Source organism: Asticcacaulis taihuensis, assembly GCF_900100255.1.
In the GTDB taxonomy this organism is placed as follows: domain Bacteria; phylum Pseudomonadota; class Alphaproteobacteria; order Caulobacterales; family Caulobacteraceae; genus Asticcacaulis; species Asticcacaulis taihuensis.
The window spans coordinates 308,613-423,955 of the sequence record NZ_FMTS01000002.1 but is presented as its reverse complement, the minus strand read 5'-3'; the positions used below and the strand labels follow the sequence as shown (position 1 = coordinate 423,955).

Here is a 115,343-nt window from a genome sequence, read left to right as displayed (position 1 = left end):
TCAGGCAAGGTAAAAGCCATCAGGCGGCAACGCTGTACTTGATCCGCCCCAATAGCAGTTCAACGGCGACACCGCCGCTTTCACCGCTGAGAGCCTTCTGCAGGGGGGTTTTGCCGTCAAACTCTATATGCGGTTTATTGAGAAATTGCCGGGCTATATCCTCGGAACCGAAGATCTCGGTCGCATAACTCAGCAGGCGTGTTAAGCGCGCTGTTTTTTCGCTTTGTTCGCTATTCAGCTTTTGCACGACGATTTTCGCACCCTTGGCCGTGCGCCGCCGGTAGGTTGATTCCGGAACGATCAGATATTTAAACTTCGGATCGCTGGGGGCGAGCCTGGCCGCGAGCTGATCGACGGCGATGACAGGCAAGCCGTTTTCGACGAGCTGGGCATAGGTCGGACGGAAAGAGTTCTGGCGCGAAAGTTCGTTGATCCAGTCAATTTTTGCAGGCTGCATGGTGATTTCCTCACATGGCATAAAAAATACGCTCACGTGGCGGAATTTGCAAGAGACAATAAAAAAAGCGGCCCCTCGCAGGACCGCCTTTTCATTTCATCCGTGTTCGGACGGGTTAGCCGGCGAACTGGTAAGCCGTCTTCACAATGGTGTAGAATTCCTTAGCGTAAGCGCCCTGTTCGCGCGGGCCGTAGGACGAGCCCTTACGGCCGCCGAACGGGACGTGGTAATCAACGCCGGCGGTCGGCAGGTTGACCATGACCATGCCCGACTGGATGCGGCGCTTGAAGGTTTCGGCCGACTTCAGCGAGCTGGTGCAGATACCGGCCGACAGGCCCATTTCGGTGTCGTTGGCGACCGCGATGGCCTCTTCCAGATCCTTGACGCGGATGACCGAGGCGACAGGGCCAAACACTTCTTCCTTGTTGATCTCCATGTCCGGGGTGGTTTTGTCGATCAGGGTCGGGGCGTAATAATAGCCCGGCGTGCCGAAGGTCAGGTCTTCGCCGCCGGCAACAATGGCGCCGCCCTGGGCCTTGGCCTTGGCGACGGCGTCACGGGCGATCTGGAGCTGTTCCTGGCTGGCGATCGGGCCCATCTGGACGCCGTCGGCGCGCGAGTCGCCCACCTTGATCGCCTTGGTGGCCTTGGCCAGTTCCTCGACGAACTTATCGGCGATGCCTTCGGTGACGATGATGCGCGATGATGCGGTACAGCGGTGACCGGAGGAGAAGAAGGACGAGTTCAGCACCGAATTGACGGCGATGTTGAGGTCGGCGTCATCGAGCACGACGACGGGGTTCTTGCCGCCCATTTCGCACTGGATGCGCTTGCCCTTGGCGACGGCGGCGTCACGGACACGCGTGCCGGTGGGGACAGAGCCGGTGAAGGAGATGCCGTCGCAGCCATCGATCAGCAGCGGGCCGGCCACCGAACCGCGGGCGAAGACGACGTTCAGCACACCCTTGGGCAGGCCGGCGCGGTTGAGGATATCGGCCAGTTCCCAGGCGCAGCCGGGGGTCAGTTCGGCGGGCTTGCAGACGACCGTGTTGCCGAAGGCGATGGCCGGGGCCATCTTCCAGGCCGGGATGGCGATGGGGAAGTTCCACGGGCAGATCAGGCCGATGACACCGACCGGCTCGCGGGTGATTTCCACCTTGACGCCCGGACGGACGGAATCGAGCACTTCGCCGTGGGCGCGCAGGGCCTCGCCGGCGAAATACTTGAAGATATGACCGGCGCGGGTGACTTCGCCGATGCCTTCCGGCAGGGTCTTGCCTTCTTCGCGCGACAGAAGCGCGCCGAGTTCGGCCTTGCGGGCGAGGATTTCGGTGCCGGCAGCATCCAGCACGTCGAAGCGCTGCTGCGGCGTCGAGAACTGCCAGGTCTTGAAGGCTTCGCGGGCGGCGTCAATGGCAGCCGAGACTTCGGCTTCACCGGCGGTCGAATAGGTGCCGATGATGTCGTTGGTGTCCGAAGGGTTGATGTCGTTGAAGGTCTTGTCGATGACGACCCATTCGCCGTTGATCAGATTGCCTTTAGTGGTCATGGCCGAAGCTCTCCTGAGGATGTGTGGCATTATAAAAAGCACTGGGCGGCTCTATAGGCCGTTATGGTAGCGCTCACAAGGGGGTGTTGTGCGACCCTATATAGTCAGACAATAGACGTTTGTCATCGGTGCGGGCTGAAGATTCTGAAAATATCACATGCTCGACCTGAGCACCTGCGACCTCCGGCAGGGTGGCAAGCCGGTCGGTCATGCGGCGGGCTTCTCCCGGCGTCAAGCCGGTGAGGCGGAAGCGATACTGGAATATGCCGGCAAAACGCGATTGCTTATATCCGGTGATCGGTTTGTCCAGCCAGGCGGCGATGTCGCAGGGTTCAAGCGCGGTCAGGGTGATGATGTGGTGGAGCTGGCCAGCCAACTCGGCAGCCACCAGGTCGTCGGGTTCGGTAAAGAGGGTACGCGCGTTCAAGTCTCAAGCCCTTAAAGCTCAGGTCTCGAAAGGGAGGTGAAGACAATCCCGTTTCGTTGCCGGATATCGGCCGCATCGCCTTATGGAAGGCTGCCACCTTGCCGGGGAAGGCAGGTTGGCGCGGGCCGTATTCATATTGGCCCGCTCTTGATGCGCGGCCTCTATATCGCCGCTCCGTGACGGCTTCAAGTAAAATCGTATACAATTTTGTTAATGTCTGTATTTACTGAAATCTTGGGTAATCTCTTTTGAGGTGCATTGCTTTCATATGCTGGTAAAGCGCATGTGACGCCGAAATCCGGCGCGGCAGTTATTGAGGCGTGTTCCCATGGCTATTCCGTTTATCGACCTCGGCATTCAGCGCGAACGTATCGGCGCAAAGATTGAGGACGCCGTTCTCAAGGTGATCAAGCACGGCGCCTATATTATGGGGCCGGAAGTCAAGACCTTTGAAGCTAATATGGCTAAGTTCGCCGGCTCGAAGCACACCCTGTCCTGCGCCAATGGCACCGACGCCATCGAGCTGATCCTGCTGGGGCTGGGCGTCGGGAAAGATGACGCGGTCTTCGTGCCGGCCTTTACGTTTGTGGCCACCGCCGAAGTGGTGCCGATGACCGGCGCCGAGCCGGTGTTCGTTGATATTCAACCCGATACCTACAATATCGATCCAGTAAAGCTGGAAGCCGCCATTGAGGCCGTTATCAAAGAGGGGCGTCTGAAACCGGCCGCTATTATCGCTGTCGACCTGTTCGGCCAGCCGGCCGATTATCCGGCCCTGTCGGTTATCGCCAAAAAGTATGGCGTCCACCTCATCAGCGACTCCGCGCAAGGCTTTGGCTGCTCCATCAATGGCAAGCAGCCGCTGGAATGGGCCGTAGCGACCGCCACCAGCTTCTACCCGGCCAAGCCGCTCGGCTGTTATGGCGATGGCGGCGCGGTGGTGACCAATGACGATGCCCTGCTGGAGCGCCTGATCTCGTTCCGCGTTCACGGCGGCGCCACGCCGACCGACGCGGCGACGATGAATTACACCCACGAAGCCAAGTACCTGAATGTCCGCATCGGCATGAATTCGCGCCTCGACACCATCCAGGCGGCGGTTCTGGTCGAGAAGCTGGCCATATTCGGCGAGGAAATCGAACTGCGCCAGAAGGTGGCGAAGCGTTATAACGAGTTGCTCGGCGGCAAGGTGATCTCGGTGCCCTTCGTCAAGGAAGGTTATGTCTCGACCTGGGCGCAATATACCATCGAGCATGAAAACCGCGACGGCCTCCAGGCCCATCTGCGGGAAAAGGGTGTGCCGTCGGCGGTCTATTATCCGATCCCGCTGCACCAGCAGCCCGGCTATGCGATGTTCGCGTCCGGCACCGGCGATCTGGCGGTCTCGGAGGCCAAGTCGAAGACCGTCATCAGTCTGCCGTTCAGCCCGTATCTGGATGAAGCGACGCAGGATGAAATCGTCGCGGCGGTCCTGTCGTTCAAGGGGTGATTGACAGATTGCAGTCTCCGGCGATCAATATGACAGCCGGAAGCGGTATTTTGTCGTGTGGTCGTAAAATTTCTCAAATTTTGCGGGTGCGCGGGAAAAATTTGTCTTTTAATCCCGACAATCTTCCGCTATGGACAAAAAATACCCTCTATCTCGCGTGTGCACACACACGGACATTGTCCGTGCCCGGACTGCGGTGTGTTGGGTAAAGCTTTGAATTTCTAAGGATGTGACATGGCAATCTGGCAGGTCAGTGCAGCGGCGGCAACGGCAGAGGCGGCGAAGCCCGTTCTGCTGGCGCATCAGGCTGCGCTCAACCTGAATGGCGGCGACGCCGGCTGGATGCTGGTCGCCACCTGTCTGGTTCTGTTCATGACCCTGCCCGGCCTGGCGCTGTTCTACGGCGGCATGGTGCGCAAGAAGAACCTGCTGTCGGTGCTGGCCCAGTCGGTCGCCGTGTCGGTGATCGCCTCGGTTATCTGGGTCTTTATCGGCTACAGCCTGGCCTTCGGCGTCGGAGGGGGTTCTGACAGCAGCTTCCTCAACAAGATCATCGGTGGTTTCGATATCGCCCTGCTGAACGGCGTCCGGCTCGATACGGCCTATAAGGCCGCGCCGAACCTGCCGGAATATCTGTGGGTCGCCTACCAGATGACCTTCGCCATCATTACCCCGGCCCTGATCATGGGGTCGATCGTCGAGCGCATGAAGTTTTCAGCCTTCTGCGTCTTCATGGCCCTGTGGAGCGTTCTGGTCTATGCCCCGGTGGCGCACTGGGTCTGGGGCGGTGGTTTCCTCGGCCAGATGGGCGTGCTCGATTTCGCCGGCGGGGCGGTGGTTCACGTCAATTCCGGCGTCGCCGGCCTGGTCGCCTGTCTGGTGATCGGCAAGCGCAAGGGCTTCGGCCGCGACAACATGGCGCCACATAATCTCGGCTACACCATGATCGGCGCCTCCATGCTTCTGGTCGGCTGGATTGGCTTCAATGCCGGTTCGGAATGGGCGGCCGACAGCCGGGCTTCGGTCGCCATGCTCAATACCATCGTCGCCGCCATGACCGGTGCGATCGGCTGGATCATTCCGGAATGGTTCGAGCGCAAGCAACCGACCCTGCTCGGCATGGTTTCGGGTCTTATCGCTGGCCTGGTGGCCATAACGCCTGCGGCAGGCTTCGTCACGCCGGGCGGCGCCCTGCTGATGGGTCTGATCACCGGCCCGATCTGCTATCTCGGCTCGACCTACGTCAAGAACATGTTCCGCTATGATGACAGCCTGGATGCCTTCGGCGTCCATGCCGTGGGCGGTTTTACCGGCGCGCTGCTGACAGCGGTCTTCGCCAATACAGACATAAATCCGGCCGGCGCCGGCGCCAGCGTACTCAAACAGTTGCTGGGTCTCGTGGTGGTCATCGGCTGGAGCGCGGTAATTACCTTCCTCATCCTCATGGTCTGCAAATATACAACAGGCCTTCGCGTAACAGAGGAAGAGGAGATCGAGGGCCTCGATCAATCACAGCACGGGGAGACCCTGCACGGATAATCAGAAGGCTGAAAAGCCGGATTGAAATTCCCCCTCGTGATTGATTTCAGGCCCACCCCACGCGGGGCGGCCACGGGATCAGCCGAGGGGGTTTGCATGTCAGGGTATCGATGTGCGAAAATTCCGAAGAGCTTCTCTTCGGCAAGGCCAAGCGGCCGCCCGAGCTGATGCGAGGGAAGCCATGCGGCGCTTGAGCTACAAGTATCGAATGATACGATAACGGCAAATATGTCATCTGTGGTAAAAAAGCTGACAGACCTTTGCCCGATATGAGATTTGAACTTTTCTTCGCCGGGGTTTTGCGCTTTTAGCAACCCTGCGAAGAGTATGGGCCGGCAACGGTCGCAGCGTAGAGAAGGGTAGTCGTATGGATACGAACCGTTTCGTGATTGAAGTCAAAAAGACGCCGGCGAAGTCCGATGCGAAGACACGCACCGGCAACTTCAACGAAATCTATGCCGACTTCACACCGACACAGGCGTCGCACCAGGCCTCGCGCTGCGCCCAGTGCGGCGTGCCCTTCTGCCAGCATGGCTGCCCGCTGTCGAATAACATCCCCGACTGGCTGCGCCTGACCGCCGAAGGCCGTCCGCAGGAAGCCTGGGAACTGTCATCGGCCACCTCCACCCTGCCGGAAATCTGCGGCCGCATCTGCCCGCAGGACCGTCTGTGCGAAGGTTCGTGCGTTCTGGAGCAGTCCGGCTGGCAGAACGTCACCATCGGCAGTGTCGAGCGTTATCTCGGCGACATGGCGTTTGAAAACGGCTGGATCGAGCCGATCAGGCCGGAGGTCGAGCGGGCGCAATCGATCGGCATCATCGGCGCCGGTCCGGCCGGCATTGCCGCCGCTGACCGCCTGCGCACGCTCGGTTACAAGGTCACCATCTATGACCGTTATGACCGCGCCGGCGGCCTGCTGGTTTACGGCATCCCGTCGTTCAAGCTGGAAAAGCACGTCGTGGCCCGCCGCACCGACCGCCTGGCCGCTTCGGGCGTCGAATATGTGCTGAACTGCGATATCGGCAATGATGTCAGCTTCGAGGAACTGCGTGAAAAGCACGACGCCATCCTGATCGCTACCGGCGTCTATAAGGGCCGCGCCCTCAGCGTGCCCGGCTGTGGCTCGAAGGGGGTGGTCGCCGCGCTCGACTACCTCACCATGTCGAACCGCCAGGGCTTCGGCTACGAAGTCGATCCGGCCGCCGAGGCGCATCTGGATGCCAAGGGCAAGACCGTCGTCGTCATTGGCGGCGGCGACACCGCCATGGACTGCGTCCGCACCGCCATCCGCCAGGGGGCGAAGTCGGTCTCCTGCGTCTATCGTCGTGACCGCGCCAACATGCCGGGTTCCGACCGCGAAGTTGCCAATGCCGAGGAAGAAGGCGTCCGCTTTGAGTGGCTGTCGGCTCCCAAGGCCGTGCTGGGCGACGCCGAAACTGTCACCGGCCTCAAAATCCAGCGGATGCGCCTGACCACACCGGACGCGCAGGGCCGCCAGGGCATCGAGGATATCGCCGGCGCTGAATCCGACCTGCCGGCTGACCTGATCATCGAGGCCCTCGGCTTCGAGCCGGAAAACATGCCGGTGATGTTCAATGAGCCCAAACTCGAAGTGACGCGCTGGGGCACCATCAAGGTCCATGCCGGCGAGTTCCGCACTATGGTCGATGGCGTGTTCGCGGCGGGCGATATCGTCCGCGGCGCGTCGCTGGTCGTCTGGGCCGTGCGCGAGGGGCAAGATGCCGCCGCCGACATTCACCATTATCTGCAAACCGAACTCCTTGTCCCGGCGAATGCCAACGAAGAGCTCCAACTGGGAGCCGCGGAATAAAATGACCAAATTCGATTCTTACAAGCACTACCAGGATCAGCGCGCCCGCCTTATCGAGGCCCACGCCTATGATCCCGCATCCGAAATCTCCGCCTGTGGCGTCGGCGTCGTCTGTTCCATCGACGGCTCGCAAAAGCGCGAAGTCGTTGAGCTGGCCGTCAAGGCGCTGAAGGCCCTGTTCCATCGCGGCGCGGTCGATGCCGACGGCAAGTCGGGCGATGGCGCGGGCATCATGATCAATGTGCCGCAAGCCTTCTTCCGCAAGCAGGTGGAAAACATCGGTCATAAGCCGCGCTCCGGCCCGATCCTCGTCGGCCAGGTCTTCCTGCCGCGCACCGATCTCGGCGCCCAGGAAACGGCGCGGACAATCGTCGAATCCGAAATCCTGCGTTCCGGCTTTTATCTCTATGGCTGGCGCCAGCCGCCGGTTGACGTGACGCAACTGGGCGAACGCGCCTCGGCCACGCGCCCGGAAATCGAGCAAATCATGATGGCCGCGCCGGAAGGTCTGGAAGGCGAGGCGCTGGAACGGGCCATGTTCCTCTGCCGCCGCCGCATCGAAAAGCGCGTTGACGAAGCCAATCTCGGTGATTTCTACCTGTGCTCCTTCTCGGCCAAGACCCTGATCTACAAGGGCATGTTCCGCGCCGAGTCGGTCGATGACTTCTATCTCGACCTCAAGGATCCGGACTTCACCTCGTCGGTCGCCATTTTCCACCAGCGCTTCTCGACCAACACCTTCCCCGAATGGCGCCTGGCCCAGCCCTTCCGGATGCTGGCGCACAACGGCGAAATCAACACCCTGCGCGGCAACATCAACTGGATGAAGTCGCACGAGATCCGCATGGCCGCCACCACCTTCGGCGGCGAGGCCCATGACGTGAAGCCGGTAATCCAGCCGCGCGGCTCCGATTCCGCCGCGCTCGATAACGTCTTTGAGCTGCTGGTTCGCGCCGGCCGTTCGGCGCCGATGGCCAAGGCCCTTCTGATTCCGGAAGCGACCGCCAAGGACGCCACGGTCTCCGAGGCCAACAAGGCGCTTTACGCCTATTGCAATGCCGTGATGGAGCCATGGGATGGCCCCGCCGCTATCTGCGCCACCGATGGCCGCTGGGTCATCGCCGGCAAGGACCGCAATGGCCTGCGCCCCCTGCGCGTCACCGAAACGAAGGACGGCCTGCTGATCGTCGGCTCCGAAGCCGGCATGACCGGCGTGGCCGAAGAACGCGTCGCGCGCCGCATCCACATTGCGCCGGGCCGCATGATCGCGGTCGATCTCGAAGGCGGCAAGCTGTACGGTGAGGACGAAATTATCGACGCCCTGGCCCAGAAGCACGACTACAAGGGCTGGCTGGAAAACATGGTCGAGCTGGAACCCCTGATCATGCCGGGGCCGGAACCGCGTGCCTATCATGGTGAGGAACTGCACCGCCGCCAGATCGCTGCCGGCTTCACGCTGGAAGACCTCGATACTGTACTCGACGCCATGGTCAAGGACGGCAAGGAGGCCATCGGCTCGATGGGCGACGATACGCCCCTGGCCGTGCTTTCCGAGCAGTGGCGTCCGCTGGCCCACTATTTCCGTCAGAACTTCGCCCAGGTCACCAATCCGCCGATCGACCCGCTGCGGGAATCGCAGGGCATGTCGCTCAAGACGCGCTTCAAGAACCTCGGCAATATCCTGGCTGAAGATGAAGCTCAGACCGACGTCTTCGTGCTCGAAAGCCCGTTCCTCAGCACGCTGATGTATGAACGCATGGTGACGTTCGAGAACGTCGGCCATGTCGCCAAGCTCGACTGTACCTTCGCCATTCCGTCGGAAGACGCCATTCCCGGCGCCGGCCTCAAGGCCGCTCTGGAGCGTCTGCGTGACGAAGCCGTCAAGGCCGTCAGCGAGGACAAGGCCAGCATGATTGTGCTGAGCGACGAGGCGCTGTCCGCCGAACTGATGGGTGTGCCGATGATCCTGGCTGCCGCCGCCGTTCATTCGCGGCTGGTGCAAAAGGGCCTGCGCTCCTTTGTGTCGATCATCGTCCGTACCTCGGAAGCCATGGACCCGCACACCTTCGCGGTGCTGGTCGGCGTCGGCGCCACGGCGATCAACCCCTATCTGACGCTCGAAATCCTTCAGGAACGCCTGGCCCAGGGCCGTTACGAAGGTTTCAACGAGCACAAGGCGTTCTCGAACTACAAGAAGGCCATCGAGGCCGGCCTGATGAAGATCCTGGCCAAGAAGGGCATTTCGGTCATCTCCTCCTATCGTGGCGGTTATGAGTTCGAGGCGCTCGGCCTGTCGCGCGCGCTGGTGGCCGAATATTTCCCCGGCGTGACCTCGCGCATTTCCGGCATCGGCCTCAGCGGTATCGAGCAGAAGCTGGCGAAGCTGCACCTCAATGCCTGGGCGAAAAAGCCGGTCACCCCTATCGGCGGCTTCTACAAGATGCGCGCCGCCGGCGAGACCCACTACTACCAGCCGAAGCTGATCCACCTGCTTCAGGACGCCACGACGCGTGACGATTACGAGGTCTTCAAGAAGTACTCGGCCCTGATCGCCGGCATGTCGAAGACGGCGCCCACCAGCCCGCGCGACCTGCTGGCCTGGGAAGCAAAGTCGGCCCCGATCGCCATCGAGGAAGTGGAATCGGTCAACGAAATCCGCAAGCGTTTCGTCACGCCCGGCATGTCTCTCGGCGCGCTCAGCCCCGAAGCCCACGAGACCCTGAATATCGCCATGAACCGCATCGGCGCCCGTTCGGTGTCGGGTGAGGGCGGGGAAGACCCGGAACGCTATCACCGCCGTCCGAACGGCGATAACCCGAACTCGCAGATCAAGCAGATCGCGTCCGGTCGCTTCGGCGTTACCGCGGAATACCTGAACCAGTGCCGCGAAATCGAGATCAAGGTGGCGCAGGGCGCCAAGCCCGGCGAAGGCGGGCAACTGCCCGGCTTCAAGGTCACCGAGTTCATCGCCCGTATGCGTCACTCGACGCCCGGTGTCGGCCTGATCTCGCCGCCGCCGCACCACGACATCTACTCGATCGAAGACCTGGCCCAGCTCATCTATGACCTGAAGCAGATCAACCCGCGCGCCCGCGTCACCGTCAAGCTGGTGTCGCAGTCGGGCATCGGCGCGGTCGCGGCCGGCGTGGCGAAGGCGAAAGCGGACGCTATCCTGGTGGCCGGCAATGTCGGCGGCACGGGCGCTTCGCCCCTGACCTCGGTCAAGTTCGCCGGTCTGCCGTTCGAACTCGGCCTGTCGGAAGCGCATCAGGTGCTGACGCTCAACAATCTGCGCGGCCAGATTCGCCTGCGCGCCGATGGCGGTATGCGCACGGGCCGTGACATTGTGATGGCCGCCATGCTCGGCGCCGACGAATTCGGTATCGGCACGGCCTCGCTGGTCGCCATGGGCTGCCTGATGGTGCGCCAGTGCCAGTCGAACACCTGCCCGGTCGGGGTTTGCGTCCAGGACGAACGCCTGCGCGCCAAGTTCACTGGCACGCCGGACAAGGTGATCAACCTCTTCACCTTCATCGCCCGCGAAGTCCGTGAAATCCTGGCCTCGCTCGGCCTGCGGTCGCTGGGTGAAGCCACCGGCCGCACCGACCTGCTCCAGCAGGTTTCGCGCGGCGGGGCGCACCTTGACGACCTCGACCTGAACCCGCTGCTGGTCCGCGTCGATCTCGATCCGGGCGCCACCATCACGCGCTATGACGAGATCAATGAAGTGGCCGACACGCTCGATGCCCAGATCGTGCGTGACGCCGCCTACATGCTGGAACGCAAGGAAAAGATGCAACTGACCTACGATGTGCGCAATACCATGCGCGCCGTCGGCACCCGCACCTCGTCCCATATCGTCAGCAAGTACGGCAATACGCTCGATGAAGGCCACCTCAAGCTCGAACTGCTGGGCTCGGTCGGCCAGTCGCTCGGCGCCTTCGCGGTCAAGGGCCTGACCATCAACCTTATCGGTGAAGCCAACGACTATGTCGGCAAAGGGCTTTCCGGCGCCACCATCGTCGTCCGTCCCAAGGTCTGGCAGGAAAACCAGGCTCTGGCCGGCAACACCATCCTCTATGGCGCGACCTCAGGCCAGCTTTACATCGCGGGTACGGTCGGTGAGCGTTTCGCGGTCCGTAACTCCGGCGCAACCACTGTGGTGGAAGGCGTCGGGGCGCACGGCTGCGAATATATGACCGGCGGTGAAGTCGTCATCTTAGGTCGAGCCGGCGCCAATTTCGGCGCGGGCATGACCGGCGGTGTCGCCTATGTCTACGATCCGGACCAGACCTTCGCCCAGTACATCAACCCCGAAGGCATCACACTGCGCACCGTTCCGGACGAGAATGTGGCTCGCCTGAAGGAACTGATCACCACCCATCTCGAAAAGACCCTGTCGCCGCGTGCCCAGGCCATTCTCGATGACTGGGACAACAGCTTGAAAGCCTTCGTTGAGGTCATGCCCAATGAGATACTGGCGATACAGGCAGCCAAAGAAGCATTGAGAGCTTAAACAGAAAGCGGTCCCAAAAGGGCCGCTTTTTTGTATGATGTTATACCCACCCCTAACCATATATTAGGCATTACCCGCTCTAATAGTATACGTTTAGCGTGCAAGGGGCGAGTTATGGCGAGACAGGTGCTGATACTGGAAGACAGCCGGACCCAGGCGATCATCATCAGTAAAATGTTCCAGCGTGCCGGCTATGAGGCCGTCTGCGTGACCGATATGCCGGAAGCGCTGGCCCAGCTCAGCGCGCAGAAATTTGATCTGCTGGTGCTGGATGTCTTTATCGAGAGCCACAATACGCTCGATGATCTCGATATCTACCGCGAACATGCCCCGGATGTGCCGATCGCCATCATGACGGCCGGTCAGGTCAATAATCCCGATGCCGGCGCCACGGCGCTCAACAAGGCGCGTCGCGCCCGCGTGAAGTTCCTGCTGCCCAAGCCGTTTTACTTCGATGACGTCAAGCAGGTTTGCGGCGATGTCGATGCCTACTGGGCGCAGACCGAAAATGCTGATGCCGCGGCGGTTGCCGAGTAAGAAGTAGCCCGCCATGTCCCCGCGTACCCCCCTCCGCCGTCCGGACCCCGACGGTGACCTGTCCCGCCTGATGGACCTCATGCAGCATTCCGAGACACTCGTCGGTCTGCTGCACAGCTTCTACCTGAAACTCGATACCCGCCGGTCGCAGGATTTCCAGGCCATCGCCGATTCCATCGCCCAGGCGCGCGCCGAGATCAGCGACCTGAATCCCAATGGCGCCTTCTCCAATGCCGGCGCTGAACTGGCGGCCATTACCCAGGATACCGAAAGCGCCACCAATACCATCATGACGGCGGCGGAAACCGTGATGGGGCTCAATGCCGCCGATCCGCAACTGGCGGGCCGGATCACCGACGAGGTGATGAAGATGTTCGAAGCCTGCGCGTTCCAGGATATTACCGGCCAGCGCATTTCCAAGATCGTCCGGCTGCTGAACCAGATCGAGGCGCGAGTGGCCGACCTGGCCGCCGTGGTCGGCATCGGCGAGGAAGTGGCCGCCGCCGATCTGACGGCGGCTGAAATCCGGGCGCAGAACCTGCTGCTTAATGGTCCGGCGCTGGACGGCCCCGAAACCAATCAGGCGGATATCGACGCCCTGTTTGCTTAATGCGCTCAGAGGCCGCGCAGGCTCGCCGCATTGGCGGCGGCATGCGGTCGCACGCCGCAGGGTTGCGATGCGGCAAGCCCATCACAACCCGGATCAATCCTTACGACATGAAAACCAAATTGTGATTTCACCGCCAGGTTGCGGTAGCATAGTCTGCGCGGCACCGCCGCAAGCCGGGGTGCGAGTTGGCTTTTTTGTTAGGCGCACTTTTTAATCCGAAAAGTGCAAATCACACTTTTCGGAAAGTGCTGGTGAGAGACCCTATGAGCGCAATGAACAGCCTTCGCGGTGACGCCCAGGACGGCCTTGGTGTGGCAAAACCGAAAATCCTCATCGTCGATGATCGCTGGGAAAACCTGCTTGCCACCGAAGCCCTGCTGAAACCGTTGGGCGCAGATATCGCCACGGTCGATTCCGGGGAAAAGGCGCTCGACCTGGTGCTGAAGGAAGATTTCGCCATCGTCCTGCTCGATGTCCAGATGCCAGTGATGGATGGGTTCGAGACGGCCCGCCTGATGAAAACCCGGCCGTCGATGCAAAATGTACCGATCATCTTTGTGACCGCCATCAGCAAGGAAGATCATTTCGCCACTGAAGCGGCCGAGATTGGCGCGGTGGATTACATCTTCAAGCCGATCAATTCCGATATTCTGAAGAGCAAGGTCAAGGTCTATCTCGACCTCTACACCCAGCGACAGCAGATCCTGCAACTGAACGCCCATCTGCGCCAGTCGAACGAGGAACTGGAGCGTTTCGCCTATGTCTGTTCGCACGACATGCAGGAACCGGTCCGCATGATGAACGCCTATGCCGGCCTGCTGGCCGAAGGTGTGGCCGGGCAACTTGACGAAACGGCCCTGGGCTATGCTGAATATATCCGCGACAATGCCGTCCGTGTACAGACGATGATCCGCGACATCCTTAATTTCTCACGCATCGGCCGCGAGGAAGTGAAGCTCGAAACGGTCGATTGCCAAAAGGTTTTTGATGGGCTGATGCCGGATTTCGCCGATATCGTCGCTGAAAAGCAGGCGCGGGTGACCGCCGCCGGCCTGCCGGTGATCAGGACCAGCCCCACCCTGATGCGTGTCCTGCTGCAAAATCTGGTCGGCAATGCGCTCAAGTTCCAGGACGGCAGCCGGATGCCGGAAATCTCTGTATCCGCCCGCAAGGAGGGTAAGGCCGAGAGAGCATTTTGGCGCTTCGATGTGGCGGATAACGGCATCGGCATAGATCCGGTGTTCCATGAGCGCATTTTTCAGGTCTTCCAGCGCCTGCACAGCTTCGATGACTATATCGGCACCGGTATCGGCCTTTCGACCTGCCGCAAGTTCGTGCGCTTGTGTGGCGGTGATATCAGCCTGCGCTCGAAGCCGGGCGAGGGCAGCGTGTTCAGCTTTACCCTGCCGGATAAGGGCGTGTAGACCGCATTGAATCTTTATCGCGGAAACCGGACCTTTCGCCCGACTGCGTCATCCGGAGAGTCGTTATGAAGCCCAATCGCCTGATATTTCCGCTCGCCGTGGCCGGCGGCGCTTTCCTGGCCCTGACCGCCTGCGCCAGCCTGGTGTCCGGTGGCCCGGTCGGCAATGCGACGGTGCCGCAGCCCGCCAAGCCGGTTGATACGATGCGCTATGTCGGCCTGTGGTACGAAATCGGCCGTTACGAGAACCGCTTCGAGACAGACTGCGAAGGCGTGACCGCCGAATACCGCAAGCGAGACGACGGCGGGATCGATGTCATCAACACCTGCCGCAAGGGCAGTGTGACCGGGCCCGTAAAAACCGCGCACGGCAAGGCCAAAATTGTGCCCGGCAGTGACAATGCCAAGTTAAAGGTCTCATTCTTCGGCCCCTTCTATGTCGGTGATTACTGGGTGCTCGACCATGCGGATGACTATGCGTGGTCGATCGTCGGCGAGCCTTCCGGCCGTTATCTGTGGCTGCTCAGCCGCACCGCCCACCCCGACGAACTGACGCGCAATACCATTGAGGCTCGCACCCGTGCGCTTGGCTATGACTGGTCCATGGTGCGGATGACGCAGCACTGATTGCGACGTTTCTTACAGCCAGCCGTCCTGTTTCAGGGCCTTGGCGTAGCCGCGGCTGACTGGTGCGATGAGTCCGTCCTTCAGCGTGAAACTGACGCGTCCGCTGGCGCGGATCGTGTCGGTGACGGCGGCTTTGGCCACCCACCAGGACCGGTGCGTCTGCGAGCCCTCGATGCCGTCCAGTTCGCGGATGGCATCGTAAAGCCGCATCAGGATTAGGGTGTCGCCGGCGGAGGTATGGACGCGCAGGTAATGGTCCTCGGCCTCCAGGGCGTGAATCTCGGCGTGGCGGAATTTGAACGGCAGACGTTCGCGGAAAACCACGCCGGGTTCAGTCTGCACATCCGATGCAAAGGCGTGACTCTGGGCGGGTGTGCCGTTGATCAGAACGTGCAGCGCGGCCATGGCCACCGTGATCACCAGGACGGGCTCCACCAGACGCACGAGTCGTGCCGGTTCGAGCGCATGATCGCTGTTGAAGGCCGCCGTCACCAGCCAGACCATGACACAGATCAGCGGCGTGGTGATGGCGATCATGACCGCTATGGTCTGCCACAGGTTCAGGCTGGCAAAGCGGTCGAGCATCCGGCCGGTTACCTGCGCGATTAGGGTGCCGAAAACCATCAGGATTAGCCAGTAAGGGAAGCGGATCAGCAGCGGCACGCTGCCCGTGCCGTTGGCGGCCGTGAAGGTGAGCAGCAGCGCCATGCCGAGCGCTATGCCGTAGGTGCGCAGCCAGTATGGGCCGACTATGGCCATGATCAGGCGTGTCACTGACGAAGCGCCAGTGGCAGGGGGCGGCGTTTCACGAATAAGGTCGGGCAATTCACGCATGGGGCCGGGCATCCAGAACTGAGCCATGTCTTATGGGGCATCCGCTTTTCAAAGGCCATCCCATTTTACGGACCCCCCGCATGACATTCCTCGACCATTATGCCCATCCACACCTGCCAAACCTGGCCCTGATCGGCGAGGTTCCGCCGGTGATCCAGATTCACCTTCTGGCGGCGCTGGCGGCTTTCGTGATCGGCACCATCCAGATATTCGGCCCCAAGGGCACCGGCCTGCATCGTATTCTTGGCTGGACATGGGTGATCTTCATGATGACCGTGGCGGTCTCTTCGCTTTTTATCAAAATCATCAATCACGGCCAGTTCAGCTTTATCCATATCCTGTCGGGCATTACCCTGGTGGCTGTGCCGGTGCTGGTCTATGCCGCGCGGAAAAAGGATATCCGGACGCATCGCAAACAGGCGATCAACCTCTATGTCGGCGCCCTGCTGGTGGCTGGTCTCTTCACCTTTCTGCCCGGACGCCTGATGTGGCAAATGGTTTTTGGCTGAGCCTTTAATCGTATACTTTTTTTGCGGTGCGGCGACCATAGTCTGACAACGCTGTCGCCTTGGCCAGTATTGCGTTAGCGCTACCATTGTTTGTGCGGCAAGCGAAAAGTCACGCAATCAAAATCACGCCGATCATCAAATTTATGTGTGTGAGCGGTTGCACACAGACGCGCGGCTCTCTATAAAGCGGCCCGATCACTTAGGACGGACAACGGAGTTCGCCCTCTCATCAGGGCCGGTCGCGCCAATTTCGGTTGGCATGGCGGGCGCTTCCCTAAGTTCTGCAAATTGCCAAGATCGGTTCCATGAACATTCACGAGCATCAAGCCAAGGCCGTCCTCAAAGAGTTCGGCGTTGCCGTTCCGCGCGGATATGCCGCCTTCTCCCCCGACGAGGCCCTGAAGGCCGCCAAGACCCTGGCTTCGGAAGCCGGCTCCAAGGTTTTCGTCGTCAAATCGCAAATTCACGCCGGCGGACGCGGCAAGGGCCGCTTCGAGGGCCTGGGCCCGGATGCCAAGGGTGGCGTCCGCGTCGTCAAGTCGCCGGAAGATGTCAAGGCGAATGCCGACGAAATGCTCGGCCGCGTGCTGGTGACCCACCAGACCGGTCCGGCCGGCAAGCAGGTCAACCGCCTCTATATCGAGGAAGGCGCCGACATCGCCAAGGAACTGTACCTGTCGCTCTTGGTCGACCGCGTGTCTTCCAAGGTCTCGGTCGTCGCCTCGACCGAAGGCGGCATGGACATCGAAGACGTGGCGCACAATACGCCGGAGAAGATCCATACCTTCACCATCGACCCCGCTACCGGCGTGTGGCCAACCCACACCCGTGCGCTGGCCAAGGCGCTGAACCTGAAGGGCGATGTCGCCAAGCAGGGCGCCAAGCTTCTCCAGCAATTGTACACGGCGTTCAACGCCAAGGACATGGATATGCTGGAAATCAACCCGCTGATCATCACGGGTGATGAAAAGCTGATCGTGCTCGACGCCAAGGTGTCGTTCGACTCGAACGCCCTGTTCCGCCATCCGGACATCGTCGCCCTGCGTGACGAAACGGAAGAGGACCAGAAGGAAATCGAAGCTTCGAAGTTCGACCTCTCCTACATCGCCCTCGACGGCGAAATCGGCTGTATGGTCAACGGCGCCGGTTTGGCCATGGCCACGCTCGACATCATCAAGCTCTACGGTTCCGAGCCAGCCAACTTCCTCGATGTCGGCGGCGGCGCGACCACCGAGAAGGTCACTGCGGCCTTCAAGATCATCACCTCCGATCCGAAGGTGAAGGGCATCCTGGTCAATATCTTCGGCGGCATTATGAAGTGCGATATCATCGCGCAGGGCGTCATCGCCGCCGTCAAGGAAGTGGGCCTGAAGGTGCCGCTAGTGGTTCGCCTCGAAGGCACCAATGTCGAACTCGGCAAAAAGATCATCAACGAGAGCGGCCTCAATGTTATCGCCGCCAACGATCTGGCCGATGCGGCCGCCAAGATCGTCAAGGCTGTGAAGGGTTAAGTCACAATGTCCGTTCTTATCGATAAAAACACCAAGGTCATCACGCAGGGCTTCACCGGCGCGCAGGGCACCTTCCACTCCGAACAGGCCATCGCCTACGGCACCCAGGTCATGGGCGGCGTCACGCCGGGCAAGGGCGGCCAGACCCATATCGGCCTGCCGGTCTTCGACACCGTCGCCGAAGCCAAGGACCGCACCGGCGCCACCGCCACCGCCATCTACGTGCCGCCACCCTTCGCCGCTGACTCGATCCTGGAAGCGATCGAAGCCGAGATGGAACTGATCGTCTGCATCACCGAAGGCATTCCGGTGCTGGACATGGTCAAGGTCAAGAAGGCCCTGCAAGGCTCCAAGTCGCGCCTGATCGGTCCGAACTGCCCTGGCGTGCTGACGCCGAACCAGTGCAAGATCGGCATCATGCCGGGCAATATCTTTTCGGCCGGTTCGGTCGGCGTTGTCTCGCGCTCGGGTACACTCACCTATGAAGCCGTGTTCCAGACCACCAATGCCGGCCTGGGTCAGACCACCGCTGTTGGTATCGGCGGCGACCCGGTCAAGGGCACCGAGTTCATCGACGTCCTGGAAATGTTCCTGGCCGACGAAGCCACCAAGTCGATCATCATGATCGGCGAAATCGGCGGTTCGGCCGAAGAAGAAGCGGCGCAGTTCCTGCGTGACGAAGCCAAGCGCGGCCGCAAGAAGCCGATGGCCGGCTTCATCGCCGGGCGTACTGCCCCTCCGGGTAGAAGAATGGGCCACGCCGGCGCCATTATCTCCGGTGGCAAGGGCGGTGCGGAAGACAAGATCGCCGCCATGGAGGCCGCGGGCATCAAGGTCGCCCCGTCTCCGGCGGCGCTCGGCGAAACGCTTCTGAGTGTTTTAAAGGGTCTTTAAATAGTCTGATTTATGCCCCAGTGCCTTATGGCCCTGGGGCATATTTTCGTGTAATAGGGTTATTGCTGCACGGCTCTTTCGTGCACACATAAAGAACCGGACTGTGGTGTCGTTATTGGCCACGGTCCAAATCGTCCTCAAGCCCTAAGGGTGGTTGGACACTACATATTGCGAAAGGGAGACGGTGTCGTAATTGGCCGTCTCGATGGTTGCACACATGGCGGACGATTCTAGTCGGCTCAATCAGGTCTTTGCCGAGACCTCGTTTCTCTACGGCACAAACGCGATCTTCATCGAAATGATGCAGGAACGCTGGGCGCAGGACCCCAATTCGGTGTCCCCCGAATGGCGCGCCTTCTTCGATTCCCTCATGGACCGTCCGGAAAACGTCGCCGCCAATGCCGCAGTCGGCGGTTGGGCGAACCCTGTCAATACGCCGCGCGACGAACTGATGTCGGCGATGGATGGCGTCTGGCCGGCCGTGCAGGCCAAGGTCGAAAAGGCCATCGCCGCCAAGACGCCGGGCGTTTCGCCGGCTGACCTGCAGGCCGCCTCGCGCGATTCGATCCGCGCCCTGATGCTGATCCGCGCCTTCCGTATCCGCGGTCACCTGCAATCGAACCTCGATCCGCTGGGTCTGGAGCCGGTGCATCAGAACCCGGAACTGACGCCGGAATACTGGGGCTTCACCGCCGCCGACATGGACCGCAGCATCTTCATCGATGGCGTGCTGGGGCTGGAATCGGCCACCCTCAAGGAAATCATCGCCATCGTGCGCCGCACCTATTGCGGCAATGTCGGCGTCCAGTACATGCACATCGCCGACCCGGCCGAAAAGGCCTGGGTGCAGGAACGCATCGAAGGCCGCGACAAGGAAATCTCCTTCACGAAGGAAGGCAAGGTCGCCATCCTGAAGAAGCTGATCGAGGCCGAGGGCTTCGAGCGCTTCTGTCACCGCCGTTTCCCCGGCACCAAGCGCTTCGGTCTCGATGGCGGTGAAGCCATGATCCCGGCGCTGGAACAGATCATCAAGCGCGGCGGCGCGCTCGGTGTGAAGGACATCATCTTCGGCATGGCCCACCGCGGCCGCCTGAACACCCTGACGGCGGTCATGGGCAAGTCTTACCGCGCCATGTTCCATGAGTTCCAGGGCGGGTCTTCCCTGCCGGCCGATATCGAAGGCTCGTCGGACGTGAAATACCACATGGGCGCCTCTTCGGACCGCGCCTTTGACGGCAACACGGTCCACCTGTCGCTGACCGCCAACCCGTCGCACCTCGAAATCGTCAATCCGGTCGTGCTCGGCAAGACGCGCGCCAAGCAGGCGTTCCACCTGCGCGGCCAGACCGACGCGGCGACCCTGGCTTCCGAAAAGGGCCCGGATCGCGGCATGGCCATGGGCCTGCTGATCCACGGCGACGCGGCCTTCGCCGGCCAGGGCGTCGGCATGGAATGTCTCGCCCTGATGGACCTGAAGGGCTACCGCACCGGCGGCACCCTGCACTTCGTCATCAACAACCAGATCGGCTTTACCACGGCGCCGCGCTATTCGCGCTCGTCGCCCTATCCGTCGGACGTGGCCCTGATGGCCCAGGCGCCGATCCTGCACTGTAACGGTGATGATCCGGAAGCCGTGGTCTTCGCCGCCAAGATGGCGACCGAGTTCCGCCAGAAGTTCGCCAAGGACGTGGTCATCGACATGTTCTGTTATCGCCGCTTCGGCCACAACGAAGGCGATGACCCCACATTCACCCAGCCGCTGATGTATGCCAAGATCAAGGACCATCCGTCGACGCGCGAACTCTATTCGTCGCGCCTGATCGCCGAGGGCGTGCTCACCCAAGCCGAGGTCGATGGCTTCATCGCCGAGTTCGACAGCTTCCTCGATGCCGAATTCGAAGCCGGCAAGACCTACAAGGCCACCAAGGCCGACTGGCTGGACGGCAAGTGGTCGGGCCTCGGCCTGCCGGAAGAAGACGAACGCCGCGGCTCCACCTCCGTGCCGCGCGCCAAGCTGGTTGAACTCGGCACCAAGATCACCACGATCCCCAATGATGTCGACGCTCACAAGACCCTGCGCCGCGTCATGGAAGCCCGCCGCCAGATGATCGAGACCGGCGAGAACCTCGACTGGGCCACCGCCGAGTCGCTCGCCTTTACCTCGCTGCTGGATGAAGGCTTCCCGGTTCGTTTGTCGGGCCAGGATTCGATCCGCGGCACCTTCTCGCAGCGCCACTCGGCCTTTGTCGACCAGCGCACGGAAAACCGCTACTTCCCGTTCAACCACATCCGCGACGGCCAGGCCCTCTATGAAGGCATCGATTCGGCCCTGTCGGAAGAGGCGGTGCTCGGTTACGAATACGGCTACTCGCTGGCCGATCCGAATACCCTGACCCTGTGGGAAGGCCAGTTTGGCGACTTCGTCAACGGCGCCCAGGTGGTCATCGACCAGTTCATCTCTTCGGGTGAACGCAAGTGGCTGCGCATGTCGGGTCTCGTCATGCTGCTGCCGCACGGCTACGAAGGCCAGGGGCCGGAGCACTCCTCGGCTCGCCTGGAGCGCTTCCTGCAAATGTGCGCCGAAGATAACATGCAGGTCGCCAACTGCACGACGCCGTCGAACTACTTCCACATCCTGCGCCGCCAGATCCACCGGCCGTTCCGCAAGCCGCTGATCCTGATGACGCCGAAATCGCTGCTGCGCCACAAAAAGGCCGTCTCGTCGCTGTCGGAGATCGCCGAAGGTTCGTCCTTCCACCGCGTGCTGCACGATGACGCCGAGCGCAGGCCCGAGGTTTCCGGCATCAAGATCGCCGCTGATGACAAGATCCGCCGCGTGGTGCTGTGCTCCGGCAAGGTCTATTACGACCTCTTGGAAGACCGCGAAAAGAAGCAGATCAAGGACGTCTATCTGATGCGCCTTGAGCAGTTCTATCCGTGGCCGATGAAGTCGCTGATGACCGAACTGGGCCGCTTCAAGAATGCCGAGCTGGTCTGGTGCCAGGAAGAGCCGAAGAACATGGGCGGCTGGACGTTTGTCGAACCGTGGCTGGAACTGACGCTCGATCGCCTGAACATCAAGGCCAAGCGCGCCCGTTATGTCGGTCGTCCGGCCTCGGCCTCCACCGCCGCCGGCACGATGAGCCGCCACCTCAAAGAACTCGAAACCTTCTTAAATGAAGCCTTCGCCTAAGGGCGGAGGTTTCCTTTCACGTTTCTCATTCCATTCGCTGAACAGCACACAAAAATTCAAAACTGGAGCCTGACCTATGGCTGACATCCTCGTTCCCGTCCTGGGAGAATCCGTAACCGAAGCCACCATCGCCAAGTGGACGAAAAAGTCCGGCGAAACCGTCAAGAAGGACGAAATTCTCGTCGAGCTGGAAACCGACAAGGTCTCTCTCGAAGTGGCCTCGCCTTCGGATGGCGTCCTGCAAATTCTTGTCGGTGAAGGCGAGACCGTGACGCCCGGCGTCGTACTCGGCACGGTGGGTGGCGCTGGCGCCGCTGTGGCCGCCCCGGCTGCCAAGCCTGCCGCCGCCGCTCCAGCGGCTGCGCCTGCCGCGGCACCGGCTGGCACTCCCGCATCCGGCAACCTGATTGAGGTCAAGACTCCGGTCATGGGGGAATCGGTCGCCGAAGGCACGATCAGCACCTGGTCGAAGAAGGCCGGTGACGCCGTGAAGAAGGATGAAGTCCTGGTCGAGATCGAGACCGACAAGGTCGCGGTCGAAGTCTCCGCCCCCGCCGATGGCGTGCTGGTCGAGATTGTCGCCGCCAATGGCGCCACGGTCACGCCGGGCCAGACCATCGCCCGCATCTCGACGGACGGCAAGGCCGCGGTCGTTGCTGCGGCGCCTGCCGCCGCACCCGCCGCCGCTCCTGCCGCCGCTGCCTCGGCAGACAAGCCGCTGTCGCCCGCCGTTCAGCGCATCGTGTCGGAAACCGGCCTAGACCCGAACAGCGTTTCGGGCACCGGCAAGGACGGCCGCATCACCAAGGGCGACGCCCTGGCTGCCCTCTCGACCCCGGCTCCGGCCGCTACGGCCCCGGTTCCGGTGGCTGCCGCTGCTGCCCCGGTCGCGCCGCGCGCCACCGGTCCGCGCGAAGAACGCGTCAAGATGACCCGCCTGCGCCAGACCATCGCCCGCCGTCTGAAGGAATCGCAGAACACGGCCGCCCAACTCACGACCTTCAACGAGGTCGACATGACCACCGTCATGGCCCTGCGCAACACCTACAAGGATGCCTTCGAGAAGCGTCACGGTGTGAAACTCGGCTTCATGTCGTTCTTCGCCAAGGCCGTTGTCGCCGCCCTGAAGGACATTCCCGCGGTCAATGCCGAGATCGACGGCACCGATATCATCTACAAGAACCACTATGACCTCGGCATCGCCGTCGGCACCGAAAAGGGCCTGGTCGTTCCGGTCCTGCGCGATGTCGATACCCTGTCGCTCGCCGGTATCGAAAAGGGCATCGCCGCGCTCGGCAAGCAGGCCCGCGACGGCACGCTCACGATCGACCAGTTGCAGGGTGGCACCTTCACCATCACCAATGGCGGCATCTACGGCTCGCTGATGTCGACTCCGATCCTCAACATGCCGCAGGTCGGTATCCTGGGGATGCACAACATCGTGCAGCGTCCGATGGTGGTGAACGGCCAGATCGTCGCCCGCCCGATGATGTATCTGGCGCTGTCCTACGATCACCGCATCGTCGATGGCAAGGAAGCGGTGACTTTCCTGGTTCGCATCAAGGAAGGTCTGGAAGACCCGCAGCGCTTCATCCTCGACGTCTAAGCAACGATATTTGAGTGCGTTTGGCCCGCCGTCATGGTAATCCGTGACGGCGGGTTTTTCGTTGTGGAATGGTGCGTATGAAGCGTCTGTTCGTCGTATTGCTGTTCACCGGTCTGACCGGCTGCCTGACCGTCCCGCGTGATGCCACCGTGCTCAATGAAGCTGCGGCGGCCAGTGTGCCGGAATTTCCCAATGCCCGTTTCAATGCCGATGATCCCAGCCTGGCCGGCCGTCTGGAAACAGATATGCGCGCGACAGCGGCTAAAACGCCTGCCACCGGTCCTTATCAAATACTGGCGCTCTCCGGCGGCGGAGCAGATGGTGCGTTCGGTGCCGGGGTGCTGATCGGCTGGACCAAACGGGGCGACCGGCCGCAGTTCAATGTCGTGACTGGTGTCTCGACCGGCGCCCTGATCGCGCCGTTTGCTTTTCTCGGCCCGGACTATGACGCTCGCCTGCGCGATGCCTATACCAGCGGCGCGGCGGCCAAGCTGACCCACAAGCGCGGTCTCTATGCCGCCTTCACGCCGGGCATTTTCCAGGCCGGCCAACTGCGCGATCTGGTGGCGCGTTATATCGATGACGACCTGCTGACCGCCATTGCCCGCGAGCATCTGAAGGGCCGGCGACTGTTCGTCGCCACCACCAATCTCGACAGCCAGGAAGGCGTGGTCTGGGATCTCGGTGCCATTGCGCTGGAAGCCCAGACCCATCCCTATAAGCGGGAAGCGGCGCGGGAACTGTTCTGCAAGGTACTGGTCGCCTCGGCCAGTGTACCGGGCGCCTTTGCGCCGGTGATGATCGAGACCGATACGGTCGGCGACCAGAACCCGGACGCCATGGGCCCGCAAGGTCACCCGCTGCAGGAAATGCACGTCGATGGCAGCGTCACCCTGCCGTTCTTTATCCTGCCGGAATCGATGCTCGACTGGACCGTGCCGGCCGATCTGCGCCACGGCGGCCATGTCTATGTGCTGGTTAATGGCAAGATCAATCCGGCCTATGCGGTAACTAAGAATAATGCCGTCACCATTGCCGCCCGCAGCCTGGAAACCATCACCAAGGCGCAGGCGCGCGTCACCCTGGTAGCGCTGAAAGCCTTTGCCGAGCGCAATGATCTCAGCATGTCGGTGACGGCCATGCCGGATGACTTTATCGATGGCGGAATGCTGGCCTTCGATACCGAAAGCATGAACAAGGTCTTTGACAAGGGCTACGCTGTTGGGCTGTCGCCGCAGAACTGGGCCGATAAATAAGCCACAGTTGCAGGACTGGCCAATGCCCGTCCTTTGGGTTAAGGTCGTCTTAACCATAAACCCGTGGACAGGTGACAGGATGAAGTATGTAAGGGGCTTCCTCGTACTGGTGGTGATTGTCTATGTCGCCTGGATCGCTTTCCCGGTCGCTAAAGCCTTCCTGTTTCCGCCGGTCGATAACGGCCCGACGATCACGGCGCGCTCGATGGATTCCACCGATTATTCCGGCGGCTTCAACGCGCCGATGCCTGGTGAACAGGCTGCGCCGCTGACCGATTCCATCCAGGGCGATACGGCGGTGACGGCGATCGTCACCGACAACCAGCCGGTGGTCTGGCTGTGGGGGGCGGTGATCACGCTTTACCTGCTGGCGGCCTTTCTTCATGCCAACGGCAATTTCCGCGCCGCCTTCATTTACATGCTGGGTTTCGCGGCTGACCTGATCCTGACCTACCTGACCAATGGCGACCGCAGCCTGGGCCTGGCTGACAAGCTTTTCAATGTGCTGTCCGGCTGGGATCCGCGCTATACCCTGACCCTGGTGGCTCTGGTTCTGGGCTTTTTCATCTACATGTCGCGCTTCCGGCCCATACCGAAGGCCGGGCGCGCCGCGCTGTCCTGATCCGGGGCGCAAAAAAGTCCTTAAGCCTTGCGTAATTGACTTGACCCGAAGGGGCGAGGCTCCTAGCTAACGCTCAACAGATTTCCTTATGTGAGAGGGCTTTCGCATGGCTGACGACAATTTCGACGTAGTGATCATCGGCGGTGGTCCCGGCGGCTACAATGCGGCTGTGCGCGCCGGCCAGCTTGGCCTGAAAACCGCCATCGTCGAGTCGCGCGGCGTGCTGGGCGGCACCTGCCTGAACGTCGGCTGTATGCCCTCGAAGGCCCTGCTGCACGCTTCGGAACTGTTCGAAGCCGCCGGTCATGAGTTCAGCACGATCGGTATCGATGTGCCGGCGCCGAAGCTCAATCTCGTCCAGATGATGAAGGCCAAGCAGGACAGCGTCACGGCGCTTACCAAGGGCGTCGAGTTCCTGATGAAGAAGAACAAGGTCACCTACTATGCCGGTTTCGGCAAGATCGCCGGCCCCGGTAAGGTCGTGGTCGCTGGTAATGACGGCAGCACCTCGAACCTGACTACGAAGAACATCGTCATCGCCACCGGTTCCGAGCCGACCCCGCTGCCGGGCGTTGATGTCGACCAGAAGCAGATCGTCGATTCCACCGGCGCCCTGTCGCTGTCCGCCGTGCCGAAGTCGCTCGTCGTCGTCGGCGCCGGCATTATCGGCCTCGAACTGGGCTCGGTCTGGCGCCGTCTCGGTGCGCAGGTGACGGTGGTCGAGTTCCTCGACCGCATCACGCCGGGCATGGATACTGAAACCGCCACCGCCTTCCAGAAAACGCTGACCAAACAGGGCTTCACCTTCAAGCTCGGCACCAAGGTCACCTCGGCCAAGACCGGCGTCAAGGGCGTGGAACTGACGCTGGAGCCCGCCGCCGGTGGCGCACAGGAAAAGCTGAGCGCCGATGTGGTGCTGGTTGCCATCGGTCGCCGTCCGTTCACCAAGGGCCTCGGCCTGGAATCGGTGGGTGTTACGCCGGATCAACGCGGCTTTATCCCGACCAACCACTTCAAGACGGCCGCGCCGGGCGTCTGGGCCATCGGCGACGTGATCCTGGGGCCAATGCTGGCGCACAAGGCGGAAGAAGATGCGGTCGCCTGTATCGAACTGATCGCCGGCAAGGCCGGCCACGTTGATTACAACCTGGTGCCGTCGGTCGTCTATACCTCGCCGGAAGTGGCCTGGGTGGGCCAGACCGAAGAGCAGGTCAAGGCATCGGGCGTGGCCTACAAGACCGGCAAGTTCCCCTTCATGGCCAACAGCCGCGCCAAGATCAATCATGAGACCGAAGGCTTCGTGAAGTTCATCGCCGATGCCAAAACCGACAAGGTGCTGGGTGTTCACATGATGGGCCCGCAGGTTGGCGAAATGATCGGTGAAGCCTGCGTGCTGATGGCCTTTGGCGGCGCATCTGAAGACCTGGCCCGCACCTGCCACCCGCACCCAACGCGCTCGGAAGCGGTCCGTCAGGCGGCCATGGGCGTCGAAAACTGGACCATGCAGATGTGACTTACGGGGTTTGGGGCACGTGGCCCCATAAACCTTGCTTTTCAAAGAAAAACCCGGCCCTGGAAGGCCGGGTTTTTCTTTGAAGGGGAAAAGACTTGGGGCCACAGGCCCCAAACCCCATAAAATTAATGCTGCAGGTTCGCTTTGCCAAATTTGCCGACATCCGGCTGATCGCCGGTCACCAGCGTCTTCAAATAGGCCAGGCCCATGATGACCGGGCCGGGGCCATGCCAGAATTCGGCGTCCTCGGCTTCAAAGCGGATCAGGACCAGGTGCGGATCGTCCTTGCCTTCCGGGAACCACGCCTTATTGGCGTCGTTCCAGTATTCGTCGATCACCGCGCGGTTGCGTTCCAGATAAGCCTGGCCGGAGACGGATACATAGGCCTGCTTGCCATTATCAGCATAGGTGAGCAGGGCATGTGAATTGTGCTCGATCTCGTGGGCCTTGCGGCTGTCGTCGGAGGTGAAAAACCACAGAGTGCCGTCGAACGCGTCGTGCGAATCCTTCAGGTTCTGGGCGATCATCGGCCGGGCGTGGAAGATGCGGCCGGAGTCGTCGGTGGTGGCCAGTTGCGCCACCCGGATATCCTTGATCAGCGACCAGATTTTTTCGCGCGCCTCGGCGCCATGCAGTGTGTCCATGTGAACCTCCTTGGCCATGTAACGTCCTAAAAGAGGCTCACCATGGGCTTCGGGTGATAAGGATACGATCAGCGATTCCAAATCCCGATATCGGGATTTGGCAAAGGTGGCTGCCTGCCAGAGCCTATGCGAGGCGCCCGCGCGGCCTCTGAGCGCTCAAGGCTTCTGATAAACTTTGACGTAGTCGATCTGGAAGGTTTTCGGAAAGATGGTGTAATCGACCGCCCCCGGCCAGTCGCCGCCGATGGCCAGGTTGAGCAGCAGGAATTGTGGGTCGTCGAAGGGCCATTGGTCGTGGCCGGCATGGGCGTTGGTATAGGTCTGGTAGACCGTGCCATCGACACCGATCTCGATCTTTTCGGCCGTCCAGGTCATTTGATAGATATGGAAATCGGTACAGGCCGTGGGCACGGAAATATGCGCGCCGCCGGTGACGCCGGTATTGACCGTCTGCTGGTTATGGATCGTACCGTAGATGGTGGTGTCGGAATTGACCTGCTCCATGATGTCAATTTCGCCGGCGCCGGGCCAGGAACCGTTTTCCCCCAGCATCCAGATGGCCGGCCAGGTGCCCTGGCCGCACGGCAGCTTGGCGCGGGCCCCGAAATAACCGTAGGTCCAGCTCTTCTTGCCCTGGGTGATCAGGCGGGCGGAAGTATAATGTTGGCCGCCATATCGGCGGCGGCGGTCAGATCTTCCTTGCGCGCGGTGATCGACAGGATGCCGTCGGAGATACTGGAATTTTCCAGCCGGCCCACGCCGTAGTACTGCTATTCATTGTTGTACCAGCCGGTGGCGTTGGCCTGGGTGTCGTAGGTCCACACGGTGGAATCCGGCAGGCCGTCGGTCGAGAAGTCATCCGACCAGACCAGATTGTATCCGGCAGGCGCCCCCACTGAGCTGGATGAGGATGAACTGCTGGAAGAAGATGAGGAAGATGAAGAAGAGGAGGACGAACTGTGGCTGCCGCCGCCTGTGCTGACTCCGCCGCCGCCTCCACCACCGCAGGCGGAAAGCGCGCTGGCGCTGAGGGCGATAAAGGCGACAGCGCCAATGAGTCCATGCCTGTGTATATCCGTGCTCCCTCTATTTTACCGTAACGATCCGGCTGAAGCGCCTGCCGTCCGGTGCCACCGATCGCGCCTCGACCGGCCCCCTTACCTCGACGGCGTCCCCATAGGTCAGCCACTTGCCGCCCTGAGTGCGATACTGGATTTTCAGGTCGCCATAGGCCAGGTTGGCCTCGAAAATACCGCCGGTGACGCGGGCGCCAGGCGGCGGCAGGCGATAAGCAACCTGTTCCCGATCCAGTTCGGCCAGAAGTGGCGTCAGGCGGTCATTGAAATTCTGCCAGTCGGCCAGCAGCGCGTGACCATCAACCTGACGGTCGCCATAGCTGTAGGACTTGCCAGCGACATAGGCCGGCTCCCAGGCGCCGGTATGCCAGGCACGTTCGGCCAGGGCGAGGACACGCGGATAGAACATATAGTCGGCGATGCCGTCGGCGCGCACGCCCTCGCTCCACAATTGGCCCTGCATCCCGGTGATCTTGCGGCCGGCTTCCAGCGGCTCGGTGTCGGCGATGGTCTGGCCATGCGCCTGGATATTCGTCATGATACTGGCATTGGCTGCCAGGTTTTCCGGCATGAAGGCGAAGACCTTGAAGAGATCGGTGCCGCGCGACGCCCAGTCCATGCCGCGCTCTTTCGGATCGGGCGCGTAGGGCATGTCGAGATAGAGGACTTCGGGCGTCGACATCACGATATCCCAGCCGCGATTGGCCTGACGGTAGGCTTCGGCCACGCCGCCGCCGAACAGGCCGCCCCAGCTATTGGACTGAACCTGCTTCGGCATGTCCTCCGGCTTCACATGGCCCATGCCGTCGCTCCAGCCAGCGGGCTCTATCCCTTTTTGGCCCAGCATCTGCGACACCTGGGTGATGAAATAGGGCGTCATATGTGCCGGATCGAGGCCTTTTTCTTTCACCAGCGCCTGACAGGCGGGGGAGTTGGTCCAGGCGCCAGCGGTTTCATCGGCGCCGATATGATAGATTTTCAGCGGTACGCCGGCTTCGTCGTGCATCGCCTTGATGTCGTCGATCACGGTTTCGATGAAGTGATAGGTCGAGGGGATGCAGACGTTCAGCGTGTTGTCATTATAGTGCTGAATCGAGTCGTAGACGGTCTTGTCATCCGGGTCTTGAAGGCGGAATTCATTGGCGGCGTCGGGCTTGCCTTCGGCCATCAGGCGGCGGTAACGGGCCTCCATAGAGCGCACGGCGGCGCGGCTGTGGCCGGGCATGTCAAACGAGGGAATGACCTCGATATGACGGGCGGCGGCGGCCTTGACGATCTCGATATAGTCGGCGCGGCTGAGATATCCATCAACGATCTTAGAGCCTTGCGGCCCGGCGCCTAGCTGCGGTAACAGGCAGGTGTCTTCCTTCAGATCATGGCAGCGATGACTGCCGATCTCGGTCAGTTCCGGCAAGGCGCCGATCGCCAGCCGCCAGCCCTCGTCATCGCCCAGATGCAGATGCAGGCGGTTGAGCTTGTACTCGGCCATCTGATCGATGGTGTTGAGGATAAACGCCTTGGAATGGAAGTTGCGCGCCAGGTCGATATGCAGGCCGCGGAAACCGAAACGCGGCGCGTCGCTGATCTCGATCGGTTTCAGTCGGTTATGCTCGAAAGCCGCCTGTTGGCTGAGGCTTTCAATGGCATAGGCGGCGCCGGCGGCATCGGCGGCCGTGATGGTGATCCTGCCGTCCTGTGCCAGCAGGTGATAGGATTCAGGTTGGCCGGCGCCGATAGTGATCTCGACCGGCACGCCATGCGAAGCCAGTTTCAGATGCGAGGCGTCCAACGCGGCCTTGATGTCAGGAATGGTCAGTCCGTTCAGCTTAAGCGCCACGCCGGCGTTCAGGTTGAGGGGCTGGCCGTCCAGGTGTTTGGCCGAAACCGGCGTCGGCAGGATAATGATGTCGGGTTTCGCCTGCGCCACCTGACGCGAGGCATTCTGGATAAAGGCTCGTTCCGGTGTCAGCCATTGAGTGGCGTCGTTCGGGCCTTTGCGGGTGGTGGCCTCGTCGGTGATTGGTGTGACGAAAGGCAGGGATTCCAGTCCGGTCGCCGGATCGAATGTGGTGCGCGACGCGGCGATGGTGGTGGGTGGTGTGCCATCTGCCACGATATAGGCATTGGGCATGGCCAGGTATCCGGAAGCTGCGTGCCCCGCCCAGGTGAGCGAATAGGTCTCGCCGGGTTTGAGGGTGGTGCCGCTCTTTGGCGTCAGCTTGTAATTGTCGCCATTGATATGGGTGAGGTCGAACACACTGTCGCCGACGGGCTCCACCGGACTGACCGAGCCGAAATAAAGCGCCCAGGCGCCTGTGGGCGTGCCACTCCTAGGCACGGTCAGGTCGAGGCGGGTATTGAAGCCGTCCTGAGTGGCATTGGGCACCACGGTCAGTTTGTAGCCAAGTTGATCGGCGAAACTGGCTACAGCCGGCGCCGCGACGGCGGCCCTGGTCGGCATGAGCGCGGTAGCCGATAGCAGGGTGGCGGCAAGCAGGCTTTTCAGGCGGTGTGATGTATGCGGCATGTCTATGCCTCTCCCCAAGCTTTTTATTCTCGTCGCAGGTTGGCGTACTGTCTGCACCTTGTCAATTCTTAGACAAGACCTGTGATGGATTTTTAAATATCCAATACAGAACCAATGTGCGCCATATGATCTTATTTCAAATTGATTTTATTGCCTTATTTAATGACACTCCCTGATAATACCAATTTCCATCACAGATAGCTGCTTTGAGAGGAAGGCTTCGCGGTCGCGCGTCAAATTCAGAATGCGGTATTTTTATATAACTGTTTTTCAAGGAGTATTTCGTCATAAGATAACTTTGTATTTGATCCAGCTCGACATCAATTCGTCCTTGCCAAGGATTGACGAGACAATACCAGTGCAATAGATTGCAAATTCAAAACGGCGTTTTTTGAGTGGTGGTTCCTGTCCGGTTTTTTGAGGGATTGCCGACCAAAAACAGACCTAAAGCGATTTTGGGAAGAACAGATGTCATTTATCGAAACCGTCGGCAGGCTGGTCAGCGACGATCCGGCGCCCCTGTACATGCAGCTCCAGAAGGTGCTGCGGGACGCCATCCTGTCGCGCGTTCTCAGCCCCGAAGCCGCCATCCCGCCGGAGCGCGATCTGGCTGAAGAGTTCGGCGTCTCGCGCCTAACCGTGCGCAAGGCGGTCGATGGCCTGGTCAGTGAGGGCCTGATCACGCGCCGCCGCGGCGCCGGCACCTTTGTCGCCAGCCGGGTCGAGAAAAGCTTTTCCAAACTGTCGTCCTTTTCCGAGGATATGATTTCGCGCGGCCGCGTGCCGCATTCGGAATGGCTGTCGAAATCGGCCGGCGCCGTAACGCCTGAGGAATCGTTGTCGCTGGGCCTGTCGCCCGGCACGCTTGTCTATCGTTTCCAGCGCCTGCGCTATGCCGACGGCCAGACCATGGCGTTCGAAAGTTCGACCATTCCCGGTTATTGCCTGCCGGCGCCGGGCGTGGTCGAGGATTCGCTCTATGCTGCACTCGATGCCGCCGGCAATCGGCCGGTGCGCGCCCTGCAACGCCTGCGCGCCATCTCTTTCAGCGCCGACCAGGCGGAGATCCTCGGCATCCGTCCGGGAGACGCCGGCCTGTTCATCGAACGCCGCGGCTTCCTCGCTGATGGCCGCGCCGCCGAATTCACCCAGAGCTGGTATCGCGGTGATGCCTATGACGTGGTGGCCGAGCTTAATCGCGTTTGATCCGGCGGTTATCGCGCGCCCCGGCGGGCAATAGCCGGCCATCCCTCACTTATAATTCGCGGCGCGGCTGCGCATGTAATCCTTACGTACGCGTAAGTATGCTCGACCTCACACACAAATTTGAGGGAGTTTGCGCCATGCTGGGCACCATACTGATTGTCGTCCTGATTCTGCTGTTGATCGGCGCCCTGCCGTCGTGGAATCACAGCCGGAGCTGGGGATATGGGCCGAGCGGTGGTCTGGGCCTGGTCGCGGTTATCGTCATCATCCTCGTCCTGACGGGGCGACTGTGATGGGCAAAAACGGCATCTATATGCTCTGTGGCGCGGCGCTCCTGGCCATCGTTGTCATCTTCCTGCTCAACATGCCGGATAAGCGCAGTGGCCCCGAACGCGTCGGTGATGCGGTGGAAGCAATGCCCCAGGGCGTCGACAAGGCCGGCGATAAGCTCAAGGACCGAAATCCGGTCGAAAAGGCGGGCGACGCTATCGAAAAGAAAACCAACTAGATTTTCAGATTTTTGACGGCACGCAATGTGCGAAACCGGAGCGTATTCCAATGGGCCTTGTGTCAGACGCAAGACATCCGCCTGGCGCGCCCGTGGACCTTGCGCCCGCGCCGGTTCCGCCATGGTATCGAGATTTTGCCTGGCGTGACGGCCGCCTGGAAATCCGCAAGACCGCCATACGGTTGCGTCTCGATCGCCATCTCGTGGCTGAAATTGCCTCCTGGGTGCTGTGGCTGGCCATTCTTATGGCCGTGGCTACTTGGGCCCGGCTGACGCGCCGGACCGTGAAGCGCCTGGCCTTCGTGCCGGACCGGCCGCGCCCGTGGTATCTGCTCGGCGGTGCGGCGCGCTGGGCCGGTATCGAATGCGGGGGACGCCAGGTCGAGGCCGACGCCGTGGTGTATTTTGATGATGTCACGGCCGGCCAGCCGCCGGCCAGCCTGAATGGCCGACGGCTGAATTTTGCCTGCACCGATATCAGCAAGGGCCATGTCGCCAGGGTCTTTGAAGAGATTTTCGGCTATCCGCTGCTGGTCAATCCGGAAACGGCCCAGGGGGATATCGTTGCCAAATCCGAGACGAACGGCGTCCATGACGGGCGTATTGTTGCCGCGCCTACGAAGCGTCGTGATGGCTTTTGCTATCAGCGCCTGATCGATACGGCCGGGCCGGATGGCTATTGCCGCGACTTGCGCACACCCTGTGTTGGCGGACGCCCCGTAGTGGTGTGGGTCAAGCTAAAGCCGCAAAATAGCCGCTTCGCCATCCATAACCGCAAGGCCGTGCTGCGCGATCCGGCCGAGGTCTATTCACCTGAGGAACTGGTGCTGATTACGGCCTTCAATGCGCGCATGGGCCTCGATTGGGGCGGACTGGATATCTTGCGCGATCGGGATGGCCGTCTCTATATCGTCGACGTCAACAAGACCGATGTCGGCCCGGTGATCGCCCTGTCGTGGCGCGACAAGATTGTTTCCATGAACCGCCTGTCCGCGGCTCTGAAAAGACTGATTACCTAACGAGTACCGCCATGTTTATGACTGATATCAAGGCTGATAACCTGACCGCGCAATTTCGCACCATGATCCGTGATGCAAAATACCCTTGTGTCGGCGCCAAGTCGGCACTCAATCACGATCACATCGATATCCTCGTGGCTAGGGATATTCGCTGCCCGGCGGACGACGCCCGCATTCATTCCGCCCTGGCCGGGTTCGCCCGACGTTACAGAGCCGATCCGCAACCGTTTCAAAGCCTGGCCGTCCTGTTTCGTGATCCGGAAGACCTGTCGGAAAAGGGCTTCGAGCAGGCCCTGTGGGAAAGGGTACAGGCGTTGTCCGATATCGATGCTGCGAAGCACCAGCCTTACGACCCACGTGTCAGCCCTGATGCCGGCAATCCGCATTTTTCGCTCAGCTTTGGCGGCGAAGCTTTCTTTCTCATCGGCCTGCATCCCCAAAGCAGCCGGCCGGCGCGGCGCTTCATGACGCCGGCCCTGGTCTTCAATCCGCACGACCAGTTCGAGCGCCTGCGTGCCCAGGGGCGGTATGAGACTTTGAGCCAGGCGATTATCAGCCGCGATATCGCCCTGGCCGGCACACCCAATCCCATGCTGGCTGAGCATGGCGACATCTCCGCCGCCCGACAATACAGCGGGCGCGCCGTTTCCGAAAACTGGCGGTGTCCCTTTAAACCGCACCATGAGGCATTGAACCATGATCGCTGATGATATGACCCCGGAAGGCCGTCGAATTGAAATCCCCGCCCGCCACGGCGCCGCCTTCCGGCTGAACCGCGGCCAGCGCCTGCGGGTGATTGACCCCCAGGGCGAGCAGGTATCGGACATGCTGGCTTTCAATGCCCACGATATCAACGAGGTCATCTCGTCCGGGCGGTCGCTCGACTATGCTTCGAAGCTGTTCCTGACGACCGGCGATCCGCTCTATTCCAACCGCTCCAATATCATGCTGAAGATCATGGAGGATACGGTCGGGCGGCATGATTTCCTGCTGACGCCCTGCTCGAAGGATACGTTCCGCATTATCTATGGCGATGAACATCCGCACCAGGGCTGCTTCGGCAATCTGGCCCATGCGCTTCAACCCTATGGCGTGACCCCTGACCAGATCCCCACTGCGTTCAATATTTTCATGAACGTCAATATAGGAGCGGACGGCTCATTCACGGTTGATGCGCCTAAGAGTAAGGCCGGGGATCACATCCTGTTCGAGGCCCATATGGACCTGATCGTCGCCCTGACCGCCTGTTCAGCCCTGCAATCCAACAATTACGCCTTCAAACCGATCCATTATGCGATTGAGACGGTGCAACTGGACGCGATTTAAAAAAAGCCCGTGAAGTCCAGGGGCTTCACGGGAATATTGTGTTCGGGGTTGAGACCGAAACAGCCAGTTGGGGAAGAACGGGCCGCACCTGCGCGAAACAACAGACACGGCACCCTTCAAGCATAGCCTCGCGGCTATGCCAGGGAGTTTTCCTGTAGTCCGCGTCGGTCGTCAAGCATAATTGTCATCGATGTCATAAATTTAATCCAACACGGCCACTCACGGCGAGACGCGTTTTAAATCGTGCGGTTGGCCTTGGCGACCTGGGCGTACCACTTGCCGGAATCCTTGATCGTCCGCTTCTGATCATTGGCGAAATCGACATAGGTCAAGCCGAACCTTTGGGAATAGCCGGCGGCCCATTCGAAATTGTCCATCAGGCTCCAGGCATGATAGCCGCGCACCGGCACGCCGTCATGGATGGCGCGCGACAGGGCATCGAGGTGGCCCTTGTAGTAGGCAATACGTTTGGGGTCGTGGATGGCGCCGGTGGCATCGGGCCCGACATTGTAGGCGGCGCCATTTTCGGTGATCTCGATCGGACGGCTGCCGGTAACGGCCTGCATCCGCTTGAGGATGTCGTAGAAGCCCTGCGGATAGATATCCCAGCCGAAATCGGTCTTTTCATGATCGCCGAACGCCCATTCCGTATCGGGCAGCAGCAGGCCGGGCACGCCGGAAGGCTTTTGTGCATCCCAGACGCGGGTGCGCGAGTAGTAGTTGATGCCGATGAAATCGAGATCGGCCTGCATCAGTTTGTCATCGCTCGGCAGGAAGCCCAGCAATTCGTTTTGTCGGTCGGCCGGCAGCACGCCTTCGGGATAGGCGCCGGTCAGGACGGACTGGACGAACCACAGGTTCGACAGCTTGTCCATGAAGACGGCGGCGGCTTTGTCGGCTTCTGACTCGGTCGAGGCAATCTGTGGTGACACGTCAAACACCGAGCCAATCTTGAGCTTCGGATTGACGGCCTTCATGGCCTTGAAGCCCATGCCATGCGCCAGATTGACCGTATGGGTGGCCTTGAAGAAGGCCAGCGGATCCTTGCGGCCCGGTGCCCAGGCGCCTTGCCAGTAGCCGATCTGGGTGAAGGCTTTCGATTCGTTGAACAGCGACCAGTTTTCGATGCGGTCGCCAAGCGCGCGGGCCATGATATCGGCATAGTCGGCGAAGCGTTGGGCGGTATCGCGCACCGGCCAGCCGCCGCGGTCTTCCAACTCTTGCGGCAGATCCCAGTGATAGAGGGTCGGCAGGGGGCGGATGCCGGCTTCGAGCAGGGCATCGGTCAGGCGGGAATAGTAATCTAGGCCCTTCTGGTTGGCCGGGCCGGTGCCATCAGGCTGGATGCGCGTCCAGGCGGTGGAGAAGCGATAGGATTTCAGGTTCATGGCCTTCAGCAGGGCCACGTCTTCCAGGTATTTGTGATAGCTGTCACAGGCCACGCGGCCGGTGTCGCCGTTCAGGATCTTGCCGGGCACCAGGGTAAAGCGATCCCAGATGGATTCGCCCTTGCCGTCCTCATTCCAGGCGCCTTCCACCTGATAGGCGGCCGTGGCGGCGCCCCAGATGAAGCCTTCGGGGAAGGTGCCTTCGACGAACTTTTTAGCTTTTTTGGCGTGGGCGGCGGGTGCCAGGGTGGCGGCACCTAAGGCCAGGGCGGAGGTCAGAAGTTCGCGGCGGTTCATGAGGGTTTCCTGTGAGCGCGGTGTTTTTGTTGGTATTTACTCAACAGGTGCTTGAAGCTGACATCGATGTCAACGGTGCGGAATGAAATTTTATCACTGTCGGTAAGTCAGGGTATTTTGAGCCGGTTGAGGTCTTCGGGTGTGTCAATATCGGCGAGGATAAAGCCGCCGGTCTCGATATGGCGCAACCGATAGCGGCCTGATCGCAGCAGTTCGCGGGCGCCATGATCGCCGGAAAGGCGACTCAGGTCATCGAAACAGGTGGATGAGAATAGAACGGGGTGGCCGTTTTGGCCGTTATGGACGGGGACAACGATATCATAACCGGGCAGGGCGTCGGCCATCTCACGGTATAGAGCGGGCACGATCAGGGGCATGTCGGCCATCACGATAAAGGCGGCGTCACAGGGTTTCAGCGCCGCCACGCCCATAGCCAGCGAATGGCCCATGCCTGCTTCCGGATGCGGATTAACGATGTGATTCACGCCCGAAAGCGGCTTGCGGGCGACCACAAGGACTTCGCCAAGTCCGAGAGTTCCCAGGCCGTCGAGCACATGGCTGAGGATCGGTTTGCCATCAAATTCGGCGCGCAGCTTGTCATCCTGTCCGAAACGGCGTGACGCGCCCGCCGCCAGCACGACCGCCGAAAACCGCTTCATGCCGCCACCGTCCGCCGCCAGCGTTCCACCACTTGCGCCAGGATCGACAATGCGATTTCCGGCGGTGAGGCGGCGGCGATATCGAGCCCGACCGGGCCGTGGATGCGCGTGACAGTTTCAGGCGCTGCACCAAGTTCTGTCAGAATTTCGAGGCGACGCGCATGGGCCTTGCGGCTGCCGAGCGCGCCGATAAAGAAGCTCTCGCTTTGCAGGGTTTTCAGCAAGACTGGCGGCTCGTATGTGTGGTCATGAAAAACCGTCGTCACGGCACTGTAGCGATCAAGGGCCGCGTCAAAGTCCTCCGGCGAGGTCAGGTGACGGCCGTTCAGCCGTGCCGCCAGGGCCACATCCGGTGACCAGATATCGAGTTCGATTTCCAGTGGAAGCGCCATCTGCGCCAGCGCCTCCATAATCGGTCCCTGCCCAACCGCCACCAGACGGCAGGCCGGCAGATAATGGCGCGTATACGCAGGCTCGCCGGGCGCGAAAATAGACATCGATGCCGGCTGTCGCGCGTCACGGCTTGCGATGATCCGTTCGATTTCGGCGTCGCTGATCCCGACGTCGAAAAACACCTTCAGGCCGGAGCCGCACGGCAGGGTGATGTCCTTGAAGCGCGAGCCTTCGCCATAGAGTTCGACCCGGTTTTCACCCAGGCGCATGGCCTCCAGCGCATCAAGCACCAGCGTGCCCTCGGCGCAGCCGCCGGTGATCAGCCCGCACGCCTCGCCGGTGTCGCAGACGGCCAACTGGCTACCGACCGGGCGCGGTGACTGGCCGGTGGTGCTGATCAGGGTGAGCAGGGCGGTCTTGCGGCCGGCCTTGCGCCAGTCCCTTAGCGCCGGCAAAACGAAGTCACGATAGACGGGCGGCGGCAGGATCAAGCGCTGGCCATCTGCTTGGTGATGAGCGTTTCCGGCAGGATCGGCAGTTTGCGGATTCGGATGCCGGTGGCGGCGAAAATGGCGTTGGCGACGGCGGGTATGACCGGCGGCAGGGCCGGTTCACCCAGGCCGGTCGGCGGAAAGTCGCTGGTGACGAAATGGACATCGACCTGCGGCGCCTTCGGCATCCGCATCATCGGGATCTCGTGGAAATTGCTCTGAACGGCGCGGCCCTTTTCAAAGGTGATTTCGGCCTCCATCGAGCCGATGCCATCCATGACGGAGCCTTCGACCTGATTCAGCGCGCCGGTCGGATTGATGATGTGCGACCCGACATCGCCGACCGCCCACACCTTGAGCACGCGCCACTGGCCGTCATCCGCCACGCGGACTTGGGCCACCTCGGCAAAATAGCCGCGATGGCTGAAATAGGTGGCGACACCTAAACCTTCCCCTTTGGGCAGCTTGGTCTTGCCCCAGTTCGAGCGTTTGGCGACCGTTTGCAGCACGGCCCGCATCCGCGCCGGATTGTAATTGGCCTTGTCGTTCAGGTGGGCGTCGAGCTGCGCCAGGCGGAAGGCAACCGGGTCCTGGCCGGCGGCATGGGCGATCTCGTCCCAGAAGCTTTCGTGGACGAAGGCCAGCGCATTGGAGGAGGGCGCGCGCAGATAGCCGGTCGGGATAGTGGTCTCGATCAGAGATTGTTCCAACCGGAAATTCGGCGTCACCAGCGGCGCGAAGGCATTGCCGTCGATACCGGCCCCCTGGGCCACCTGGCCGTCGCGGCTGAAGGTAACGCTGTGGCAGGCGTAGGCGGTGAGCTTGCCCGCCGCGTCCACACCAGCCCGCAGATTGTGATAACATCCGGGGCGGAAGAAATCGTGGGCGACATCGTCCTCACGCGACCAGACGAGCTTGACCGGCTTGCCGGCCTTTTGAGCGATAGCGGCCACCTCGGCCATATAGTCGTTTTCAAGCCGCCGGCCGAAGCCGCCGCCGGCGCGCCGCATATGGACGTTGACGGTTTCGGGGGGTACGCCGAGCGTTTTGCCGACCAGCGCCTTGCCATCGTTCGGCACCTGGGTCGGTGCCCAGATTTCGACGCCTGAGGCGGTGACACGGGCGGTGCAGTTCTGCGGTTCCATCGGCACATGCGCCAGGAAGGGCACGTCGTAAAAGGCGTCGACCATCTTCGCCGCACTTTTCAGGGCCGCATCGATATCGCCGCTCTGCTGTTTGACCTCTCCCGTGCCTTTGACCAGCGCCTTCGCCTTCTCGAGATAGACGGCGCTGTCATGCGGGGCGCCCACCGCGTCATCCCAAACCGGCTCCAGTGCGGTGCGGGCGTTTTGCGCGTACCACCAGCTTTTGGCCAGGATGGCGATGCCGTCCTGCAGGCCGTGCCAGTCGGTGCCTTTCAGGATGAAGACATCGGTGACGCCCGGCATGGCTTTCGCCGCCGTCAGATCGCAGGCTTGGAGCCGCGCACCATAGACCGGCGATTTGACATAGACAGCGTAGACCATCCCCGGCAGGGTCATGTCGATGCCGAAGATCGGTTCGCCCCTGACGATTTTCGGGCTGTCATAGCCGTTTTGTGATTGGCCGATCAGTTTGAAATCCTTAGGGTCTTTCAGTTTCAGGCTATCCGCCGCCGGCGGCGTCAGTTTTGCTGCGTCAGCCGCCAGTTCGCCATAGGCGAAGGTCTTGCCGCTTTCGTGAACCACCTGGCCCTTGGCGGTGGTGAAGGCGTCATGTGAGGCTGACAGTTTTCGCGCCGCCGCCTCGATCAGCAGCCAGCGCGCCGCCGCGCCCACTTGGCGCATCGGCTCCCAGTTCATGGTCGTGGTCATGCTGCCGCCGGCGAACTGCGCACCGTAACGCGCCTCATCCGAAGGCGCGGTCGCGATGCGGACCTTCGTCCAGTCGGCGTCCAGTTCCTCGGCGATCAGGATGGGGAGCATGGTCTTCGCGCCCTGGCCGATTTCCGGATTTTTGGCCATGATGGTGATCCGGCCGTCCGGCGCGATGCTGACATAGTCGGTGAGCGCTTGTGCGCCTTCTGCCCTGGCAAAGCCGAAACCGAGCATAAGACCACCGCCGATGCCGGCGCCCGCCTGGAGGAAAAGCCTGCGTGTCGTCTCCATGTCAGGCGCTCCTCAGGTCATCAACGGGCTGGCCCGAAGCCGATTTGATGGCGGCGCGGATGCGCTTATAGGTGGCGCAGCGGCAGAGATTGCCTTCCATGGCGTCATCGATCGCCGTGTCATCCGGTTTCGGTGTTTTAGCCAGCAGGGCGGCTGCTGTCATGATCTGGCCGGCCTGGCAATAGCCGCACTGCATGACGTCCAGTTCCAGCCAGGCGGCTTGCAGCGCCTGCCCTTCGCGGGTCTCGCCAATACCTTCAATGGTGGTGATTTTCGCACCATCCAGCGATCCGATCGGCGTCACGCAGGCGCGTGTCGCTTCGCCATCGATATGGACGGTGCAGGCGCCGCACTGCGCCACGCCGCAGCCGAACTTGGTGCCCTTGAGATCGAGTTCGTCGCGCAGGGCCCACAGAAGCGGCATTTCCTCCGGCGCATTGACCTCACGGCGTTTCCCGTTGACGGTCAGGGTGATCATGTGGTTTCTCCCGTTTGTTGCGGTGAGATTAAGCCCGCGTGTTCACTTCACGCAAGCGGATTGATGCGATGGCACCACTTCCGGTTACGAAGCGGCCGAAAGCCCTGAACGTGCTTGAAAACTTATACAAAACCGTATCATATAAGAGGATGGCGCCGATGCGCCCAATAACAAAATAGCGAAACAATCGAGATGAGCCACACTGATACGTCCGCCTCTGAGAGAAAAGCGCGCGAGGTTCTGATCGTTGGCGGGGGAGCGGCGGGGTGGATGACGGCCGCCTATCTGGCTAAAAATCTGGGTACGGACCGGACGGGTGGTCCGCGGATTACCGTTTTGGAATCGCCGGACATCAGCATCATCGGGGTAGGCGAGGGCACGTTTCCGACGATCCGCAATATCCTGCGTTCGCTTGGCATAGATGAAGCGGAATTCATGCGTGAAAGCCATGCCACTTTCAAGCAAGGCATCCGCTTTGATGACTGGGAAATGCCGCCACAGCGCGAACCCAACGGCCAGTTGATACACAGCCATTACTTTCATCCCTTCGAAGCGCCTTACTGGTCGCGCGAAGAATTGAATCTGGTGCCGTACTGGCTCCTGAAAGATCGAGACAAGCGCCTGCCTTTCGCCCAGGCGGTCACCTTCCAGAAAAAAGTGGCCGATGCGGGCCTGGCGCCGAAGGCCATCCATCAGGGCCATTATCAGGGGCCGTTGAACTACGCCTACCATTTCGATGCCTACCGGTTTGCCGGTGTGCTGGCGAAATTTGCAAAGGGGCTGGGCGTTCATCATCTCTCCGGCAATCTGACCGGTGTCGGCCTTGCGGCCGATGGCGCTATAGACCATGTGGCCACGGCGGAGCATGGCGACCTGAAAGCCGGGCTTTATGTCGATTGCTCGGGTTTTCGTGCCGAACTGATCGGCAAGGCCATTCGGGCACCATTCAGGCCGATCCGCGATATCCTGTTCACTGACCGCGCGGTCACTGCTCAGGTGCCGCATGACTGTTCGGATTGCCAGCTCGAAAGTTACACGGTCTCGTCGGCCCATGAAGCCGGCTGGACATGGGACATCGCCCTCAGCGACCGCCGGGGCATAGGCTATGTTTACGCGTCTGACTATACGACGGACGAGCGCGCCGAAGCCGTTTTGCGCGAATATATCGGGCGCACCAGCAAAGCCGAAATTTCTCCGCGACACATCAGCTTTACTGCGGGGTATCGTGAACAGCAGTGGATGAAGAATTGCGTCGCGGTGGGCCTGTCCGCCGGCTTCCTGGAGCCGCTGGAATCGACCGGCATGGTGCTGATCGAATCGGCCGTCAATAAGATTGTCGAATTTTTCCCGTTCAGTGGTCCGGCGGATGCCTCGGCGACGATTTTCAATGAGTCCATGACGCGGCGTTATGAGACCATTATCGGCTTCATCAAGCTGCACTACTGTCTCAGCAAGCGCCCGGAATCCTTCTGGGTGGATAATACAAAGCCTGAGACGATACCGCCGCATCTGCGCGATCTGCTGGCCCTGTGGAAATTCCGCCCGCCGTCACGCTTTGATTTCGTGCTGGATCATGAGAGTTTTGCCTTCTTCAGCTACCAGTATATTCTGTACGGTATGAATTTCGAAACCGACTACGAGGCCGCCCGTCCTTCCCTGAGTCAGTCCGAACTGGCTGATCAGCTTTTTGCCCGGATCGCCGCCTTCGGCGAACAGGCTTCAAAGGATCTGATCAGCCATCGCGATCTGGTTGATGCCGTTTACAGGGAAGGTTTTGTAGAGCGTCAGGCGCCGCCGCCACGGATGCGTGGAATCAAGATGTGATCGTGGTTTCACGCACGATCAGTTCGTGCAGAATGATATGGCGGATCTGGCGATCACTGGCTATGACCTTATCCGGGGAATCGTCGAGAATCTGGATGCAGCGGCGGGCCATTTCGAGATAGGGCTGGCGCACGGTCGTCAGGGCGGGCCAGACCGCCGAGGAGATCGGCGCATCATCGAAACCGACCACGGCCAGATCATCGGGGATACGCAGGCCGGCCTTGTGCGCCACCGAGCAGGTGGCGGCCGCCATTTCATCATTGCAGGCGAATATGGCGGTCGGGCGGTCGGGCAGGGCCAGCAGGCGTTCGGCGGCCTCGAAGCCGGACTTGAACGAAAAATACCCCGATTCCATATAGGCCGCCGGTGGCCGCGGAATACCTGCGGCGTCGAAAGCTTCGTAAAAGCCATTGCGGCGCAGGATTGTGGCCGCGTGATCCGGATGTCCGCCGATATGTGCAATCTTCGTGTGGCCCAGGCTGAACAGGTATTCGACGACATCGCGCGCCGCCAGCCGGTCATCCATGGCGACAGAGGCGTAATGGCTGTCCGGGGTTGACGGCGATATCAGGACGCAGTTTATGTTTCGGCTTTTCAGGAAGCTTTTGAGCGGACCGAAATCGCACAGGGTCGGCAGCAGGACCATGTCTCTGATGTGCGCATCGGTGATGAAGCGATCAAGATAACCTTGCCAGTCAGGCATTCCCTGCTCGTACAGCTCAACGGCCAGGTATTTGCGCGATTCCATGCAGGCGGCCAGCATGGCCTGGTGAAAACGACCCTGGTAGCCGCTGGTCGGGTCTTCCAGCAACAGGCCGATGGAGGTCTTGCTGCCCATGCGAAGGCTGCGCGCCTGGGCATTGGGGCGGTATTCGAGCTGCGCCATCGCGGCCAGCACCTTTTCACGCGTGCTGGCCTTGACGGCCTTGTCTTCATTGACCACGCGCGACACGGTCTTCGCCGAAACACCGGCCAGTTCGGCGACATCGTAGATGGTTGACATGATTGCGTAAAAACCCCGGTTTTTCGGGAGCTTAGCCCCATGTTAGCGTTCACGCAAGATCAGCCTTTCGGCAGCCTCACCCCTTGGGATGCGCGGCGGCATAGGCGGCGAGCAGGTGTTCGGTGTCGACCTGGGTATATTTCTGCGTGGTGGACAGCGACACATGGCCGAGCAGTTCCTGGATCGAGCGCAGGTCGGCGCCGGAACCGAGCAGGTGGGTGGCGAACGAGTGGCGCAGGGCGTGCGGCGTGGCGCGGTCAGAAAGGCCCAGGCGCGAGCGCAGGTGCTGGATGCTGGCCTGGACATGGCGCGGGGAAAGCTCGCCGCCGCGTTTGGCGCGAAAAAGCCTGTCCTCCGGTTGGAGGACGAAAGGTTGCTGACGGCGATAGGTTTCCACCGCCTCGCGCACCGCCGTGATGACCGGCAGGACACGCATCTTGTTGCCCTTGCCGATGATGCGCAAGCTGTCGCCAAGCGGCGCATCTTTCACCTTGAGTGACAAGGCTTCGGAAATTCGCAGGCCAAGGCCATAGAGCAGCATACAGACGGCTTCGTCACGGGCATTTTCCCAATCATCCCGATCGGAATTCATTTGGGTTTCGTTGAGCAGACCCTGCATCTGATCGATGTTGAGTGGCCGTGGCAGGGTGGTTTTCAGGCGGGGGCCGCGCATCAGCGCCACCTGGGCATTGGGCCGGTCGAAATGCAGGTCGAGGAAACTGTGAAACGATTTGATGGCCGAAAGGTGCTGGGCCAGGGATCGCGCCGACAGGGGCTTGTTCTTGTTGCGCAGATGCGCCATCCAGCTCCGGATATCGCCGGAAGATACCGCCACCACATCGTCCAGGGTCAGATCGGTGCGCAGGGACTGGCCGAGGTGATCGAGATAACCACGCAGGGCGTGGGCATAGGCTTCCAGCGTATGGGCTGAACAACGCTTCTGGTCTTTCAGCCAGTTCACCCAGGCGATCTGGGCGTCGAAAAGGGTCAAAGGAAATACTCCCCTGCGCCGGGGCGGCTTCCCTCCCCGTCCTTACGGATGGTGAGGAGTGGTGAGAGGGCTTTCTCCTGGCCGAACCTCAGGGGGGCGTCGGGGAAGGAAGCCTCATAGACGCAGGGGAGCATCCTTGAATTTTGAATATAGGAAGGCATGTGGACAATTTTAAGGTCAAACCGTAAGGAATCCTTTACCCGGTTGATCGGGTTGGAAAAAATTACGGTAAAACCTAGCTGAGTACCGGCCAGCGGTCGGCGACGCGTTCCACCACGCGGGCGACAAAGGCCACCAGTTCGGCGCCCATGTCCGGCGAAAAGCCGTCAAAATCGTTGGAGCCGAATGCCACGAGACCCGGCCGGCCTTCGCGCCACAGGGCGATGCGCAACACGGCGGCCGACTTGACGCGTTTCACGTCGTCGTCAAACAGCACACGGCACACCCCATCCGGCCCGAGCAGGCTTAAGCCCGTTTCGCCGATGATGTAGTCAACGCCGCCGTAATCGAGCGTCTTCCAGCCGAGCGGCACGGCGCCGGTATCTTCCAGGGCGATGGTGGCGGCCACCAGCCCGAAGCGATGGCGCACCTCTTCATTCAGCCGACGGGCCAGGTCGGAATGATTTCGCGCTTCCATCAGGCTCAGGACCAGGCCGTGTGTCTGGCTCTGGGCATCGAAATTGGCGCGGGCGGTCATTTCAAGCTGGCGGCGAACGTCGAAATCCTTGAGCGCGCGGGCCTCCAGACGTGACAGGGCGGCCGGGCCGAAATCGATCAGATGTTTCGTCTTGCTTTGCAGGCCCAGCGTTTCCAGAAGGGCGGTATCGCGCCGGATATCATCGGCGTGTTCGATCAGGTAGCGGCGCATGGCCTGCCAGCTATCGAGATCAGGAAAGGTTATGCCGCCTTCGGTGCTCATGCCCTCACCATAGTGTGGCTTTGAGCGTCTGTGAAGCGGTTTCCGCTTCCGGCTATGACAAAGCGGGGGATTTCGTGTTAGACGCTAAAACCATGAGTCTGGCCGCCTCCGATTTGTTTGAATCTACAGAAAAAGTAACCTTAATCGCCAAGGTCGTCGTGCTGGCGCCGATGGCCGAGGCGCTGGATTATGCCGTGCCGGCGGGCATGGTTTTGCAGGCTGGCGAACATGTCATTGTGCCCCTGGGTCATGCGAAGGTGCGCGGCCTGGTGATCGGCTTCGAGACGCCGGAACCGGATGAGGATCTGTCACGCGTCAAGACGGTGGTGGCCAGGCTGGACGATCCGATCGTGCCGGAAGCCTCCTTGAATTTCTGGCTGTGGGCCGCCGGCTGGACCCTGACCCCGCCGGGTGTTTTTCTCAATGGCTGTATCCGGGCGCTGAAGATCCCGCGCGCTGCGCCGAAGCAGGGCTACGTTCTGACGGGGGAACAGCCCGCCCGCCTGACAAAGGCGCGGCAGGCGGTGCTTGATACGGCACTGGTGCCGATGGGACTTGGTGATCTGGCCCTGGCGGCGGGGGTTTCGACCGGCGTGGTCACGGCGCTGGAAAAGGAAGGCGTGTTGCAAAAGGTCGACCTGGCGCGGGAAGAGGTGTATCCGCAGCCTGATCCGGATTTCGCGCCTGCCCGCCTGAATGACTCACAGGCGGCGGCGCATCAGCTTCTGCAAATGGAGCAGGCCAAGCACGCCTTCGCGCCGGTCCTGCTCGATGGCGTCACGGGCTCGGGCAAGACCGAGGTCTATCTCGAAAGCGTCGCCGATGTCCTGCGCGCTGATCCCGAAGCCCAGGTCCTGATCCTTCTGCCGGAAATCGCCCTGACCCAGGCGGTACTCGGCCGGCTGGAAGCGCGCTTTGGTGTCGAGGTGGCGCAATGGCACGCCAATATTTCCAATGGTAATCGCCGACGCATCTGGGAAGGTGTGGCCTCTGGCAAGGTCCGGTTGGTGGTCGGGGCGCGTTCAGCCCTGTTCCTGCCCTATCGGCGGCTGGGCCTGATCGTGGTCGATGAAGAACACGACGGTTCCTACAAACAGGAAGAGGGAGCGCGTTATCATGCCCGCGACCTGGCGGTTTTCCGCGCGCGGCTGGATGGCGCCCTGGTCATTCTGGCCTCGGCCACGCCCTCACTGGAAAGCCTGACCAATGCCGAAAAGGGGCGCTATGCCTGGATCAGGCTGGAGCAGCGCCACGGCACGGCGGTCCTGCCGGATATCGCCCTGATCGACATGAAGGCGCATCCGCCGGAAAAAGGTCCGAACGGCGAAACGCGCTGGCTGAGCGACAGGCTGGCCGGAGACATTCTGGCCACCCTGAAGCGGGGCGAGCAGACCCTGCTGTTCCTTAATCGTCGCGGCTATGCGCCTCTGGTGTTGTGCAAGGCGTGCGGCGAGAAGATGACCTCGCCCAAGACCGATTCCTGGCTGGTCGAACACCGCGCCTCAGGCCGGCTGGTCTGCCACCTGACTGGCTTTTCGATGCGTAAGCCCAAAACCTGCCCGCATTGCGGGGCGCAGGATAGCCTCATCTCGGTCGGGCCGGGGGTGGAGCGCATTCTGGAGGAAGTACGTAGCCGGTTCCCGGAGGCGCGGGCCGAGGTCTTTTCCTCGGATACCACGCCGGATGCGGCCTCTTCGGCCTCGCTGATCAAACGGATCGAGGATAATGAGGTCGATATCGTCATTGCTACCCAGGCGGCGGCCAAGGGACACAACTTCCCGAACCTGACCCTGGTGGGGATTGTCGATGCCGATCTGGGCCTGAAAGGCGGCGACCTGCGCGCCGCCGAACGCACCTTCCAGCTACTGGCCCAGGCTACAGGCCGGGCGGGCCGCAAGCTGAAACCCGGCAAGGCGGTGCTGCAAACCTATGCGCCAGAGCATCCGGTGATGCAGGCGCTTCAGCATCAGGATCGGGATGCCTTCTACGCCTATGAATCTATGTCACGCGAAGTGGCGAAATTTCCGCCCTACGGCCGGCTGGCGGCGCTGATCCTGACGGCGAAGGACCAGAATCTGCTCAATAAATTCTCGCGCGAGCTGGCTCTGTTCATTCCCAATACCGAAGGCGTCGATGTCTATGGCCCGGCGGATGCACCCCTGGCGCTGGTGCGCGGGCAGTGGCGCAAGCGGTTCCTGGTGCGGGCGGACCGAAACCGCGATTTGCAGGCTTTCGTCAGCCATTGGCTGGCGGCGATCAAGCGGCCGAATGCCATCCGGCTGGTGGTCGATATCGACCCGTATAGTTTTCTGTGATAACGTTCCCGCCTCATCTGTTGAGGTGAACGTGACCGAAGACTTTCCCGAAGACAATCAAATGGATGCGGTTCAGTTAGCGAAGCTTGAAGCCTTGCGCGCCGCCCTGATTGAAGGGGAGGAAAGCGGCCCTTCGACAGAGTTTGATGTCGAAGCTTTTCTCGCTGAGATGCACGAAAAGCACTTACAAAAATTGCCGGAGTGAGCGCCGGCGATAGCGGTAGCGTGAAGTGACCACGAATATCTGTGTCATCTGTGGATACCTCTTCCTGCCTGAGGCCAGACTCGCTCGAAAGTCCGTTTTTGATCCACAGATGACACAGATATTCAGGGTAATCGCACGCTACCGCTATCGTCAGTGGATGATTGAAACAACTTAGGCCATCCGCCCCAGCCTGACCGCCTCCTCGCGCAGGGCAGAGTGTGACGGGAAGAAGCTTCCATCATTGGCGCCATCGCAATTATAGAGCATCGCCACAGTCAGTTGCTCGACCGGCAGGCTCAGCAACTGGCCGGTGAAGCCATTGATGCGGCCGCTGTGGGTGAAAAACGGCTGGCCGTCGATAAGGCCCAGCCGCATCCCCAGTCCGTAGCCTGGTGAATGGGTGCTTTCCCGGTCCAGGGCGAAGGCGCCATCCTTCAGCCGCACGGGAGTCAGCATTTCCGTCAGGCTTTCCGTCTTCAGAATCTTGCCGGTCATCAGGGCCGAATGCCAGCGGCAGAGATCGGCCGACGTCGAGCGCAGGCCGCCTGATCCGCCGGCGAAGCTGGCGGAAACGGGCCACACCTGGCCGAAACCATCACGCAGGGACCGATTGGCGCGGTGACCTTCGCAGATATCCGGATCGCCGACACTCAGCGGGTCAATGGCAGTGCGCGTCATGCCGGCGGGGCCGAAGAGGCGCTGGCGGCAGAACTCCGCCAGGGGCAGACCGCTCAGGCGCTCGACCACAATACCGAGCAGAGCAAAGCCGGTATTGCTGTAGACCCATTTCATCCCTGGCGGGCAGCGGAACAAGGGATCGGCGCCCTTGATGGCTTCCAGCAGGCCAGTTTGAGTATAGTCGTGCGTTTGCGCTGTCGTCAGCATTTCGGCATGGCGCCCGCTGAGATAATCATCAAGGCCGGAGGTATGGCTTAACAGTTCGCGCAGGGTCATGAGATCGGCGCGTGGGAAATCGGGCAGGAAGCGCGCCAAAGGATCGCCGAGGCTGAGCTTGCCTTCCTCCATAAGCAACAGTATGGCGGCGGCGGTGAACTGTTTGCTGATTGAGGCGATGCGGAAGCCCGTCCCGGCGTCGACCGGATGTTTCGGCGCAAATTGCGCATTGCCGAAGCCCGCGGAATAAAGCATCACGCCGGCCTTCATAACGCTCAGGGACAGGCCCGGCGTGACATGACGTTCGATCATGCTGCCGGCCAGGGCATCGAGCGACGGCCAGTTCAGCAGGGGCGGCGGCGGTGGGGGGGCGACCGGCTCGGCATGGGGCAATGACCGGTCCGGCAGGTGAACGGCCGCCTTTGGCAGCAGGGTCGCGCCGGCCCACAGGGTCAGCGCGCCACCAGTCAAACCAGTGCCGATGCCTGTCAGGACATCACGGCGCATCAAGAGGGCGCGGGGCGCAGGCTCGGTCATTCTGACTCCAAAATCGCGTCAGACCGATTGTTTGCCGATTTCAGCGCCCGCGTAAAGCTACCGGAGCAGTAAAATTAGTGGTGATCGCCGCTCTTTTTGGCCCGGCCACGCGCGAACATCTGCAGGGCCTCGATAAATGCGGCGAAGGCCATGGCGGCGTAAATGTAGCCTTTTTCGATATGGAAGCCGAAGCCCTCGGCAATCAGGACCGTGCCGATCATCAACAGGAAGCCGAGCGCCAGCATGACGATGGACGGATGGCGGTTGATAAAGGCCGAGATCGGGCCCGATGCCACGAACATCAGGAAGACGGCGACCAGGACCGAGATGATCATGATCGGCAGGTGATCGGTCATCCCGACAGCGGTCAGGATGGAATCAATGGAGAAGACAAGATCGAGCATCAGGATCTGGGCGATGGCGGCAGCGAAGCCCAGGCTCTTGCCCTGCGGCTTTTTGTCACCGTCTTCATCCTTGTGCTCGGTCGAGTGGTTGATTTCGCTGGTCGCCTTATAGACCAGGAACAGGCCGCCGCCGAGCAGGATGATGTCACGCCACGAGAAGCCGTGGCCGAACGGCCAGATCACCGGCTCTTTCATGCCGGCCAGGTGCGACAGGGTGAAGAGCAGGGCAATCCGCATCAGCAGGGCGCCGGACAGGCCGACAGCACGCGCCCTTGCCCGCATCGATTCGGGCAGCTTGTTGGTCAGGATCGAGATGAAGATCAGGTTGTCGATCCCCAGCACCACCTCCATGACGATCAGGGTCAGGAGGGCTGCCCAGGCGGCAGGATTGGTCGCAAGGGCGGTCAGGTCGGCCATGGTGTCTGGTCTCTTGGTAGGAGGGCTGAGGCAATTTCCATTATAAATAAGAGAATTAGGTCAACTCTCAAGGCGCCCAGGTCAACAAATCAGCGGGTCGCGTAACTTTGATCTCATAAGTGGACTTAAGCCTCAAGAATCTCGGCCTGTTTGGTTGCGATGGCAAAAACCCTATGCTAAGGAGCCCGCGGCTATAGCCAGCAGAGGCGCTTGTTTCAGCGCCCGTGAGCTTATGCCCATTATCCGAAGCCATGTTTTTGGCGTCGCATACGAAATTATTGGACACAGTTTAGGAATACGGTGTGAACGATCAATACCGAGAAACGGAAGCCGGCGAGCGCTATGCCCGTGCAGCCTTTGACCTCGCCCAGGATGGCAAGGTTCTCGACAAGGTGCATGGCGATCTGGCGAACCTGAAGGCGCTCCTGAACTCCAGCGCCGAACTGCGCGTTTTCGTCGCCAGCCAGGTCTATAAGTCGGACGTCAAGCTGAACGGTCTGCTGGCCGTCGCCAAAAGCCTGAAGCTCAATGCCCTGACCCAAAAGGCGCTTGGTGTTCTGGCGGGCAATGGCCGCATGGACCACCTGTTCCCCTTCATCACCGCTTTCAATAAGCTGTACGACGCCGAAAAAGGCATTGTCAGCGCGGAAGTGACCTCGGCTGTAGCGCTTTCTGACGCGCAGTTGGAAGACCTCAAAAAGACCCTGGCCAAAACGCTTGGTCAATCCGCCGAAATCAGCACCCGTGTTGATCCGGCCATCCTGGGCGGGCTCAAGGTCCGCGTAGGCTCGCGTCTCTTCGACGCTTCCCTCAAGACAAAACTCGATTCCCTTAAATTCGCCCTTAAAAAAGCGTAAGACCCCAAGAGACGAAAAATGGACATTCGCGCAGCCGAAATCTCGGCCATCCTCAAAGCTCAAATCGCCGGTTTCGGTGAAGAAGCCGACGTCTCCGACGTAGGTTCCGTTCTCAGCGTCGGCGATGGTATCGCCCGCGTCTACGGCCTCGACAAGGTGCAGGCCGGTGAAATGGTCGTGTTCCCCAAGGCCGGCGTCAAGGGCATGGCCCTGAACCTGGAAAAGGACAATGTCGGCGTCGTTATCTTCGGCGAAGACCGCGAGATCGCCGAAGGCGACGAATGCCGCCGCCTCGGCGAAATCGTCGACGTTCCGGTCGGCAAGGGCCTGCTCGGCCGCGTCGTCAACCCGCTGGGTGAACCGATCGACGGCAAGGGCCCGATCGTCTCGACCGAGCGCCGCCGTACCGATCTGAAGGCGCCCGGCATCATCCCGCGCAAGTCGGTGCATGAGCCTGTCCAGACCGGCATCAAGGCGATCGACACCCTGATCCCCGTCGGCCGTGGCCAGCGCGAACTGATCATCGGTGACCGTCAGACCGGCAAGACCGCCGTCGCCATCGACGCCATCCTGAACCAGAAGGCCGTCAACGCCGGTTCGGACGAGTCGGCCAAGCTGTACTGCATCTATGTCGCCATCGGCCAGAAGCGCTCGACCGTCGCCCAGATTGTCAAGGCCCTGGAAGAAAACGGCGCCCTGGAATACACCACCGTCGTCGTCGCCTCGGCTTCGGAACCGGCCCCGCTGCAATACCTGGCGCCGTTCGCTGGTTGCGCCATGGGCGAATATTTCCGCGACAACGGTATGCACTCGCTGATCATCTATGACGATCTGTCGAAGCAGGCCGTCGCCTATCGCCAGATGTCCCTGCTGCTGCGCCGCCCGCCCGGCCGCGAAGCCTATCCGGGCGACGTCTTCTACCTGCACTCCCGCCTGCTCGAGCGCGCCGCCAAGCTCAACGAAGAAAACGGCGCCGGCTCCATGACCGCCCTGCCGGTCATCGAAACCCAGGCCAACGACGTGTCGGCCTACATCCCGACCAACGTGATCTCGATCACCGACGGCCAGATTTTCCTCGAAACCGACCTGTTCTATCAGGGCATCCGTCCGGCCGTTAACGTCGGTCTGTCGGTGTCGCGCGTCGGCTCTTCGGCCCAGATCAAGGCGATGAAGCAGGTTGCCGGCGCCATCAAGGGTGACCTGGCCCAGTATCGTGAAATGGCCGCCTTCGCCAAGTTCGGTTCGGACCTCGACGCCGCCACCCAGCGTCTGCTGGCGCGTGGCGCCCGCCTGACGGAACTGCTGAAGCAGCCGCAATATTCGCCGCTGAAGGTCGAAGAACAGGTTGCCGTGATCTACGCCGGTACGCGGGGTTACCTCGATAACGTTGCTGTCTCCGACGTCGGCCGTTACGAAAAGGACCTGCTGTCGAGCCTGCGCACACGTCACGCCGACCTGCTCAACGCCATCCGCGACAAGAAGGCCCTGTCGCCGGAACTCGAAGAGCAACTGAAGACGGTCGTCGCCGACTTCACCTCCAACTTCGCTTAAGATCCAGAGAGTTAGTCACAAAAAATGGCAAGCTTAAAGGACATGCGCACGCAGATCGGAAGCGTCAAGGCGACGCAGAAGATCACGAAAGCGATGCAGATGGTGGCGGCCGCCAAGCTCAAGCGCGCGCAGGATTCGGCTGAAAATGCCCGTCCCTACGCGAAGCGCATGGCGGCGGTCATCGCCAACCTGGCCCGTGGCATCACCGGCGATTCCGCGCCGCAGATGCTGGTTGGCAACGGTTCGACGACCCATCAACTGGTCGTCGTGGCCACGGCTGACCGCGGCCTGGCCGGCGGGTTCAACTCGAACATCGTCCGCGCCGCCCGCGAATTCATCGCCCAGCAAACCGCCGCCGGCAACAAGGTCCGCCTCATCACCATCGGCCGCAAGGGTCGTGACCAGTTGAAGCGTCAGTTCGGCGACAAGATCGTCGAGAGCTTCGATCTGTCGGGCACCAAGGTGCTGACCATCGATGTCGTAGCCCCGATCGCCGACCTGATCGCCCGCGAATTTTCCGAAGGCCGCGCCGATGTCGTGACCCTCTTCTATTCGCGCTTCCAGTCGGTCATCGCCCAGGTGCCTTCTGCCAAGCGCCTGATCCCGGCCGATGTCGATCTCTCCGCCCTGGAAGACACCCATGGTGCGGTTTACGAGTACGAGCCGTCCGAGGAAGAGCTTTTAGAGACGCTCCTGCCGCGTAACCTGTCGGTGCAGCTTCTGGCGAGCCTGCTGGAGAACAATGCCGGCTTCTACGCCTCGCAGATGAGCGCCATGGATAACGCCACGCGCAATGCCGGCGAAATGATCAACGCCATGACCCTGAAATATAACCGTAAACGCCAGGCCCAGATCACGACCGAACTGATCGAGATCATCGCCGGCGCCGAAGCCCTTTAAGGATACGAACCCATGTCCGCACCCCAAAAGATTACTGCCGCTACCGGCAAGATCACCCAGATCATCGGCGCCGTCGTCGACGTGTCGTTCGACGGTGGCATGCCCGCCATCCTGAACGCCCTGGAAACGACCAACACCGCCACCGGCGCGCGCCTGGTTCTGGAAGTCGCCCAGCACCTCGGTGAAAACACCGTCCGCACCATCGCCATGGACGCCACTGAAGGTCTCGTCCGTGGCCAGCCGGTCACCGACCTCGGCACCCCGATCACCGTTCCGGTCGGTCCCGCCACGCTCGGCCGCATCATGAACGTCATCGGCGAGCCGATCGACGAAGCCGGTCCGATCGAAACCAAGTTCTTCAACCCGATCCACGCGGATGCGCCGGCATTTGCCGATCAGGCCACCTCGGCCGAACTGCTCGTCACCGGCATCAAGGTCATCGATCTGATCTGCCCTTACGCCAAGGGCGGCAAGATCGGCCTGTTCGGCGGCGCCGGCGTCGGCAAGACCGTTACCATCCAGGAACTGATCAACAACATCGCCAAGGCTTATGGCGGCTACTCGGTGTTCGCCGGCGTCGGCGAGCGTACCCGCGAAGGCAACGACCTCTATCACGAAATGATCGAGTCGAAGGTGAACGAACACGGCGGTGGCGGCACCTCGCGCTGCACCCTGGTCTACGGCCAGATGAACGAGCCTCCCGGCGCCCGCGCCCGCGTCGCCCTGACCGGCCTGGCCCAGGCCGAATACTTCCGCGACGTCGAAGGTAAGGACGTGCTGTTCTTCGTCGACAACATCTTCCGCTTCACCCAGGCCGGTTCCGAAGTGTCCGCGCTGCTGGGCCGTATTCCGTCGGCCGTGGGTTATCAGCCGACCCTGGCCACCGAAATGGGCCGTCTGCAGGAACGCATCACCTCGACCAATAAGGGCTCGATCACGTCTGTTCAAGCGGTCTACGTCCCTGCTGACGACTTGACCGACCCGGCCCCGGCCGCTTCGTTCGCTCACCTGGACGCCACCACCGTTCTGTCGCGTTCGATCGCCGAACAGGGCATCTATCCGGCCGTCGATCCGCTCGACTCGACCTCGCGTATCCTTGATCCGCGCGTTGTTGGCCAGGAACACTACGAAACCGCCACGCGCGTCCAGGAAATCCTCCAGCAGTACAAGGCGCTGAAGGACATCATCGCCATCCTCGGCATGGACGAACTGTCGGAAGAAGACAAGGCGACGGTTGCCCGCGCCCGTAAGATCCAGCGCTTCATGTCTCAGCCCTTCCACGTCGCCGAAATCTTCACCGGTACGCCGGGCGTGCTGATGTCGATCGAAGACACCATCAAGGGCTTCAAGGGTATCTGCAACGGTGACTACGATCACCTGCCGGAAGCCGCTTTCTACATGGTCGGTACCATTGAGGAAGCCATCGCCAAGGCTGAAAAGCTGGCCGGCGAAGGTAAGTAATCATGGCCGATACGGATAAGCTGCATGTTTCCCTGGTGACGCCCGAACGCGAACTGTTCGCGGGCGAGGTCGATCAGGTCGTGGCGCCGGGTGTCGAAGGTGAATTCGGCGTGCTGGCGCACCACGCGCCTTTCATGACCACGCTGGCCGAAGGGGATGTCACCATCCTTGACGGCGTGACGAAGCGCGTCTTCCAGGTGCGCGGTGGCTTTGCCGATGTCAACGAGGACGGCATGACCATTCTGGCCGAACACGCCAATGAATACGGCGAAAACGTCCACTGATTGAGTTGAGTGGTGAGAGTTAGAAAGCCCGCCGGAGTGATCCGGCGGGCTTTTGCGTCGATCAACCCCTGTTCAGCAGGGTGAAGCCGCCGAAGATCAGGCGCTTGCCGTCAAAGACCATTTCCATATTCTCCGGACTCATGCGCGGATCGGCCATGACCTTTTCGTTGCCAGCATCACGGGCTGCCCTGGAGGGCCAGGTGACCCATGAAAAGACGACCACTTCATCCGGTTGCAGCTTTACGGCCATCGGGAATGAGGTGACCTTGCCATCGGGCACATCATCGCCCCAGCATTCGATCACTTCCAGGGCGCCATGGTCGCGCCAGACCTCTGCGGCCTTCTTGGCCATGGCCAGATAGGCGTCTTTATCGGTCTTGCGAACAGGAATGACAAAGCCGTCGATATAGGTGGTTTCACTCATGGTGCGCTCCTTTTACGAACGCATCCTTATCGCATCGCGCCTGTCAGGAAGAGGCAGCAGGGAAAACACGATGACGTGAAGTCAGACCAGCGTACGCAGTTCGGCGATCACCTTGCGGTAGCTGTCGCGCTTGAAGTGGACCACGCGATCGATGACAGAATCGAGATCACACCATTCCCAACGCGAAAACTCCTGCTCGCCATGGGTCGTCAGGTTGACCTCGGAATCCTGGCCGGTAAAGCGATAGGCAAACCAGATCTGCTTCTGGCCCTTGAAATTCTTGCCGATCCGCTTGTTGGCCAGGACTTCCGGCGGAAAGTCATAGACGATCCAGTCTTTAGTCCGTCCGAGAGGGGTTACGGAGCGAATGCCGGTTTCCTCATAAAGCTCACGCAGGGAAGCGGCTTCCAGTTCCTCGCCTTCGTCCACCCCGCCCTGCGGGAACTGCCAGGCATAATCGCCGCTCACGCCAAAGCGATGCCCGATCCACACCTTGCCTTCGGCATTGAAAACGACAAGCCCGACATTGGGGCGATACCCTTCCGGGCCTTTGTCTGTAGTGGTCATTGGTGGGTCATTGCCGAGGCGGGCGCGAGCTGTATCCCCTTCGCATCCAGACCTTGCGTCCATTTAAGCGCCACGGCCAGGGTTACCGGGTAGGCAAAGCCGGTGCCAAGCGCTGATCCGCGGCTCTTGGCGGTAGCTTCCAGGCCGCCCAACTGGGCAAAAATGGCGGTCGAATTGATCTGGTTGTCGATGATGCGGTCGGCCGAGGCACGACCCCAGGCGCCAGCCAAGCCGCGCGCCTGCCCGTCGTCTATGAAGCTGACGCCGCGGTTCTTGAGGTTTTGCAGGAAGACCGTGGTGCCGGCCTTGTCCTTGAAGAATGCGCCGCCCTGATAGTTTGAGACGGCGAAATAGCCGCTGGCGCGCGAGAGCGCCCAGTTCAAGTGGCCGATCAGGTCGTCGGTCCGGGCATTGGCTAGCAGGGTCTGCGGGCCGGGGTCATTGTCCGGATAATTGGTCGGCTGCATCGGGACTTCGATCATGACCTCATGGCCGGCGGCGCGCGCCTGGTCGATCCAGCCCTGGAGTCCGGAAACATAGGGCACGAAGGATAGCGTGACCTGCGGCGGCAATTGCTCTATGGCCTGCTTCGTGGTGGCCGGGTTCAGGCCCAGCCCGCCGACGACAAGGGCCACCATCGGCCGGCCGTCGCCCTTGAACGGGCGGGCATAGGCCGAGGCCGGGGTCTGGCCGTTGGGCGCGATAATCGGCAGTGGACCATTGTCGGTCGTCTGGGTAAGCCCGGCGATCGGTGCCGGGGGCAGGGGAGAGACGGTGAATTTCGGCGCGGGCATAGTCCCTGCGGCGTCATCTCCCGGCAGGGTGATCACGGCCGTGCCTTGGACGGGTGACGCATCGGGATCGGTGAAGGTATCGGCGCTGGCATCGCCGAAGAGGCCCAGACTATCGAGCGTGAAGGACTGCATACCGGCCTGGCTGTCGCCTGTGGCGGCGTGCGCGCTGGCGACCTGGGCCTTGTCCTTGGCGAGATTGATGCGGACCGAGGGCGAAGCCGCGTCGGGGTCACCCGCCAGATTCAGGAAGGCGAAGGCAGCGATGGCGAAAACGGCCAGTGCCGAAACCGGCGCGACATAAGGCTTTTTGAAGGTTTCCACAATCCGCCCGGCCCAGATCTTCGGCAGTTCACGCATGTGCGGACGGGCGCCGCGTGGCGGATCGAAGCGCGGGCGGCCGGGCAGGTCGGACGAGGGCTTTGGCTTGGCAAACATGGGGTTTGGCGAACGGGGTCCGTATGAACTGGAATGCAACAGTCCGGAGTGTGACGGATCACGGTTAACAAACCCTAACAGAAACTGAATTTACGCGATATGGCGCTGTCTTTTCAACGGTTCAGCAGGAAGACAAGCGGTATATCCACGCGTTTACGCCAATCCTTTTCGCTGTGCTCGGCCCCTTCATAAACGGGTGCGTGGAAATCGGTCCCGCTCCAGCCATTGGCCCGGAAAACCGTCACGGCCTTTGCCTCATAGGGCGTAAACAGGCCATCGAGCCCCACCGTGCCCTGATCGCTGTAGATGCGGTTGCGACCGGGGACCATTTTCGTTGTCTTCAGCCATGCCTGCCAGCCCGCGGCCACGGTTGCGGCGTCGGCATCGATCGCGGCGGCGTCCTTGGCCGGATCGGCCATCAGCCACGGCATGGAGAGGGAGGCCGAGGCACCGAAGACCTCCGGATATTCGCCCTGCGCATAGAGGGCGATATGCGCCCCCATCGATGAGCCCATGATCGACGTATTTTCCGGACCGGGCGCGGCATGATAGGTCTTGTCGATCATCGGCTTCAGTTCGGTGACGACGAATTTCAGGAAATTATCCGCATTCGGCGTTTTCCCGTCCTCGAAGGCGCGGATGCGCGCCTGGTATTCGGGCGGCATGTGATCATAGACCTTCTGCGGCATGTATTCGCGCGTCCGTTCTGGAATATTGTCTATGCCAATGATGATCGCCGGCGGCGTCTTGCCTTCCGCGATCAGCTTCGGCAGCGCCTCGGCCACGCCCCAGTCGGCACCGCTGTAGGGACTGGGTGAAAACAGATTCTGGCCGTCCATCATGTAGACGGTCTTGTAGGTTTTCGCCGGGTCGTAATCATCCGGCAGCCAGACATGAATGTCGCGCGGGATGACGAATTTCGATGTCACCTGCGGCAGGGTGATCAGGGTGCCGCTGGCGACGACCTTCTGCTTCAGCAGGAAATTCAGCGGAATATCCAGCCGTTTGGCCCAGGATGTCTCGCTGTGATCGGCGCCGGGGAATATCTGCGAGGAAAAATGCGGTCCGTTCTGCCAACCGCGCGCCTTCATCGCCGCCGCCACGCCCAGGCTGTAAGGCCGGTAAGGGGTATCGAGCGTCTCCGTGCCCTGGTCCATATAGACATGGCCGGTTGCGGGGTTCAGGCTGGAAACAGCCAGATAGTCATCAAACGCCTTGGCCACCTGCGGCGCATTGATCGCGTCATCCGGTGTGCTGATCCACGGATTATCCAGAACCCAGTGCATGGAAAGCGAGGCCGAGGCCCCGAAAACCTGCGGATATTCACCTTGTGCGTAAAACGAGATCAGCCCGCCCATGGATGACCCCATGATAAAGGTGTGGGCCGTATCGCTTTGCGTGGCGTAGGTCTTGTCGATAAAGGGTTTCAGTTCGGTGACGAGAAAGCGCAGGTACTGATCGGACAGCGGCGGACCGCCCCAGTTTTTCGTCAGACGGGCGCGCACTTTCGGCGGCATCCCGTCATAGATTTTCTGCGGCAGGTATTCGCGGCCGCGCAATTCCTCGCCGTTATCGATGGCGACCACGATCACAGGCGGCAGGTCTCCGGATTTTATCCGTGTGCTGAGCGTATCAATGATCCCCCAGGTGTGGCCGCCATAGGCACGGTCGGCCTCGAAGACATTCTGGCCATCCTGCATGTAGAGCACGGGCAGGGGATGCGCCGGATCATAGCCTTCCGGCAGCCAGACCGTAACCTGACGCGGGGCAACGAACTTCGAGGCGAAGGCGGGGTAGTGATCCAGCCGCCCCTCCGCCCAGGCAGGCAGGGCGAAGAGCACGGCCAGGCCGATCAGTATCCCGCGCCACATGCGGCTACTTCTTCTTCTGGGCCACGAAGCGAATGGCCTCGCCGCCGCCGGGTGCCATGCGCAGGGTGAGCGTATCGCCGGCCGTGACCGTCTTTTCCTCGATGACGATATCAAAGCGCGCATCACCGGTCATGCCGGCATTGGGGCCGTCGCGGTAGATCTGGGCTTTGTAGGTGCGGCCGGGTTCCAGGAAGGTCAGCGGCACATCAAGGCTGCGTTCGTTTTCATCGGTCACGCTGCCGAGATACCAGTTATCCGAATGGCGGTCCTTGCGCACGATGGTGGCGAAATCACCCGGTTCGCCATTGAGCGCGATCGACTGGTCCCAGTCCACCGGCACATCCTTGATGAACTGGAATGGCTTGGGGTATTTGGCGTAGTTTTCCGGCAGGTCGGCCGCCATCTGGATGGGGGAATAGAGCACGACATAGAGCGCAAGCTGCTTGGCCTGGGTGGAAGGGATCGGCTTGCCCTGGCCTTGCAGGCTGAGGATACCCGGCGTGAAATCCATGGGGCCGGAAAGCATACGGGTGAAGACCAGATTGGCCTCGTGTTCCGGCGGATTCTGCGGGTCACCCCAGGCATTATATTCCATGCCGCGCTGGCCTTCGCGCGACACCCAGTTCGGATAGGTGCGGCGCAGGCCGGTATCCTTGATCGGCTCGTGGGTATCGATGGCGATATGGTATTTGGCGGCGGTCGTCACGTTCAGCAGGTAGTGACGGACCATTTCCTGGCTGTCGTTCCAAGTGTAGCGGATCTCGCCATCGGCCGCCTTGACACGCGCGCCGCCGGCATCGGCGACATAGCCGGTCTTGACCGAATCCACGCCGTATTTTTCGTATTGCGCAAAGCCCGCGGCCATCTGCGGTTCGTAGTTGGCGACATTGCCGGAGGTCTCGTTATGGCCGACCAGGTGTACGCCCTTCTTCAGGCCGTAGGCGGAAATCGCCGGCAGATCGAAATCCGGATAGCTTTCGGTGAAGGAAAAATTCCAGCCCTTGCCGAACCAGTCTTCCCACCCCTTGTTCCAGCCCTCGACCAGCACGCCGCGGAAGCCGTTTTTCGCCGCGAAATCGATATAGTCCTCGGTGTTTTTGGTGGTGGCGCCGTGGCGCGGACCGGCTTCCCAGGTCCATTTGTTGAGGTGCATCCCCCACCAGATGCCGACATATTTGTACGGCTTGACCCACGACACATCGCCCAGCTTGTTGGGCTCATTGAGGTTCAGGATCAGGTCGGAACTGTTGTAAAGTCCGGCTGCGCTGTCGGTGATTTCCATCGTCCGCCACGGCGTCGGGAAGGGGGCATCGCGCACGACCGGCGCGCCCATGGCCGAGGGTGCCAGGCGCGTCTTCAGGCGCTGGCCATCGACGCGGCGCAGCCAGTAGGCCGCGTAATCGACCAGAGCGGCTTCGTGGAAAGAAATATACAGGCCCTTGTCCGTCCTGATCGTCATGGGCGTCTGGGCTTCACTGACCTCGTTCAGCGGCGTCTTGTTGTAGAGATATTCCTCGCGGTTCCATTCGCCGGCGACATCCCACCAGGCGGTGGCCGGATCGGCGATGGCGAACTCGGTCAGTTCATCCATGATCTCCAGCTTGTGCAGTTGCGGCTGGTCGGGGAACTCATAGCGGAAGCCCAGGCCGTCATCATAGATGCGGAAGACCACGGTCATCTTGCGGTCATCCCAGGTCTTTTGCACCACATCAACGCGCAGTTCGTTATAGTGGTTGCGGACATAGCGGCGCTCGCCCCACGGCTGCTCCCAGGTGTCGTCGTGCGAGGTCGTCTCGGCCTTGTCCAGAGCGAAATAACGGTCGAATTTCGGCGCATTGGCCAGGATCAGGCCCAGCGGCGACGGATTAACGATCACCTGACCATTGCGCGTCACCTGATAGGACAGGTTGCCATCGCCGCTCAGCATGACATCGACATGAAGCACCTTGTCGGGCGAATCCGCACTGGCGATGGTCTGGTATTTCGGCGCCGCCTGCGAGGATTGCGACACGTCCGCCGCCGCCGCCGGCGCCGCGTCCTGCGCCAGAGCCGGACTGGCGGCTGTTACCGCCAGGAGTGAAAAAGCAAGCGCCAGCAGGCTCGGCCCGGTATGCATGGAGAGTTTCCTTGTTCCTGTAATCGTTTTCTACGCCAGGCTTATGCCAAATGGTCGGCGCGTAAAAGACCCTATCTGCGGCAGAAAGACATGCATACGTATTCAAGGACCTGGATAAGGGTTGAATACGTATTCAGGATTGCGTGACCCAAAACGCGCGCATAGGCTGACAGCAACTTCGGTAAACCTTGTGTGTGGCTGCCTCGCTCACGGAAATGACGCAAATTTTCGCCTGATGCGCTTTTTCTGTTGCGCTGCGGCCATGCAAACGTTTACACATTGGTTTCCGGTCATCTGCCGTAAGCGTCGCTGGCGCCTGGGCTGAAAACCGGCGCTCCTATTTCGGCTGTTGTGACGCGGCCGGAATACGCCAATTACAGGGTCTTGCTTTGTAAGTGGTATCTTCTCAACATAAACTGCCCTTTGGTCTTTCCGGACCAAAGGGCGTTTTTTTTTGCCCTCAAGCCCGTCGCCCTTCGATTGCGTATTCGTATTCATGCGGATTTTGCCGGCGTGAATACGTATGCAGCGCGACGAAGCGCTCTCTCTTTGCCATAGTGATGAAAAGACGGGCCTGGAACGATTTGGCCGGTCAAAAATCAATAAAGGTTCGCGCGCCGGAATCAGGCCGCGCGGCGGCAGGAGAGGGTAATGGAATTGCGTATGCGTAAATATGTTCTGGCCGGCTGTGCAAGCGTGCTGGCTCTGGCGGGCAGCGCGGCCCTGGCGCAGGAAGAGGCCCCCAACCATAACCCGACCGTCATTACCGCGGCCCCGGCCACCAATGGTCCCGGCCTCGCCTCGCCCTGGTCCTATTCCGGCAAGCAGGGCATAGGCAGCGCCTACGAAGCCTACAAGGACTACCAGTTCTCCGATCAGGCCAAGACCGGCACAGTCTCGAAGGTATGGTTCTCACTGGCTGAGGGCGTGGTGACCGAAACCATGTATGGCCGTATCCACGAGGCACAGATCCGCGAAATGCAGATCGCCGTCACGGGTGCCGGATGGACGGCCTTCGAACGCACCGATACGATCAGCCATGTCGAATATATCCATACGGATGCCGCGGGCCGGCCGCTTTCTCCTGCCTATCGTCTGACCAATACCGACAAGCAGGGCCGTTTCGTCATCATCAAGGATGTCTTCACCGATCCCGATCATCAGAGCCTGATGGTGCGCGTCACGGTCAAGGCGCTGAAAGGCCCGGTGACGCCTTACGTGATTCTCGATCCCTCCATGGCCAATACATCGGGCGATGATGAAGGCCATGCCAATGTGACGCACCTGCAAGCCTGGCAAGGCAACGTGGCGCTTAATCTGTCCGCCAATGTGCCGTTCAAAAAGGCCACGGTCGGCTATACCGGCGTCAGCGACGGCATAAAGGAACTGACCGCCAGCCATTCGCTTGGCGAATTGCATAGCGCCGCCGACCAGAAGGGCAATATCGTGCTGGTCGGGCAATTGCCGGTAGTCAGCAAAGCGGCCACCTTCGATCTGGCGGTCGGCTTTGGCGCCACCACGCAAGCCGCCAGCGCCGAATCCGCCGCTACGCTGAAAACCGGCTATGCCAGGGTGCTGGCCAACTATAACGGCGAAGGCAAGGCGGTCGGCTGGGAAGACTATCTCGCCTCGCTGTCCGAACTGAAAAGCCTGATCCCGGTGTCGGAAGATAATGGCAAGCTGCTCTATGCCTCGGCGCTGGCGCTGAAGGTGCAGGAAGACCATACCTCCGCCGGCGCCATGATCGCCTCGCTCAGCAATCCGTGGGGCGATACGGTGACCACCGATGTGTCCTCGACCGGCTACAAGGCGGTCTGGCCACGCGATTTCTACCAGGTTTCCATGGCCCTAGCCGCCCTGGGCGACCGCGAAACGCCGGTGGCCGCCTTCCGCTACCTGCCGACTGTGCAGGTCAAGGCGACCACGCCCGGCAATACCGGCGCCACCGGCTGGTTCATGCAGAAGGCCCATGTCGACGGCACACCGGAATGGGTCGGGGTCCAGCTTGACCAGACCGCCATGCCGATCCTGCTTGGCGAGCGGCTGGAGCAACTGGGCCTGATCTCGAAGACCGAACTGCTGTCATCCTACCAGACCATGCTGAAGCCCGCCGCCGATTTCCTGAGCCACGGCGGCACGGTGGGGCTCGACTGGAACCACGCTACCATCACCCCGCCCTACAGCCAGCAGGAACGCTGGGAGGAGCAGGAAGGCCATTCGCCCTCCACCACCGCAGCCGTGATCGCGGGCCTGACGGCGGCGGCCGATATCGCCACCCAGGCGGGCGATGCGGCCGGCGCGAAGCTTTACGCCGAAAAAGCCGGCGAGTATTCCGGAAAGCTGGAACAGCGACTTTTCACCACGTCGGGCAAGGTGCGTGGCGCGGACAGGCCCGCCAGCTATTTCCTGCGCATTTCACGCTCGGACGACGCCAATAATCCGGGCAGCCAGGACAGCCGCAATGGCCGCCCGGCCTTGTCCTCGGACCTGATGGTCGATGCCGGCTTCCTCGAACTGGTGCGCTATGGGGTGCGTCCGGCCGATGACAAGGATATCACCGCCTCGCTGGCCGTGGTCGATGACCAGACCCTGCCTGAAAATCTGCGCGTGCGTTACGATTTTCATTTCCCCGGCACCGATGTGACGGTCCCCGGTTTCAGGCGCTACGGCAATGACGGCTATGGCGAAGGCACCGATGGCGGCAATTATGGCCCGATGTCTGCCGATCAGCGCGGTCGTGTGTGGCCGATCTTCACCGGCGAACGCGGCCATTACGAACTGGCGCTCGAAAGCCTGAAAGCCGGGGGCGCGACCGATGGTGATATCTCCGCCATCCGCGGCACCTATGTGAAGGGCATGGAACTGTTCGCCAATGAGGGTCTGATGATCCCAGAACAGGTATTCGATGGCGTCGGCTCGAAGACCGCTCACGACTATACGGTTGGCGAAGGCACGGACAGCGCCACGCCCCTGGCCTGGTCTCATGCCGAATATGTCAAGCTTCTGCGCAGTGTGCGTGACCGCCAGGTCTGGGACCGCAACCCGGCCACGTATCAGCGCTTTTCATCCCTTAGCTCTGGCCCAGATTCCAACAAGGTCAAAGATTAGTCTCAACCCCTTTGACCCAACTCGGCCCCCGGCGTTTATGTGCCGGGGGCTTTTTTAATGCGCTGGCGGATAACAAAAAGGCCGGAGCGAACCCCGGCCTTTTTGCTTATTTCTTTTTCAGCTCGGCCAGAATATCGGCCAGCAGTTCTTCCTGCGAAGGTCCCGGCGGCGGTGGCGCCGGCGGTGGTGGCATCAGCCTGTTGATCGCTTTGACCACCAGGAAGATGGCCGCGCCAATGATCAGGAACTGGATGACGGTATTGATGAAGATGCCATAGGAAATGGCGACCTCAGCCGTCTTGGTGGCCACATCGGCCGGCTTCAAGATCAGCTTGAGATTGGAGAAATCGACGCCGCCGGTCAGGTAGCCAATCGGTGGCATGATGATATTATCGACGAGCGAGGTGACGATCTTGCCAAAGGCGCCGCCGATCACGACACCGACCGCCAGGTCGATGACATTGCCGCGCATCAGGAAGGTCTTGAATTCGGAGGCAATGCTCATGTCGGGCTCCTTACTCGGCGTTATCGTCGCCGGTCAGATTCAGGCGTTCGCGCAGTTCCTTGCCGCTCTTGAAGAAGGGCACATGCTTGGCCGGCACCTTGACGGACTCGCCGGTGCGCGGATTGCGGCCGGCGCGGGCCGGACGGGAACGCACCGACAGGGCGCCAAAACCGCGAAGCTCGACGCGGCCGCCTTTTTCCAGCGTGCTGATCATGGATTCCAGAATGAGGTTTACCGCGCGCTCGACATCCTTCTGCGTCAAATGCGGGTATTCGGAAGCCAAACGTTCAATAAGTTCAGACTTGAGCATTGATCTCCCTCACGCGGTAAATCTGAGAAGGGCGAGCATGTCCGAAAATTAAAATGAGTTCAAGGGCTTGTTGATAGATTAACGTGCTGGTAGCGCTAACATATTAAGATTTTTCATCGGGATCAGGATATTTTCCTGCCTGGGAAGCGCAAGACGGACGTTCATCATATAAAAAACCCCCGTAATGACAAGGTTCACAAAAAAACCTTACATCACGGGGGCTTATGAGTTCCAAGCGGTATCGGTCCTGTTTGGCGGCATAAAAAAAGCCGGAGCCCCGTGAGAGGCTCCGGCCTGTTTTTTAGCTAACCCTAAATCGCTAAGGCGTTTGCACTATAGCGATTTAAGAGGCCCGTACTTACGAACCGGCCTTGTCGCGCAGGGCAGCACCCAGGATATCGCCCAGCGAAGCGCCGGAATCCTGCGAACCGTACTGCTCGATGGCTTCCTTTTCCGAAGCCATTTCCAGAGCCTTGATCGAAACGGAGACCTTGCGGGCCGCCTTGTCGACATTGGTCACCTGGGCGTCGATGCGGTCGCCGACGGCAAAACGCTCGACGCGTTGCTCGTTGCGATCGCGCGACAGGTCGGACTTGCGGATGAAGGCCGACATCGGGGCGTCGTCTTCACCGAACTTCACTTCGATGCCGCCCGAAGTAACTTCGGTGACGGTCACGGTGATGTTCTGGCCCTTGCGGTAGGTATCGCCGGTCATCGGATCGCTGCCGAGTTGCTTGATGCCCAGGCTGATGCGTTCCTTTTCGACGTCGACATCCAGAACCTTGGACTTGACGACATCGCCCTTCTTGTACTTGGCGATGGCTTCTTCGCCGGCCACGTTCCAGTCGAGATCCGACAGGTGAACCATGCCGTCGATGTCGTTTTCGAAGCCGATGAACAGGCCGAATTCGGTGGCGTTCTTGACTTCGCCTTCGATCGTCGAACCGACCGGGTGCTGAGCCAGGAAGTCGTCCCAGGGGTTGTTCTGGGCCTGCTTGAGGCCGAGCGACACGCGGCGCTTGGAGGCGTCGACTTCGAGCACGACGACTTCAACTTCCTGCGAAGTGGAGACGATCTTGCCCGGATGAACGTTCTTCTTGGTCCACGACATTTCCGAAACGTGAACCAGGCCTTCGACGCCCGATTCCAGTTCCACGAAGGCGCCGTAGTCCGTGATGTTGGTGATGCGGCCGGAGAACTTGCCGCCGACCGGATACTTGGAGTCGACACCATCCCACGGATCGGATTGCAGTTGCTTCATGCCGAGGCTGATGCGTTGCGTGTCCGGGTTGATCTTGATGATCTGGACCTTGACGGCATCGCCGACATTGAGGACCTGCGACGGATGCGAAACACGCTTCCACGACATGTCGGTAACGTGCAGCAGGCCGTCGATGCCGCCGAGGTCAACGAACGCACCGTAGTCGGTGATGTTCTTGACGACGCCGTCACGGATTTCGCCTTCGGCCAGTTGGCCGACCAGTTCGGTGCGCTGCTCGGCGCGGGCTTCTTCCAGGATGGCGCGACGCGACACGACGATATTGCCGCGCGGACGGTCCATCTTCAGGATGGCGAAGGGCTGTTCCTTGCCCATCAGCGGGGCGACATCGCGCACGGGGCGGATATCGACCTGGGAGCCGGGCAGGAAGCCCGAGGCGCCGTCCATATCGACCGTGAAGCCGCCCTTGACGCGACCGACGATCGTACCCATGACCGGCTCGCCCTTGTTGAAGATCACTTCCAGGCGGGTCCAGGCTTCTTCGCGGCGGGCCTTCTCGCGGCTGATGACCGCTTCACCCATGGCGTTTTCAACGCGTTCCAGGTAAACTTCGACGGTGTCGCCGACCTTAAGGGACTGGCCGTCGGTGAGGCCGAATTCCTTCAGGGAGATACGGCCTTCGGTCTTCAGACCGACATCGACCATGACATATTCTTTTTCGACGCCGACGACGAGGCCGTGAATGACCTGGCCTTCAAGCATGTCGCGGCCGTGCATGGATTCGTCAAGCAGGGCGGCGAAATCGTCGCGCGACGGATTGTAATCGCTCATAGAGTCTCTTTTGTGTGTTGGCGCGTGTCCCGTCTTTCAGGTTCCGGAAACGCCGATGAGGCCGTGGCGTTTGACGGGGAAAGGGCGCGGGGGTGCGACTTTGGATTTTGTGAAGTTGGGTTTGGGAGGCAGCCGAAGCGGGCCCCAAGATTTGAACCGCAGGCCCGAAAGCCCCGAAGACGTCCCGTGTGCTGCCTCTAATAAACCGCTGTTGGATTTAACATTCGAAAGAATGTCACAGACGGCTTTTCACAAGGGATCGCGCAGTTGCGATGGCTGCGTCTATACCCAAGTCGGAGGTATCTAGCAAGAGCGCATCCGCGGCTTTTTCCAGAGGGGCGCTTGACCGTGACGAATCGCGTTCGTCGCGGATGCGGATATCGTCCAGAACCTCGGCTTCGGTAAGGGCCGGATTGAGCTTTACCAGTTGCAGCCAGCGGCGGTGGGCGCGGATTTCTGGCCGCGCGGTGACGAACAGCTTCACCGGTGCGTGCGGCGCGATGACTGTGCCGATATCGCGGCCATCGAGCACGGCGCCAGATGGCTGATTGGCGAAATCCTGCTGGTATTTGAAAAGGGCCGCCCGCACTTCCGGAATAGCCGCGACGCGTGAGGCGCGCTCACCGGCTTCACGTCCGCGCAAGGCTTCGTCCGCCAGGGTTTCGGCATCGATCAAGGTGGCGGCGACGGCCGGGTCGATATCGCGCACATGGGCCAGGTGACCAGCCGCGCGATAAAGCAGGCCGGTGTCGAGAAACGGCAGGCCGTAATCGGCGGCGATCACCGAGGCGAGCGTGCCCTTGCCGGACGCGGCCGGGCCATCAAAGGCGACCAGGAGGGGTTTGGTCATTCGAAACGCATCCCCACGCCAACACTTTCCAGATCGCGCCAGTAACCGGGATAGGTCTTGGCAGTACAGCCGGGATCGAGAATGCGCAGGCCATCGATAACCAGCGCCGCCTGCGCAAACGCCATGGCGATGCGGTGGTCGTGATAGGTTTCGATGTTGGCGCTTACCGTCCGGCCGATCAGGCTGCGGTCGGGCGTCACCAGCAGATCGTCACCGATCTCCTCTGCCAGGCCCGGCTGGATGCGGTTCAATTCCGTGGCTACGGCATTGATACGGTCGCATTCCTTGACACGCAGATTGGCAATACCGACGAAGCGCACCGGATGATTATTGAAGGCGGCCAGTACGGCGATGGTCGGAATGGCGTCCTGCATCTGGCTGCCGTCGATTTCGGCGGGCAGGTTTGGGAACTGCTTTATATAGTCATAGGCGCGGGCGTCGGGCTGCATCATGGCCTCGGGCGCGATGCCGATATCTATCTGCGCATCCAGCAAAGCGTTGATGCCCCAGATATAGGTGGCGGCGCTGGCATCGGGTTCCACCCAGTAGTCGCGTGCCGAGTAGGGCGTGTTGGCGATGTCCCAGCTCAAGGGGCCGGTCTGCGTGATATCGGCGCCGAAAGCCTTCATACATTCCAGCGTGATGTCGATATAACCGCGCGCACCGATATCGCCGTCCTTGACCTTCAGGGAGAACGGCGCCTCGCCTTTGGTGCCGGCCATCATCAGGGCCGAGACATACTGGCTGGACAGGCTGGCATCTATCTCGATCGAACGATTGGCGAAACCGCCTTGACTACTCACCGTCACGGGCGGGCAGCCGGTCGGCGCAATGGCCTCCACACCAGCGGCATTGAGCGCCTCGACGAGCGGCGCGATCGGGCGCTTCTGCATATGTATGTCGCCGGTGAGCACCGTCGTGCCGGCGATATTGGCGGCAGCCGCGGTCAGGAAACGCACCGCCGTGCCGGCATTGCCGAGAAACAAGGGCTCGGCCGAAGGGGTCAGGGTGCCGGTACTGGTGACGACAAAATCGGTGTTGCCCGTTTCTCCCACCGTTACGCCCAACTGCCGCAGCGCCTGCGCCATATATTTGGTGTCGTCGCTCTTCAGCGCGCCGCTGATATGGCTGCGGCCTTTCGCCAGTGCCGCGATCAGCAGTACCCGGTTAGTGATCGACTTCGACCCCGGCAGGGCGATCTTTCCGGTCAAGCTGCCTTTAGGCGGTAAAAGTCTGACGGCATTCGGCTGGCTGGACACGGGAAAGTCTCGGTTTAAACGAAAAAATGAACTCTGCCCGCAAAAGGGGCTTTGACAGGAGGCTTATCTAGTGGCAAGGGGGCCGACGCAATCGAAATTTTCTAAAGACTGAAAGAAGGGCGTCTCGTGGCTGATCCTGCCTTAGGTACCAAACAAGTTTGCCCCAACTGCACGGCAAAGTTCTACGACCTGAACAAACATCCGGCGCATTGCCCGCGCTGCGACACTGAATTCGACCAGGAAGAAGTTGTCCGCACGCGCCGTTCGCGTGTCCGCTCCACTGCCCCTGATTATGAAGATGCCGATGAGGACTCCGAGGATCAGGTCAAGGGCAAGACCGGCGGCGAGGACGACGAAGACGAAGAGCCGGAAACCGTTACACCGGAAATCGACGAAGTGGTCACCGATGACGCCTTGCTGATCGACGAGGACGAAGACCTCGATCCGGCCGATCCGGCCCGCGTCGGTGCCCCCGGTGAAAATGTCGACATGGACATCGAAGACGCCGACCTGGGCGATGACGACGCCGATGACGTGCCCTTCCTCGAAGACGACGAGGATGCCGATTTCGATGAAGAGATCGACGGCCTTCCCGGTGAAGACGAAGACGACCGCTAAAAAGATTAAGCCGCCGGTTTGTTCCGGCGGCTTTTTTCTTGTACCGCGCGAGACCTGTGAAAAAGTTCAAAAAAGTTCGCAAAAGGGCTTGCGTCGCCGCAAGCCCTGAACTAGAAGTCGCCGCCTCGGACGGGGCCACCCGTTCCGGACCATCCTAAAGATGGGGCATTAGCTCAGCTGGTAGAGCGCTTGCATGGCATGCAAGAGGTCAGCGGTTCGACTCCGCTATGCTCCACCAATAAAACACCCGCCCTTGTGGCGGGTTTTTTATTGGTTGGATTGGATCGAACCGCGCGGTTCGGCGAGACCCGAAAGGGCGAGCGACGCTAAGGGCGCCCCGAAGGGGTAAGCCGCGTAAAGCGCGGCGCATCACTCCGCTATGCTCCACCAATAAAACACCCGCCCCCACGACTATCGTGCGGCGGGTTTTTTATTGCCCGCGTCCGGCAGGGTTAATGCCTGATTCAGGTCTTCATCATCGAATCTTGACAATTATCCGCTATAAACAACAGACAGGTTCATAGTTGAGGTCGGCCGCAGAGCCGCCTGAGGATACGCATCATGCAGAAGATCGACGCCGTAAACTGGATTTCCGCCGCCCGGGCCTGCGCGCCTGCCCAATGTGCCGCAGCCTTCGTTTCGGCCATGGCGACGCCGCGCCATCGCGCTGACAGCGAAACCCCGCGCCAGCCGCTCAACCTGCGCTGATCACCGCGCCTCCCGGCTTTTCAATGGCGGCATTTCGGGTGTAAGACGAACCCGGTAACGCAGCAAAGGAGCCGCCGATGGGCCGCATGATCACACTCAATCGCGCCGATGGCGGTCATCTTGACGCTTATCTGTCCGATATCGACAAGTCTCGGCCCTGCGTCATCGTCATCCAGGAATGGTGGGGCCTGAACGATCACATCAAGTCGATCGTCGATCGCTTCGAGTTCGAGGGCTTCAATGCCCTGGCGCCCGATCTCTATCATGGCCGCATTGCCGCTGATGCCGATGAGGCCAGCCATATGATGAATGGTCTGGATTTCCCCGGCGCCGTTCATGAGGATATTGCCGCGGCGCTCGATTACCTGAAAACCATCAATCCGTCGGTTGCTGTCATGGGCTTCTGCATGGGTGGGGCGCTGACCATAGGGGCTGCGGCCCGTCTGGAAGGCTTCAAGGCGGCCGTCTGCTTCTATGGCGTGCCGCCGAAAGCCTTCGCCGATCCGGCCGATATCAAAATCCCCTTCCAGGGCCATTTCGGCCGGAAGGATGACTGGGTAACGCCGGCCGTGGTGGCTGGTCTCGAAGCCGCCATGACGAAGGCCGGCAATCCGCCGGTAGTCTACAGCTACGACGCCGACCATGCCTTCTTTAACAAAACCCGCCCGGAAGTCTATAATGCGGAAGCCTCCGAGCAGGCATGGATGCGGATGATGGCTTTCCTGCGCGCTAGGCTGTAGCTGATTGACCTTTCCGTTTTTTGGGATTAGGCCAAATCCCACAAAAGGGGCGTCATTAACCGTCCTGGCGAGATGGCCAAAGAAGAGGCCAAAAAGAAGGCATGTATTTTGACCGTATTTTACCACGAGGGCGACCTGCCCGACGGGCTCGATCTGGGATCGTCCGTCGCCATTGATTCCGAGACCATGGGCCTGCGTTTCCGGCGCGATCCCTTGTGCGTAGTGCAATTGTCTTCCGGTGACGGCCACGCCCATGTCGTGCGCATGAGCCGCCCCGATTATAACTGCCCGAATCTGAAGCGCCTGCTGGCCGATCCGAAGGTGCTCAAGTTGTTCCACTTCGGCCGCTTCGATATCGGCATGTTCGAGCTGCATCTGGGCGTTACCACCGCGCCGGTTTACTGCACCAAGATCGCCTCCAAGCTGGCGCGCACCTATACCGATCGCCACGGCCTGAAAGACCTGACCCGCGAACTGCTGGCGGTCGATCTCTCCAAGGCGCAGCAAAGCTCAGACTGGGGCCAGGCCACGCTTTCGGCCGAGCAACTGGCCTATGCCGCTTCGGATGTGCTGCACCTGCACGCGCTCAAGGAAAAGCTCGACGCCATGCTGGTGCGCGAAGGCCGCGAGCACTTGGCGAAGGCTGCGATGGAATTTTTGCCGCACCGCGTCAAACTCGATTTGGCAGGCTGGGAAGATTGCGATATCTTCGCGCATAGCTGGGCGTAGCCCCCATAATTAAAAGCGCTCTTATGACCCTGACCGAGCTTAACGCGCCGTTGCAGCCCTTAGGGATAGCGGCGCCGATCGACATAGAGGCCGAAGCCGCCGATCGTCGCGTACGCCTGGCGCAACAGGTGGCGGCGGTACGCCGGCGTTCGCGCCTGATCCATCTTTTGCGCCGCCTGCTGCCGGGCTTAATCATCGCGCTCGGCCTGTTCAATGTCGGCTGGATCGTGGCGCAGACCATCATCAATTCAATGAATGTCTACAACGGCAATCTGAACGAAATCCGCTACACCAATCCGCGCTATTACGGCCAGGGCAGCAATGGCGACCGCTATACGATCAGCGGGCTGGAAGCCGTGCGCAAGGGCATGAACGCTACGACGATTTCGCTCAAGGCGCCCAGCATGGAATTCAAGAGCAGCGATGTCGAAAACCCGACCCGGGTTTCGGCGGCCAATGGCGTCTTTGACCAGACCACCAACAAGTTCACCCTGACCGGCCATGTGGTGATCGCGGCCGGCGGATCGGATTTCGTCCTCCGGACCGAGCAGGCGGTGGTGGACATGGATAAATCCATTGTCTATGGCGACAAACACGTTGATGGAAACGGTTCGGCGGGGCATATAGTGGGGGAATCCTTCCTGGTTTCCGACAATGGCCACTCACTGGACATCAAGGGACGCGGTGACACCAAGGCCTGGGCCACGATAACTGAACAGTAGCCCTTCAAACGGACCGGCTCTCAAAGGGACAAAGACGGTATGAAAAAGCAAACGGTTGTGACGGCGCTGATCGCGGCCGGTATTATTGCAACGGGCGGCGCGCAGGCCCAAGTGTCGAGCGAGGGCGGTCCCGTCATGGTCGGCGGCGATTCCATGCATATGGATGAACTGGCCCATACCCAGACGCTCGTCGGCCGGGTGGAGATCATTCAGGACAATGCCCGTCTGCGCGCCGACAAGGTGGTCATCACCCGCCAGGCTGGCCCAAATGGCCGGGGCTTCGGCGAGGTGGTCACCATCGTCGCCACCGGCAATGTCTATTACGTGACGCCGGACAGCACCATGAAGGGCGACCAGGCCGTCTATACCAAGGCGACGGACGATATGGTCCTGACCGGTGATGTCATCCTGACGCAGAACCAGAACGTCACCACCGGCACGCGGCTGGTCTATAACCTGACACAGAAGACCACCACTTTCGATGCCGGTACCGGCCGCGTCAAGGCGATCATCTATCCGGACAAGAAGTAGGTCTTATGCTGGCTGTCGAAGAACTGCATTCCTCCATCAGCGTCGATGCTGAAAATGAAGGTATCGTCGTCGAGGGAATCGGCAAGACGTACAAGGAACGCGCCGTCGTCAAGAGTGTCAGCCTCAGGCTGGGACGCGGCGAGGTCGTGGGACTGCTGGGGCCGAACGGCGCGGGCAAGACCACCTGCTTCTACATGATTACCGGGCTGATCGAGGCCGATTACGGCACAATCAAGCTCGATGGCCAGGATATCACCTACCAGCCGATGTACCAGCGTGCCCGCATGGGACTGGGTTACCTGCCGCAGGAAGCCTCGATCTTTCGCGGCATGTCGGTGGAACAGAATATTCTCGCCGTACTCGAACTGAACGAAAAAGACCCGAACAAGGTCCGTGACGACGTCAACCGCCTGCTCGAAGAACTGCGCATCACCCATATCCGCCATTCGCCGGCCACAGCGCTTTCGGGCGGGGAGCGCCGACGGGTGGAAATCGCCCGGGCGCTCGCCGGCAAGCCGTCCTTCATGCTGCTCGATGAGCCGTTCGCCGGTATCGACCCGCTGGCCATTTCCGATATCCGCGAAGTGGTCATGTACCTGAAAAGTCGCGGCATCGGCATCCTGATCACCGATCACAATGTCCGCGAAACGCTCGACCTGGTGGATCGCGCCTCGATCATCCATTCGGGCGAGGTGCTCTTTGAAGGCACCGCGGATGAAATCACCCACGATCCGGAAGTGAAGCGCGTCTATCTCGGCGAATCCTTCAATTCCTAGATTCGCTGGGCATAATTTGCCGATTATGGCCCACTGTTAACCATTCGACAGCACTTGTTAACGCACAATGCCGGACATGTTCTCGTCCGGTTTCCGCAAAAATTGCCGAAGCTAAAGAAATATAGACGATTTGCGGTCAGTATGGTCCGAAATCTCTAAAGGTCGGTAATGGCGCTCGGTCAAAGATTAGAACTCAAGCAGGGGCAGGGGCTGGTCATCACCCCCCAGTTGCAGCAGGCGATCAAGCTGCTGCAATTGTCGAACCTTGAGCTTGAGGCGGTGATCGAAACCGAACTGGAGCGCAATCCGCTGTTGCAGCGTGATGACAGCGACCCTGTGGGTGAGGGCAACGACGCCGACGCCCACGCGCAGGCGGCCGACAGCGGGGAATCCCGCGAACTGGAACTCGGTGACCGCGACACCATCGCCGCCAATTCCGATCTCGACGCCTCAGCCTCCGATGTCTATGGCGATGATGAACCGGTGGTGCGCGAACGCGAATCGGTGGTTTCTGACTCCAATGAAGGGCCGATGGTCGACTGGTCCAAGGCCGGCAAGGGCGGTGGCAGCTTCGATGGCGACGAGGACATGGAGCGGGCGCTGACGCGCGAAAAAACGCTCACCGAACACCTGACCGACCAGGCGCTGATCGCCCATTTCAGTGCGCCGGAAATGGCGATTGCGCAGATATTGATCGATGCCGTCGATGAGGCCGGCTATATGCGGGTGCCTCTGGCTGAAATCGCCGATCGTCTTGGCTGCGAACTGGCCCTTGTGGAAAAGGTGCTGACCGCCTGTCAGGGCTTCGAGCCGACGGGCATCATGGCCACCAGCGTGCCGGAATGCCTCAAGCTGCAACTGATCGAGCGCAATCGTTTCGATCCGGCCATGGCGGCGCTGATCGACAATCTCGAACTGCTGGCCCGCCGTGATCTCTCGGCCCTGCGCAAGGTGTGCGGTGTCGATGAGGAAGATCTCAGCGAGATGATCGCCGAGCTGAAATCGCTCAATCCGCGTCCGGGGGCCGCCTACGGCGCCGAGCCGTCGCAGACCGTGGTGCCGGATGTCTTCGTGCGGCCGGATGCCAATGGCGGCTGGCGCATCGATCTTAATTCCGACACCCTGCCGCGCGTCCTGGTCGATCAGAAATATCACGCCAAAGTGGCGACTTCGGCCCGTTCCGAATCCGAAAAATCCTATCTGAATGACTGCCTGAGCCAGGCCAACTGGCTGATCAAGAGCCTGGATCAGCGGGCGCGCACCATCCTCAAGGTTTCGGCCGAAATCGTCCGCCAGCAGGACGCCTTCTTCGTCTATGGCGTCGAATATCTGCGGCCGCTGAACCTGAAAACCGTGGCCGACGCCGTGGGGATGCACGAATCGACCATTTCGCGCGTCACCTCCAACAAGTATGTCGCCACGCCGCGTGGCGTCTTCGAGCTGAAGTTCTTCTTTACCTCCTCGATCGCCTCGAATGACGGCACCTCGGCGCATTCGGCCGAAGCGGTACGCCACAAGATCAAGACCCTGATCGATGGCGAAAAAGCATCCGGCGAAATCCTTTCCGATGACCGCATCGTCGAAATTCTGAAAGAGGCCGGCGTGGATATCGCCCGACGGACCGTGGCCAAGTATCGGGAGGCCCTGCGCATTCCGTCGAGCGTCGAACGCAAGCGTCAAATTCGCTGATCCGGTTTCGCCCGACAGGGGTATCAACCGGCGGCATAATGCGCTCTGACCTGTAATTTGCTGATAATAATCAAGGTGAATGCGGGTTAATTCGCTACACAAATTCTTGATTTTGCATCCCCGCCAGTCGGCGTACAGTCGTCCTTGTACCCGTGAAATACGTCCGGGTGCCCATTGCCGCCGGCCCCTCCAGATCGGCGACGAAGTTCTTTTTGTTTTAAGAACGGAGCGACATATCGCTATGCAAATCCAAGTCAGTGGAAAACAGGTCGAAGTCGGTGACGCCTTGCGCGCGCGCATTGAAACCGAGCTTACTTCAGGTATCGCCAAATATTTTGAACGCGGCGGGGACGCCGAAGTGACCATCTCGAAGCAGGGGCATTTGTTCAAGGCGGATTGCTGGGTCAGGCTCGCTTCCGGCCAGACGCTTATAGCGCACGCGTTTGGCGGCGATGCCCATTCGGCCTTTGACGGTACGCTCGACAATATGGAGAAGCGCGTCCGGCGCTATAAGCGACGATTGAAGCAGCATCACAACGGTACGCCGGTCAAGGAAGAGACCGCCAACGTAACGGTCCTGCGCGCCTTTGATGGCGACGATGAAGCGGAGATCGAGCTGGACGACGGCATGGACCACTCATCGCCGCCGCATTCCATGATCATTGCCGAAACCGAAACGGCGCTGCGCACCATGACCGTCTCGGTGGCGGTGGCGGAAATGGAACTTTCCAACTATCCGGCGATTATGTTCCGCAATGCCGCCCATGGCGGTCTGTCTGTCATATATCGACGACCGGATGGTAATATCGGCTGGATCGATCCGGAGCGCACGCGCGCAAAAGTGACCACCCAGTAAGACTGAGTATCCGGGGAAAAAACAAAAGACGGGGCCGTTTGCGCGGTGAACGCCCGCCGATTGAGATGGGTTGACCTTCGGGTGTCTCTTCTCTATGGCAGGCGGGCATCGCGCGCCCCGTCGCCTTGCGGGCCGCAGTGGCCCAGGCTGAGGGGGAGCCAGTCATGTCGACCACGGATACACTATGTTTTTGACCACCCTGCTGGACCGGCACGCCATTCTTGGCAATGTCAGTGTCAATTCCAAGCGTCAGGCCCTTCAGATGGTGGCAGACGTGGCGGCGCGCCAGTTGGGCCTGGAAGCGGCCGAGGTGCATCAGGCCCTGCTGGAACGCGAAAAACTGGGCTCCACCGGCGTGGGCATGGGCGTGGCCGTGCCGCACGCTGCTCTGGCCGGGCTGGACCGGATGCACGGCATCTTCGTGCGCCTCGATGCGCCGGTCGATTACGATTCCATCGATGACATGCCGGTTGATCTGATCTTCGCCCTACTAGCGCCGGAAAATGCCGGCACTGAGCATCTGAGGGCCCTGGCCAAGGTGTCGCGCCTGCTGCGCCAGAAAGACCTGCGCGAACAGTTGCGCAAGATGGAAAATCCGGACGCCATCTACGCTATCCTGACCGATATCGCCGACAGCAACGCGGCTTAATTGTAAGAGATTACGCGCAAACATGTGCGGCGCGCGGTCACGCTTGCCAAAATTCAAAGAATGAATTTTGGAATTTCCTATCCCATCACTTCTATCGGAATGATCCGGACCTCGTCGCTGGGTTTGGGGCGGACAAGGTCGATATGCAGCAGGCCATAGGCCAGGCTGGCGCCGGTGATTTCCAGTCCGTCGCTCAGTACGAAGGCACGGTTGAAGCCGCGCAGGGCGATGCCGCGGTGCAGATAGTCGCGGTCTGGTGCTTCGCCGGCGCGATCGCGTGTGGCAGAGACGGTGAGGTGGGCACCGCGCACTTCGATGCGTAACTGATCGGCGGTAAAGCCGGCTACGGCAATACTGATGCGGATATGGTCCGGGCTTAAGGATTCGACATTATAGGGCGGGTAATTGTCATGGCTGCGCCCGACGCGGTCGATCAGCAGCCGCATATCGTCAAAACCCAGCAAAAACGGGCTGTCAAAAATCACGGTCCGCGTCATCAGCACCCTCGCATTTATGGTAGCGATATGGGCGTTCTAGGCTTGCGATTCAAGGAATTCGGTGATGGCGGCGCGCGCCTGCGGTTCGGTGAGCAGGGGGGCGTGGCCGACCCGGTCGATATCGACGCGCGAGACCTCGTTCGAGACCACCATCTTCTTCGCCTCAAGGGCATCGAGCACGTCCGACAAGGCGCCGCGGATCAGCAATATCGGGCGGCCGTGCGCCAGGCTGGCATAGCAGGGCGCCAGGTCATAGGCCGGTGAGTCCATGGTCAGGGTCTTGAAGGCGTCGGTAATACGCGGATCGTAGGCCAAGTGCAGATTGCCATCCCGGCCCTTGCGGAAGACGCGCCGGGCAAATTTCAGCCAGTCCGCCGTCGTATTATCGGGAAAAACCAGCCGATACTGTTCGGCAATGAAGGCGCTGGCGTCCTGCCAGTTGCGCATGGCGCGGCGCTGCATGGCCGCCAGGGCCGAAATCCGCGCCTGTCCCTTTGGCGCCAGCGTCGGGCCGATGTCATTCAGCACCGCCGCCTGGATCAGGTTGGGCCGCAGGGTAGACAGCACCATGGCCACCAGTCCGCCCATGGAATTGCCGATAAAGACCGCCCGGCCTATGCCTAGGGCGTCGCACAGGTCGAGAATATCCTTGGCGTAGGTCCACAGGTGGTAATTGGCGACGTCGGGATCATTTTCCGACAGGCCTCGGCCACGCAGGTCGGGCACGATGACGCGGCGGTCGAGTGCGGCAATATAGGGCGCCACCTCTTCGAAATCGCTGGAATTGCGCGTCAGGCCATGCAGGCAGATGACCGGCAGGCGCACCCGCCCGGCGGCGGCGGGATAGTCGCGGGCATAGAGGCGCAGACCGTCCTCGGTCAGCCACCAGCGATCGTGATAGAGCGGGCCTTTCTTCAAAGCGCCGGAGACCGGAGACATGACATCATGCCCGTGACTGAAGGTCTGAAGCGTCTCTTTGAGATTGATCAATCTGCCCGCCCGATTTTTTTTGGGTACGCTGTCGCAAAATCTTAACATCACTTCACGCGCCAATCATGAAAAAAATGCAAACATGAGGGTAATGATCTCCAAAGCCTTATGGCTTTGGCAAGGGCGACTGCCCGCCGCCGCCGTTGCGGCGCTTCGACCGTCTTGCTTTTTCCAAGCAAGACGAATAAAAAGGCCCTTGAGCCGGCAGGACGGCTCAGCCCCGCGAAAGACGTTTGCGTCCTCCTGTTGCAAGAGATTTGCTACACATAATCCGCTCTTTTGTGGCTTTCCGGGATGGGGAAAAGCCTTTGTACAAAGGAGACTTCCCATGCCCAAAATGGCTAAAAACGCCGCGCATGATCTCAAATCCATAGACACCTACAAACGCGACGCCGCCAGGCTGCTGAAAGCCGTGCGCGCCGATGACGCGACCGCGCGGACGCGTTTCAGCCGTCTGGAAAATGCACCGGCCGGCCTGCAACTGAAGCACGCCCTGACCGTCATCGCCCATGAGGCCGGCTTCCCGACCTGGACAGCGCTGAAAAATGCCGCCGAAGAGGTCGATTTCTCCGAAATCTTCGCAGCCCCCGGCCTGAAGGACTCGATCAATCACTGGTTCCGTAATTACGAGGAAGCCAAGGCGCATCAGACGGCCAATGGTGGCGTGCTTCTGCCTTATCGCACCCAGGCGTTCGTGACCTCGCTCGAAATCCTGCCGCGCCTGGGTTATGAGAAGGATGATCCCGACTGGGCGGATATCGGGTACGACTTCATCCGTCCCGCCTCCGAAACCGCTTTGGCGCGCATCAAGGCCCGCCTGTCGCGTCGCCTGACCGCGAAGTTCTGAGGGATTTCAAATGCCGCTTCTCAATATGGATGCTGTCCATCCGATCACCGCGCCCGATGGCACGGTGATCACCAACACGGTCTATCTGCAAAATGTCATAGACCATCCGCGTATCACGGTCGGGGCCTATTCCTATGCGTCGAATTTTACGCCGCAGACGAATTGGGCGCAGATCCTGGCGCCTTACCTCTTCCCGATCAGCAAGGAAAAGCTGGTGATTGGCAAATTCTGCCAGTTCGCTCATGGCACGACCTTCATCACCTCATCGGCCAATCATCCGATGGGCGGGTTTTCGATCTATCCGTTCCGCGTCTTCAAGCCGGAAACCATGATCGACTATATCAACCTGCCATCGCGTGACACGGTGGTCGGGCACGATGTCTGGATCGGCCATAACGCCACGATCATGCCGGGTGTTACAATCGCTTCGGGCGCGATCATCGCTTCCGGTGCCGTGGTGACGAAGGATGTCGCACCCTATACCATTGTCGGCGGCAACCCGGCGCAGGTGATCCGCCAGCGGTTCAGTGATGAAGTGATCGCTGACCTGATGGCCATTGCCTGGTGGGACTGGCCGATCGACAGGATCGAAGCCAACCTCGCCGTCATCGAAGGCGCGGATATCGAAGCCTTAAGGAGTGTAAAGTAAGAAACCCCACCACCACGCCCTTTGGGTGCGGTCCCCCTCCCCACCATAGGTGGGGAGGTACAAGGTTAGATGCGCGAGATCAGCGTATGGCGTCGAACGGGACGGGCGCCGGGGACGCGATTGAGCTTGATCAAACCCTCGGGTTCGCCCCACAGGTCATAGGCGTCGGCCTTGGTGACCTTGGCCTTGACCAGATCACCGGCTTTCAGGCCATTGAAGCCCTTCAGGAAGATATGGCCGTCGATTTCAGGCGCGTCACCGCGGGTGCGGGCGATGGCGGTGGCGTCATTGCGGATGTCGTCGACCAGACAGTCCTCGATGCGGCCCACCTTGTTGGCCAGTTTTTGCGCCGAAATACGCGAGGCCACGGCCATGAAGCGGGCCAGGCGATCCTGCTTGACCTCTTCCGGCACATGATCGGGCAGCAGCTTGGCAGCCGCGCCCTCGACGTTTTCGTAAGCGAAGGCGCCGACGCGATCGATCTGCGCCGCTTCCAGCCAGTCGAGCAGAAAGTTGAAATCGGCCTCGGTCTCGCCGGGGAAGCCGACGACGAAGGTCGAGCGCAGGGTCAGGTCGGGGCAGATTTCGCGCCACGACAGGATGCGGTCGAGCGTCTTTTCCTGATTGCCGGGGCGCTTCATCGCCCTGAGGATCTTGGGCGAGGCGTGCTGGAAGGGGATATCGAGATAGGGCAGGATCTTGCCCTCGGCCATCAGCGGAATGACCGAATTGACGTGCGGATAGGGGTATACATAGTGCATCCGCACCCAGATGCCCAGTTCGCCAAGCCCGCGCGCCAGGTCTTCAAAGCTGGCGTCCCAGTTCTGGCCGCGCCATTCGGACTGCGCATACTTGATATCGAGACCGTAGGCCGACGTATCCTGCGAGACGACCAGCAGTTCCTTGACGCCCGCCCTGGCCAGGGTCTCGGCTTCACGCAGCACATCCGCCACCGGACGCGAGGCCAGATCACCGCGCAGAGAGGGGATAATGCAGAAGGAACAGCGATGGTCGCAGCCCTCGGAGATTTTCAGATACGAATAGTGCTTCGGTGTCAGGCGCACACCGGGGCCTTCCGGCACCAGCGGGCGGAAGGGATCGGGCTTTGGCGGCACCACATTATGGACGGCGTCCATCACCGCATCATACTGGTGCGCGCCGGTGACGGCGGCGACATTGGGGAAGCGCGAACGGATCAGGTCTTCCTCGCCACCCATGCAGCCGGTGACGATGACCTTGCCGTTTTCAGCCAGGGCCTCGCCGATGGCGTTCAGGCTCTCTTCCTTGGCTGAATCGAGGAAGCCGCAGGTATTGACCACAATGACGTCGGCACCGGCATAGGAGGCCGAGGTGTCGTAGCCCTCGCCCTTCAGGCGCGTCAGAATGCGCTCGGAATCAACCAGGGCCTTTGGACAACCGAGCGAGACAAAACCGACTTTCGGCTGGGCATCCGGTTTCAATACGGCATCACTCATTACAGATAAAACTTGCTTTTTTGGGGGGAATGGGGATTAAGCCTCCCATACCGAAATTTTACGCGGGTTGAAAGTTTATTCCTCAACAGCGCCCGCAACAGGAAAATCCCATGCTGCTTTTTGCCGATACCGCCGACACCAAGATCCTTGCCGAACTGCTGGAAACCGGCCTGATCGACGGCGTCACCACCAACCCGACCCTGATCGCCAAGTCCGGCCGCAACATCCTTGAAGTCATCAAGGAAATCTGCGGCATGTGCGATGGCCCGATCTCGGCCGAGGTCGCCGCCACGGACGCCGCCACCATGATCAAGGAAGGCGAAAAGCTGGCCAAGATCGCCTCCAACGTGGTCATCAAGGTGCCGCTGACCATCGACGGCCTGAAGGCGACCAAGGAATTCTCGGCGCAAGGCCTGATGACCAATGTCACCCTGTGTTTCTCGGCCACCCAGGCCCTGCTGGCCGCCAAGGCCGGCGCCACCTACATCTCGCCGTTCGTCGGCCGTCTCGATGACCAGGGCGCTGACGGGATGCAATTGATCCACGACATCCGCGCCGTCTATGACAACTACGATTTCGATACCGAAATTCTGGCGGCTTCTCTGCGCAACAACACCCACGTCGCCCAGGCCGCCATTGCTGGCGCCGACTGCGCCACCCTGCCGCCGCAGACCTTCCGCGACATGTTCAAGCATCCGCTGACCGACAAGGGCCTGGAAACCTTCCTGTCCGACTGGAAGAGCACCGGTCAAAGCATCCTGTAAGAACCGCCCCAATAACGACAAGGCATCAAATCGGAGAGCGCCCTACTCTCCGATTTTTTCCTGCGCGGCATTCGGCATGACCTGACCGCCCTGGGGTGTGGCATTGTCAGCCGGCGGTGCCCAGAACGCCTTGGCCTGCATCCGCAGCTTGTCATCCTCATCCTGCTGGCGGATCACGTCACTGAGCACAGCCGTGGTATTGACGGTCCAGTCCACCTGCCCATGCCAGCCCGTATCGGGCCGCTCCGGCGCGACGATTGCCGCCAGGACATCAGCCTTGCCGGCACCCGCTTTCAGACGCGCCAGCCAGTCCCTGGCCGGTTTCGCCCACGGACCGGGACGGGGATCACTGGCGAGTTGATTGAAAAGCCGTGTGGCTGTCGCCATATCGCCGGATTGCGCATGAACGAGCGCGGCATTGAAGACATAGGCATCGACCTCTGGCGCGAGCTTCCAGGCCATGACGGCGGCGCCGGCGGCGTCCGCATCGATATGGTCATTGCCAGATGCACGGGCGCGATAGTACCAGAAGGCATTGGCGGCCGAGTTGGGCTCCAGACCCGAGGCTTGTGTCAGAGCGGCTTCGGCGGCCTCATAGGCATCGGGATTGTCCGTTGTTTCCGCCAGTTTCAATTCGGCGCGCCCCAAAAGATAGCTGACCTCAAAATCGGAGGGGTTCGCCGTCGCCGTTTTTTGCAGCCATGGCAGGGCCGCGCGCGGATCGCCATAAAGCATTTCGGCGCGGCTGAGCGCTATCTGCGCGACAGGATTCTCCGGATGCCTGGCCGCTTCATTGCGGATATCGTTCAGCAGGCGGCGGCCATGCGCCGCTGACGGACAGCCCTGCAAGGCGGCATTTTCCAGCATCAGATTCTCAGTTGACGCCGGCAGGTCGTCAAAGGTCACCTCCGGCAAGGGCAGGCCAGGCACGGCCATCCGGCCTGGTTTGAGCTCTTTCAGCAGGTATTTGCGCAACACCACATCCAGGCTGACCGCACTGCTGCCAAACAGGCGGCTGAATGCATCGACGCGGCTCTCTCCGGCCTGAACGGCGGCATCATAGGCTGCCAGCTTTTGCGCCCGCTCCGGCGATGAGAGAATCCAGTGGGTCAGGAGCCATGAGCGGGAGGTAAATTCAGCGGCCAGGCGCCCGTTTTCCGAGCGCGCCAGTTCGGCCGGTCCCTGATCCGTGACGCGCTGCCGGTTGCGTTTGGCCGCCACGTCATTTTGCAGGGCGCCGGTCTCGCCACGCCGGTTGCTGAACCAGTCATTGTCGTTCAGCACATCCTTGTAATCGAGGCGGCTGGGATAACGCATGTCGAGACCGCGCAGATAGGCATCCGTCGAATAGGGCGGCAGGCCCAGTATCGCCGTCTTGTCCTCGAAGCGCATGGTCGAGACATAGCGGGCATAGCCCTCGATATACCAGAGCGGGGCGCGCTGCGGGAAATGGCTGCGGAAGAAATAGCGGGCATAGGCCTGGAAGATCAGGGTCTGACCTTCATTTTCAGGCTGTTCGGCGGCATTTTGCTCCACATAGGCCGGGCCTGGCCGATAGGCGGCAAAGCCCTGGACGCCCTCTTCGCAGGCTTCATAAAGGCCGGCCGCCCGATTGGGCATCTCCGGATTGACGATGGCGAGGTCTTCGGCATCGGCGAGATAGTAGAGGGTAAATTTTGGCGCGCCGGCCGGGCCTTCGCCGATATGGGACAAGGTGTTCAGCACATAGCGAAAGCGTTCCATATTTTCGAGCAGTTCGCGGACGTGGCCGCGGCTGGTATCGCTATAGACGGTGAAATGAGGGCTCTCCGCCTTGAGCCAGTTATGCGGACGGCCAGGCTTTTCACCCTGGACGATAACCGTTGTGCTGTCGGGATTTGTGGGCGGCGTTGTTTGAGCCGATGCCGTCCCGGCCACGAACAGCATGGCGAGAAGGCCTGTAAGTGCCTGCAAATTCATCGGGCCGCGTCCTCTTTTTGGTTAATCCATACCACCTGAGCGCGCATGTCACAAGCGATGCCGCAGCCGCTTGCCAAGTCCGGGCTTTGCGATACAGTGTTATCGATAATTGGGGGAATGCTTATGCCGGAGAGTGAGGCTGGGGCCGAGTCCGATCCGCCGCCGATCCAGACGGACGCGCCGCGCCGTCTGGATATCATCGACCTGCTGCGCGGGCTGGTGCTGGTCCTGATGGTGCTGGATCACACGCGTGACTATTTCAACAAGGACGCGCTGGCCTTCGATCCGCTCGACCTGGAAAAGACGACCCCGGTCCTCTTTTTCACGCGCTGGATCACGCATCTGTGCGCCCCGACCTTCGTGTTTCTGTCAGGTGTTTCGATCTTCCTGCAACAGGCGCGCGGCAAGACCGAATGGCGGCTCACCGGCCATTTGCTGGCGCGTGGCCTGTGGCTGGTCGCGCTTGAACTCACCCTGATCAGTTTCGGCTTCAATTTCGGCTATCCGTTCTTTTTCCTGCAGGTGATCTTCGCCATTGGCGTGGGGATGATCCTGATGGCGGTGCTGCACTGGCTGCCGGGGCGCTCGGTGCTGATCATCGGCATTGCCCTGGTCGCCGGACATGGCCTGCTGGGCGGGGTAAAAGCAGAAACGCTGCAGGGCACGGACCAGGTCATCTGGCGGCTGGCTATGGAGCCAGGCGGACTGGGGAGCCTGCCCGGCATGATCGTCTATCCGGTGATCCCGTGGCTCGGCATCATGTGCCTGGGTTACGGACTGGGCTTTATATTCCAACTGGAGGCGTTGTCGCGTCGCCGTGCCATTACCCTGCTGGCCGCCGGCTTTTTGGGGCTGTTTCTGATTTTGCGCCTGCCCAATCTCTATGGCGATCAGAACCCATGGGAATGGCAGAGCAATCCCGGCCTGATGGTGCTCGATATCCTCAATGTGTCGAAATATCCGCCGTCGCTCGACTATACTTTGCTGATGCTGGGCCTGGCCATGTGCCTGTGCCTGACGTTGACGCACCTGCCGCGTCTGTTCCAGTTGCCGCTGCTGGCCTTCGGGCGGACGCCTTTCCTGACCTATCTGCTGCACATCTATATCGTCCATGGCGGGGCGCTGTTGCTCGGCCTGGTGCAGGGGATCCCGGCGGCGCATTTCGCCAACTTTCTCGGCAATCCCGGCCAACTGGCGAAGGATGGCTGGGGGATCAGCCTGTGGCAGGTCTATGTCGTCTGGCTGGTGATCTTGTGCCTGCTCTATCCGGTTTCGCGCGCCTATGCCCGCTTCCGGATGACGCATCGCCAATGGTGGCTGAGCTATCTTTAAGCCCCCGCCATGGTTTCGGCGATCGCATTGACCACGGCCTTGACCTGTTCCGCATCATCGCCTTCGGCCATGACGCGGATCAGCGGCTCGGTGCCGGAGGGGCGCACCAGCACACGGCCGGTACCCTTCAGCTTTTCCTCACCGTCACGGATGGCCTGCTTGACCGCCTCGCGTTCCATCGGGTTCTGGCCGGTGTATTTCACGTTCTTCAGCAGTTGCGGCACTGTGTCGAACTGGCGGCCAAGCTCGCTCATCGGTTTGCCGGATTCGACCCGCTCGGCCAGCACCTGAAGCGCGGCGATCAGGCCGTCGCCGGTGGTGGCGTAGTCGCTGAGGATGACGTGCCCGGATTGCTCGCCGCCGATATTGAAGCCGCCTTCGCGCATCCGTTCCATGACATAGCGGTCACCCACCTTGGTGCGCTCCAGCGACAGGCCGAGCTTCTGCATGTGGCGTTCCAGGCCGAGGTTCGACATGACCGTGGCCACCAGGCCGTTGCCCTTGAGCAGGCCCTTGCGCGCCAAAGCACCGGCGACAATCGCCATGATCTGATCGCCATCGACGATCTGGCCGTGTTCATCACAGATCACCACGCGGTCGGCGTCGCCATCGAGCGCGATGCCGATATCGGCGCGCAGTTCCTTGACCTTCTGGGCCATGGCCTGCGGCTGGGTTGAGCCGCACTTTTCATTGATGTTGAGGCCGTCCGGCGTCACGCCCAGCGGGAAGACCTCGGCGCCCAGTTCATAAAGGGCCAGCGGGGCTACCTTGTAGGCGGCGCCATTGGCGCAATCGAGTACGATGCGCAGGCCATTCAGGGTCAGGTGGCGCGGGAAGGTCGCCTTGGCGATTTCGACATAGCGCCACTGGGCGTCATCGACGCGGGCGACGCGGCCGAGCTTGTGCGGGTCGGCCACGCCGACCAGAATATTGCCATCCATGCGCGCCTCGATAGCCAACTCGACCTCATCGGAGAGCTTGTAGCCATCGGGGCCGAACAGCTTGATACCGTTATCGGCGAACGCGTTGTGCGAGGCGGAGATCATGACCCCCAGATCGGCGCGCATCGAGCGGGTCATCATCGCCACGCCGGGGGTGGGGAGGGGGCCGAACAGGCGCACATCCATGCCGACAGAGGTAAAGCCCGCCACCAGGGCCGGCTCGATCATATAGCCCGACAGGCGTGTATCCTTGCCGATGACGACCAGGTGGCGGCGGTCGGTTTCCGACATGAACATCTTGCCGGCGGCCATGCCGACGCGGTAGGCGACCTCGGCCGTCATCGGGAAGGTATTGGCCCGGCCGCGGATGCCATCGGTGCCGAAATATTTGCGGGTCTGGGTCATGGCGGGCATATGGGTGGCCATTTCTTCGTTGCGGTTGCGGATGGGGTTATAGCCGTAAACTGACAGGGCCTGGCGGTAGTCGGCCATCTTCTGGGTCAGGAGCGCGACGAAAGCGGCCTCAAGCTTGTCGACGGTTTCGGGGCGCGGCGCCTTGGTCGAACCATTCAGGGCGCGGAAAATGCTGCTCTGGGCGATGGAGGCGGCTTCGGCCACGTCTTTGATGGAAATGCCGGAGGCGCTGACGGCCGCCTGCAATTTTTCCCACTTGTTGTCGCTCATCTGACCGGCTCCTTGCGCCTGATTTCTGGCTTGATAAGCCTGCATCATCTAATTTGCAATTAATTTATTGCGTAAACGTGTGGCGTTTCTCGTCACGAATTGTAAATTTCGCGTCGTTTCGTGTGCAAATGGCAAATTTATTAAATTAATGGCGAATTTTCGATAGAAATCAGTGGGCGGGTAGCAATTTTTCGCAATACGAATTTATAGCAAATTTATTTTCCATATGCTATTTGAAAGTCGCATTTTGGCATCACTGGCGAAAAGGAGCCCGGCATATGTGCGGAATCATCGGTATTATCGGCAATGAACCCGTCGCGCCGCGTCTGCTGGAATCCCTGCGCCGCCTCGAATATCGCGGCTACGATTCAGCCGGTATCGCCGTGCAGACGGCCAAGGGCACAGAGCGCCGCCGCGCCGAGGGCAAGATCCGCAATCTGGAAACCGCTATCGAAGACGAGCCCTTAGCGGGCCAGGTCGGTATCGGCCATACGCGCTGGGCCACCCACGGCGCGCCATCGGTGCGCAATGCCCACCCGCATCATTTCGGCCAGGTGACGGTGGTCCACAACGGCATCATCGAGAACTTCGCAGAGCTGAAGGCCGGCCTGATGGCGCAAGGCGAGGTGTACGACTCTGATACGGACACCGAAGTCATCGCCCACCTTCTGAATGCCGAGCTGGCCACAGGCGCGCCCTTACGCGACGCTTTCAAGGCCACGCTCGATCGCCTGCATGGCGCCTATGCCCTGGCCATCCTGATCGACGGCGAAGATCGCACCATACTGGGCGCGCGCCGCGGCTCGCCGCTGGTCGTCGGCTGGGGCGGCGATGAGATGTATCTCGGTTCCGACGCCTTGGCCGTCGGCCCGTTTACCAACCGCGTCAGTTATCTGGAAGAAGGTGACTGGGTCGTCCTCGGCCAGAACAGCGCCGAAATCCACGATGCTGCGGGAAATCTGGTCAATCGTCCGGCCGTCACCGTTTCCGCCTCGGCCGCCCTGGTCGAAAAGGGCAGCTACCGTCACTTCATGGAAAAGGAAGTGCACGAACAGCCGGAAAGCACGCAGCGCACGCTTACCGCCTATCTCGATCCGGTGACCGGCGGTGTGCGCGCCGACATCAAGGCGGGTGTCGATTTTTCCACCGTTTCGCGTTTGCAGATCATCGCCTGCGGCACCGCCTATTATGCCGGCTCGATCGCGCGCTATGCCTTTGAAAAACTGGCCGGTTTGCCGGTCGATGTCGAGGTGGCGTCGGAATTCCGCTATCGCAGCCCGGCCATGATGCCTGGCGTTCTGGCGGTCGCCGTCTCGCAGTCGGGCGAAACCGCCGACACCCTGGCCGCCCTGCGCTGGTGCCAGTCACAGGGCCTGAAAACGGCCGCTGTGGTCAATGTCCATACCTCGACCATGGCGCGCGAAGCCGACCTGCTGTGGCCCACCCATGCCGGTCCGGAAATCGGCGTCGCTTCGACCAAGGCCTTCACTGCTCAGTTGTCGGCCCTGTTGTCGCTGGCCGTAACTGCCGCTGCCCAGCGCGGCCGGATCAATGCCGCCGAAGAAGGCCGCCTCGCGCAGGTTCTTCTTGGCGCACCTGGTCTGATCGCCGAGGCGCTCGGCATGGATGGCGACATCGTCCGCATCACAAATGACCTGTCGAAGGCGCGTGATGTCATCTATCTCGGCCGTGGCGAAACCTATCCGCTGGCGCTGGAAGGCGCGCTCAAGCTCAAGGAAATCAGCTATATCCACGCCGAAGGCTATGCCGCCGGCGAGCTGAAGCACGGCCCGATCGCCCTGATCGACGAGAACACGCCGGTGGTGGTTATTGCCCCCGATGACGAGCTGTTCGAGAAGACAGCCTCGAATGTGCAGGAGGTGGCGGCGCGCGGCGGCCGGGTGATAATGATCACCAATGCCCCGCAAAAAGTGCCGACCCTTTCCGGCGATGCCGCCAAATCGCTAAAGGTGATCCAGGCGCCGGACTGCGATCCCTTCATCGCTGCCCTGGTCTATTCGGTGCCGATCCAGCTTCTGGCCTATCACACCGCCGTCCACAAGGGCACGGATGTCGACCAGCCGCGCAACCTTGCCAAGTCGGTGACCGTGGAATAGGACTGCGCGCCTCTTTGTAAAGGCGGCGCACCATGAAACCCGACTATCTCAAAGGCTGCGGACTGGCGTTTGGCGCCGCCCTGCTCTGGGGCGTATCGGGCACGGCCGGGCAGTTCCTTTTTGCCCATCGCGGGGTCAATACCGAATGGCTGGTGGCCGTGCGGATGCTGATGGCCGGTGTACTGATGCTGGGTTTTGTGGCCCTGCGTGCGCCGCGCGACCTCTTCACCGTCTGGACCCGCCAGGCCGATGCCCTGCGCATGGCCGTCTTTGGCCTGTTCGGTATGCTGGCCGTGCAATATACTTACTTTGCCGCCATAAATGCCTCGAACGCCGCCACGGCGACCGTCCTGCAATATACCGGCCCGGTGCTGATCGTCGGCTGGTTCGCCTGGCAGAAAAAGCGCTGGCCGACACCGTTTGAATTGCTGTGCGTCGTCATGGCCGTGGCCGGCACCTTCTTCATGGTGACCCATGGCAGCCTCAACAGCCTGTCGGTCTCGAAAATGGCCCTGGTCTGGGGGCTGACCTCGGCGGTGGCCCTGGCCTTCTATTCCATCCAGCCGCTTACGCTTATGTCGCGCTATTCGCCGCCCATCGTCATCGGCTGGGGGATGCTGATCGGCGGGCTGGCGCTCAGTGTCATTCATCCGCCCTGGGCTATGGCCGGCACCTGGGATGTGCCGGCCATAGGCGCCTTCGCTTTTGTCATCGTCTTTGGCACCCTGATCCCTTTCTACGCCTATCTGACGGCGGTGCGGATCGTCGGGCCGGAAACCTCCAGCCTGCTGGCCTGCGCCGAACCGCTGGCGGCGGCCCTGATCGGCATTATCTGGCTGGGAACGCGCTTTGGCCTTTATGACTGGCTGGGCACGGCGCTGATCCTGGCCACGGTGATTTCGCTGTCCCTGCGCAAGCAGGAACCGGTCGCGCTCAAAATAGAATAGCAACTTTTTGGTTGCGCATTTCGGTGGTTGGACATAAAAAGGCAACCAAGGAGTTGCCAGATGCAGAATGAAATTCACAAGGAAATCGTGCTGAAAGCGCCGCTCGGCAAGGTCTGGGCGGCCATCAGCGATGCCGGTCAGTTCGGTCAGTGGTTCGGCGTTCGCTTTGATGGTCCGTTCAGGGCGGGCGAAAAGCTGACAGGCGTCATCGTGCCGACCACGGTCAATGACGAGGTCGCCGCCATGCAGAAACCCTATGAGGGTACGCCCTTCGAGATCGTGGTGGGCGAAATCACGCCGCAGACGCGCTTTTCGTTTTACTGGCATCCCTACGGCGTCGAGAAGGACTATGATTACAGTCAGGAGCCGATGATCCTTTGCACCTTTTCGCTTGCCGAAGTGCCGGAAGGGGTACGGCTGGTCATTACCGAAAGCGGGTTTGAAAACATTCCACTGGAGCGTCGCGCCAAGGCCTTTACCGCCAATGACGGCGGCTGGGCGGCGCAGACCAAACTGATCGAGGCTTATCTTGCCATCTGAGGCGGCGGTCTTCGCGGCCCTGGGTGACGAAACCCGGCTGGCCCTGGTCAAGCGGTTGCAGGCAGGGCCGGCCTCTATCGTCGGCCTGACCGGCGAGGCGAATATCAGCCGTCAGGCGGTCACCAAGCACCTGCATGTGCTGGAAAAGGCCGGGCTGGTCACCTGTGCTCGCCTTGGCCGCACGACGGTCTGGCAACTGGAGCGGCCGAAATTCGATGACGCCCGCCATTACCTCGACATTATCTCCCGTCAATGGGAGGGCGCCCTGGAACGCTTGCGCGTCCATGTCGAGGATTGAGAACGCGAATGGGTCTCTTTTTGCAATGCGCTCTTTTCGGGAAATTATCCGAATTTTCTGCAATAAAATCCGAAAAAAATGGCTGTAATGGGATGACAAACGAATGGGGATGCGTCATATGACCCCTCCCATCCCTCCTGCCAAAAGGCCCTGAGTTCGTCATGCGTGACTTTTACCGTATCCGCCGCCTGCCTCCCTATGTCTTCGAAGAAGTCAACAAAGTGAAGGCACGTCTGCGCGCAGCCGGTACGGATGTCATCGATTTCGGCATGGGCAATCCCGATATGGCGACCGCGCCGCATATCGTCGACAAGCTGATCGAGACGGTCCAGAAGCCGAAGACGCACGGCTATTCGGTGTCCAAGGGCGTGCAGGGTCTGCGCAAGGCGATGGCCGGCTATTATGACCGCCGCTATGGCGTCAAGCTCAATCCGGATACCGAAGTCGTCGCCACGCTCGGCTCCAAGGAAGGCTTCGCCAACCTCGCCATGGCCATCACCGCGCCGGGCGATACGGTCATCTGCCCCAACCCGGCCTATCCGATCCACGCCTTCGGTTTCCTGATGGCTGGCGGCGTGATCCGCCATGTGCCGGCCTTGTCACCGGAACAATATCTTTCCGGCATCGAAAAGGCCGTCAAGCACTCCGTGCCGACGCCTTCGGTGATGATTGTCTCCTATCCGTCGAACCCGACCGCGCAGTGGGTCGATCTCGATTTCTACAAGGAAGTCATCCGCATCGCCAAAAAACATGACCTGATCGTGCTGTCGGATATCGCCTATTCGGAGATCTATTTCGAGGACAACCCCCCGCCCTCCATCCTTCAGGTCGAGGGCGCCATCGAGCGCTCGGTCGAGATCAATTCGCTATCCAAGACCTATGCCATGGCCGGATGGCGCGTCGGCATGGTGGTCGGCAATGCCCAGATCTGCGCGGCGCTCGCCCGCGTGAAGTCCTATCTCGATTACGGCGGTTTCGCCCCGATCCAGGTGGCCGCTGCCGCCGCCCTGAATGGCCCGCAGGATAATGTGGCCGAGATCCGGGCCACCTATAAGTCGCGCCGCGATGTGCTGATCGACAGCATGAAGCGCGCCGGCTGGGATATTCCCGCGCCGCCGGCGTCCATGTTTGCCTGGGCCAAGATACCGCCGAAATTCGAGCATATGGGCTCGATGGAATTCGCCAAGATGCTGATCGAGGAGGCCCATGTGGCCGTGGCGCCGGGCCTCGGCTTTGGCGAATATGGCGAAGGCTATGTCCGTCTCGGCCTGGTCGAGAACGAGGCGCGTATCCGCCAGGCGGCCCGAAACGTGAAAAAGCTGCTTCTGCCGAACGATAAGCCGGAAAAGGCGGCGGAAAAAGTATAACTTTTTCTGCCCGTTGTCCGCGCACGGACAATTTCAAAACTGTCTCAAAATAAATTGATCGCAGGGGTGACAAGGCTGTCATCCCTGCATTAAGCGTCTTTACGGTCACAGCCGGGAGGCGAGTGCATTAAGTTTTGCTTAATTTTTTTGACTCGCCGCTTTGAATAGGTTTCACTCTTCATTGTGCAGCGCACTGTCTTTTGCAGAACCCTGATAATTTTTACCAGGTTTCCGCATGGCGGTCAGGGCCCCTTCCCCTTAGCTGTTGCAAGCGAAATGAAGCCAGAGGTGCCAGCGTGGTCAGTTTAGAGTTCGATCTGAATACCGATTCCGAACAGGATGCCTTCTTTGGCGCTTTTTTCAAATTTGTCGAAGCCGCTGCCGTGAATGATGCCGATGCCATTTCGGTGCGCTCTGATCCGGCCGGCGATCATCAGATCAAGGTCGTGACCTTCGAGGACAAGGACCAGGCCGATCAATTCCAGTCCTATTGGTCGCAGCGCCGCAAATGGCTTGGCCTTTAAGCCGGTAAGCCTGTATAGGCAGGCTTTTCCTGCCGGTTTATGACATGCTGGGCCTGCGACACCTTCCACTGAAATATCGTCTGCCGCTGATCCACGGCACGCTCAACCTGCTGGGCCGGGCGAAGGCGCGCGGCTGGAATAAGGCGACAGGCGAAGGGTTGGCAAAAGGGCCTCTGGTCGTTTCCGCCTTCTTTAATGAAAGCACTGGCGTGGCCCAGGGCGGCCGCCTGAGCGCCAATGCCTTCCGGGCGGCGGGCTATGATCTCATCGAACACGATATCCGCCCCTGTTTTAAACACTATATCGGCGAAGGCGCCGAACTGCCGGGAAAGGGCGGCGTGTGGTATATCCATGCCAATGCCCCGGAGGTTCTGGTAGCCCTGATGGCGCATGATCCGGCGCAGTGGGTCGATCGTTACCGCATCGCCTACTGGGCTTGGGAAACGCCTAAGGCGCCGCGCGACTGGATATTGGTTGCTGATTACCTGCATGAAATCTGGGTGCCGAGCCGGTTTGTGCATGATGCCCTGGTGGCCACCTTCAATGATGCCCTGCGCGCCGACCTGATCCCGCGCCTGCGCCTGATGCCGCATCCGGTGCCGCTGCCTCCGCCGGCGCGTCACGCCTTGTCCCGCGCGAAGTTCGGCCTTTCGGATGAGTTGTGCGAGGCGCTGTGCCTGTTCGATACCAAGTCGTCGGCGGCGCGTAAAAACCCCTGGGGCGTTCTGGTCGCCTGGCAAGAAGCCTTTCCCGAAGAAAACCCGGTGGCCCGCCTGACGGTGAAGGTCAGTGACCTTTCCGATGACCGCGCCACCGAGCGCCGTCTGTTGGCCATTGCCGCCAAACGCAGCGACATCCGCATCATGGACCAGCGCCTGAGCGAGGCCGATATGGAAGCCTATATCGGTGCCTTCGATATTCTGGTGTCGCTGCATCGCGCCGAGGGTTTTGGCCTGACGCTTGCCGAAGCGATGGCGGCGGGCGTGGCGGTGATCGCCACCGACTGGTCGGGCAATATCGATTTCATGACGCCCAAAAACTCGCGGCTGATCAAGTCATCGCTTATACCCGTCTCCGATCCGGAAGGCGGTTACAGCATGGTCAAACGTGACCCGATGCAGGTCTGGGCCGATCCGCACATATTTGAAGCGGTGACCGACATCCGGCAACTGACCGACCAGCCGGCCTTACGCAAGGCATTGGGCGCGGCCGGCGTGCAGGCAATCCGTGACCTCCACGCGCCGTGGCGGCATGATGAACTGGCGGCATTACCGTTCAATAGCTGGCTTTAGGCCGCTCGCACGGTTGCCAGAAAATCCAGAGCCGTTGCCTTCAGGGCTTCGGTCTGTGTTGTCAACTGCCTGACTTCCCTCAGGGCGCCTTCCGCCTGATAGCCCGTTTGCCCGGCCGTCGTCCGAACCTCATCCACGGCCTCTGTGATATCGCTTGTTTTCATCGCAACCTCGGCCGTGGCGCGTGAAATCTCGCCGACCGCGGAGGTTTGTTGGCCGACCGACTGTGAAATGGTGCCGGAGATATCACTTAGCCCTACAACCATCCCGGAGATGGTGCTCATCGCTTCCGCCGCATGTCCGGTGGCTTCCTGAACCGCCCTGATCTGCCCCCGTATCTCTTCGGTCGCCAAGGCGGTTTGTTGAGCCAGCGCCTTCACCTCTGTAGCCACCACGCTGAAACCCCGGCCAGCCGTGTCGGCGCGGGCGGCCTCGATCGTGGCGTTTAGCGCCAGCAGGTTGGTTTGGGCAGTGATCCGCGTGATCAATTCAATCGTGGTGCCGATGCGACTGGCCGCCATATTCATTTCTTCCACGCAGGCCATGGTTTCCTGCGCCTTGGCGGCTGCTGCGGCGGCCGCTTCGGACGCCTGCGTCGCCTGATCGGAGATGGCGCTGGATGAGGCCGCCATTTCCTCTGTGGCGCCGGCAACGGACTGAATATTGCCACTCGCGGTTTCCATGGCCTGGGCGACATCATGACTGCGGTTTCTTGTCTGGCCCGCCTGAGCACTTAGTTCCATTGCCGTTCTGCCAAGGGCCTGGGTGGATTGGCCCAGCCCCTCGATAATACCTAAGACCGAGGTCTCGAAATGGTCTGCCATATCGAGCATGGCGGCGCGACGTGCCGTGATGCTCTCCTCTTCCAGCCGATGCTGGGTCAGGCGCATTTCCTCCGTTTCCGCCAGATTCCGGCGAAAGGCAATCAGTGTCTGGACAATGACGCCCGTCTCGTGAAGGTCGGACTGGTACGGGATATCGCTGACCGTTTCGCCCTTTACCAGTCTCTGCATCATACCGGACAGGACCTTGAGGCGGCGCGACAGGCCAGTTGCTATGATTATGGTCAGGCAGAGAGCGACCACAAGAACCCCAAGGGCTACGCCCAGTTCGGTCATCAGGCGACGGGTTTCCTTTGCAATGCGCCGCGCCAGAATTGTCTCCAGATCGTCGCGGCCATGTCCGAAAAACGTATCGGCAGCGCCAACAAACTGGCTGTAGGCCGCCTGATCCGGGGCTTGCTCCAATTGTTTCGCCGCCGTCGAAAGCGCCTCAAGGGCCGCCTGTGTCTCCGGTGAAAGGGATTTGCGCCGACTATACTGACCCGATTTATCCGCCGATGCTTTCAGGCGGGCCATTTCTGTAGCGAACAGGGTTCGGTGCATCAATCGAGCCGCGTCCTCATCCCCGGAATCCGGTGCGGCAAATGCAGCCTGTCCTTCGACGAGCAGGGCTGGCAGTTTCACGGCCACGGCGTCCATCAGGTAATAGCTGTCCAAATTAGGATCGAGGGTCAGGTTGGACTGATCGGCGATACGGGCGATCTGTTCATTGATAACGGTCAGGCGCTCGCCATCCTTACGGCTTCCATCGCGGGCATCGGCAATCACATCTGGCCACAGGGTTTTCAGTTGGCGCGTGCCATTGACTTCCGTATTGGCAAAATCGATCGTTGTATGATGGGTTTGGTAAAGCAGATAACCGGTGAAAAGAACCGGTAAAATCATAAGAAAGCCCAATAACCACATCCGGCCGGTGATTGTGATCCGCCGGTTTATCACATCCCCAAATTGTTTCATTGCCTCAAAACAACCCCATGTAATAATTGCATTTTTAACGATATCGTCGTTACCGGAATGAGGCATGGCAATTAATGAGGTCTTAAAATTTATCCTGAACCCGCAAATTTCCATATTATTGCTAAGGTTATTTTTTGTCGGAAATTTTCCTGCGTCGCTTTATGCGACAGGGCGGCGTCAAAACTGGTGAAAAGGGCGGGGTCGGATACATGACTTGACTCTGGCCCACTTTTCCGTCAAAGACACCGCCACATCCGCGCAAGACTTGCGCTTCATGCAAAAACCCTTTGCCAATACGAGCTTCGACACGGATCGAACGGGGGATTGGGAAGGCGCCCCGACAGCGCGTTGCGCCCTCGGGGATTTTGTTTTTGCGTAAAGTTCAGGAAACGCACGGCTCCAGATTAAAGGTTTTTGGCCATGTTCGACAGCTTGAACGACCGTCTGTCCGGTTTGTTTGACCGCCTCAGCGGACGCGGCGTCCTTTCGGAAAAGGACGTCGACGAAGCCCTGCGCGAAGTGCGCGTCGCCCTGCTGGAAGCCGACGTTGCCCTGCCGGTGGTGCGCCAGTTCATGACGCGCGCCAAGGAACTGGCTACCGGTGAAGCCATTATCAAGGCGGTCAAACCCGCTGACCAGGTGGTCAAGATCGTCTATGACGGCCTGATCGACATGCTGGGCGGCGAGGAGCCGGTGCCGGTCAACCTCAATGCCGTGCCGCCCGTCGTCATCCTGATGGCGGGTCTGCAAGGTTCCGGTAAGACGACTACCTCCGCCAAACTGGCCCTGCGACTGACGAAGTTCGACCGCAAGAAGGTCATGATGGCGTCGCTCGATACGCGTCGTCCGGCCGCCATGGAGCAGTTGAAGCTGCTGGGCGAGCAGACGGGTGTTGATGTGCTGCCGATCGTGGCCGGACAAAGTCCGGCTGAAATCACCCGCCGCGCCCTGCAATCGGCCAAGCTCCAGGGCTATGATGTCCTGATCCTCGATACCGCCGGTCGCACCACGCTCGACGAAGCCCTGATGGCCGAGGCCGCCGAGATCGCCAAGATATCGAACCCGACCGAAACCTTCCTCGTCGCCGACAGTCTCACCGGTCAGGACGCCGTGCGCACGGCCACCGCCTTTCATGAGCGCCTGCCGCTGACCGGCCTGATCCTGACCCGCGCCGATGGTGACGGCCGGGGCGGCGCCATGCTCTCCATGCGCGCCGTCACCGGCCTGCCGATCAAGTATCTCGGCGCCGGTGAAAAGGTCGAGGCGCTCGATGTCTTCGATGCCCGCCGGATCGCCGGCCGTATCCTCGGCCAGGGCGATATCGTCGCCCTCGTTGAAAAGGCCGCGCAGGAGCTGGACGCCTCCAAGGCCGAGGCCATGGCGCGCAAGATGGCCAAGGGCCAGTTCGATCTCGATGATCTCTCCGCCCAGCTTCAGCAAATGAAGAAGATGGGCGGCATGACCGGCATTATGGGCATGTTGCCTGGCGTGCAGAAGGTCAAGAAGCAGATCGAGGAATCCAACTTCTCCGACAAGATTTTCGACCGCCAGGTGGCCATCATCTCCTCGATGACCAAGCTGGAGCGCAAGAAGCCGGACCTGCTCAATGCCTCGCGCAAGCGCCGGATCGCGGCTGGCGCCGGCGTCGATGTCGCCGAGATCAACCGCCTTCTCAAACAGCACCGCCAGATGGCCGACACCTTCAAGATGATGTCGCGCTCCAATGGCCGCGGCGCCATGGGGCAGATGGCGAAAATGTTTGGCCTGGGCGGCCCCGGAATGGGCGGGGGCGGGCAACCCAACATGGCCGATATCGCAAAGAAGATGGGCGTCAATACCCAGGCAGGCCCCGGCGGAAACCCGCTGGAAGGTCTGAATCCAGCGCTTGATCTCGATAAACTGAAAGCTTTGGGCGGCGGGAAACTCCCCGGCGCCACACCACCATCGGGCCTGTTTGGCGGCCTGCCGGGTCTCCCCGGTGCAAAGCCATTCGACCCCACAAAGAAATAGCACCTTACAAAGTTAGGATACTGAAATGCTTAAGATTCGTCTGTCCCGCGGTGGCTCCAAGAAGCGCCCTTACTATACCATCGTCATCGCTGATGCCGCCGCCCCGCGCGACGGCAAGTTCATCGAAAAGGTGGGCACCTATAACCCGATGCTGCCGAAGGACGCCCAGCGCGTGACCCTGAAGGTCGAGCGCATCGCCGAATGGCTCAAGAAGGGCGCGCAGCCGACCGACCGCGTCGCGCGCTTCCTGTCGCAAGAAGGCCTGGTGAAGTGGGAACACGGCAACAACCCGAATAAGGGCCAGCCGGGCAAGAAGGCCCAGGAGCGCGCTGCCGAGCGCGCCCAGCGTGAACAGGATCGCCTGGATGCCGAAGCCGCTGCCAAGGCTGAAGCTGAAGAAGCCAAGGCCGCCGCTGCCGCCGCTCCGGCCGAAGATGCTCCGGCCGCTGAAGAAGAAGCCCCGGCTTCAGAATAAGCGTCCGCTATCTGGAATTGGAAAAGGGCCGGGATTGCCTCCCGGCCCTTTTTCTGTATAGGAACGCCTTATGACCAAACCCGATCTGATTTTCGTCGCGCAGGTGAGCGCCGCCGTCGGCCTGCAGGGCGAATTCAAGCTGCTGAGCTTTATGGAAGATCCGTTCAGCGTGCTGGAATACAGCCCCCTTCTGAATGAAAAGGGCGAACCGGCCCTGGTCATCACCAAGGCGCGCGAACACAAGGGCACGCTGGTGGTAAAGGCCGAGGATGTGCCCGATCGCACCGCCGCCGACAAGATCAAGGGGCTGAAGCTCTATATCGACCGCGCTGATCTACCCGAAGCGGAAGAAGGCGAATATTACATCACCGACCTGATCGGCATGAAGGCGTATGATGCTTCGGGTGCCGAGGTCGGCCGGGTTATGAATGTCGATAATTTCGGCGCCGGCGACCTGCTCGATATCAAGCCGCTGGAAGGGCCGAGCTTCTACCTGCTCTTTACCGACGAGAACGTGCCGGAAGTCGACCTCGAAGCGAAGCGCATTGTGGTCGACCTCGCCGGCATCTAGGCGTGAATCCCGCCGGCGACTTCGATGCGCTGGCCATTGATCCAGCCGGCTTCGTCCGACAGCAGCAGCGCCACCGCGCCGCCGATATCATCCGGCAGGCCGACGCGGCCCAGCGGCGTCTGTTTGGCGATGGTGGCATTGATATCGGCATTATCGCGCACGCGGCCACCGCCGAAATCTGTCTCGATCGCCCCCGGCGCGATGGCGTTGACCGTGATGCGGCGCGGCCCCAGTTCCAACGCCATGTAGCGCGTCAGGGCGTCGATGGCCGCCTTGGTGGCGCCATAGATCGAAGAACCGGGATAGCTGAAGCGGGCCAGGCCGGAGGACAGGTTGAGGATGCGGCCGCCGTCTTTGATCAGCGGCAACAAGGCCTGTGTCAGGAAGACAACGCCCTTGAAATGGACATTGATGATGCCGTCGAACTGGGCCTCGGTGACCTCGGCAAAGGGCGCGTAAAGCGCCATGCCGGCATTATTGATCAGGAAGTCGAAATCATCGCGGCCCCAGTTGGCTTTCAGCGCATCCTTCACCTGCGCGGCAAAGGCGGGAAAGCTGGCCGATACACCCGTGTCGAGTGGCAGGGCTACGGCCTTGCGGCCCATAAGCTTCAGTTCCTCGATCAGGCTGTCGGCCTCGTCCCTGCGCTCACGATAGGTGAAGAGGATGTTCGTGCCTTTGGCGGCCAGATGATGGGCCATGTTGCGGCCGAGGCCGCGGCTGCCACCGGTGATGAGGGCGATCTTGTTGGTCATGGAAAGTCTCCTTGAGTTGTTGATTACGGTGTACTGTTTTTCATTTCGATGATAAATTAGCCATTTCAGACATCACTGTTCGGAAAATATGAACAATGAATCGCCTTGAAGCCATGTCCCTGTTTGTCCGGGTTGCGGAGTTGCAAAGCTTCACGGCGGCGGCGCTGTCGCTCGGCCTGCCGAAATCAAGTGCTTCCCAGGCCGTCAGCCAGTTGGAAGCGCATCTGAAGGTGCAACTGCTATATCGCACAACGCGACGGGTTCAGCTGACCCATGACGGGCAAGCCTATTACGAGCGCTGCCGCGAGGTGCTGGCGGAACTGGATGAACTGGACTCGATGTTTTCCCAGACCAGTGATCTGACCGGCGCCCTGCGTGTCGACATGCCGGTCAGCCTGGCGCGCAATTTCCTGGTGCCGCGTCTGCCGGAATTTATGAACCGTCATCCTGGCTTGGAAATTGAACTCTCCTGCACCGACCGGCGGGTCGATGTGGTGGCGGAGGGGTTCGATTGCGTGATCCGCGTAGGTGCGCTGGCCGATTCCGCCCTGATGACACGGCCGCTGGGCTTCATGCACATGGGCAACTATGCCAGCCCGGCCTATCTGGCGCGGCATGGCGAACCCAAAACGCTTGATGACCTGAAGGACCATCACCTGATCCATTATGCCCTGACGCTCGGCAGCAAGCCTTTTGGCTTCGAATACCGCGATGGCGATGAATACAGAGTCGTCGATATGCCGGGGCGCATTACGGTCAACAATACCGAAGCTTTCAGCGCTGCCGCCCTGGCGGGGCTTGGCATCCTGCAATCGCCACGCACTGGCAACCGTCATCATATGGCGGAGGGCCGACTGGTGGAAATCCTGCCGCAATATGAGGCCGAACCCTTGCCGGTATCACTGGTCTATCCCCGCCGCCGCCATCAGGCGCGCCGGGTCCGTGCCTTCATGGACTGGGTAAGCGAGATCATGCGCGATTATCTGGACTAATTTCGCGTGAGATGTAATTCTCTGAACAATCACAACAAAGATCACGATGAAACGCCCCACCTCCTTTGATATTGCCGCTCTGGCCGGCGTCTCCCAAGCCACCGTGTCGCGGGCGCTTTCCGGCGCCTCATCGGTCAGCGAGGCGGTGCGCCAGCGCGTCTTCGATGCCGCCGCGCAGCTTAACTATACGGTCGATATCAACGCGCGGAAGCTGCGCTCGAAGAAGATCAACACCATCGCCGTTCTGGTTTCGGAAGACCTCGATCATTCCGATAACCGCATCAATCCCTTCTTCCTGCCGCTGATCGGCTCAATCCTCGACTATGCCAATGCCAAGGGTGTGGACGTGCTGATGTCATTGCAGAAGGCCGATGCCGACTGGGGGGCCGACTACGGTTTTTCCCGCCGCGCCGACGGCATCATCTTCCTGGGCTACCGCGATTTCGAATCCTATCTGCGCAAGGTGGCGGTGCTGGCCAAGGTGGGCGAACCCTGGGTGGTGTTCGGGCCGGTCATGCCGGAAACGCCTAACCTGTTCATAGGCTCGCAGAACGCGGAGGGCGCGCACGAAGCCGTGGCGCACCTGATCAAACTGGGCCGCAAGCGCATCGTTTTTCTCGGTGAAGCATCCGAGGCCCATTCGGAATTTTTCGAGCGCTACAAGGGCTATCAGCGCGCCCATGCCGAGGCCGGCCTGACGCCTGATCCCGGACTGGCCATCGACTGTTTTATCTCGCGCGAGGAAGGGGCAGCGGCCATAGACCGCCTGCTGGATGAGGGCGTGGCGTTCGATGCCGTTTTCGCCGTCACCGACCTGCTGGCCATCGGCGCGATCCAGTCGCTGCAAAAGCGCGGACTGAATGTGCCGAAAGACGTATCCGTCATGGGGTTCGATGACCTGTGGGCCTGCACCTGCATCAACCCGACGCTGTCGACTGTGCGCCAGGACACGACCACCGCCGCGCGGGTACTGGTCGATACCCTGGCGGCGCTGATCGATAATGAACCGGTCGAGATGACGCGCATCCCGACGCAACTGGTGATCCGCGAATCCTGCGGCGGCCAGAAAACGAGTTAGTCGAAAAGGGTCGCTAGGCCGATGATTTCCATATCCGGTGCCAGGGTCCGATAGACCGGTATTTCCGAAACATAGTTGCTCAGCCGGCCCTTGTCGCTATAGCGCCGGACAAAGGCGTCAAAATCGAACAGGTCGCCGATCATGTCGAGCAGGTCGCCGGCCAGATAGACCCCGCCGCGCGCCCCCAGGATCAGGGCCACATCCGAGGCCATGGCGGCGAACCAGCTCATGCTGAGATCGATCGCCTGTTTGCCGCGCGGATCGCCGGTCGAGGCGAGGGCGATGATTTCCTCGATGGAAGGCGCCCTGGCGTCGTCACCCTCGATCTTCGCCAATGCCGCCCAAAGGTCGACCACGCCGGGAATGGAGATCACCCTTTCGCGCGACACATGGCCGTATTTGTCGATCAGCACACGCAGCACGGCTTCCTCGATGTCCGAGGTCGGGGCTAGGTCGGAATGGCCGCCCTCGGTCGGCATGGCCGTCCAGCCGCCCATGCCGTCCGGCACCAGCGCCGACATGCCCAGGCCATTGTGCGGCCCGATCACCGCGATGACCTGTTCTTCCACGGGCTCGCCACCGCAGATTTTTTCACATTCATTGCCATGCAGGCGCGGAATGGCCAGGGCCTTGGCGACAAAATCATTGACCAGGTTGATGCGCGGGGTATCGAGAAAGCCGCGCATGTCGGCACGATCAATCGAAAAGCCGTGATTGGGAAGCTGGATAACCCCGCCGCGTTCCCAGCCCGCCGCCGAAATGGCCGCGCCGGCCAGTCGCGGCTTGTCCTGTGCTTCCAGAAAGTCGGAAATAGCTGTCTTATAGCTTTCAAGACTGTTACAGGCGTAATGAGTCGATTCCCGCGGGCGTTCGCCGCGCCGCGCCATGGCCAGCTTAAGATAGCTGCCATTACTGATATCGCTCAGCAACACGTAATCCGTCATAGTTTCCTTGCCCTATCTTCTTATTTTTATATCCGGCCTTTTTATTTTTGTGGGCCGGCTTAATTAAGTTTGGAAATTAACTTCCAAATCTTGATTTTTACTAAAGCATCTGTCCAAAACAATGCCAAATAGAGGTCTTTTTATGCCGCCAGCGGTAAAAATTTGCGGAATTCGGACAATGGATGCGGCAATCGCCGCAATAAATGACAGCGCTGACTTTTTGGGCTTCATCCATTTCGCCAAAAGTCCGCGCCATTTGACGCTCAACACCATGAAAGACCTGATATCGGCGATTCGTAGCGTTAACGCTACCATTCCGCTTGTCAGCGTTGTCGTCAATCCGGAAAACGATATGCTGGAAACGCTCAGGGATGAGGTAAAGCCCGACCTGATTCAACTTCACGGCAAGGAGACGCCGCAGCGCGTGGCCGAGATCGCTGCATTAACCAATATCCCCCTGATCAAGGCGATCAGTGTCAGCGAAAAAAGCGACCTCGATGCGGCGTCCCTCTATGAGCCGTATGTCGAATATATGATGTTTGACGCCAAGCCGCCGAAGACTGCGGTCCTGCCGGGTGGCCTGGGCCTGAGCTTCGACTGGACCCTCATGCGTCATCACGCCGCAGCCAAACCCTGGTTTTTGGCCGGTGGGCTGTCATCCGAAACCGTCGCTGCCGCCGTAAAAGAGTCGGGTGCGTCGATGCTGGATATCTCATCCGGCGTCGAATCCGCACCCGGCGTGAAGGACAGTGCGCTGATTTCGGGCTTCCTTCGCGCCGCAAAATCTCTATAAGGCACATCTCTGTGCGCTCAAACGCCGCGGGGCTTACCTCGCAAAAGCTCGGGCGCACGGTCGTGCTTGCCAAACGCAAACAGCGTTTGGAGTCATTTTTACAGAGGAATTCTCACGGTGAGCGATCCCGTTCTCAGAAACAGCTACAGCCAGCCGGACGCCAAGGGCCGGTTTGGCCAGTTCGGCGGGCTTTATGTCCCCGAAACCCTGATGCCGCTGGTCCTGGAACTGACGCAAGCCTGGCATGACGCCAAGAACGACGAAACATTCTGGGCCGAATATCACAGCCTGATGACCCATTTCGTCGGCCGGCCCAGCCCGCTCTATTTCGCCGAGCGCATGACCGAGTATTTCGGCGGAGCGAAAATCTATTTCAAGCGCGAAGAGCTGAACCACACCGGCGCGCACAAGATCAACAACTGCATCGGCCAGATCCTGCTGGCAAAGCGCATGGGCCGTACGCGCATCATCGCCGAAACCGGCGCCGGCCAGCATGGCGTTGCCTCGGCCACGGTCTGCGCGCGTTTCGACCTGCCCTGCACCGTCTATATGGGGGCCACGGATGTGGAGCGGCAGAAGCCCAACGTCTTCCGGATGCAGCTTCTCGGCACCACGGTTTCCCCGGTCACCAATGGACAGGGTACGCTGAAGGACGCCATGAACGAGGCCCTGCGCGACTGGGTGACGAACGTTCACGACACCTATTACATGATCGGCACCGCCGCCGGTATGCACCCTTATCCGGAGATGGTGCGCGAATTCCAGACCGTCATCGGTAAGGAAACCCGCACGCAAATCCTCGAACGCGAAGGCCGTCTGCCGGATGCCGTCATCGCCTGCGTCGGCGGTGGCTCTAACGCCATCGGCATGTTCCACCCCTTCATCGATTACGACACCGTCAAACTGGTGGGCGTGGAAGCGGCAGGCCACGGGCTCGATGTCTATAACGGCCATGCCTCGTCGCTGAATGGCGGCCGCCCCGGCGTGCTTCACGGCAACCGCACCTATCTGCTGCAGGACGACGACGGCCAGATTCTCGAAGGCCACTCGATCTCGGCCGGTCTCGACTATCCCGGCATCGGGCCTGAGCACGCCTATCTGTTCGATACCGGCCGCGCCAGATACGTCACCACCACCGATGAGGAAGCGCTCGCCGCCTTCGCCCTGACCTGCAAGCTGGAAGGCATCATCCCGGCGCTGGAATCGTCGCACGCCATTGCGCGCGTGGGCGAACTGGCGAAGGAAGTCGGCAAGGGCGGCATTGTGGTGCTTAATCTGTCGGGCCGCGGCGACAAGGATATCGCCACGGTCGCCAAGCATATGGGTGAAACCGGAGCGAGTCTGTTGTCATGAGTGTAGCCCGTATCGACAGGCGCTTCGCCGACCTGAAAGCGCAAAACAAGTCCGCCTTCATCGCCTACATCATGGCCGGTGACCCGGACCTCGAAACTACCTTCGAAATCCTGAAGGGCCTGCCGGCGGCGGGCGCCGATATCATCGAACTGGGCTTCCCGTTCTCCGACCCCATGGCCGAGGGGCCGACGATCCAGCGCGCCGCCGAGCGCAGCCTCGCTGCCGGCACCAAGCTGCGCGATGTCTTCATGCTGGTGAAGCGCTTCCGCGAACTCGACCAGGACACGCCGATCATCCTGATGGGCTATATGAACCCGGTCGAATTCCTCGGCTATGAACGTTTTGCCCAGACGGCCGCCGAAGCCGGCGCCGATGGTCTCATCGTTGTGGATTGCCCGCCGGAGGAGGCCGACGCGCTGACCGATGCGCTCGATGCCAATGATATCGCCCTGATCCGTTTGGCCACCCCGACCACGGACGCCAGCCGCCTGCGAACCATCGTCAAGCGCACGCGCGGCTTCATCTATTACGTCTCGGTGGCGGGCGTCACCGGCGTCAAGGCGGTCGATGCCGATGCCATCGCCGACCAGGTGGTCAGGGTGCGCGAAGCCGCCAATCTGCCGGTGGCCGTGGGCTTCGGCATCCGCACGCCGGAAAGCGCCGCCAGCGTGGCCCGTATCGCCGATGCCGCCGTTGTCGGTTCGGCCCTGGTGGACGAGATCGCGGCATTGGCGCAAACGAAAAATTTACCAGAAAATAACCCGAACCGCACGAATGTGCTGGAAAAGGCCGCTATTTTGGCTAACGCTGTTCATTCTGCGCGGCTGGCGGAACAGGTGTAACCGGAGTAAGATGACGTATGGCTATGGCTGACAAGTCCGACAAGGGCCCCAAACTGCCCCCCGCCGCAAAATCCGCCGAGCGCCGCGAACGGGGCGGCTGGCTGTCCAAGATCGCCCCCGGCATCTCTAATTTCGTCGGCAGCAAGCGCGAAACGCCGGAAAACCTGTGGGTGAAAGACCCCGATACCGGCGACATGATCTATCGCTCCGACCTGGAGGCCGCCCTATGGGTGACGCCGTCCGGCCGGCATATGCGCATCGGCCCCAAGGCCCGCATGAAGTTCACCTTCGATGACGGCCAGTTCGAGAGCCTGCCCACACCGGAAGTGGTCGAAGACCCGCTGCATTTCTCCGATGGCAAGCCCTACAAGGATCGCCTGAAGGCCGCCCGCAACGCCACCGGCGAACGCGATGTCATGGCCATCGGCTACGGCAAGGTGCAGGGCGTCGATTGTATCGTCCTTGTGCAGGATTTTGCATTCATGGGCGGTTCGCTCGGCATGGCCGCCGGTGAGGGCTTTATCGCTGCCGCCAAGGCCGCCGTGGAACGCAAGGTGCCGCTGGTCGCCTTCACGGCCGCCGGTGGGGCGCGGATGCAGGAAGGCGCGCTGTCGCTGATGCAGATGGCCCGCACCACGCTCGCCATCCAGGAACTGAAAAAGGCACAACTGCCCTATCTCGTGGTCCTGACCGACCCGACCACCGGCGGTGTCACCGCCTCCTACGCTATGCTGGGCGATATCCACCTGGCCGAGCCGGGCGCGCTGATCTGTTTCGCCGGTCCGCGCGTGATCGAGACCACCATCCGCGAAAAGCTGCCGGAAGGCTTCCAGCGCTCGGAATTCCTGGTGGAAAAGGGCATGGTCGATCGGGTGGTCTCACGTTCCGAACTGCCGGAAGTGCTGGGCGCCCTGATGTCGATGCTGATGAGCGGCAAGCGCAAGGCGGCCTAGCCAGGGTCGTAACGACCCTGGACCCATAAGTTATTCTTTGCGTGGCGACGGGGGGAACCATGAAGAAAGTGAACTGGCGCTTGCTTGGCAGGTCGGCTTTAGCCATGACTGCTGCCACTTACTTAACGGTAGCGGTATTGATTACCGCATTAATATTGCCTGCCTCGGGTTTTGCAGACTTCAATTTTTTACTTATTTTAATCGGCCTCACCGGCTCCGCAGTTTTATTCTTTCATTTATGCCTGACGTTACCAATCTTTTTGCTTGGGCGAAGGCGCTTCAGATTATTTTTCTCGTCCTTTATCGCCGCAATTTCTGGCGCTGCCGGTGTCTATATATCCAATTGGATTCTTGAGAACACCTTGATAGATGATCACGACGACAGCCTGACCAAGAGTCTTATTGTCATCGGCGTTGGCATAGCCATCGGCGTGTTCTCCGCATGTCTCGCCTGGCTGATCCGCCGGCCGGATAAGGACATGAAGCCATAAACCCCGGCGTCAACACACTAAGTAACCTTTTCCTTGTACCTCCCCAATTCATTGGGGAGGGGGACCGCCGAGCGCAGCGAAGGGGGTGGTGGGGGTTCTTGCTTTTCTCTATAACCGCCGAATGACCGACCGTTTATTGCCCTTCGACGCCCCACTTGAACGCCTGAAAGCCCTGCACCCGAAGCTGATTGACCTCAATCTCGACCGGATGCTGCGGGTCTGTGAAGCGCTGGGACGGCCACAGGACCGGCTGCCGCCGATCGTCCATGTGGCCGGCACCAACGGCAAGGGCTCGACGATCGCCCTGCTCCGCGCCATGGCTGAGGCACAAGGTCTGCGCGTCCACGTCTATACCTCCCCGCATCTGGTGCATTTCGCCGAACGTATCCGCCTGGCGGGCACCCTGATCGACGAGGACTATCTCGCCTACACCTTAAGCCGCGTCGAGGCCGCCAATGCCGGCCAGCCGCTGACCTTCTTCGAATCGACCACGGCCGCCGCCTTCCTGGCGTTTTCGGAAACACCCGCAGACCTGCTGCTGCTCGAAACCGGCCTCGGCGGCCGGCTCGACGCCACCAATATCATCGCCCATCCGAAGCTGACCATCATCACGCCGATCGATTATGACCATCAGGCGTTTCTCGGTGATGATCTGGCAACAATCGCTCGCCAGAAAGCGGGTATCTTCAAGCGCGGCACGCCGGCCCTGAGTGCCCGTCAGCCGGACGAGGCGGCGCAGGCACTGGAATGGCAGGCGCTGAAACACAGCATATCCCTCACCAGCATGGGGCAGGGCATCGACGCCTGGCGCGAGGGCGACCGACTGATCTTCCAGGACGAGGACGCGCTCTATGACCTGCCCCTGCCGGCGCTGGCCGGCGCGCACCAGATTGAAAATGCCGGACTGGCCATCAAGGCCTCGCTGATGCTGGGCCTTTCTACGGAGGCTATCGAAACCGGCCTGAAAACCGCACAATGGCCTGGCCGTTTGCAGGCGCTGAAGGCCGGACCACTCTATGAAGCCCTGACGGATCGCGCGTCCGAACTGTGGCTCGACGGCGGGCATAATCCCCATGCCGCGCGAGCCTTGCGTGATTTCATCGACCGTCAGCAGTCGCGCGATCCCAAGCCGCTGCATTTGATCTGTGGACTGATCAATACCAAGGATGCCGGCGAGTTCTTCGGCCATTTCGCCGGGCTGGAAGTGCAGATTTCCTGCGTTTCGTTCAGCAGCGACGCTGCCATTCCGCCCGACCAACTGGCGGCCGCCGCGCAAAGCAAGGGCCTGAAAGCCAGCGTGGTCGAAAGCCCATTGGAAGCCATCAAGGCATTGCCATCTGAGCCCATCCGCGTGTTGATCTGCGGTTCGCTCTATCTGGTCGGCGACTGTCTGGCGCTTTCGGAAGAGACATGGCCTCGCTGACCTGATTTCCCTCTACTGACGATAGCGGTAGCGTGTGGTTGCCCTGAATATCTGTGTAATCTGTGGAAAAAAATGGACAGTCACGCGCGCACCAATGCTGGTAAGAAGGGTATCCACAGATTACACAGATATCCGTGATCCTCTCACGCTACCGCTATCGCCGGAGTCCAGATCGAAAAAAACCCGCTGCGCGGACGCAACGGGCTTTTTTGATCTTAAGATGGGTTGCGCTTAGGCGATTTCGTTTTCGCCGAGCCATTCAACCAGCTTCGCCTTGGGCATGGCGCCGACCTTCATCGAGGTCATCTGGCCATTCTTGAACAGCATCATGGTCGGTATGCCGCGCACGCCAAAGCGCGACGGGGTCATCGGCGAATCCTCGATATTGAGCTTGGCGATCTTCACCTTGCCGCCCAGGCCATCGGCCAGCTCTTCGAGAATCGGCGCGATCTGCTTACAGGGGCCGCACCATTCGGCCCAGAAATCGACCAGGACCGGCGTGTCGGACTTCAGAACATCGGCCTCAAAGCTTTCGTCGGTAATTTTATGCGTCGCCATATTCGGCTCCTTTCAAACGATTGGCCAATATGTAAGAGCATTGGTGGCGGAAATCAACGCACGAGAATTTCATCAAGCCTGAGATTTACTAAAGCCTCGCTTAAGGGCGTCAACTTCGGCCCATCGGTCCACAACAGGGCGGCCTCCACCGTCTTTTGCGGATAGATTTGCCGCAGCAGGGCGACGTAACCGGCCATCTGGCGCTGATAGGCGATAGCGGCGTCCTCCGCCCGATTCGGTGCCGGACGGTTGGATTTGTAATCGATGATCACCACGCGCTCCGGCGTTACCACCAGCCGGTCGATGCGCCCGGAGAGCATGATGGCATCCCCGCGCGCGCTGCGGCCGATACTGCCGGCCAAGGCCACTTCCGGACGCGAATCCGGTCCGAAGGCTTCGGCGAAACGCGGATCGGTCAGCACGGTCATGACCGCCCCGGCCATTTCCCTGCGCTGGCTGGCATTGAGATCGGGCTGGCGGTCAAGATAACGCGCCGCCACGTCGCCGCGTTTTTCCGGGACGATATCGGGCAAAATTTCAAACAGCTTGTGGATCAGGTTGCCGCGGCGGTAGCGGCCCAGGCCGTTCTGCGATTCCAGCGGCGAGGGGGCGCGCTCTTTGTCTTCGCGGTCCTCGTCGCCCATCTGCGAAATCGCCGCCCAGCGCTCGCGGCCACGCTCGGCGTCGATATCCGCCTGAGCAAAGATTCGGGTGACGAAGTCCGGCAAAATGACCTCCGGCGGCGCGATTGCGGCTTCGGCCGCCAGGGTCGCGGAACGCTGGCCGTAAAGCCGGATCACGGCGGTCTGGGCCTGTTCCAGGTCATCGAACGGCGCTTTCAGCGGCATGGCCTCCACACTGTGCGCCAGCTTATCGAAGGCGTTGCACAACAGGTCATACCACGGATCGAAGGCAACACCTTTCGGTGTCTTTTTGCCGGCATAGCCGCACAGCGTCAGGCGGTCGCGGGCGCGCGTCAGGGCCACGTAAAGCAGGCGCAAGCCCTCCTGCTCGTCCTTCAGCGCCTTGCCGGCGCGAATGTCCGCGATACCCGCCGTATCGCCCTTGCGGCCATTGGCGCAGAGATAGAGGCTGCCATCATCGCCACGCAGCAACAGGTCATCCTTGCTGGCGCTGGTGTGCTGCGGGCCGATCGGCAGGATGACCCACGGCGCTTCCAGCCCTTTCGAGCCGTGAACCGTCATCACCCGCACACTGCGGCCGCCTTCTTCCTGTTCGCGCTTGATCTGGGCGGCTCGGAATTCGAACAGGTCCAGGCAGGCGGAGAGCCCGTTCAGGCCGATACCTTCGCCCTTCAGCGCCAGGGCCTGGGTTTCCTCCAGCACGTCTTCGCATTCGTCGCCCAGGCGGGTCAGGAAGCGCTGCTTGATAGAGCGGCCCTCGCCATCGCGGCGATTAAGCACCCGCGCCAGGAAATCGAACGCCGTCAGATCACGGGCCGTTGCCAGCGCCCAGTACAGGAAGGCTCGTGCCTCGGCAAAGCGGCCTTCCGTCTCCGGATGATCGCGCAGGCGGCCCCACAGCGCGCCCTCCCGGCCCTGCGCCAGGGCGTAGAGATCGTCTTCGCCCAGGTCGCACAGCGGCGAGCGCAGGACACAGGCCAGGGACAGGTTGTCATTTGGTTGCAAACAAAAGCGCATCAGGGCGCGCAGATCCTGGAAGGCGATATGGTCGCCCAGCTTAAGCCGGTCGGCACCGGAAACCGGCACACCGGCCATCTTCAGTTCACGGATGATATGCTCGAACAGGGCGTCGCGCTTGCGCACCAGAATCAGCACATCGCCGGCATGAAGTGGCCGCGGCTCACCGGCCTTGCTGAAAACCACACGGCCGTTCTCGATTTCGGAACGGATGGTCGCCGCCAGTTGCCTGGCCAGCCGTTTGGCGGCCGGATCGCGCGCGCCGGCATCGACCGGGGCAATATCGACATCATCCGCCGTCACCTCCGGCGCATCGATCGGCTGGGCCTGCGGCCACAGCTCGACCAGGCCCTTTTCCTTGAGGCGGAAGGCTTCGTGGGTGATGACGTGGTTATAATCGAGCGTCAGGGCGTGGGAAAGATCCTGCGCGTTATAGACGGCGTCGACGAAACCGAGGATTTCCGGCAGGGTGCGGTAGGACAGGATCAGTTCCGGCACGCGCGGGCTTTGCCCGGCCGCCACGGCCCGGCCGATGAAATACTGGCGCGCCTCGGAAAACTTGTCCGGCCGGGCGCCCTGGAAGCCGTAGATCGACTGCTTTTCATCGCCCACGGCAAAGACCGTGCGCAATTGCGCGTCGCTGACCTGTCCCCGCCCGCTGAAGAAATCCTCGGCCAGGGATTTGACGATCACCCACTGGTCTTCCGAGGTATCCTGCGCCTCGTCGACGAGGATATGTTCCAGCCCGCCATCGAGCTTGAACAGCACCCAGCTTGCCATATCGCCGCGCGACAGCAGGTCTTTCGCCTTGTTGATCAGGTCCTGGAAATCGAGCGCGCCTTCGTCGGTCTTGCGTTTCTGGTAGATATTGCTGAAGGCATGGAACAGCAGCAGGGCATCGAGCGTATTGCCGGCGATTTCCGCCGCCCGCGCCTGGTTCATCACCGCCGGCACGCCCTCGGCCAGGCGGTGCAACTCCTGCCGGTCCGCCTCGCTGGCCTTGCCGGAATAGGTATGGCTGCTGAATGTGCCCTTGTCGGTATAGAAGCACTTGTACCAGTCATGAATATCGAAGCGTCCGGCATTATGTGCCTCGATCACCGCCAGCAATTTGGCGCCGGTCTTCTGGTTGTAAGCCCCTTCCGTCGTCGCCATGGAGCGCGCCAGACCTTCTATGCCGGGCCAGTAGAGGCTGTTTTCGTAATCGGCAATGATCTCTTCGGGCGAGGTCAGTTCATCCAGCTCCAGGCTCTGGAAAATGCCGAGCATCCAGTTCTTTTGCCGGGCCATCAAAGCCTCGAAAGCGGCTTTAAGGTCATCATGCTGGTGGATGAACTGCGACAGCAGCCGCTCGAAACCGGAAACCTTCAGCTTACGGATCAAACGGTCGCGGGCTTCCGTGGTGGCGCGAAATTCTGCCGCCTCAAGGGTCAGCAATTCGGCGGACGCCCTGGCCGCCAGTTCGCCGCCGATCAGGTCATCCAGCACCTGAAAGGCCGGAGACAGCCCGGCTTCGAGCGGGAAGCGGCGCAGCAGCTTTTCACAAAAGCCGTGGATCGTCTGGATCTTCAGCCCGCCCGGCGTTTCCAGCGCCCTGGCGAAGAGGGCGCGGGCGCGGGCCAGGTCGTGTGGCGATTCATCGATGCGCTCCAGATCGGCCCGCAACTCGTCATCGCTGCGGATCGCCCACTGGCCTAACTGATCGAACAGGCGTTCCTGCATTTCGGCGGCGGCGGCCTTGGTATAGGTGACGCACAGAATGCGTTCCGGCTTGGCGCCATTGAGCAGCAGGCGCGTGACGCGATTGACCAGGGTGGAGGTCTTGCCCGATCCGGCATTGGCGGTCAGGAAGGCCGAGGCTTTCGGATCGGCGGCGATATTCTGGGCGCTCATTCCGAAACCTCCTCGTCTGACGTTTCCTCGTCGCCCAGCACGCTCCATTCGTAGAGCCGCGCCAGATGGTCGTAATCGCCACCGCGCACCTTCTGGAATTGCGGCGCGGTCCAGGAGAGATAGGGCTTGTCCGGATCGGCGTAATCGTCCAGCCGGCGGCGTATACCGTTCAGCGCCTTTTCGGCCAAGTCAGTGGCGATCTCGCCTTTGGGGACGGCATTACGCGTGGCGGTCTTGTCCGGCGTCACCTGGACATAGAGCAGTTCGCCGATTGATTTTTCCTGGTCAATGCCGGCAAAGCCGCCGTGGCGGATAATGGCGGCGGTCAGGGTCAATTGCGGATAGAATCCCGCCGCCACCGCCTTGGCCGAAGGCGGCTGACCAGTCTTGAAATCGAGAATATCGACACCATCGTCACGCACCTCGATGCGGTCGGCCTTGGCCGTCAGGATGAATTCCCCCAGAGCTGTGGCCAGTTTCAGTTCGCCCTGCTGCTCGATGACCAGGCGTGGCCGGGCGGCGCGGCGCTCGGTCTCGAATTTCACGAATTCGCGCGCCATGCCTTCCAGCAGGGGCCTTTGCAGGGCCATCTGCGCCGGTGACAGATGGGTTGCTGTCAGTTCCTCTTCCAGCATCTCTGTTAACCGGCGCACACCTTCGTCACCCAGTACGCCGGCCTCGGCGAAGCGCTCCAGGCTCTTGTGAATGGCGGTGCCGCGCTGACGGGCCTCGACCGGCTCATTGGGCCGGTCGAGCGGCCTGAGGCCCAGAATTCGCCGTGCATAGATGGCGTAGGGGTCGCGCACGAAGACCTCGACCTGCGTCACCGGCATCGACATTGGCCGGACAGACACGGGTGGTTTCGGCGCCGGTCGGACAGCCGGTTTCAGGCCGGCCGGCCTCGTTTTCAATCCGGCATCCATAGCTCGCGCCCAGTCGAGATAGCGCCCGTCAGTCGGGATTTTCAGGCCCGCACCGTCGCACAGGGTTTGCAGCCGCCACAGCCAGCGCGAGGCCACCTGCGGCTCGCCTTCGCGGCGGTGGCGGGTGATGAGAAAGACCTCAGGCGCGGCGGCCGCCTGGACGAAATCATGCGCGGAAAGACCGGTGCGGCGCTCCGGCGTCGGCAGGCCCAAGGTTTGGCGCATGGGCCGCGACAAAAACGGATCGAGCGCCGCCGCCTGCGGCCATACCCCTTCTTCCAGGCCGGCCAGGATCAGCCGGTCAGCCTTGACCAGTCGCGCCTCGATGGCGCCCAGGATCAGCAGGCGCGGGTGGGTGTTGCCGCCGGTGCGCACCTTGCCCTGATTAATGAGGTGGCGCAGGATATCGCAGACCTCGCGCGTGCCGGAGACCGGGAATCCGGCGCTTTCGCGGATCAGTTCGGCCAGCAGTTCCGAAGCCTGCAAACCCGGCGCGCCAGACCACAGCACCTGACCGTCTTCCATCGCCAGGCTTTCAGCCAGGGTGACGATACGAGCAACCGAGCGGCCGAGATCGGTGAAGGCAAAGTCCTGCGCCGGTTCGATCAGGGCGAGGTATTGTTCCCACAGATCGG

102 protein-coding genes, 1 tRNA gene, 1 pseudogene and 1 riboswitch (2 of these 105 cut by a window edge) are annotated in these 115,343 nt (G+C 60.8%); of the genes and pseudogenes, 64 read left to right on the top strand and 40 right to left on the bottom strand.

Features of this window, described 5'->3' with window-relative positions; all coding sequences use genetic code 11:
• The 4 genes from BLO49_RS08725 to BLO49_RS08710 all read right to left on the bottom strand — a co-directional run.
• Positions 1-20 carry the 5' end (the start) of an RES family NAD+ phosphorylase gene (locus tag BLO49_RS08725; RefSeq protein ID WP_090647106.1) on the bottom strand. 457 nt of this gene lie to the left of the window's left edge, so only the first 20 of its 477 coding nucleotides appear in the window; its start codon is at positions 18-20; its stop codon lies beyond the left edge, outside the window.
• The gene (locus BLO49_RS08720) at positions 20-457 is read right to left on the bottom strand and encodes an antitoxin Xre/MbcA/ParS toxin-binding domain-containing protein (RefSeq protein ID WP_170828268.1); all 438 of its coding nucleotides are present in this window, start codon (positions 455-457) and stop codon (positions 20-22) included. Before BLO49_RS08720 ends, BLO49_RS08725 begins: the two co-directional genes overlap by 1 nt.
• A gap of 115 nt (positions 458-572) precedes the next feature.
• Complete coding sequence (locus BLO49_RS08715; RefSeq protein WP_090647101.1) at positions 573-2,006, bottom strand: aldehyde dehydrogenase family protein; 1,434 nt, start codon at positions 2,004-2,006, stop codon at positions 573-575.
• A 73-nt stretch (positions 2,007-2,079) separates the two neighbouring features.
• Positions 2,080-2,433, bottom strand: a complete 354-nt coding sequence (locus BLO49_RS08710; RefSeq protein ID WP_090647099.1) for a hypothetical protein — start codon at positions 2,431-2,433, stop codon at positions 2,080-2,082.
• 42 nt (positions 2,434-2,475) lie between these two features.
• Positions 2,476-2,592: riboswitch (SAM-I-IV-variant riboswitch) on the bottom strand.
• A 169-nt stretch (positions 2,593-2,761) separates the two neighbouring features.
• Between BLO49_RS08710 and BLO49_RS08705 the strand changes: the two genes are divergently transcribed.
• The 8 genes from BLO49_RS08705 (at position 2,762) to BLO49_RS08670 (ending at position 15,005) form a co-directional block, all read left to right on the top strand.
• Entirely contained in the window at positions 2,762-3,922 is a 1,161-nt protein-coding gene (locus BLO49_RS08705; protein ID WP_090647096.1) for a DegT/DnrJ/EryC1/StrS family aminotransferase, read from the top strand.
• 234 nt (positions 3,923-4,156) lie between these two features.
• Positions 4,157-5,461, top strand: a complete 1,305-nt coding sequence (locus tag BLO49_RS08700; protein ID WP_090647094.1) for an ammonium transporter — start codon at positions 4,157-4,159, stop codon at positions 5,459-5,461.
• A 367-nt stretch (positions 5,462-5,828) separates the two neighbouring features.
• The gene (locus BLO49_RS08695; RefSeq protein ID WP_090647091.1) at positions 5,829-7,292 is read left to right on the top strand and encodes an NAD(P)-dependent oxidoreductase; all 1,464 of its coding nucleotides are present in this window, start codon (positions 5,829-5,831) and stop codon (positions 7,290-7,292) included.
• A 1-nt stretch (position 7,293) separates the two neighbouring features.
• A complete protein-coding gene (gltB, locus tag BLO49_RS08690; protein ID WP_090647088.1) occupies positions 7,294-11,808 on the top strand; it encodes a glutamate synthase large subunit in 4,515 nt (1,504 codons plus the stop codon).
• A gap of 114 nt (positions 11,809-11,922) precedes the next feature.
• On the top strand, positions 11,923-12,345 hold the full coding sequence (locus BLO49_RS08685; RefSeq protein WP_090647086.1) for a response regulator: 423 nt from the start codon (positions 11,923-11,925) through the stop codon (positions 12,343-12,345).
• A gap of 13 nt (positions 12,346-12,358) precedes the next feature.
• Positions 12,359-12,955: a protein phosphatase CheZ gene (locus BLO49_RS08680; protein ID WP_090647083.1), complete on the top strand. Its 597-nt coding sequence runs from the start codon at positions 12,359-12,361 to the stop codon at positions 12,953-12,955.
• Between the two features lie 263 nt (positions 12,956-13,218).
• Positions 13,219-14,379 carry a sensor histidine kinase gene (locus BLO49_RS08675; protein WP_245678951.1) on the top strand — a complete coding sequence of 387 codons (1,161 nt, stop codon included), beginning with the start codon at positions 13,219-13,221 and terminating at the stop codon, positions 14,377-14,379.
• Between the two features lie 65 nt (positions 14,380-14,444).
• Complete coding sequence (locus BLO49_RS08670; RefSeq protein ID WP_090647078.1) at positions 14,445-15,005, top strand: lipocalin family protein; 561 nt, start codon at positions 14,445-14,447, stop codon at positions 15,003-15,005.
• A gap of 12 nt (positions 15,006-15,017) precedes the next feature.
• Here BLO49_RS08670 and BLO49_RS08665 read toward each other — a convergent pair whose 3' ends face one another.
• Positions 15,018-15,839: a LytTR family DNA-binding domain-containing protein gene (locus BLO49_RS08665; protein ID WP_090647402.1), complete on the bottom strand. Its 822-nt coding sequence runs from the start codon at positions 15,837-15,839 to the stop codon at positions 15,018-15,020.
• A gap of 80 nt (positions 15,840-15,919) precedes the next feature.
• On the opposite strand from BLO49_RS08665, the gene BLO49_RS08660 reads away from it, so the two are divergent.
• From BLO49_RS08660 to lpdA, 8 genes are all read left to right on the top strand, one after another.
• Positions 15,920-16,348, top strand: a complete 429-nt coding sequence (locus BLO49_RS08660; RefSeq protein ID WP_090647075.1) for a DUF2306 domain-containing protein — start codon at positions 15,920-15,922, stop codon at positions 16,346-16,348.
• Between the two features lie 305 nt (positions 16,349-16,653).
• Complete coding sequence (gene sucC / locus BLO49_RS08655) at positions 16,654-17,859, top strand: ADP-forming succinate--CoA ligase subunit beta (protein ID WP_090647073.1); 1,206 nt, start codon at positions 16,654-16,656, stop codon at positions 17,857-17,859.
• Positions 17,860-17,865: 6 nt separating this feature from the next.
• Positions 17,866-18,753: a succinate--CoA ligase subunit alpha gene (gene sucD, locus BLO49_RS08650; RefSeq protein WP_090647070.1), complete on the top strand. Its 888-nt coding sequence runs from the start codon at positions 17,866-17,868 to the stop codon at positions 18,751-18,753.
• 217 nt (positions 18,754-18,970) lie between these two features.
• Positions 18,971-21,946, top strand: coding sequence for a 2-oxoglutarate dehydrogenase E1 component (locus tag BLO49_RS08645; RefSeq protein ID WP_090647399.1), 2,976 nt, complete (start codon positions 18,971-18,973; stop codon positions 21,944-21,946).
• 76 nt (positions 21,947-22,022) lie between these two features.
• Positions 22,023-23,552 (top strand): 2-oxoglutarate dehydrogenase complex dihydrolipoyllysine-residue succinyltransferase, encoded by a 1,530-nt coding sequence (gene odhB / locus BLO49_RS08640; RefSeq protein ID WP_090647066.1) that lies wholly within the window; start codon positions 22,023-22,025, stop codon positions 23,550-23,552.
• A 77-nt stretch (positions 23,553-23,629) separates the two neighbouring features.
• On the top strand, positions 23,630-24,808 hold the full coding sequence (locus BLO49_RS08635) for a patatin-like phospholipase family protein (protein ID WP_245678950.1): 1,179 nt from the start codon (positions 23,630-23,632) through the stop codon (positions 24,806-24,808).
• A gap of 79 nt (positions 24,809-24,887) precedes the next feature.
• A complete protein-coding gene (locus BLO49_RS08630) occupies positions 24,888-25,430 on the top strand; it encodes a hypothetical protein (RefSeq protein ID WP_090647061.1) in 543 nt (180 codons plus the stop codon).
• A gap of 106 nt (positions 25,431-25,536) precedes the next feature.
• Positions 25,537-26,943 (top strand): dihydrolipoyl dehydrogenase, encoded by a 1,407-nt coding sequence (lpdA, locus tag BLO49_RS08625; protein ID WP_090647058.1) that lies wholly within the window; start codon positions 25,537-25,539, stop codon positions 26,941-26,943.
• Positions 26,944-27,068: 125 nt separating this feature from the next.
• On the opposite strand, the gene BLO49_RS08620 is transcribed toward lpdA, so the two are convergent.
• From BLO49_RS08620 to BLO49_RS08610, 4 genes are all read right to left on the bottom strand, one after another.
• A complete protein-coding gene (locus BLO49_RS08620) occupies positions 27,069-27,587 on the bottom strand; it encodes a pyridoxamine 5'-phosphate oxidase family protein (RefSeq protein WP_090647395.1) in 519 nt (172 codons plus the stop codon).
• Positions 27,588-27,743: 156 nt separating this feature from the next.
• Entirely contained in the window at positions 27,744-28,229 is a 486-nt protein-coding gene (locus BLO49_RS18600; RefSeq protein ID WP_245678960.1) for a glycoside hydrolase family 16 protein, read from the bottom strand.
• Between the two features lie 128 nt (positions 28,230-28,357).
• Positions 28,358-28,483 carry a hypothetical protein gene (locus BLO49_RS18675; protein WP_281187227.1) on the bottom strand — a complete coding sequence of 42 codons (126 nt, stop codon included), beginning with the start codon at positions 28,481-28,483 and terminating at the stop codon, positions 28,358-28,360.
• 190 nt (positions 28,484-28,673) lie between these two features.
• A complete protein-coding gene (locus BLO49_RS08610; RefSeq protein ID WP_090647056.1) occupies positions 28,674-31,190 on the bottom strand; it encodes a family 20 glycosylhydrolase in 2,517 nt (838 codons plus the stop codon).
• 468 nt (positions 31,191-31,658) lie between these two features.
• Here BLO49_RS08610 and BLO49_RS08605 point away from each other — a divergent pair, with 468 nt between their 5' ends.
• The 6 genes from BLO49_RS08605 (at position 31,659) to BLO49_RS08580 (ending at position 35,249) form a co-directional block, all read left to right on the top strand.
• A complete protein-coding gene (locus tag BLO49_RS08605; protein WP_090647053.1) occupies positions 31,659-32,396 on the top strand; it encodes a GntR family transcriptional regulator in 738 nt (245 codons plus the stop codon).
• Between the two features lie 137 nt (positions 32,397-32,533).
• Positions 32,534-32,689 carry a DUF3309 domain-containing protein gene (locus BLO49_RS08600; protein WP_090647050.1) on the top strand — a complete coding sequence of 52 codons (156 nt, stop codon included), beginning with the start codon at positions 32,534-32,536 and terminating at the stop codon, positions 32,687-32,689.
• A complete protein-coding gene (locus tag BLO49_RS08595; protein ID WP_090647048.1) occupies positions 32,689-32,904 on the top strand; it encodes a hypothetical protein in 216 nt (71 codons plus the stop codon). The genes BLO49_RS08600 and BLO49_RS08595 overlap by 1 nt, the downstream gene beginning before the upstream one ends.
• A 92-nt stretch (positions 32,905-32,996) precedes the next feature.
• A complete protein-coding gene (locus BLO49_RS08590; RefSeq protein ID WP_090647392.1) occupies positions 32,997-33,923 on the top strand; it encodes an ATP-grasp domain-containing protein in 927 nt (308 codons plus the stop codon).
• 11 nt (positions 33,924-33,934) lie between these two features.
• Complete coding sequence (gene gntA, locus BLO49_RS08585) at positions 33,935-34,630, top strand: guanitoxin biosynthesis heme-dependent pre-guanitoxin N-hydroxylase GntA (RefSeq protein WP_220083715.1); 696 nt, start codon at positions 33,935-33,937, stop codon at positions 34,628-34,630.
• Positions 34,620-35,249, top strand: a complete 630-nt coding sequence (locus tag BLO49_RS08580) for a DUF1989 domain-containing protein (protein WP_245678949.1) — start codon at positions 34,620-34,622, stop codon at positions 35,247-35,249. Before gntA ends, BLO49_RS08580 begins: the two co-directional genes overlap by 11 nt.
• 236 nt (positions 35,250-35,485) lie before the next feature.
• Here the strand turns inward: BLO49_RS08580 and BLO49_RS08575 are convergent, their stop codons facing one another.
• The 5 genes from BLO49_RS08575 to BLO49_RS08555 form a co-directional block, all read right to left on the bottom strand.
• Positions 35,486-36,934, bottom strand: a complete 1,449-nt coding sequence (locus BLO49_RS08575) for a GH1 family beta-glucosidase (RefSeq protein WP_090647045.1) — start codon at positions 36,932-36,934, stop codon at positions 35,486-35,488.
• Between the two features lie 107 nt (positions 36,935-37,041).
• Entirely contained in the window at positions 37,042-37,593 is a 552-nt protein-coding gene (locus BLO49_RS08570; protein ID WP_090647042.1) for a nucleotidyltransferase family protein, read from the bottom strand.
• The gene (locus tag BLO49_RS08565) at positions 37,590-38,477 is read right to left on the bottom strand and encodes an XdhC family protein (protein ID WP_245678948.1); all 888 of its coding nucleotides are present in this window, start codon (positions 38,475-38,477) and stop codon (positions 37,590-37,592) included. Before BLO49_RS08565 ends, BLO49_RS08570 begins: the two co-directional genes overlap by 4 nt.
• Positions 38,474-40,624 (bottom strand): xanthine dehydrogenase family protein molybdopterin-binding subunit, encoded by a 2,151-nt coding sequence (locus BLO49_RS08560; protein WP_090647040.1) that lies wholly within the window; start codon positions 40,622-40,624, stop codon positions 38,474-38,476. The genes BLO49_RS08565 and BLO49_RS08560 overlap by 4 nt, the downstream gene beginning before the upstream one ends.
• 1 nt (position 40,625) lies before the next feature.
• The gene (locus tag BLO49_RS08555; RefSeq protein ID WP_090647038.1) at positions 40,626-41,102 is read right to left on the bottom strand and encodes a (2Fe-2S)-binding protein; all 477 of its coding nucleotides are present in this window, start codon (positions 41,100-41,102) and stop codon (positions 40,626-40,628) included.
• A 192-nt stretch (positions 41,103-41,294) separates the two neighbouring features.
• Between BLO49_RS08555 and BLO49_RS08550 the strand changes: the two genes are divergently transcribed.
• On the top strand, positions 41,295-42,926 hold the full coding sequence (locus BLO49_RS08550) for a tryptophan halogenase family protein (RefSeq protein ID WP_090647036.1): 1,632 nt from the start codon (positions 41,295-41,297) through the stop codon (positions 42,924-42,926).
• Here BLO49_RS08550 and BLO49_RS08545 read toward each other — a convergent pair.
• The 3 genes from BLO49_RS08545 to BLO49_RS08535 form a co-directional block, all read right to left on the bottom strand.
• Positions 42,916-43,929 carry a LacI family DNA-binding transcriptional regulator gene (locus BLO49_RS08545; RefSeq protein WP_090647034.1) on the bottom strand — a complete coding sequence of 338 codons (1,014 nt, stop codon included), beginning with the start codon at positions 43,927-43,929 and terminating at the stop codon, positions 42,916-42,918. The two genes, BLO49_RS08550 and BLO49_RS08545, sit on opposite strands and share 11 nt — an antisense overlap.
• A 76-nt stretch (positions 43,930-44,005) precedes the next feature.
• Entirely contained in the window at positions 44,006-44,920 is a 915-nt protein-coding gene (locus BLO49_RS08540; RefSeq protein ID WP_090647032.1) for a tyrosine recombinase XerC, read from the bottom strand.
• Positions 44,921-45,155: 235 nt separating this feature from the next.
• Positions 45,156-45,839, bottom strand: a complete 684-nt coding sequence (locus BLO49_RS08535; RefSeq protein WP_090647029.1) for a DUF484 family protein — start codon at positions 45,837-45,839, stop codon at positions 45,156-45,158.
• 92 nt (positions 45,840-45,931) lie between these two features.
• On the opposite strand from BLO49_RS08535, the gene BLO49_RS08530 reads away from it, so the two are divergent.
• Positions 45,932-48,154, top strand: coding sequence for a primosomal protein N' (locus BLO49_RS08530; RefSeq protein WP_090647027.1), 2,223 nt, complete (start codon positions 45,932-45,934; stop codon positions 48,152-48,154).
• Between the two features lie 79 nt (positions 48,155-48,233).
• A pseudogene (locus BLO49_RS18595) lies at positions 48,234-48,359 on the top strand (type II toxin-antitoxin system ParD family antitoxin); the annotation flags it as partial.
• 171 nt (positions 48,360-48,530) lie between these two features.
• On the opposite strand, the gene BLO49_RS08520 reads toward BLO49_RS18595, so the two are convergent.
• Together BLO49_RS08520 and BLO49_RS08515 are read right to left on the bottom strand one after the other, a co-directional pair.
• Entirely contained in the window at positions 48,531-49,790 is a 1,260-nt protein-coding gene (locus BLO49_RS08520; RefSeq protein ID WP_245678947.1) for a serine hydrolase domain-containing protein, read from the bottom strand.
• A gap of 74 nt (positions 49,791-49,864) precedes the next feature.
• Positions 49,865-50,611, bottom strand: coding sequence for a TerC family protein (locus tag BLO49_RS08515; protein WP_090647018.1), 747 nt, complete (start codon positions 50,609-50,611; stop codon positions 49,865-49,867).
• 302 nt (positions 50,612-50,913) lie between these two features.
• On the opposite strand from BLO49_RS08515, the gene atpH reads away from it, so the two are divergent.
• The 5 genes from atpH to BLO49_RS08490 are packed head-to-tail and all read left to right on the top strand — an operon-like array spanning position 50,914 to position 55,664.
• A complete protein-coding gene (atpH, locus tag BLO49_RS08510) occupies positions 50,914-51,468 on the top strand; it encodes an ATP synthase F1 subunit delta (RefSeq protein ID WP_090647016.1) in 555 nt (184 codons plus the stop codon).
• An 18-nt stretch (positions 51,469-51,486) separates the two neighbouring features.
• A complete protein-coding gene (atpA, locus tag BLO49_RS08505; protein ID WP_090647013.1) occupies positions 51,487-53,019 on the top strand; it encodes a F0F1 ATP synthase subunit alpha in 1,533 nt (510 codons plus the stop codon).
• 24 nt (positions 53,020-53,043) lie between these two features.
• Entirely contained in the window at positions 53,044-53,919 is an 876-nt protein-coding gene (locus BLO49_RS08500; RefSeq protein WP_090647010.1) for a F0F1 ATP synthase subunit gamma, read from the top strand.
• Positions 53,920-53,931: 12 nt separating this feature from the next.
• A complete protein-coding gene (gene atpD, locus BLO49_RS08495) occupies positions 53,932-55,380 on the top strand; it encodes a F0F1 ATP synthase subunit beta (protein WP_090647008.1) in 1,449 nt (482 codons plus the stop codon).
• A 2-nt stretch (positions 55,381-55,382) separates the two neighbouring features.
• Complete coding sequence (locus BLO49_RS08490) at positions 55,383-55,664, top strand: ATP synthase F1 subunit epsilon (protein ID WP_090647005.1); 282 nt, start codon at positions 55,383-55,385, stop codon at positions 55,662-55,664.
• A 61-nt stretch (positions 55,665-55,725) separates the two neighbouring features.
• On the opposite strand, the gene BLO49_RS08485 is transcribed toward BLO49_RS08490, so the two are convergent.
• From BLO49_RS08485 to BLO49_RS08465, 5 genes are all read right to left on the bottom strand, one after another.
• A complete protein-coding gene (locus BLO49_RS08485; RefSeq protein WP_090647004.1) occupies positions 55,726-56,088 on the bottom strand; it encodes a DUF1428 domain-containing protein in 363 nt (120 codons plus the stop codon).
• An 81-nt stretch (positions 56,089-56,169) separates the two neighbouring features.
• Positions 56,170-56,655 (bottom strand): RNA pyrophosphohydrolase, encoded by a 486-nt coding sequence (locus BLO49_RS08480; protein ID WP_090647002.1) that lies wholly within the window; start codon positions 56,653-56,655, stop codon positions 56,170-56,172.
• Positions 56,652-57,884, bottom strand: coding sequence for a divergent polysaccharide deacetylase family protein (locus tag BLO49_RS08475; protein WP_090646999.1), 1,233 nt, complete (start codon positions 57,882-57,884; stop codon positions 56,652-56,654). The genes BLO49_RS08480 and BLO49_RS08475 overlap by 4 nt, the downstream gene beginning before the upstream one ends.
• 113 nt (positions 57,885-57,997) lie before the next feature.
• The gene (locus BLO49_RS08470; RefSeq protein ID WP_170828267.1) at positions 57,998-59,755 is read right to left on the bottom strand and encodes an alpha/beta hydrolase; all 1,758 of its coding nucleotides are present in this window, start codon (positions 59,753-59,755) and stop codon (positions 57,998-58,000) included.
• 4 nt (positions 59,756-59,759) lie between these two features.
• Positions 59,760-61,871, bottom strand: coding sequence for a glycoside hydrolase family 97 protein (locus tag BLO49_RS08465; protein WP_090646994.1), 2,112 nt, complete (start codon positions 61,869-61,871; stop codon positions 59,760-59,762).
• A gap of 651 nt (positions 61,872-62,522) precedes the next feature.
• Between BLO49_RS08465 and BLO49_RS08460 the strand changes: the two genes are divergently transcribed.
• On the top strand, positions 62,523-64,979 hold the full coding sequence (locus tag BLO49_RS08460) for a glucan 1,4-alpha-glucosidase (RefSeq protein WP_090646992.1): 2,457 nt from the start codon (positions 62,523-62,525) through the stop codon (positions 64,977-64,979).
• Positions 64,980-65,085: 106 nt separating this feature from the next.
• Here the strand turns inward: BLO49_RS08460 and mscL are convergent, their stop codons facing one another.
• The 5 genes from mscL to BLO49_RS08435 all read right to left on the bottom strand — a co-directional run bounded on the left by mscL (position 65,086) and on the right by BLO49_RS08435 (position 69,905).
• A complete protein-coding gene (gene mscL, locus BLO49_RS08455; protein WP_090646989.1) occupies positions 65,086-65,484 on the bottom strand; it encodes a large-conductance mechanosensitive channel protein MscL in 399 nt (132 codons plus the stop codon).
• Positions 65,485-65,494: 10 nt separating this feature from the next.
• Entirely contained in the window at positions 65,495-65,794 is a 300-nt protein-coding gene (locus BLO49_RS08450) for an integration host factor subunit beta (RefSeq protein ID WP_090646987.1), read from the bottom strand.
• Positions 65,795-66,152: 358 nt separating this feature from the next.
• The gene (rpsA, locus tag BLO49_RS08445; RefSeq protein WP_090646984.1) at positions 66,153-67,844 is read right to left on the bottom strand and encodes a 30S ribosomal protein S1; all 1,692 of its coding nucleotides are present in this window, start codon (positions 67,842-67,844) and stop codon (positions 66,153-66,155) included.
• Positions 67,845-68,079: 235 nt separating this feature from the next.
• A complete protein-coding gene (locus tag BLO49_RS08440) occupies positions 68,080-68,694 on the bottom strand; it encodes a (d)CMP kinase (protein ID WP_090646981.1) in 615 nt (204 codons plus the stop codon).
• A complete protein-coding gene (locus BLO49_RS08435; RefSeq protein WP_245678946.1) occupies positions 68,691-69,905 on the bottom strand; it encodes a 3-phosphoshikimate 1-carboxyvinyltransferase in 1,215 nt (404 codons plus the stop codon). The genes BLO49_RS08440 and BLO49_RS08435 overlap by 4 nt, the downstream gene beginning before the upstream one ends.
• Positions 69,906-70,079: 174 nt before the next feature.
• Between BLO49_RS08435 and BLO49_RS08430 the strand changes: the two genes are divergently transcribed.
• From BLO49_RS08430 to ptsN, 11 genes are all read left to right on the top strand, one after another.
• A complete protein-coding gene (locus tag BLO49_RS08430) occupies positions 70,080-70,571 on the top strand; it encodes a TIGR02300 family protein (RefSeq protein WP_090646976.1) in 492 nt (163 codons plus the stop codon).
• Between the two features lie 162 nt (positions 70,572-70,733).
• A tRNA-Ala gene (locus BLO49_RS08425) sits at positions 70,734-70,809 on the top strand.
• Positions 70,810-71,132: 323 nt separating this feature from the next.
• Positions 71,133-71,279 carry a hypothetical protein gene (locus tag BLO49_RS18405; RefSeq protein WP_170828266.1) on the top strand — a complete coding sequence of 49 codons (147 nt, stop codon included), beginning with the start codon at positions 71,133-71,135 and terminating at the stop codon, positions 71,277-71,279.
• 77 nt (positions 71,280-71,356) lie between these two features.
• Entirely contained in the window at positions 71,357-72,019 is a 663-nt protein-coding gene (locus tag BLO49_RS08420) for a dienelactone hydrolase family protein (RefSeq protein ID WP_090646974.1), read from the top strand.
• A gap of 108 nt (positions 72,020-72,127) precedes the next feature.
• Positions 72,128-72,748 (top strand): ribonuclease D, encoded by a 621-nt coding sequence (locus BLO49_RS08415; RefSeq protein WP_090647382.1) that lies wholly within the window; start codon positions 72,128-72,130, stop codon positions 72,746-72,748.
• A gap of 23 nt (positions 72,749-72,771) precedes the next feature.
• A complete protein-coding gene (gene lptC, locus BLO49_RS08410) occupies positions 72,772-73,470 on the top strand; it encodes an LPS export ABC transporter periplasmic protein LptC (RefSeq protein ID WP_090646971.1) in 699 nt (232 codons plus the stop codon).
• Between the two features lie 39 nt (positions 73,471-73,509).
• Positions 73,510-74,001: a lipopolysaccharide transport periplasmic protein LptA gene (lptA, locus tag BLO49_RS08405; protein WP_090646968.1), complete on the top strand. Its 492-nt coding sequence runs from the start codon at positions 73,510-73,512 to the stop codon at positions 73,999-74,001.
• A gap of 5 nt (positions 74,002-74,006) precedes the next feature.
• On the top strand, positions 74,007-74,777 hold the full coding sequence (gene lptB, locus BLO49_RS08400; RefSeq protein WP_090646966.1) for an LPS export ABC transporter ATP-binding protein: 771 nt from the start codon (positions 74,007-74,009) through the stop codon (positions 74,775-74,777).
• Positions 74,778-74,945: 168 nt separating this feature from the next.
• Positions 74,946-76,466 carry an RNA polymerase factor sigma-54 gene (gene rpoN, locus BLO49_RS08395; RefSeq protein ID WP_090646963.1) on the top strand — a complete coding sequence of 507 codons (1,521 nt, stop codon included), beginning with the start codon at positions 74,946-74,948 and terminating at the stop codon, positions 76,464-76,466.
• A gap of 241 nt (positions 76,467-76,707) precedes the next feature.
• Positions 76,708-77,322: a ribosome hibernation-promoting factor, HPF/YfiA family gene (gene hpf / locus BLO49_RS08390; RefSeq protein WP_090646960.1), complete on the top strand. Its 615-nt coding sequence runs from the start codon at positions 76,708-76,710 to the stop codon at positions 77,320-77,322.
• Positions 77,323-77,506: 184 nt separating this feature from the next.
• Positions 77,507-77,971, top strand: coding sequence for a PTS IIA-like nitrogen regulatory protein PtsN (gene ptsN / locus BLO49_RS08385; protein WP_090646959.1), 465 nt, complete (start codon positions 77,507-77,509; stop codon positions 77,969-77,971).
• Between the two features lie 77 nt (positions 77,972-78,048).
• On the opposite strand, the gene BLO49_RS08380 is transcribed toward ptsN, so the two are convergent.
• Both BLO49_RS08380 and BLO49_RS08375 read right to left on the bottom strand, forming a co-directional pair.
• A complete protein-coding gene (locus BLO49_RS08380; RefSeq protein ID WP_170828265.1) occupies positions 78,049-78,468 on the bottom strand; it encodes an Hsp20 family protein in 420 nt (139 codons plus the stop codon).
• Between the two features lie 36 nt (positions 78,469-78,504).
• On the bottom strand, positions 78,505-79,458 hold the full coding sequence (locus BLO49_RS08375) for an alpha/beta fold hydrolase (RefSeq protein WP_245678945.1): 954 nt from the start codon (positions 79,456-79,458) through the stop codon (positions 78,505-78,507).
• 328 nt (positions 79,459-79,786) lie between these two features.
• On the opposite strand from BLO49_RS08375, the gene BLO49_RS08370 reads away from it, so the two are divergent.
• The gene (locus BLO49_RS08370) at positions 79,787-80,305 is read left to right on the top strand and encodes a hypothetical protein (protein ID WP_245678944.1); all 519 of its coding nucleotides are present in this window, start codon (positions 79,787-79,789) and stop codon (positions 80,303-80,305) included.
• A 10-nt stretch (positions 80,306-80,315) separates the two neighbouring features.
• Positions 80,316-80,954 carry a CatB-related O-acetyltransferase gene (locus BLO49_RS08365; RefSeq protein ID WP_090646951.1) on the top strand — a complete coding sequence of 213 codons (639 nt, stop codon included), beginning with the start codon at positions 80,316-80,318 and terminating at the stop codon, positions 80,952-80,954.
• Positions 80,955-81,019: 65 nt separating this feature from the next.
• On the opposite strand, the gene rimO is transcribed toward BLO49_RS08365, so the two are convergent.
• A complete protein-coding gene (rimO, locus tag BLO49_RS08360) occupies positions 81,020-82,429 on the bottom strand; it encodes a 30S ribosomal protein S12 methylthiotransferase RimO (RefSeq protein WP_090646948.1) in 1,410 nt (469 codons plus the stop codon).
• 110 nt (positions 82,430-82,539) lie between these two features.
• Here rimO and fsa point away from each other — a divergent pair, with 110 nt between their 5' ends.
• Positions 82,540-83,193 (top strand): fructose-6-phosphate aldolase, encoded by a 654-nt coding sequence (fsa, locus tag BLO49_RS08355; protein WP_090646946.1) that lies wholly within the window; start codon positions 82,540-82,542, stop codon positions 83,191-83,193.
• 42 nt (positions 83,194-83,235) lie between these two features.
• Here the strand turns inward: fsa and BLO49_RS08350 are convergent, their stop codons facing one another.
• The gene (locus tag BLO49_RS08350) at positions 83,236-85,152 is read right to left on the bottom strand and encodes a tetratricopeptide repeat protein (RefSeq protein ID WP_090646943.1); all 1,917 of its coding nucleotides are present in this window, start codon (positions 85,150-85,152) and stop codon (positions 83,236-83,238) included.
• Positions 85,153-85,275: 123 nt separating this feature from the next.
• Between BLO49_RS08350 and BLO49_RS08345 the strand changes: the two genes are divergently transcribed.
• Positions 85,276-86,484 carry an acetyltransferase domain-containing protein gene (locus BLO49_RS08345; RefSeq protein ID WP_245678943.1) on the top strand — a complete coding sequence of 403 codons (1,209 nt, stop codon included), beginning with the start codon at positions 85,276-85,278 and terminating at the stop codon, positions 86,482-86,484.
• On the opposite strand, the gene glmM is transcribed toward BLO49_RS08345, so the two are convergent.
• Entirely contained in the window at positions 86,481-88,109 is a 1,629-nt protein-coding gene (glmM, locus tag BLO49_RS08340) for a phosphoglucosamine mutase (RefSeq protein ID WP_342670332.1), read from the bottom strand. The genes BLO49_RS08345 and glmM overlap by 4 nt on opposite strands.
• A 278-nt stretch (positions 88,110-88,387) precedes the next feature.
• Here glmM and glmS point away from each other — a divergent pair, with 278 nt between their 5' ends.
• From glmS to BLO49_RS08305, 7 genes are all read left to right on the top strand, one after another.
• Entirely contained in the window at positions 88,388-90,226 is a 1,839-nt protein-coding gene (gene glmS, locus BLO49_RS08335; protein WP_090646941.1) for a glutamine--fructose-6-phosphate transaminase (isomerizing), read from the top strand.
• A 32-nt stretch (positions 90,227-90,258) separates the two neighbouring features.
• Complete coding sequence (locus BLO49_RS08330; protein ID WP_090646938.1) at positions 90,259-91,173, top strand: EamA family transporter; 915 nt, start codon at positions 90,259-90,261, stop codon at positions 91,171-91,173.
• A 60-nt stretch (positions 91,174-91,233) separates the two neighbouring features.
• Entirely contained in the window at positions 91,234-91,713 is a 480-nt protein-coding gene (locus BLO49_RS08325; RefSeq protein WP_090646936.1) for an SRPBCC family protein, read from the top strand.
• Positions 91,703-92,011, top strand: a complete 309-nt coding sequence (locus BLO49_RS08320) for an ArsR/SmtB family transcription factor (protein WP_090646933.1) — start codon at positions 91,703-91,705, stop codon at positions 92,009-92,011. The genes BLO49_RS08325 and BLO49_RS08320 overlap by 11 nt, the downstream gene beginning before the upstream one ends.
• Positions 92,012-92,172: 161 nt before the next feature.
• Positions 92,173-93,378, top strand: a complete 1,206-nt coding sequence (locus BLO49_RS08315; RefSeq protein WP_090646930.1) for an LL-diaminopimelate aminotransferase — start codon at positions 92,173-92,175, stop codon at positions 93,376-93,378.
• Positions 93,379-93,674: 296 nt separating this feature from the next.
• Entirely contained in the window at positions 93,675-93,902 is a 228-nt protein-coding gene (locus BLO49_RS08310) for a hypothetical protein (RefSeq protein ID WP_090646928.1), read from the top strand.
• A gap of 44 nt (positions 93,903-93,946) precedes the next feature.
• The gene (locus tag BLO49_RS08305; protein WP_090646925.1) at positions 93,947-95,194 is read left to right on the top strand and encodes a glycosyltransferase; all 1,248 of its coding nucleotides are present in this window, start codon (positions 93,947-93,949) and stop codon (positions 95,192-95,194) included.
• Here the strand turns inward: BLO49_RS08305 and BLO49_RS08300 are convergent.
• Positions 95,191-96,921 (bottom strand): methyl-accepting chemotaxis protein, encoded by a 1,731-nt coding sequence (locus BLO49_RS08300; protein WP_245678942.1) that lies wholly within the window; start codon positions 96,919-96,921, stop codon positions 95,191-95,193. The two genes, BLO49_RS08305 and BLO49_RS08300, sit on opposite strands and share 4 nt — an antisense overlap.
• 492 nt (positions 96,922-97,413) lie before the next feature.
• Here BLO49_RS08300 and ffh point away from each other — a divergent pair, with 492 nt between their 5' ends.
• From ffh to rimM, 3 genes are all read left to right on the top strand, one after another.
• Positions 97,414-99,003 (top strand): signal recognition particle protein, encoded by a 1,590-nt coding sequence (gene ffh / locus BLO49_RS08295; protein ID WP_090646921.1) that lies wholly within the window; start codon positions 97,414-97,416, stop codon positions 99,001-99,003.
• Positions 99,004-99,028: 25 nt separating this feature from the next.
• Positions 99,029-99,478: a 30S ribosomal protein S16 gene (gene rpsP, locus BLO49_RS08290; protein WP_090646919.1), complete on the top strand. Its 450-nt coding sequence runs from the start codon at positions 99,029-99,031 to the stop codon at positions 99,476-99,478.
• Positions 99,479-99,548: 70 nt separating this feature from the next.
• The gene (gene rimM, locus BLO49_RS08285) at positions 99,549-100,049 is read left to right on the top strand and encodes a ribosome maturation factor RimM (protein WP_090646916.1); all 501 of its coding nucleotides are present in this window, start codon (positions 99,549-99,551) and stop codon (positions 100,047-100,049) included.
• On the opposite strand, the gene BLO49_RS08280 is transcribed toward rimM, so the two are convergent.
• The gene (locus tag BLO49_RS08280) at positions 100,046-100,804 is read right to left on the bottom strand and encodes an SDR family NAD(P)-dependent oxidoreductase (RefSeq protein ID WP_090646914.1); all 759 of its coding nucleotides are present in this window, start codon (positions 100,802-100,804) and stop codon (positions 100,046-100,048) included. The two genes, rimM and BLO49_RS08280, sit on opposite strands and share 4 nt — an antisense overlap.
• Before the next feature lie 95 nt (positions 100,805-100,899).
• Here BLO49_RS08280 and BLO49_RS08275 point away from each other — a divergent pair, with 95 nt between their 5' ends.
• Together BLO49_RS08275 and BLO49_RS08270 are read left to right on the top strand one after the other, a co-directional pair.
• Positions 100,900-101,796 (top strand): LysR family transcriptional regulator, encoded by an 897-nt coding sequence (locus tag BLO49_RS08275; protein WP_090646912.1) that lies wholly within the window; start codon positions 100,900-100,902, stop codon positions 101,794-101,796.
• Between the two features lie 46 nt (positions 101,797-101,842).
• Positions 101,843-102,874 (top strand): LacI family DNA-binding transcriptional regulator, encoded by a 1,032-nt coding sequence (locus BLO49_RS08270; RefSeq protein ID WP_090646910.1) that lies wholly within the window; start codon positions 101,843-101,845, stop codon positions 102,872-102,874.
• Here BLO49_RS08270 and BLO49_RS08265 read toward each other — a convergent pair.
• Complete coding sequence (locus tag BLO49_RS08265; protein ID WP_090646907.1) at positions 102,871-103,818, bottom strand: glucokinase; 948 nt, start codon at positions 103,816-103,818, stop codon at positions 102,871-102,873. The two genes, BLO49_RS08270 and BLO49_RS08265, sit on opposite strands and share 4 nt — an antisense overlap.
• Positions 103,819-103,960: 142 nt before the next feature.
• Here BLO49_RS08265 and BLO49_RS08260 point away from each other — a divergent pair, with 142 nt between their 5' ends.
• From BLO49_RS08260 to BLO49_RS08235, 6 genes are all read left to right on the top strand, one after another.
• Entirely contained in the window at positions 103,961-104,611 is a 651-nt protein-coding gene (locus tag BLO49_RS08260) for a phosphoribosylanthranilate isomerase (protein WP_090646904.1), read from the top strand.
• A 117-nt stretch (positions 104,612-104,728) separates the two neighbouring features.
• A complete protein-coding gene (gene trpB, locus BLO49_RS08255) occupies positions 104,729-105,964 on the top strand; it encodes a tryptophan synthase subunit beta (protein ID WP_090646902.1) in 1,236 nt (411 codons plus the stop codon).
• Entirely contained in the window at positions 105,961-106,806 is an 846-nt protein-coding gene (trpA, locus tag BLO49_RS08250; RefSeq protein ID WP_090646899.1) for a tryptophan synthase subunit alpha, read from the top strand. The genes trpB and trpA overlap by 4 nt, the downstream gene beginning before the upstream one ends.
• A 17-nt stretch (positions 106,807-106,823) precedes the next feature.
• Positions 106,824-107,759, top strand: a complete 936-nt coding sequence (locus tag BLO49_RS08245) for an acetyl-CoA carboxylase carboxyltransferase subunit beta (protein ID WP_090646897.1) — start codon at positions 106,824-106,826, stop codon at positions 107,757-107,759.
• A 59-nt stretch (positions 107,760-107,818) separates the two neighbouring features.
• The gene (locus BLO49_RS08240; RefSeq protein ID WP_090646895.1) at positions 107,819-108,250 is read left to right on the top strand and encodes a hypothetical protein; all 432 of its coding nucleotides are present in this window, start codon (positions 107,819-107,821) and stop codon (positions 108,248-108,250) included.
• A 121-nt stretch (positions 108,251-108,371) separates the two neighbouring features.
• Positions 108,372-109,673: a bifunctional folylpolyglutamate synthase/dihydrofolate synthase gene (locus tag BLO49_RS08235; protein WP_090646892.1), complete on the top strand. Its 1,302-nt coding sequence runs from the start codon at positions 108,372-108,374 to the stop codon at positions 109,671-109,673.
• A 231-nt stretch (positions 109,674-109,904) separates the two neighbouring features.
• On the opposite strand, the gene trxA is transcribed toward BLO49_RS08235, so the two are convergent.
• The 3 genes in view from trxA to addB are tightly spaced (at most 53 nt apart) and all read right to left on the bottom strand, a layout consistent with a single transcriptional unit that may run on beyond the window.
• Positions 109,905-110,231 carry a thioredoxin gene (gene trxA, locus BLO49_RS08230; RefSeq protein WP_090646889.1) on the bottom strand — a complete coding sequence of 109 codons (327 nt, stop codon included), beginning with the start codon at positions 110,229-110,231 and terminating at the stop codon, positions 109,905-109,907.
• 53 nt (positions 110,232-110,284) lie between these two features.
• On the bottom strand, positions 110,285-113,785 hold the full coding sequence (addA, locus tag BLO49_RS08225; RefSeq protein ID WP_090646886.1) for a double-strand break repair helicase AddA: 3,501 nt from the start codon (positions 113,783-113,785) through the stop codon (positions 110,285-110,287).
• Positions 113,782-115,343, bottom strand: the 3' portion of a protein-coding gene (addB, locus tag BLO49_RS08220; RefSeq protein ID WP_090646884.1) for a double-strand break repair protein AddB. Its footprint extends 1,462 nt past the window's final position; only the last 1,562 of its 3,024 coding nucleotides appear in the window; its start codon lies beyond the right edge, outside the window; the stop codon is at positions 113,782-113,784. The genes addA and addB overlap by 4 nt, the downstream gene beginning before the upstream one ends.

What these genes read in the sequence shown, in the direction of transcription:
- BLO49_RS08720 (WP_170828268.1), bottom strand. Translation starts at nt 457, where the DNA reads ATGCAGCCTGCAAAAATTGACTGGATCAACGAACTTTCGCGCCAGAAC.
- BLO49_RS08715 (WP_090647101.1), bottom strand. Translation starts at nt 2,006, where the DNA reads ATGACCACTAAAGGCAATCTGATCAACGGCGAATGGGTCGTCATCGAC.
- BLO49_RS08705 (WP_090647096.1), top strand. Translation starts at nt 2,762, where the DNA reads ATGGCTATTCCGTTTATCGACCTCGGCATTCAGCGCGAACGTATCGGC.
- BLO49_RS08700 (WP_090647094.1), top strand. Translation starts at nt 4,157, where the DNA reads ATGGCAATCTGGCAGGTCAGTGCAGCGGCGGCAACGGCAGAGGCGGCG.
- BLO49_RS08695 (WP_090647091.1), top strand. Translation starts at nt 5,829, where the DNA reads ATGGATACGAACCGTTTCGTGATTGAAGTCAAAAAGACGCCGGCGAAG.
- gltB (WP_090647088.1), top strand. Translation starts at nt 7,294, where the DNA reads ATGACCAAATTCGATTCTTACAAGCACTACCAGGATCAGCGCGCCCGC.
- BLO49_RS08685 (WP_090647086.1), top strand. Translation starts at nt 11,923, where the DNA reads ATGGCGAGACAGGTGCTGATACTGGAAGACAGCCGGACCCAGGCGATC.
- BLO49_RS08680 (WP_090647083.1), top strand. Translation starts at nt 12,359, where the DNA reads ATGTCCCCGCGTACCCCCCTCCGCCGTCCGGACCCCGACGGTGACCTG.
- BLO49_RS08675 (WP_245678951.1), top strand. Translation starts at nt 13,219, where the DNA reads ATGAGCGCAATGAACAGCCTTCGCGGTGACGCCCAGGACGGCCTTGGT.
- BLO49_RS08670 (WP_090647078.1), top strand. Translation starts at nt 14,445, where the DNA reads ATGAAGCCCAATCGCCTGATATTTCCGCTCGCCGTGGCCGGCGGCGCT.
- BLO49_RS08665 (WP_090647402.1), bottom strand. Translation starts at nt 15,839, where the DNA reads ATGCGTGAATTGCCCGACCTTATTCGTGAAACGCCGCCCCCTGCCACT.
- BLO49_RS08660 (WP_090647075.1), top strand. Translation starts at nt 15,920, where the DNA reads ATGACATTCCTCGACCATTATGCCCATCCACACCTGCCAAACCTGGCC.
- sucC (WP_090647073.1), top strand. Translation starts at nt 16,654, where the DNA reads ATGAACATTCACGAGCATCAAGCCAAGGCCGTCCTCAAAGAGTTCGGC.
- sucD (WP_090647070.1), top strand. Translation starts at nt 17,866, where the DNA reads ATGTCCGTTCTTATCGATAAAAACACCAAGGTCATCACGCAGGGCTTC.
- BLO49_RS08645 (WP_090647399.1), top strand. Translation starts at nt 18,971, where the DNA reads ATGGCGGACGATTCTAGTCGGCTCAATCAGGTCTTTGCCGAGACCTCG.
- odhB (WP_090647066.1), top strand. Translation starts at nt 22,023, where the DNA reads ATGGCTGACATCCTCGTTCCCGTCCTGGGAGAATCCGTAACCGAAGCC.
- BLO49_RS08635 (WP_245678950.1), top strand. Translation starts at nt 23,630, where the DNA reads ATGAAGCGTCTGTTCGTCGTATTGCTGTTCACCGGTCTGACCGGCTGC.
- BLO49_RS08630 (WP_090647061.1), top strand. Translation starts at nt 24,888, where the DNA reads ATGAAGTATGTAAGGGGCTTCCTCGTACTGGTGGTGATTGTCTATGTC.
- lpdA (WP_090647058.1), top strand. Translation starts at nt 25,537, where the DNA reads ATGGCTGACGACAATTTCGACGTAGTGATCATCGGCGGTGGTCCCGGC.
- BLO49_RS08620 (WP_090647395.1), bottom strand. Translation starts at nt 27,587, where the DNA reads ATGGACACACTGCATGGCGCCGAGGCGCGCGAAAAAATCTGGTCGCTG.
- BLO49_RS08610 (WP_090647056.1), bottom strand. Translation starts at nt 31,190, where the DNA reads ATGCCGCATACATCACACCGCCTGAAAAGCCTGCTTGCCGCCACCCTG.
- BLO49_RS08605 (WP_090647053.1), top strand. Translation starts at nt 31,659, where the DNA reads ATGTCATTTATCGAAACCGTCGGCAGGCTGGTCAGCGACGATCCGGCG.
- BLO49_RS08600 (WP_090647050.1), top strand. Translation starts at nt 32,534, where the DNA reads ATGCTGGGCACCATACTGATTGTCGTCCTGATTCTGCTGTTGATCGGC.
- BLO49_RS08595 (WP_090647048.1), top strand. Translation starts at nt 32,689, where the DNA reads ATGGGCAAAAACGGCATCTATATGCTCTGTGGCGCGGCGCTCCTGGCC.
- gntA (WP_220083715.1), top strand. Translation starts at nt 33,935, where the DNA reads ATGTTTATGACTGATATCAAGGCTGATAACCTGACCGCGCAATTTCGC.
- BLO49_RS08580 (WP_245678949.1), top strand. Translation starts at nt 34,620, where the DNA reads ATGATCGCTGATGATATGACCCCGGAAGGCCGTCGAATTGAAATCCCC.
- BLO49_RS08575 (WP_090647045.1), bottom strand. Translation starts at nt 36,934, where the DNA reads ATGAACCGCCGCGAACTTCTGACCTCCGCCCTGGCCTTAGGTGCCGCC.
- BLO49_RS08570 (WP_090647042.1), bottom strand. Translation starts at nt 37,593, where the DNA reads ATGAAGCGGTTTTCGGCGGTCGTGCTGGCGGCGGGCGCGTCACGCCGT.
- BLO49_RS08560 (WP_090647040.1), bottom strand. Translation starts at nt 40,624, where the DNA reads ATGGAGACGACACGCAGGCTTTTCCTCCAGGCGGGCGCCGGCATCGGC.
- BLO49_RS08555 (WP_090647038.1), bottom strand. Translation starts at nt 41,102, where the DNA reads ATGATCACCCTGACCGTCAACGGGAAACGCCGTGAGGTCAATGCGCCG.
- BLO49_RS08550 (WP_090647036.1), top strand. Translation starts at nt 41,295, where the DNA reads ATGAGCCACACTGATACGTCCGCCTCTGAGAGAAAAGCGCGCGAGGTT.
- BLO49_RS08545 (WP_090647034.1), bottom strand. Translation starts at nt 43,929, where the DNA reads ATGTCAACCATCTACGATGTCGCCGAACTGGCCGGTGTTTCGGCGAAG.
- BLO49_RS08535 (WP_090647029.1), bottom strand. Translation starts at nt 45,839, where the DNA reads ATGAGCACCGAAGGCGGCATAACCTTTCCTGATCTCGATAGCTGGCAG.
- BLO49_RS08530 (WP_090647027.1), top strand. Translation starts at nt 45,932, where the DNA reads ATGAGTCTGGCCGCCTCCGATTTGTTTGAATCTACAGAAAAAGTAACC.
- BLO49_RS08520 (WP_245678947.1), bottom strand. Translation starts at nt 49,790, where the DNA reads ATGACCGAGCCTGCGCCCCGCGCCCTCTTGATGCGCCGTGATGTCCTG.
- BLO49_RS08515 (WP_090647018.1), bottom strand. Translation starts at nt 50,611, where the DNA reads ATGGCCGACCTGACCGCCCTTGCGACCAATCCTGCCGCCTGGGCAGCC.
- atpA (WP_090647013.1), top strand. Translation starts at nt 51,487, where the DNA reads ATGGACATTCGCGCAGCCGAAATCTCGGCCATCCTCAAAGCTCAAATC.
- BLO49_RS08500 (WP_090647010.1), top strand. Translation starts at nt 53,044, where the DNA reads ATGGCAAGCTTAAAGGACATGCGCACGCAGATCGGAAGCGTCAAGGCG.
- atpD (WP_090647008.1), top strand. Translation starts at nt 53,932, where the DNA reads ATGTCCGCACCCCAAAAGATTACTGCCGCTACCGGCAAGATCACCCAG.
- BLO49_RS08490 (WP_090647005.1), top strand. Translation starts at nt 55,383, where the DNA reads ATGGCCGATACGGATAAGCTGCATGTTTCCCTGGTGACGCCCGAACGC.
- BLO49_RS08485 (WP_090647004.1), bottom strand. Translation starts at nt 56,088, where the DNA reads ATGAGTGAAACCACCTATATCGACGGCTTTGTCATTCCTGTTCGCAAG.
- BLO49_RS08480 (WP_090647002.1), bottom strand. Translation starts at nt 56,655, where the DNA reads ATGACCACTACAGACAAAGGCCCGGAAGGGTATCGCCCCAATGTCGGG.
- BLO49_RS08475 (WP_090646999.1), bottom strand. Translation starts at nt 57,884, where the DNA reads ATGTTTGCCAAGCCAAAGCCCTCGTCCGACCTGCCCGGCCGCCCGCGC.
- BLO49_RS08470 (WP_170828267.1), bottom strand. Translation starts at nt 59,755, where the DNA reads ATGTGGCGCGGGATACTGATCGGCCTGGCCGTGCTCTTCGCCCTGCCT.
- BLO49_RS08465 (WP_090646994.1), bottom strand. Translation starts at nt 61,871, where the DNA reads ATGCATACCGGGCCGAGCCTGCTGGCGCTTGCTTTTTCACTCCTGGCG.
- BLO49_RS08460 (WP_090646992.1), top strand. Translation starts at nt 62,523, where the DNA reads ATGGAATTGCGTATGCGTAAATATGTTCTGGCCGGCTGTGCAAGCGTG.
- mscL (WP_090646989.1), bottom strand. Translation starts at nt 65,484, where the DNA reads ATGAGCATTGCCTCCGAATTCAAGACCTTCCTGATGCGCGGCAATGTC.
- BLO49_RS08450 (WP_090646987.1), bottom strand. Translation starts at nt 65,794, where the DNA reads ATGCTCAAGTCTGAACTTATTGAACGTTTGGCTTCCGAATACCCGCAT.
- rpsA (WP_090646984.1), bottom strand. Translation starts at nt 67,844, where the DNA reads ATGAGCGATTACAATCCGTCGCGCGACGATTTCGCCGCCCTGCTTGAC.
- BLO49_RS08440 (WP_090646981.1), bottom strand. Translation starts at nt 68,694, where the DNA reads ATGACCAAACCCCTCCTGGTCGCCTTTGATGGCCCGGCCGCGTCCGGC.
- BLO49_RS18405 (WP_170828266.1), top strand. Translation starts at nt 71,133, where the DNA reads ATGCAGAAGATCGACGCCGTAAACTGGATTTCCGCCGCCCGGGCCTGC.
- BLO49_RS08420 (WP_090646974.1), top strand. Translation starts at nt 71,357, where the DNA reads ATGGGCCGCATGATCACACTCAATCGCGCCGATGGCGGTCATCTTGAC.
- lptC (WP_090646971.1), top strand. Translation starts at nt 72,772, where the DNA reads ATGACCCTGACCGAGCTTAACGCGCCGTTGCAGCCCTTAGGGATAGCG.
- lptA (WP_090646968.1), top strand. Translation starts at nt 73,510, where the DNA reads ATGAAAAAGCAAACGGTTGTGACGGCGCTGATCGCGGCCGGTATTATT.
- lptB (WP_090646966.1), top strand. Translation starts at nt 74,007, where the DNA reads ATGCTGGCTGTCGAAGAACTGCATTCCTCCATCAGCGTCGATGCTGAA.
- rpoN (WP_090646963.1), top strand. Translation starts at nt 74,946, where the DNA reads ATGGCGCTCGGTCAAAGATTAGAACTCAAGCAGGGGCAGGGGCTGGTC.
- hpf (WP_090646960.1), top strand. Translation starts at nt 76,708, where the DNA reads ATGCAAATCCAAGTCAGTGGAAAACAGGTCGAAGTCGGTGACGCCTTG.
- ptsN (WP_090646959.1), top strand. Translation starts at nt 77,507, where the DNA reads ATGTTTTTGACCACCCTGCTGGACCGGCACGCCATTCTTGGCAATGTC.
- BLO49_RS08380 (WP_170828265.1), bottom strand. Translation starts at nt 78,468, where the DNA reads ATGACGCGGACCGTGATTTTTGACAGCCCGTTTTTGCTGGGTTTTGAC.
- BLO49_RS08370 (WP_245678944.1), top strand. Translation starts at nt 79,787, where the DNA reads ATGCCCAAAATGGCTAAAAACGCCGCGCATGATCTCAAATCCATAGAC.
- BLO49_RS08365 (WP_090646951.1), top strand. Translation starts at nt 80,316, where the DNA reads ATGCCGCTTCTCAATATGGATGCTGTCCATCCGATCACCGCGCCCGAT.
- rimO (WP_090646948.1), bottom strand. Translation starts at nt 82,429, where the DNA reads ATGAGTGATGCCGTATTGAAACCGGATGCCCAGCCGAAAGTCGGTTTT.
- fsa (WP_090646946.1), top strand. Translation starts at nt 82,540, where the DNA reads ATGCTGCTTTTTGCCGATACCGCCGACACCAAGATCCTTGCCGAACTG.
- BLO49_RS08350 (WP_090646943.1), bottom strand. Translation starts at nt 85,152, where the DNA reads ATGAATTTGCAGGCACTTACAGGCCTTCTCGCCATGCTGTTCGTGGCC.
- BLO49_RS08345 (WP_245678943.1), top strand. Translation starts at nt 85,276, where the DNA reads ATGCCGGAGAGTGAGGCTGGGGCCGAGTCCGATCCGCCGCCGATCCAG.
- glmM (WP_342670332.1), bottom strand. Translation starts at nt 88,109, where the DNA reads ATGAGCGACAACAAGTGGGAAAAATTGCAGGCGGCCGTCAGCGCCTCC.
- glmS (WP_090646941.1), top strand. Translation starts at nt 88,388, where the DNA reads ATGTGCGGAATCATCGGTATTATCGGCAATGAACCCGTCGCGCCGCGT.
- BLO49_RS08330 (WP_090646938.1), top strand. Translation starts at nt 90,259, where the DNA reads ATGAAACCCGACTATCTCAAAGGCTGCGGACTGGCGTTTGGCGCCGCC.
- BLO49_RS08325 (WP_090646936.1), top strand. Translation starts at nt 91,234, where the DNA reads ATGCAGAATGAAATTCACAAGGAAATCGTGCTGAAAGCGCCGCTCGGC.
- BLO49_RS08315 (WP_090646930.1), top strand. Translation starts at nt 92,173, where the DNA reads ATGCGTGACTTTTACCGTATCCGCCGCCTGCCTCCCTATGTCTTCGAA.
- BLO49_RS08305 (WP_090646925.1), top strand. Translation starts at nt 93,947, where the DNA reads ATGCTGGGCCTGCGACACCTTCCACTGAAATATCGTCTGCCGCTGATC.
- BLO49_RS08300 (WP_245678942.1), bottom strand. Translation starts at nt 96,921, where the DNA reads ATGATTTTACCGGTTCTTTTCACCGGTTATCTGCTTTACCAAACCCAT.
- ffh (WP_090646921.1), top strand. Translation starts at nt 97,414, where the DNA reads ATGTTCGACAGCTTGAACGACCGTCTGTCCGGTTTGTTTGACCGCCTC.
- rpsP (WP_090646919.1), top strand. Translation starts at nt 99,029, where the DNA reads ATGCTTAAGATTCGTCTGTCCCGCGGTGGCTCCAAGAAGCGCCCTTAC.
- rimM (WP_090646916.1), top strand. Translation starts at nt 99,549, where the DNA reads ATGACCAAACCCGATCTGATTTTCGTCGCGCAGGTGAGCGCCGCCGTC.
- BLO49_RS08280 (WP_090646914.1), bottom strand. Translation starts at nt 100,804, where the DNA reads ATGACCAACAAGATCGCCCTCATCACCGGTGGCAGCCGCGGCCTCGGC.
- BLO49_RS08275 (WP_090646912.1), top strand. Translation starts at nt 100,900, where the DNA reads ATGAATCGCCTTGAAGCCATGTCCCTGTTTGTCCGGGTTGCGGAGTTG.
- BLO49_RS08270 (WP_090646910.1), top strand. Translation starts at nt 101,843, where the DNA reads ATGAAACGCCCCACCTCCTTTGATATTGCCGCTCTGGCCGGCGTCTCC.
- BLO49_RS08265 (WP_090646907.1), bottom strand. Translation starts at nt 103,818, where the DNA reads ATGACGGATTACGTGTTGCTGAGCGATATCAGTAATGGCAGCTATCTT.
- BLO49_RS08260 (WP_090646904.1), top strand. Translation starts at nt 103,961, where the DNA reads ATGCCGCCAGCGGTAAAAATTTGCGGAATTCGGACAATGGATGCGGCA.
- trpA (WP_090646899.1), top strand. Translation starts at nt 105,961, where the DNA reads ATGAGTGTAGCCCGTATCGACAGGCGCTTCGCCGACCTGAAAGCGCAA.
- BLO49_RS08245 (WP_090646897.1), top strand. Translation starts at nt 106,824, where the DNA reads ATGGCTATGGCTGACAAGTCCGACAAGGGCCCCAAACTGCCCCCCGCC.
- BLO49_RS08240 (WP_090646895.1), top strand. Translation starts at nt 107,819, where the DNA reads ATGAAGAAAGTGAACTGGCGCTTGCTTGGCAGGTCGGCTTTAGCCATG.
- BLO49_RS08235 (WP_090646892.1), top strand. Translation starts at nt 108,372, where the DNA reads ATGACCGACCGTTTATTGCCCTTCGACGCCCCACTTGAACGCCTGAAA.
- trxA (WP_090646889.1), bottom strand. Translation starts at nt 110,231, where the DNA reads ATGGCGACGCATAAAATTACCGACGAAAGCTTTGAGGCCGATGTTCTG.
- addA (WP_090646886.1), bottom strand. Translation starts at nt 113,785, where the DNA reads ATGAGCGCCCAGAATATCGCCGCCGATCCGAAAGCCTCGGCCTTCCTG.